Origin of the sequence: Enterococcus florum (assembly GCF_004309355.1) — a bacterium.
Classification (GTDB): Bacteria; Bacillota; Bacilli; order Lactobacillales; family Enterococcaceae; genus Enterococcus_A; species Enterococcus_A florum.
Genome location: NZ_BJCC01000006.1, coordinates 1 through 115,343 on the forward strand (window position 1 = coordinate 1; position 115,343 = coordinate 115,343).

96 protein-coding genes, 1 pseudogene and 1 riboswitch (1 of these 98 running past the window's edge) are annotated in these 115,343 nt (G+C 41.4%); of the genes and pseudogenes, 84 read left to right on the top strand and 13 right to left on the bottom strand.

Features of this window, described 5'->3' with window-relative positions; genetic code table 11:
- Nucleotides 1-363 precede the first annotated feature (363 nt).
- The 17 genes from NRIC_RS19445 (at nucleotide 364) to NRIC_RS03035 (ending at nucleotide 28,197) form a co-directional block, all read left to right on the top strand.
- Entirely contained in the window at nucleotides 364-513 is a 150-nt protein-coding gene (locus NRIC_RS19445; RefSeq protein WP_227873722.1) for a hypothetical protein, read from the top strand.
- 133 nt (nucleotides 514-646) lie between these two features.
- Nucleotides 647-886, top strand: a complete 240-nt coding sequence (locus NRIC_RS19450; protein WP_227873723.1) for a transposase — start codon at nucleotides 647-649, stop codon at nucleotides 884-886.
- Between the two features lie 741 nt (nucleotides 887-1,627).
- Nucleotides 1,628-3,376, top strand: coding sequence for an aryl-sulfate sulfotransferase (locus NRIC_RS02965; protein WP_146621217.1), 1,749 nt, complete (start codon nucleotides 1,628-1,630; stop codon nucleotides 3,374-3,376).
- A 33-nt stretch (nucleotides 3,377-3,409) separates the two neighbouring features.
- On the top strand, nucleotides 3,410-4,912 hold the full coding sequence (locus NRIC_RS02970; protein WP_227873724.1) for an SLC13 family permease: 1,503 nt from the start codon (nucleotides 3,410-3,412) through the stop codon (nucleotides 4,910-4,912).
- Nucleotides 4,913-5,254: 342 nt separating this feature from the next.
- Complete coding sequence (locus tag NRIC_RS02975) at nucleotides 5,255-6,169, top strand: sugar phosphate isomerase/epimerase family protein (protein WP_146621218.1); 915 nt, start codon at nucleotides 5,255-5,257, stop codon at nucleotides 6,167-6,169.
- Nucleotides 6,170-6,250: 81 nt separating this feature from the next.
- Complete coding sequence (locus tag NRIC_RS02980) at nucleotides 6,251-7,216, top strand: ROK family protein (RefSeq protein WP_146621219.1); 966 nt, start codon at nucleotides 6,251-6,253, stop codon at nucleotides 7,214-7,216.
- Nucleotides 7,217-7,435: 219 nt separating this feature from the next.
- Nucleotides 7,436-7,894 (top strand): C-glycoside deglycosidase beta subunit domain-containing protein, encoded by a 459-nt coding sequence (locus NRIC_RS02985; protein ID WP_146621220.1) that lies wholly within the window; start codon nucleotides 7,436-7,438, stop codon nucleotides 7,892-7,894.
- Between the two features lie 16 nt (nucleotides 7,895-7,910).
- Nucleotides 7,911-9,044 (top strand): IolE/MocC family protein, encoded by a 1,134-nt coding sequence (locus tag NRIC_RS02990; protein WP_146621221.1) that lies wholly within the window; start codon nucleotides 7,911-7,913, stop codon nucleotides 9,042-9,044.
- A 1-nt stretch (nucleotide 9,045) separates the two neighbouring features.
- Nucleotides 9,046-10,233 carry a lactonase family protein gene (locus tag NRIC_RS02995; protein ID WP_146621222.1) on the top strand — a complete coding sequence of 396 codons (1,188 nt, stop codon included), beginning with the start codon at nucleotides 9,046-9,048 and terminating at the stop codon, nucleotides 10,231-10,233.
- Nucleotides 10,234-10,250: 17 nt separating this feature from the next.
- Nucleotides 10,251-11,363 carry a Gfo/Idh/MocA family protein gene (locus tag NRIC_RS03000; RefSeq protein ID WP_146621223.1) on the top strand — a complete coding sequence of 371 codons (1,113 nt, stop codon included), beginning with the start codon at nucleotides 10,251-10,253 and terminating at the stop codon, nucleotides 11,361-11,363.
- Nucleotides 11,364-11,422: 59 nt separating this feature from the next.
- Nucleotides 11,423-12,517: a Gfo/Idh/MocA family oxidoreductase gene (locus NRIC_RS03005; RefSeq protein ID WP_146621224.1), complete on the top strand. Its 1,095-nt coding sequence runs from the start codon at nucleotides 11,423-11,425 to the stop codon at nucleotides 12,515-12,517.
- Nucleotides 12,518-12,536: 19 nt separating this feature from the next.
- Complete coding sequence (locus tag NRIC_RS03010; RefSeq protein ID WP_146621225.1) at nucleotides 12,537-13,892, top strand: MFS transporter; 1,356 nt, start codon at nucleotides 12,537-12,539, stop codon at nucleotides 13,890-13,892.
- A gap of 184 nt (nucleotides 13,893-14,076) precedes the next feature.
- Nucleotides 14,077-16,521, top strand: a complete 2,445-nt coding sequence (locus NRIC_RS03015) for a GH39 family glycosyl hydrolase (protein ID WP_146621226.1) — start codon at nucleotides 14,077-14,079, stop codon at nucleotides 16,519-16,521.
- 251 nt (nucleotides 16,522-16,772) lie between these two features.
- Nucleotides 16,773-18,647, top strand: coding sequence for a PTS sugar transporter subunit IIABC (locus NRIC_RS03020; protein WP_146621227.1), 1,875 nt, complete (start codon nucleotides 16,773-16,775; stop codon nucleotides 18,645-18,647).
- Nucleotides 18,647-19,432 carry an HAD family hydrolase gene (locus tag NRIC_RS03025; protein ID WP_146621228.1) on the top strand — a complete coding sequence of 262 codons (786 nt, stop codon included), beginning with the start codon at nucleotides 18,647-18,649 and terminating at the stop codon, nucleotides 19,430-19,432. Before NRIC_RS03020 ends, NRIC_RS03025 begins: the two co-directional genes overlap by 1 nt.
- Nucleotides 19,433-20,790: 1,358 nt before the next feature.
- Nucleotides 20,791-27,051, top strand: a complete 6,261-nt coding sequence (locus NRIC_RS03030; RefSeq protein ID WP_146621229.1) for an InlB B-repeat-containing protein — start codon at nucleotides 20,791-20,793, stop codon at nucleotides 27,049-27,051.
- Between the two features lie 372 nt (nucleotides 27,052-27,423).
- Nucleotides 27,424-28,197 (top strand): Cof-type HAD-IIB family hydrolase, encoded by a 774-nt coding sequence (locus tag NRIC_RS03035; RefSeq protein ID WP_146621230.1) that lies wholly within the window; start codon nucleotides 27,424-27,426, stop codon nucleotides 28,195-28,197.
- 76 nt (nucleotides 28,198-28,273) lie between these two features.
- Here the strand turns inward: NRIC_RS03035 and NRIC_RS03040 are convergent, their stop codons facing one another.
- Nucleotides 28,274-29,617 (bottom strand): MATE family efflux transporter, encoded by a 1,344-nt coding sequence (locus NRIC_RS03040; RefSeq protein WP_146621231.1) that lies wholly within the window; start codon nucleotides 29,615-29,617, stop codon nucleotides 28,274-28,276.
- 538 nt (nucleotides 29,618-30,155) lie between these two features.
- Here NRIC_RS03040 and deoC point away from each other — a divergent pair.
- Nucleotides 30,156-30,878 carry a deoxyribose-phosphate aldolase gene (gene deoC / locus NRIC_RS03045; protein WP_146621232.1) on the top strand — a complete coding sequence of 241 codons (723 nt, stop codon included), beginning with the start codon at nucleotides 30,156-30,158 and terminating at the stop codon, nucleotides 30,876-30,878.
- Between the two features lie 562 nt (nucleotides 30,879-31,440).
- Here the strand turns inward: deoC and NRIC_RS03050 are convergent.
- The gene (locus NRIC_RS03050; protein WP_146621233.1) at nucleotides 31,441-32,616 is read right to left on the bottom strand and encodes an alpha/beta fold hydrolase; all 1,176 of its coding nucleotides are present in this window, start codon (nucleotides 32,614-32,616) and stop codon (nucleotides 31,441-31,443) included.
- A gap of 111 nt (nucleotides 32,617-32,727) precedes the next feature.
- On the opposite strand from NRIC_RS03050, the gene NRIC_RS03055 reads away from it, so the two are divergent.
- On the top strand, nucleotides 32,728-33,324 hold the full coding sequence (locus NRIC_RS03055) for a TetR/AcrR family transcriptional regulator (RefSeq protein WP_146621234.1): 597 nt from the start codon (nucleotides 32,728-32,730) through the stop codon (nucleotides 33,322-33,324).
- Nucleotides 33,325-33,362: 38 nt separating this feature from the next.
- Here the strand turns inward: NRIC_RS03055 and phnX are convergent, their stop codons facing one another.
- Genes phnX through NRIC_RS03080 form a run of 5 tightly spaced genes read right to left on the bottom strand, consistent with a single transcriptional unit; the run spans nucleotide 33,363 to nucleotide 38,626 of the window.
- Nucleotides 33,363-34,181 carry a phosphonoacetaldehyde hydrolase gene (phnX, locus tag NRIC_RS03060; protein ID WP_146621235.1) on the bottom strand — a complete coding sequence of 273 codons (819 nt, stop codon included), beginning with the start codon at nucleotides 34,179-34,181 and terminating at the stop codon, nucleotides 33,363-33,365.
- Nucleotides 34,171-35,265, bottom strand: a complete 1,095-nt coding sequence (gene phnW / locus NRIC_RS03065; RefSeq protein ID WP_146621236.1) for a 2-aminoethylphosphonate--pyruvate transaminase — start codon at nucleotides 35,263-35,265, stop codon at nucleotides 34,171-34,173. The genes phnX and phnW overlap by 11 nt, the downstream gene beginning before the upstream one ends.
- A gap of 10 nt (nucleotides 35,266-35,275) precedes the next feature.
- Nucleotides 35,276-36,250 (bottom strand): extracellular solute-binding protein, encoded by a 975-nt coding sequence (locus NRIC_RS03070; RefSeq protein WP_146621237.1) that lies wholly within the window; start codon nucleotides 36,248-36,250, stop codon nucleotides 35,276-35,278.
- Nucleotides 36,174-37,865, bottom strand: a complete 1,692-nt coding sequence (locus tag NRIC_RS03075; RefSeq protein ID WP_146621238.1) for an ABC transporter permease subunit — start codon at nucleotides 37,863-37,865, stop codon at nucleotides 36,174-36,176. The genes NRIC_RS03070 and NRIC_RS03075 overlap by 77 nt, the downstream gene beginning before the upstream one ends.
- Entirely contained in the window at nucleotides 37,862-38,626 is a 765-nt protein-coding gene (locus NRIC_RS03080) for an ABC transporter ATP-binding protein (RefSeq protein WP_146621239.1), read from the bottom strand. The genes NRIC_RS03075 and NRIC_RS03080 overlap by 4 nt, the downstream gene beginning before the upstream one ends.
- A gap of 209 nt (nucleotides 38,627-38,835) precedes the next feature.
- Between NRIC_RS03080 and NRIC_RS19820 the strand changes: the two are divergent.
- Nucleotides 38,836-39,668: pseudogene (locus NRIC_RS19820) on the top strand (BMP family lipoprotein).
- 108 nt (nucleotides 39,669-39,776) lie between these two features.
- Here NRIC_RS19820 and NRIC_RS03090 read toward each other — a convergent pair.
- Complete coding sequence (locus NRIC_RS03090; protein WP_146621240.1) at nucleotides 39,777-40,253, bottom strand: arginine repressor; 477 nt, start codon at nucleotides 40,251-40,253, stop codon at nucleotides 39,777-39,779.
- Between the two features lie 363 nt (nucleotides 40,254-40,616).
- Here NRIC_RS03090 and rpsB point away from each other — a divergent pair, with 363 nt between their 5' ends.
- The 18 genes from rpsB (at nucleotide 40,617) to ribF (ending at nucleotide 62,046) form a co-directional block, all read left to right on the top strand.
- Complete coding sequence (rpsB, locus tag NRIC_RS03095) at nucleotides 40,617-41,414, top strand: 30S ribosomal protein S2 (protein WP_146621241.1); 798 nt, start codon at nucleotides 40,617-40,619, stop codon at nucleotides 41,412-41,414.
- A gap of 80 nt (nucleotides 41,415-41,494) precedes the next feature.
- Complete coding sequence (gene tsf, locus NRIC_RS03100; RefSeq protein ID WP_146621242.1) at nucleotides 41,495-42,376, top strand: translation elongation factor Ts; 882 nt, start codon at nucleotides 41,495-41,497, stop codon at nucleotides 42,374-42,376.
- Nucleotides 42,377-42,506: 130 nt separating this feature from the next.
- Entirely contained in the window at nucleotides 42,507-43,229 is a 723-nt protein-coding gene (pyrH, locus tag NRIC_RS03105; RefSeq protein ID WP_146621243.1) for a UMP kinase, read from the top strand.
- Between the two features lie 2 nt (nucleotides 43,230-43,231).
- On the top strand, nucleotides 43,232-43,789 hold the full coding sequence (frr, locus tag NRIC_RS03110; protein WP_146621244.1) for a ribosome recycling factor: 558 nt from the start codon (nucleotides 43,232-43,234) through the stop codon (nucleotides 43,787-43,789).
- 574 nt (nucleotides 43,790-44,363) lie between these two features.
- Nucleotides 44,364-45,164 carry an undecaprenyl pyrophosphate synthase gene (gene uppS / locus NRIC_RS03115; RefSeq protein ID WP_146621245.1) on the top strand — a complete coding sequence of 267 codons (801 nt, stop codon included), beginning with the start codon at nucleotides 44,364-44,366 and terminating at the stop codon, nucleotides 45,162-45,164.
- Nucleotides 45,161-45,952 carry a phosphatidate cytidylyltransferase gene (locus NRIC_RS03120; RefSeq protein ID WP_146621246.1) on the top strand — a complete coding sequence of 264 codons (792 nt, stop codon included), beginning with the start codon at nucleotides 45,161-45,163 and terminating at the stop codon, nucleotides 45,950-45,952. Before uppS ends, NRIC_RS03120 begins: the two co-directional genes overlap by 4 nt.
- A 157-nt stretch (nucleotides 45,953-46,109) precedes the next feature.
- Nucleotides 46,110-47,378 carry an RIP metalloprotease RseP gene (rseP, locus tag NRIC_RS03125; protein ID WP_146621247.1) on the top strand — a complete coding sequence of 423 codons (1,269 nt, stop codon included), beginning with the start codon at nucleotides 46,110-46,112 and terminating at the stop codon, nucleotides 47,376-47,378.
- 97 nt (nucleotides 47,379-47,475) lie between these two features.
- Nucleotides 47,476-51,813, top strand: a complete 4,338-nt coding sequence (locus tag NRIC_RS03130) for a PolC-type DNA polymerase III (RefSeq protein WP_146621248.1) — start codon at nucleotides 47,476-47,478, stop codon at nucleotides 51,811-51,813.
- Between the two features lie 173 nt (nucleotides 51,814-51,986).
- Nucleotides 51,987-52,460 carry a ribosome maturation factor RimP gene (gene rimP / locus NRIC_RS03135; protein WP_146621249.1) on the top strand — a complete coding sequence of 158 codons (474 nt, stop codon included), beginning with the start codon at nucleotides 51,987-51,989 and terminating at the stop codon, nucleotides 52,458-52,460.
- Between the two features lie 128 nt (nucleotides 52,461-52,588).
- Entirely contained in the window at nucleotides 52,589-53,764 is a 1,176-nt protein-coding gene (gene nusA, locus NRIC_RS03140) for a transcription termination factor NusA (protein ID WP_146621250.1), read from the top strand.
- 18 nt (nucleotides 53,765-53,782) lie between these two features.
- Nucleotides 53,783-54,079 (top strand): RNase P modulator RnpM, encoded by a 297-nt coding sequence (gene rnpM / locus NRIC_RS03145; protein ID WP_146621251.1) that lies wholly within the window; start codon nucleotides 53,783-53,785, stop codon nucleotides 54,077-54,079.
- Nucleotides 54,072-54,374 (top strand): YlxQ-related RNA-binding protein, encoded by a 303-nt coding sequence (locus tag NRIC_RS03150; RefSeq protein WP_146621252.1) that lies wholly within the window; start codon nucleotides 54,072-54,074, stop codon nucleotides 54,372-54,374. The genes rnpM and NRIC_RS03150 overlap by 8 nt, the downstream gene beginning before the upstream one ends.
- A gap of 12 nt (nucleotides 54,375-54,386) precedes the next feature.
- Nucleotides 54,387-57,188: a translation initiation factor IF-2 gene (gene infB / locus NRIC_RS03155; RefSeq protein ID WP_146621253.1), complete on the top strand. Its 2,802-nt coding sequence runs from the start codon at nucleotides 54,387-54,389 to the stop codon at nucleotides 57,186-57,188.
- Between the two features lie 17 nt (nucleotides 57,189-57,205).
- Nucleotides 57,206-57,553: a 30S ribosome-binding factor RbfA gene (gene rbfA / locus NRIC_RS03160; protein WP_146621254.1), complete on the top strand. Its 348-nt coding sequence runs from the start codon at nucleotides 57,206-57,208 to the stop codon at nucleotides 57,551-57,553.
- Between the two features lie 123 nt (nucleotides 57,554-57,676).
- Complete coding sequence (locus NRIC_RS03165; protein ID WP_146621255.1) at nucleotides 57,677-57,970, top strand: hypothetical protein; 294 nt, start codon at nucleotides 57,677-57,679, stop codon at nucleotides 57,968-57,970.
- Nucleotides 57,971-60,031, top strand: coding sequence for a cation:proton antiporter (locus tag NRIC_RS03170; protein ID WP_146621256.1), 2,061 nt, complete (start codon nucleotides 57,971-57,973; stop codon nucleotides 60,029-60,031).
- Between the two features lie 137 nt (nucleotides 60,032-60,168).
- The gene (gene truB, locus NRIC_RS03175; protein ID WP_146621257.1) at nucleotides 60,169-61,089 is read left to right on the top strand and encodes a tRNA pseudouridine(55) synthase TruB; all 921 of its coding nucleotides are present in this window, start codon (nucleotides 60,169-60,171) and stop codon (nucleotides 61,087-61,089) included.
- A gap of 15 nt (nucleotides 61,090-61,104) precedes the next feature.
- Nucleotides 61,105-62,046, top strand: coding sequence for a riboflavin biosynthesis protein RibF (ribF, locus tag NRIC_RS03180; protein ID WP_146621258.1), 942 nt, complete (start codon nucleotides 61,105-61,107; stop codon nucleotides 62,044-62,046).
- A 505-nt stretch (nucleotides 62,047-62,551) separates the two neighbouring features.
- Here ribF and NRIC_RS03185 read toward each other — a convergent pair.
- Complete coding sequence (locus tag NRIC_RS03185) at nucleotides 62,552-63,754, bottom strand: acyltransferase family protein (protein ID WP_146621259.1); 1,203 nt, start codon at nucleotides 63,752-63,754, stop codon at nucleotides 62,552-62,554.
- 152 nt (nucleotides 63,755-63,906) lie between these two features.
- Between NRIC_RS03185 and NRIC_RS03190 the strand changes: the two genes are divergently transcribed.
- The 7 genes from NRIC_RS03190 to NRIC_RS03220 all read left to right on the top strand — a co-directional run bounded on the left by NRIC_RS03190 (nucleotide 63,907) and on the right by NRIC_RS03220 (nucleotide 73,697).
- On the top strand, nucleotides 63,907-66,234 hold the full coding sequence (locus NRIC_RS03190) for an ATP-binding cassette domain-containing protein (RefSeq protein WP_146621260.1): 2,328 nt from the start codon (nucleotides 63,907-63,909) through the stop codon (nucleotides 66,232-66,234).
- Between the two features lie 309 nt (nucleotides 66,235-66,543).
- Nucleotides 66,544-67,713: a radical SAM family heme chaperone HemW gene (gene hemW, locus NRIC_RS03195; protein ID WP_146621261.1), complete on the top strand. Its 1,170-nt coding sequence runs from the start codon at nucleotides 66,544-66,546 to the stop codon at nucleotides 67,711-67,713.
- Between the two features lie 122 nt (nucleotides 67,714-67,835).
- Complete coding sequence (gene hrcA, locus NRIC_RS03200) at nucleotides 67,836-68,867, top strand: heat-inducible transcriptional repressor HrcA (RefSeq protein ID WP_146621262.1); 1,032 nt, start codon at nucleotides 67,836-67,838, stop codon at nucleotides 68,865-68,867.
- 54 nt (nucleotides 68,868-68,921) lie between these two features.
- Entirely contained in the window at nucleotides 68,922-69,494 is a 573-nt protein-coding gene (gene grpE, locus NRIC_RS03205) for a nucleotide exchange factor GrpE (RefSeq protein ID WP_146621263.1), read from the top strand.
- Nucleotides 69,495-69,530: 36 nt separating this feature from the next.
- Nucleotides 69,531-71,360: a molecular chaperone DnaK gene (dnaK, locus tag NRIC_RS03210; protein ID WP_146621264.1), complete on the top strand. Its 1,830-nt coding sequence runs from the start codon at nucleotides 69,531-69,533 to the stop codon at nucleotides 71,358-71,360.
- 150 nt (nucleotides 71,361-71,510) lie between these two features.
- Nucleotides 71,511-72,674, top strand: a complete 1,164-nt coding sequence (gene dnaJ, locus NRIC_RS03215) for a molecular chaperone DnaJ (RefSeq protein ID WP_146621265.1) — start codon at nucleotides 71,511-71,513, stop codon at nucleotides 72,672-72,674.
- 81 nt (nucleotides 72,675-72,755) lie between these two features.
- Entirely contained in the window at nucleotides 72,756-73,697 is a 942-nt protein-coding gene (locus NRIC_RS03220; protein ID WP_146621266.1) for an IS1096 element passenger TnpR family protein, read from the top strand.
- 329 nt (nucleotides 73,698-74,026) lie between these two features.
- Here the strand turns inward: NRIC_RS03220 and mprF are convergent, their stop codons facing one another.
- A complete protein-coding gene (mprF, locus tag NRIC_RS03225) occupies nucleotides 74,027-76,603 on the bottom strand; it encodes a bifunctional lysylphosphatidylglycerol flippase/synthetase MprF (RefSeq protein ID WP_146621267.1) in 2,577 nt (858 codons plus the stop codon).
- Nucleotides 76,604-76,613: 10 nt separating this feature from the next.
- A complete protein-coding gene (locus NRIC_RS03230) occupies nucleotides 76,614-77,333 on the bottom strand; it encodes an alpha/beta fold hydrolase (RefSeq protein WP_146621268.1) in 720 nt (239 codons plus the stop codon).
- Between the two features lie 184 nt (nucleotides 77,334-77,517).
- Here NRIC_RS03230 and NRIC_RS03235 point away from each other — a divergent pair, with 184 nt between their 5' ends.
- From NRIC_RS03235 to NRIC_RS03290, 12 genes are all read left to right on the top strand, one after another.
- The gene (locus tag NRIC_RS03235; protein ID WP_146621269.1) at nucleotides 77,518-78,138 is read left to right on the top strand and encodes a lysozyme family protein; all 621 of its coding nucleotides are present in this window, start codon (nucleotides 77,518-77,520) and stop codon (nucleotides 78,136-78,138) included.
- Between the two features lie 151 nt (nucleotides 78,139-78,289).
- Complete coding sequence (gene dnaG, locus NRIC_RS03240; RefSeq protein ID WP_146621270.1) at nucleotides 78,290-80,116, top strand: DNA primase; 1,827 nt, start codon at nucleotides 78,290-78,292, stop codon at nucleotides 80,114-80,116.
- A 17-nt stretch (nucleotides 80,117-80,133) separates the two neighbouring features.
- Nucleotides 80,134-81,243, top strand: a complete 1,110-nt coding sequence (gene rpoD / locus NRIC_RS03245) for an RNA polymerase sigma factor RpoD (protein ID WP_146621271.1) — start codon at nucleotides 80,134-80,136, stop codon at nucleotides 81,241-81,243.
- 319 nt (nucleotides 81,244-81,562) lie between these two features.
- Nucleotides 81,563-82,639 (top strand): cell division site-positioning protein MapZ family protein, encoded by a 1,077-nt coding sequence (locus tag NRIC_RS03250; protein ID WP_146621272.1) that lies wholly within the window; start codon nucleotides 81,563-81,565, stop codon nucleotides 82,637-82,639.
- A gap of 48 nt (nucleotides 82,640-82,687) precedes the next feature.
- On the top strand, nucleotides 82,688-83,542 hold the full coding sequence (locus NRIC_RS03255) for a CvfB family protein (protein ID WP_146621273.1): 855 nt from the start codon (nucleotides 82,688-82,690) through the stop codon (nucleotides 83,540-83,542).
- 106 nt (nucleotides 83,543-83,648) lie between these two features.
- The gene (fur, locus tag NRIC_RS03260) at nucleotides 83,649-84,101 is read left to right on the top strand and encodes a ferric iron uptake transcriptional regulator (protein WP_146621274.1); all 453 of its coding nucleotides are present in this window, start codon (nucleotides 83,649-83,651) and stop codon (nucleotides 84,099-84,101) included.
- 122 nt (nucleotides 84,102-84,223) lie between these two features.
- A complete protein-coding gene (gene xerD, locus NRIC_RS03265; protein WP_146621275.1) occupies nucleotides 84,224-85,114 on the top strand; it encodes a site-specific tyrosine recombinase XerD in 891 nt (296 codons plus the stop codon).
- A 15-nt stretch (nucleotides 85,115-85,129) separates the two neighbouring features.
- Nucleotides 85,130-85,501 carry a GNAT family N-acetyltransferase gene (locus tag NRIC_RS03270; protein WP_146621276.1) on the top strand — a complete coding sequence of 124 codons (372 nt, stop codon included), beginning with the start codon at nucleotides 85,130-85,132 and terminating at the stop codon, nucleotides 85,499-85,501.
- Nucleotides 85,502-86,248 (top strand): segregation/condensation protein A, encoded by a 747-nt coding sequence (locus NRIC_RS03275; RefSeq protein WP_146621277.1) that lies wholly within the window; start codon nucleotides 85,502-85,504, stop codon nucleotides 86,246-86,248.
- Nucleotides 86,245-86,826, top strand: a complete 582-nt coding sequence (gene scpB, locus NRIC_RS03280) for an SMC-Scp complex subunit ScpB (protein ID WP_146621278.1) — start codon at nucleotides 86,245-86,247, stop codon at nucleotides 86,824-86,826. Before NRIC_RS03275 ends, scpB begins: the two co-directional genes overlap by 4 nt.
- Nucleotides 86,826-87,542 carry a pseudouridine synthase gene (locus NRIC_RS03285; RefSeq protein ID WP_146621279.1) on the top strand — a complete coding sequence of 239 codons (717 nt, stop codon included), beginning with the start codon at nucleotides 86,826-86,828 and terminating at the stop codon, nucleotides 87,540-87,542. The genes scpB and NRIC_RS03285 overlap by 1 nt, the downstream gene beginning before the upstream one ends.
- A gap of 69 nt (nucleotides 87,543-87,611) precedes the next feature.
- A riboswitch (FMN riboswitch) is annotated at nucleotides 87,612-87,730 on the top strand.
- 200 nt (nucleotides 87,731-87,930) lie between these two features.
- Complete coding sequence (locus tag NRIC_RS03290) at nucleotides 87,931-88,527, top strand: ECF transporter S component (protein ID WP_146621280.1); 597 nt, start codon at nucleotides 87,931-87,933, stop codon at nucleotides 88,525-88,527.
- A gap of 76 nt (nucleotides 88,528-88,603) precedes the next feature.
- Here the strand turns inward: NRIC_RS03290 and NRIC_RS03295 are convergent, their stop codons facing one another.
- Nucleotides 88,604-88,819, bottom strand: coding sequence for a ferredoxin (locus NRIC_RS03295; protein ID WP_146621281.1), 216 nt, complete (start codon nucleotides 88,817-88,819; stop codon nucleotides 88,604-88,606).
- A gap of 27 nt (nucleotides 88,820-88,846) precedes the next feature.
- Between NRIC_RS03295 and NRIC_RS03300 the strand changes: the two genes are divergently transcribed.
- The 10 genes from NRIC_RS03300 to NRIC_RS03345 all read left to right on the top strand — a co-directional run bounded on the left by NRIC_RS03300 (nucleotide 88,847) and on the right by NRIC_RS03345 (nucleotide 98,999).
- Nucleotides 88,847-89,833, top strand: coding sequence for a helix-turn-helix domain-containing protein (locus tag NRIC_RS03300; RefSeq protein WP_146621282.1), 987 nt, complete (start codon nucleotides 88,847-88,849; stop codon nucleotides 89,831-89,833).
- A complete protein-coding gene (locus NRIC_RS03305) occupies nucleotides 89,830-91,203 on the top strand; it encodes a RecQ family ATP-dependent DNA helicase (RefSeq protein WP_146621283.1) in 1,374 nt (457 codons plus the stop codon). The genes NRIC_RS03300 and NRIC_RS03305 overlap by 4 nt, the downstream gene beginning before the upstream one ends.
- Nucleotides 91,204-91,279: 76 nt before the next feature.
- The gene (locus NRIC_RS03310) at nucleotides 91,280-91,858 is read left to right on the top strand and encodes an SAG1386/EF1546 family surface-associated protein (RefSeq protein WP_146621284.1); all 579 of its coding nucleotides are present in this window, start codon (nucleotides 91,280-91,282) and stop codon (nucleotides 91,856-91,858) included.
- 70 nt (nucleotides 91,859-91,928) lie between these two features.
- Nucleotides 91,929-92,600: a (d)CMP kinase gene (cmk, locus tag NRIC_RS03315; protein ID WP_146621285.1), complete on the top strand. Its 672-nt coding sequence runs from the start codon at nucleotides 91,929-91,931 to the stop codon at nucleotides 92,598-92,600.
- A gap of 145 nt (nucleotides 92,601-92,745) precedes the next feature.
- Complete coding sequence (gene rpsA / locus NRIC_RS03320; protein WP_146621286.1) at nucleotides 92,746-93,966, top strand: 30S ribosomal protein S1; 1,221 nt, start codon at nucleotides 92,746-92,748, stop codon at nucleotides 93,964-93,966.
- Nucleotides 93,967-94,154: 188 nt separating this feature from the next.
- Nucleotides 94,155-95,465, top strand: coding sequence for a ribosome biogenesis GTPase Der (der, locus tag NRIC_RS03325; RefSeq protein WP_146621287.1), 1,311 nt, complete (start codon nucleotides 94,155-94,157; stop codon nucleotides 95,463-95,465).
- A gap of 226 nt (nucleotides 95,466-95,691) precedes the next feature.
- Complete coding sequence (gene hbs / locus NRIC_RS03330) at nucleotides 95,692-95,967, top strand: non-specific DNA-binding protein Hbs (protein WP_010744623.1); 276 nt, start codon at nucleotides 95,692-95,694, stop codon at nucleotides 95,965-95,967.
- 157 nt (nucleotides 95,968-96,124) lie between these two features.
- Nucleotides 96,125-97,177, top strand: coding sequence for a hypothetical protein (locus NRIC_RS03335; RefSeq protein WP_146621288.1), 1,053 nt, complete (start codon nucleotides 96,125-96,127; stop codon nucleotides 97,175-97,177).
- Nucleotides 97,178-98,434: a tetratricopeptide repeat protein gene (locus NRIC_RS03340; protein ID WP_146621289.1), complete on the top strand. Its 1,257-nt coding sequence runs from the start codon at nucleotides 97,178-97,180 to the stop codon at nucleotides 98,432-98,434.
- A gap of 4 nt (nucleotides 98,435-98,438) precedes the next feature.
- Nucleotides 98,439-98,999: a YpiB family protein gene (locus NRIC_RS03345; protein ID WP_146621290.1), complete on the top strand. Its 561-nt coding sequence runs from the start codon at nucleotides 98,439-98,441 to the stop codon at nucleotides 98,997-98,999.
- 56 nt (nucleotides 99,000-99,055) lie between these two features.
- Here the strand turns inward: NRIC_RS03345 and NRIC_RS03350 are convergent, their stop codons facing one another.
- On the bottom strand, nucleotides 99,056-99,940 hold the full coding sequence (locus NRIC_RS03350; RefSeq protein ID WP_146621291.1) for a YitT family protein: 885 nt from the start codon (nucleotides 99,938-99,940) through the stop codon (nucleotides 99,056-99,058).
- A 117-nt stretch (nucleotides 99,941-100,057) separates the two neighbouring features.
- Here NRIC_RS03350 and NRIC_RS03355 point away from each other — a divergent pair, with 117 nt between their 5' ends.
- The 17 genes from NRIC_RS03355 to topA form a co-directional block, all read left to right on the top strand.
- Nucleotides 100,058-100,408, top strand: coding sequence for a nucleotide pyrophosphohydrolase (locus NRIC_RS03355; RefSeq protein ID WP_146621292.1), 351 nt, complete (start codon nucleotides 100,058-100,060; stop codon nucleotides 100,406-100,408).
- Nucleotides 100,405-101,622 (top strand): CCA tRNA nucleotidyltransferase, encoded by a 1,218-nt coding sequence (locus NRIC_RS03360; RefSeq protein ID WP_146621293.1) that lies wholly within the window; start codon nucleotides 100,405-100,407, stop codon nucleotides 101,620-101,622. The genes NRIC_RS03355 and NRIC_RS03360 overlap by 4 nt, the downstream gene beginning before the upstream one ends.
- Entirely contained in the window at nucleotides 101,619-101,996 is a 378-nt protein-coding gene (locus NRIC_RS03365) for a thioesterase family protein (protein WP_146621294.1), read from the top strand. Before NRIC_RS03360 ends, NRIC_RS03365 begins: the two co-directional genes overlap by 4 nt.
- Before the next feature lie 119 nt (nucleotides 101,997-102,115).
- On the top strand, nucleotides 102,116-102,568 hold the full coding sequence (locus NRIC_RS03370; protein WP_146621295.1) for a hypothetical protein: 453 nt from the start codon (nucleotides 102,116-102,118) through the stop codon (nucleotides 102,566-102,568).
- A 182-nt stretch (nucleotides 102,569-102,750) separates the two neighbouring features.
- Nucleotides 102,751-104,634, top strand: a complete 1,884-nt coding sequence (locus NRIC_RS03375; RefSeq protein ID WP_146621296.1) for an ABC-F family ATP-binding cassette domain-containing protein — start codon at nucleotides 102,751-102,753, stop codon at nucleotides 104,632-104,634.
- Between the two features lies 1 nt (nucleotide 104,635).
- Nucleotides 104,636-105,583, top strand: coding sequence for a thymidylate synthase (locus NRIC_RS03380; RefSeq protein WP_146621297.1), 948 nt, complete (start codon nucleotides 104,636-104,638; stop codon nucleotides 105,581-105,583).
- A 14-nt stretch (nucleotides 105,584-105,597) separates the two neighbouring features.
- Nucleotides 105,598-106,098, top strand: a complete 501-nt coding sequence (locus NRIC_RS03385) for a dihydrofolate reductase (RefSeq protein WP_146621298.1) — start codon at nucleotides 105,598-105,600, stop codon at nucleotides 106,096-106,098.
- Nucleotides 106,099-106,210: 112 nt separating this feature from the next.
- Nucleotides 106,211-107,053 (top strand): DegV family protein, encoded by an 843-nt coding sequence (gene fakB / locus NRIC_RS03390; protein ID WP_146621299.1) that lies wholly within the window; start codon nucleotides 106,211-106,213, stop codon nucleotides 107,051-107,053.
- A gap of 47 nt (nucleotides 107,054-107,100) precedes the next feature.
- Nucleotides 107,101-107,958, top strand: coding sequence for an SGNH/GDSL hydrolase family protein (locus tag NRIC_RS03395; RefSeq protein ID WP_146621300.1), 858 nt, complete (start codon nucleotides 107,101-107,103; stop codon nucleotides 107,956-107,958).
- Nucleotides 107,955-108,551 carry a YpmS family protein gene (locus tag NRIC_RS03400; RefSeq protein ID WP_146621301.1) on the top strand — a complete coding sequence of 199 codons (597 nt, stop codon included), beginning with the start codon at nucleotides 107,955-107,957 and terminating at the stop codon, nucleotides 108,549-108,551. Before NRIC_RS03395 ends, NRIC_RS03400 begins: the two co-directional genes overlap by 4 nt.
- Nucleotides 108,552-108,564: 13 nt before the next feature.
- Nucleotides 108,565-108,786 (top strand): YozE family protein, encoded by a 222-nt coding sequence (locus tag NRIC_RS03405; protein ID WP_146621302.1) that lies wholly within the window; start codon nucleotides 108,565-108,567, stop codon nucleotides 108,784-108,786.
- Nucleotides 108,787-108,868: 82 nt separating this feature from the next.
- Nucleotides 108,869-110,284: a S41 family peptidase gene (locus NRIC_RS03410; protein ID WP_146621303.1), complete on the top strand. Its 1,416-nt coding sequence runs from the start codon at nucleotides 108,869-108,871 to the stop codon at nucleotides 110,282-110,284.
- A gap of 47 nt (nucleotides 110,285-110,331) precedes the next feature.
- A complete protein-coding gene (gene lepB, locus NRIC_RS03415) occupies nucleotides 110,332-110,880 on the top strand; it encodes a signal peptidase I (protein ID WP_146621304.1) in 549 nt (182 codons plus the stop codon).
- 145 nt (nucleotides 110,881-111,025) lie between these two features.
- Complete coding sequence (gene ylqF / locus NRIC_RS03420) at nucleotides 111,026-111,874, top strand: ribosome biogenesis GTPase YlqF (protein ID WP_146621305.1); 849 nt, start codon at nucleotides 111,026-111,028, stop codon at nucleotides 111,872-111,874.
- The gene (gene rnhB, locus NRIC_RS03425) at nucleotides 111,874-112,647 is read left to right on the top strand and encodes a ribonuclease HII (protein WP_146621306.1); all 774 of its coding nucleotides are present in this window, start codon (nucleotides 111,874-111,876) and stop codon (nucleotides 112,645-112,647) included. Before ylqF ends, rnhB begins: the two co-directional genes overlap by 1 nt.
- Nucleotides 112,648-112,705: 58 nt before the next feature.
- Nucleotides 112,706-113,563, top strand: coding sequence for a DNA-processing protein DprA (gene dprA, locus NRIC_RS03430; RefSeq protein ID WP_146621307.1), 858 nt, complete (start codon nucleotides 112,706-112,708; stop codon nucleotides 113,561-113,563).
- Nucleotides 113,564-113,661: 98 nt separating this feature from the next.
- Nucleotides 113,662-115,343: the 5' portion of a type I DNA topoisomerase gene (gene topA, locus NRIC_RS03435; RefSeq protein ID WP_146621308.1), read on the top strand. Its footprint extends 397 nt past the window's final position; the window shows 1,682 of its 2,079 coding nt (coding positions 1-1,682); it begins with the start codon at nucleotides 113,662-113,664; its stop codon lies beyond the right edge, outside the window.

The window sequence follows — 115,343 nt, forward strand, 5'->3', positions numbered from 1 at the left end:
GAGAGGCTTCCAGCCGAAGAGCAAACCACCCGTTTTCACGGGTGGTTATGATTTGTATGTTTTGAAAAGAGGCTGACCTAAAAGCTTCTTTAAAGAAAAATTAGCAAAATTAAGCTGAACGAAAGAGATACTGAAAATGATTTTTTGCGATTTTTACGAGTTCATTGAAGAAGTCCCTACAATTTTCTAGAAGATATCCGTGAGGGGTATCCTTACACTTTCGCGAGAAAAATTACGCCACTTAGCCTGATGCTTCAAATGTTTTCGCAAAAGGGAACTACGCAATTTTCGGAACTGTTTAATTTCTACACAGCTTAAAATAAACCGTTTGATATTTCAACAGTTGCTTTTTGCAACCGACGAATGAAATTTAATCCTGAGGTACTTCATTTAATGATGGGTGATTATTTGTCAATGGTCTATGAAAACTACGACGATAATCTGGCGAAATTGAACGCTTATAGTGCCAAAGCGATTGATGGATCGGTTATTATTCTGTCTTCAACAGAATAAAATGATAAAGGTTATGGCAAAAATAAGCCTAATCAAAGCATTAGTCCAGTGATGGCAAAAATTCCATTTCTGTATGATTGTATCAATAAGATTGTGTTGGACACCTGTATTAAACCGTATAAATTTAGTGAGCATGAATGCGCTTCGCGCCAAACTGATGAATACTACCTATTCCCTGCGTTTTGTAAAAATCCCTTTAGTCAAGGGCAGTACTGGTGACACTTACGATGAGTTGCTTTTGATAAATTTAACGCCGGAAGAATTTTCATTGGATGGGTTAAAGGAAATCTATCGTTTGAGAAGGGAAATTGAAACGGCCTATAATATCTTGAAAAATCGCATGAAGTTTGGAAGAATTCAGTGGCATACGTGAGCGCTTGATTCGACAAGGTATTTACTGTTGTGTCTAGTTATACAATTTAATTATGCTCTACATCATCGAAATAAATGAAGCAGAGCAAATACTCTAAGAACAAAATAAATACGAAATGAGGTGAAACATCGGTCTCTCTATTGGCATTGTAAAAACGTATTTTATTCAATCGGTTATTCAAAAGATCCAGAAAAACGACAAGAATATGTGGCACAAATGGAAGATTTAATTAAACATCACCTTGTCCCTGTTCGTCCAAAACGAACTGCTAAAAGATAGCATAGCGTAAATAAATCAAGCCGATCGTACCGTTGTACCTATTAAAAATAGGTAGAATGAGATGGCTTATTTAGTCATGGCTTTTGCATGTAAAATACAAAGCAGTAGATCAGATTGAAGAAAAATTTCTTAATCCGATCTACTGCTTATTTGTCAATATACTTAAGTTAATGACATTGCGTTCACACGGGTGATTTTGATTGTCTTGGATACCGTAGTGATAAAAATTGATTTTACGATGATTTTTAACTATTCTCGAAATTTAACATAAAGTAGGACAAGATTTACGTTGAATTCCTATTCTTTCCTCACAGAGAGTATCGGAATGAAAAATGATAATAAAATTGATTGCAGAATTGGGCTCTTTTAGTAAAGATTTTTTTTAATTGTATAAGTAGAATTGGTTTTAGATAATGAACAGCTGGAATTGATGCGCTTACAAAAAATAGGAGGAGTGATAACATGGGACAACCGTCAGTTTTTCCAACAGGTACGACAATTTATAAACCCGAAGAATGTTGGAACGGATACACACTTTATAACGCACATAATTTAGGTGCAATGTTAGTTGATATGAATGGAAAGATTGTAAGACACTGGCAGAATTTTCAGGGGTTTCCGAACAAAATCTTACCAAATGGAGACATTATGGGACACTTTGGTAATCGTAGTGGAAAGTTCGGTTTTCAAGATGGACTTCAATTAGTTCAAGTAGATTGGGAAGGCAACGTAGTATGGAAATTTGATAAAGGAGAATATATTGAAGATCCAGGAGAAACCCCTCAATGGATGGCGAGGTGTCACCACGATTATCAAAGAGAAGGAAACCCAGTCGGCTACTACACGCCGGAGTTAAATGCTAAAACTGATTCAGGCAATACATTGATACTAAGTCACAAAAATGTAGTTAACTCTAAAATTAGTGAAAAAACATTACTTGATGATTGTATTTATGAAGTTGATTGGACGGGAAAAATTATTTGGGAATGGTATTGTCACGAGCATTTTGATGAGCTCGGTTTTACTGAGCAAATGAAAACCGTCTTATTCCGTGATCCTAATATGATGTCGATTGGTGAAGGTATGGGTGATTGGGTTCATATTAATTGTATGTCAATGTTAGGACCTAATAAATGGTATGAAGCTGGGGATAGCCGCTTTCATCCAGATAATATTATTTGTGACTGTCGAGAAGCTAATATATTATTTATCATTGACAAAAAAACAGGAGAATTATGTTGGAAACTTGGTCCGGATTATTCAGATCCTGAACTATCTCATATTGGTGCTATTATCGGCCAACATCACACCCATATGATTCCTAAAGGACTACCAGGAGAAGGGAATATATTAGTTTTCGATAATGGTGGATGGGCTGGTTATGGATTTCCAAACGAACAATCAACTTTTGGTGAAAAAAGTGCGCGCCGTGATTACTCTCGTGTTCTAGAAATTAATCCTATTACACTGGATTTAGAATGGCAATATACGAAATGTACTTTTGGGGTTCCATATCCTGTTGGAAGTCATCATTTTTATAGTGAATTAGTAAGCTCTGCTCAACGGTTGGAAAATGGAAATACATTGATATGCGAGGGAACGGAGGGTAGATTCTTAGAAGTAACAAAAAATCATGAGGTAGTTTGGGAGTTTGTTAATCCCTATATTGGTCCAGGGAATGTTTATCGAGCTTATAGGATTCCATACGAATGGATACCAACTGAAAAACCCGAAGAAGTACCCGTACTTCCTATCGACAATACAGAATTACGTTTAGATGGTGCAGCACCAAAAAAAATGGAAAATGTATTTATTATCAATGGAACCTTTGAGCAACCCACAGCTCCAAAAGCGACAAGTTTAATGGAAGCACAAAAAATAAATGCACTCAAATTACCCAAATTATTTGCTATTGATTCAAAAAGAATTAAAGAGATTACTTCAGATAAGGTTGACTTACTTAAGTTGAATGCGAGTAAAGCGGTTATCGTTTTTGGCGCATTAAGATGTGAAAACAGTAGGGTGTTTTACCAGAAAATTTCGGGTAGTAATAAAGTAAGAGAAGAAGAACCAGTATATTGGGTCGATGTTGATAAATATCCAAAGTTTGCTGATGAGTATGAAATATCAGTAACACCTACAACAAAAATTGTAGAAAAAAACGAGGTGGTAAAAACTTTTGTAGGCGTTTCCAGTGCAGATTTTCTTTAGTAAAAGGTAAGTGTCATTTAAGGAGGAATAAAAATGGAAACTGAGGAAAAAGAAGTCCTTTTGGTTAGATCTGAGAAAAAAAAGATTAGTATCTCAAGTATTATTGATATATTTGCGGTTTTTGTAATGTTCATATTTTGGATCCTTCCTCCGATAAGTACTATTACTCCAATAGGCATGCGTGTATTGGGTGCTTTTTTAGGGATGGTGATATTGTGGGCGAAAGGAAACATTTTATGGCCTAGTATCATGGGGCTAGTCATGATAGCTTTATCTGGTTATGCAGGAGAGGGTAGTGCGGGATTTGGTGCTGTTTTTAAAGATGCTTTTGGAAATGAAACGGTCATACTTGTTATTATGGCAACCATTCTATTTGGAGGCATGACAGAATCTGGTGTTACAAAGCATATCGCAAACTGGATTTTGACACGGAAAATGATAACAGGAAGACCTTATGTTTTCATTGCCTTTGTATTTTTAGCAGGATGGATACTATGTCTTTTAGTTGGGGGGGCAGTTCCAGCATTAATCATGATGTGGCCTATTGCCATTCGACTTATCGAATCTCTTAATATAAAAAAGGAAGATAGGATTTGGTCATTTTTCTTTATCGGAATGTTTGCTACAATTACTCTCGGAATGCCGTTATTACCCTTTAGAGGGGCGGTATTAGCTGTAGTGGGAGCTTATGAAGGCATGACTGGTTTATCCGTGGATTATTTGCCATTTATGCTTTTGAACTTTATTATTACATCACTATTCATTTTTCTATACATCATTGTTTTAAAATTTATTATTAAACCAGATGTTTCAAAAATGAAAGATGTAGATGCTGAAAAAATGAAAAAAGAAAATGAACTTGAGCCAATGAACATTGCACAGAAGATTTATCTGTTCATGGTCCCGACATATGTCATTATGTTGCTTCTCCCAAGTGTTCTACCCGAAACTATTCCAGGGGTCAAGTTACTTTCAACACTAGGTACTCTAGGAGTTACATCTCTATGGATCGTTGCCTTCTTGATTGTGAAATATCAGAGTAGAGAATTACTGAATTTTAAAGAAGCAGCCTATAAACATTTTGCGTGGGGGATCTATTTTATGATCGCCGCAGCTGTATATGCCGGTAACACACTCTCAAATGATGTAACTGGTATTAAAGGATTTTTAATTCAAATACTTGATCCTATTCTAGGTGGGCGATCGGAGTTTGTTTTCGTTGCCATACTATTTTTAGCTGCATTAATCCTAACATCTTTCGCGAACAATGCTGCGATGGGGATTGTACTTCTTCCTGTCGCAATCGCTTTTTGCGAACAAAAAGGAATTGCGCCAACGCCAGTTATCATGTGCTTGACGATGTTAGTATTTATGGCAATGTTAACACCAGCTGCCTCTCCTCATGCGAGTATGATGTTTGGACATAAGGATATCTATGATTCAAAAGATATCATGAAATTAGGTTTTCCGATTGTCTTTTCAGTTTGGTTGTTATATCTTTTTGTTGGCTATCCGTTAGCAAAAATTCTATTTTAAAAATGTAACTACAAGAATTACCACTAACCAATTTTTATTGAAATCTGGTTAGTGGTTTTTAGATGTGTTTCAAGAAAATACAGGAATGCATATTTAAAGGCATTATTACCCATTTATTTAAGTATTCCATACTCTTGATCTGAAAAGAAATGGTAGACATTTTAGAATTTACTCATGCTAATAACATAAATAGAATATTAAATTATGTTCTCAAAAAGAAAGAGGGGAAATCTTGAAGGAAAGATATAAATATTTCAATCAGTATTGAGCAAAACTTCCAATGATTCGCTGAAATAAAGTCTTTAAAATGAAAGTCAAATAGAACAGAAAGAAGGAATAATCATGAAACTAGGAATCGTTAGTGCTATTTTTGATCAAAGTAATTTCGAAGAGATGATTGATATCGTAGCAGAAAACGGTCTTGATTGTGTTGAAGTTGCTTGTTGGCCGGCAGGAAAAGCAGAAAGGCGATATGCGGGTGTATCCCATATTGATACTAAAAATTTGACCCAAGAAAAAGCGGAAGAAATCTTAACTTACTGTAAACAAAAAAATGTGGAGTTGTCGGCTTTGGCTTATTATCCTAATCCGTTGGATGAAAATTTAGCTAAGCGGCAAGAAGTGATTGATCATTTATACACTTTGATTGATGCAGCGAGCTTAATGAATATCAATTTAGTGACAACATTTGTCGGACGTATGCCAAGTAAATCAGTTTCTGAAAATATTCAGGAAGCGGCTAATGTTTGGAACCCAATTGTAAAATATGCTGAAGAGAAAGAAGTGAAAATCGCGATTGAAAATTGTCCGATGCTCTTCACTGAAGATGAATGGCCAGGTGGACAAAATATCATGACCTCGCCAAGTAATTGGCGCAAAGTCTTTGAAGTGATCGACAGCGACTATTTTGGGATCAATTATGATCCATCACACTTCATTTGGCAGCGGATTGATTATATAAGCCCATTGTACGAGTTCAAAGACAAGATTTTCCATGTTCATTACAAAGATATCAAGGTTTCTGCAGAAAAATTGGCTGATGTTGGTGTCATGGCAACCCCACTAGAATATATGAGTCCGAAGCTGCCTGGTTTAGGCGATGTTGATTGGGGAAAATACGTATCGGCATTAACTGATATTGGTTATGAAGGCTATACCTGTATTGAAGTGGAAGATAAGGCTTTTGAGAAAACTTATGAAGATGTGAAGAAATCTGTGGCATTAAGTACGAAATATTTAAGAAACTTCGTTATTTAGAAAATTTATATGAAGAGAACGAGGAGATTCGTTCTCTTCATTTTTAGGTGTTAGGTCTTTTTAATTTGAGGAGGAAAAATAATGATAAAACAAATGATCGGTATTGATATAGGTGGAACGGCGATCAAGTTAGCTCTGATTGATGTCTATGGAGAGATTCACAAGAAATGGCAGATCCCCACTAATATCTCGGATAATGGTAGAAAGATTCCAACCGACATCATCAGCAGTATTCAACATACAATCCTTGATCAAAAGCATCAGGAATCGGAGATCATCGGTGTTGGCATCGGTGTTCCGGGTCCTATTTCACCAGACGGACAGACCGTTGTTCGTGCGGTCAATTTAGGGTGGGAAGATATGCCACTAAAATCCGCTATTGAAAAAGAGTTGGATATTCCTGTCGTACTTTTGAACGATGCCAATGCGGCGGCCTTAGGAGAAATGTGGAAGGGGGCAGCTAGAGGAAAAGCCAGTCTAGTTTTTATCACTTTAGGAACTGGTGTGGGAGGCGGAATCATTATTGATGGGAAGGTCATCAACGGTGTCCATTCTTCTGGCGGTGAGATTGGACATATTCCGGTTTATTCGGAAGAAAAGCGCGTGTGCGGCTGCGGCAATATTAATTGCTTAGAAACATTTGCTTCAGCTAATGGGTTTGTTAAAACGATGAAAATGTTGTTGCCAGATAAGACGACCAAATTTACCGCAGTTGATATTTTTGATTGGGCTAAAGCTGATGATTCCAAAGCTAAAGAGGCTTTAGCAATAACGGTGACTTATTTAGGTAAGGCGATTGCAGGTATCATGAATACGGTCGATGCCGAAGAAGTAGTTATTGGAGGCGGCTTGTCTGGAGCGGGAACTGCGCTATTAAAGCCGTTAAAAGAACAAATTGATCGTTCTATTTTTCCGGCGATTCGCGGAAATTATAAATTAAGCAGGGCACAGTTGGGAAATGATGCTGGGATTTATGGTGCTGTTTATTCCTATTTATCAAGTGACGATAGTTTAACCTTCGAAGAGACGACCGGCATAAATGCCTGATTTTGTCCTAAACCAATTGTTGGTAAAGACAAATAAGGAGCTTCGATATTGTTAGGACAAAATTAATGGGTTAAATTTTGATCTGAAACTTCTAATTTCTGAAGATAAAAAAAAAGAAGTGAGATTTTGCTGTATTTTTGAGTAAAATTAAAATGGAGTGCGCTTCCAAAAAAGCTTAAATTATGAGTATAGCAAATAACAAAAAAGGAGGACATTCAAATGTTCGATAATTTTTTAATTCGAAAAGATAGTTTGAAAAACGATGTTGATAAAGAGGGCAATGTCGTAGGATTTCAATTTGCGGCAAGAAACGCTAACTACCGGGGAGTATTTTTATCCCTTCATAATGGCTACTATATCAAGATTGATGACACCGAATATCCGAAAGAATTACAAACCTTTGAAATCAATGGAAAAGAACCTCGTGATTTTGAAGAAATCAAAACAGCCGTATGGGAGCATTGGGATTATGACGATGAAGGAATCGTCCATGTGAAAAAGCCAGGGGGATTAGCCCCGGGGAAACATACTTTAGCCTTCCAACAATCGGTTCTGGCAGCATACGGATACATGCCAACAGATGAGGAGTGGGTAAAAAACCCTCCAGTTCCCGGTTCAGGTGCTGGATCAGATAAGACACGCAACATCGTAAAATACGATTTGGAATTGCAAGCATAGAAGGGAGCAATTAGTAATGGGAAAAATCAAACGCGGTGTTTCATTTTATAGTTACCAACAAACGCAGTTTTTTAAAGAATTAGATTTAGAAGGACAGGTTAAAGAAGTCGGTACAAATCTTTTCGGAGCGGATGGGATCGAGATTCTAGATGAGATGTCCCTTCGACAATATCCAAACCCGCCAGAGGAATTTTTCGATCAATGGTTTGAATGGATGGATAAATACAAAACGACTCCTGTAACAATGGATGTGTTCCATGATGTATTGCAATTTCGGGATCATGTGATGAGCTATTCAGAATCAGCGGAGCGCTTGAAAAATGATATTCGTTTAGCGAAACGCTTAGGCTTTAAAAATGTTCGTACACTAGCAACCACACCAGTGGAGATCATGATTGAAGCTTTACCAGTCGCGGAGGAATGCGATATCAAATTAGGCAAAGAAATCCACGCACCGATCCCGATCAATGGTCAATATGTCAATGAGATCGTGGATTATGCCAAGAAATCTGGCACTAAGCATTTAGGACTTGTTCCTGACTGGGGCATCTTCGCTTTTCGCCCTTCTGAAGCAGCGTTGGAATGGTACATGCGTCAAGGAGCGAAACAAGAAAGCTGTGATCTAGTCGTTCAATTATGTATGGACAATCATTTAGGTAAGAGCAATGAATTAAATGAAATTGATCTTTCCCTATATAGTGCCGGCAATGTCCAATCTTTGTTCCACCGTTATTTGAAGCATGATGAAGCACCAGCTGATTTATTGCCAGCCTTCAAAAAAATGCAGCAAATGATTCGTGACAATGTGCCAAATTATACCGATATCGATTTTGAAGTCATGTCACAAGCACTATTGCTTTCTAGAACGAAACCAGAGGACTTAGGAGCGATCATGCCATACATCGTGAGTATCCACGGCAAATTTTACAATATGTCTGAAATCCCTGGAAACCCTGGTCAATATCAAGATATCGCTATTGATTACGAAGGACCAATCAAATTCTTGAAGGAAAATGGCTATGAGGGTTATATCAATTCAGAATATGAAGGCCAACGCTACTATCAAGACCGCACGGAAAAAGAACTAAATAATGAAATCGAACAAGTGAGAAGACATCAAGAAATGCTAAAACGATTGATTGGTGAATAGGATGAATAAACAAGAGATCATTTATGTAGGCGCATGGGGCGCGGATATTCAAGGGGTAAATAATCCCGAAGCCGGCAATGGCGGGATCAAGGCCTATGATGCGGAAACGTTTGAGTTAGTCAGCAAAGTTACGCCAGATGTCAATGTCGGCAGTATGGCGGTTGCTAAAAATGGTCGCTATATCTATGCCACGGATGAGCGCAAAGATCTAGGTGGTGTACATGGAAATGGCGGGGGTATCGCTGCTTATGCAGTTGATGCAGCTGGAAAACTTTCTTTCTTAAATGAAGTTTCTTCAGCCGGAGCCTATCCTTGCTACATTACAGTAGATAGTCAAAATAGATACGCTTTTGCGGCGAATCATGGCAATCATGAAGAAGTCATTACCCGAAGTGTGCGAACAGAACAAGGAACATATGCAGCCAAACGCTTCTTCGATGAAGGCAGCATCGCGATGTTTCCGATCAAAACAGATGGGAGTTTAGGAGAATGCTGCGAACTTAAGGTTTTGGAAGGTTCTAGCGAATTGCCGCTATTCCAATGGACAAGTCATCCCCATAGTGTTTGTCTCGATCCAACCGAAAACTATCTCCTTTGTGCAGATAAGGGCTGCGATCTGATTCATGTCTATAAGATCGATTATGAAGTCGGAGCCTTGAAGGAAGTCTGGGCTCAAAAAACCGAAAAAGGATCAGGACCGCGACATATTGCGTTTCATCCAACCCAGCCGCTTCTTTATTGTAACAGTGAACAAAATCATACAGTCCATAGTTACTCTTTTGATCCTCAAACAGGTGAGATGAACCATTTAAATCGCGCAGTTACAGTATCAGACGACTATCAACCAAAGGACGATCCGACTGATATCTTCGCTCACAATCAAACCGCCGATCTGAAAGTCCATAAATCTGGCAACTTTTTATATGTCTCAAATCGCGGCGACGACAGCATCGCAAGCTATCGGCTGAATGGGGATGGAAAAATGCAATTGATCGAGATTATTTCTTCTGGCGGAGCGATACCTCGCAGTATCAATTTTGATTTAGCGGGTGAACAGTTATATGTCGTAAATCAACGTTCTGGTACGATCAATAAGTTTTCAGTCGATGATGATAGTGGAAAGTTAACAAATACAGACTCAGAAATTCAAGTCAATAATCCAGTGAATATTCAATTTAGTGAGAGATAGAAAGAAGGAAGAGACAAATGGAAAAACTAAAAATCGGTATTATCGGTACAGGAGGTATTTGCAACAACAAACACCTGCCGTCTTTAGAAAAAGTTGCAGATAAAGCGGAAGTCGTGGCGTTATGCGATATCGAAGAAGAAAAAGCGTTAGCAACGGCTGAACGTCACAATCTAACCGATGTCAAAATCTACACAGATTACCATGAATTGTTGAAGGACCCAAGTATTGATATTGTTCATGTGTGTACTCCAAACGTATCTCATTGTGAGATCACAGTCGCAGCGTTCGCGGCTGACAAGCATGTGTTATGTGAAAAACCAATGGCAGCGACCACAGAAGATGCCCGTAAAATGATGGAAGCTTGGAAAAAGAGCGACAAGAAATTTACTGTTGGCTATCAAAATCGCTTCCGGCATGATGTACAGGTATTGAAGAAATCATGTCAAGCTGGTGATTTAGGGGATATTTACTATGGTGAAGCCAATGCGATTCGTCGTAAAGCCGTACCAACTTGGGGTGTCTTTCCAGACAAATCGAAGCAAGGCGGCGGTCCATTGATCGATATTGGCACTCACGCATTAGATATTACGTTATGGTGCATGGACAACTATGAAGTGGATAGTGTGAGCGGTCAAGTCTTCTATAAATTGGGTAATTTGCCATCAGCAGCGGAAGGCAATACCTACGGTGCTTGGGATACTGAAACCTTTGAAGTAGAAGACTCAGCGATGGGCTTTATCAAATTCAAAAATGGTGCGTTGATCAACCTGCGAGCATCGTGGGCATTGAACTATATGGATGCCAGAGAAGCGGCAACGACGCTTTGCGGAACCTTAGAAGGTGCTGAAATCAAATACGGCGGCAGCTATGAAAATGCGGAACTGTGGTTTAACCATACGCGTCATGGAAAAATGAGTGAAGAAACCTTATCAGGCGAAGCGTTAGTGGATTATTTTGAAGGCGTCAATGAGCCGGCTGGAGTGGTTGAAGCAAAGCAATGGATCGATGCGATTTTGACAGATGGCGAGCCGTGTGTGAAGCCAAGTGAAGCCTTCAAAGTTACACAAATTTTAGATGCGATCTACCAAGCTTCTGATGGAAATCAAACAATCAAATTAGCGATGGAATAAGCTGAATAAGACGGTCAAGTATTGGCCGTCTTTTTTTAAAAAGAAAGGACGGAATTATCATGAAATACAGATATGCAGTAGTCGGATACGGCTTTATCGGTCGCCGTCATGTAGCGACGCTAAAAAGTATAGACAATGTAGATTGCGTAGCGGTTTGTGACACAAATCCGCAACGGTTAGAAGAAGTACGTGAGATTTATCCAGAAATTGAGATTTATAGAACAATTGACCAGCTTTTGGAAGAGTCAGATATTAACGGTGTGATCATCTCGGCAAACAATAACCAGCACAAAGAATTAGTCATAAAATCCGCACGGGCAGGAATGGATATTATTTGTGAGAAACCTGCTGCAATGAGTGTAGCGGAATTCGATGAGATGATGGAGGCCGTTGATCAAGCAGGCGTTACCTTAACGGTTCATCAGCAACGTCGCTTTGATAAGGATTTTCAAACCATCAAGAAATGCTACGAAGACAGGTCTTTAGGCGATGTTTATACGATCAAGAGCTCGTTATACGGCTACAACGGTAATATGCATGATTGGCATGTATATAAATCTGAGGGGGGCGGCATGCTTTATGATTGGGGTGTTCATCTGATCGATCAGATTTTGTATATGATGGATAGTCCATTGAAAGCAGTCTTTGCGGATATTCGCAATGTAATCAATAAAGAAGTCGATGATTATTTCAATATTCTGCTGCGTTTTGAAAATGGTGTGACGGCTGAGATAGAACTAGGAACCTATTACCTATCGGATCAAAAAGACTGGTTCGAACGTCACTGGTATATGGGCGGCAATACTGGAAGCATGTACGCTAATAAGTTCGATCCAGAGGGCAAGATCGTTCGTACAACGAAACTATTAGAAAACGTGAATGAAGATCAAGATAAATCAGCCAAGTCTTACGGGCCAACTCGTTCATTCGGTGTGCCGGAACCAGGTTTGATCGTGACTGAAGACATTCCAAAAGTCGAGACAGAACATATTGAATTCTTCGAAAATTACTTTGCCACCTTGGCCGGAAAGGCTGAACTTTTAGTTAAACCGCAAGAAGTTCGTAAAGTATTGGAAGTTATGGAAGCCTGTTGGAAGTCTGCCGAAACGTTCTCAAGTGTGGCATTTGAGCCATCTATGGAAGTAAAAGTCTAGTTTTTAAGGGGAAATAAACATGCAAGAAAATGTAGTAAGTAACTTTATTGATAATAGTAAACTCGGAAAATTTCATGTTACATTGGTCGCTTTGGGGGTCTTTCTGATTGCCTTTACCGGGTATGGTGCGACAGCTTATGGATCAATTATCACTTCAATTACGTCTGAATGGAACTTGAATGCGACAGTGTTGGGATATATGGGTAGTTTATCCGAATTTGGTTCGATGTTTGGTGCAGTAATCTTAAGTATCATCAGCAATCGTTTAGGTGTGAAAAAGGTCTTGATCGGTTCGGTCTTGATGTTCTGTGTCTTTACCTTTGGACAATCCGTAGTGAATACTCCAGTTTTATTCGCAATTTTCCGATTTTTTGCAGGGGTTGGTTTTGGTGGGGTAATTCCGTTGGTCATTTCATTGTTGTCGGAATATGCGCCAAAGAGCAGCAAAAGTAAATCCGTGGCAATCGCTTTGTGCGGGAATCAAATCGGCTCGATCATTGCTTCTTTGTTAGCAATCGTGATTCTGCCACGTTTGGGATGGCGTCCGGTGCTGTGGATGGCCTTCGTTCCTGTTTTGTTTTTGTTTTTCATTATTAAACTCGTGCCAGAGTCAGCCCAGTATTTAGTGAAGCACAAGGAAACTGAAAAGCTGAAAAAAGTTCTGGGGAGAATTGATCAGGATTACACTAAAAAGATCAATCTTGAGCAGTTGGAGACTATGAACAATGAAAGTATGCATTCAGAAAATAAAGTATCATACTTTGCTCTATTTAATAGTCGTTTCATTCTCGTGACGTTATTGGCTTGTATCATTTATATTATGGGGCTGCTTTTCATCAACGGAGTCATTGTTTGGCTGCCGGGGGTAATGATACAAAATGGGTTCTCTTTAGGCTCCAGCTTAGCTTTCTCGATTTTCTTAAATGTGGGAACGATTGCGGGGACGGTAGTTTGGGGAGCTGTGGCTGATCGCAAAGGTTTTAAGATACTCTTGCCAGCTGTTTATGGCATCGGAGCAGTTGTATTGATGCTGATGGGTGTAAAAACCAATATCATCATTTTGTATCTTTTTGTATTCTTAATTGGTTTCTTCTTGTTCTCAGCTCATAGTTTAGTGAATGCATTTGTTTCACAACACTATCCAGAAGAATTACGGACTTCAGCAGTTGGTTTGGTGAACAGTGTCGGTCGGCTAGGCGGAATCTTTGGTCCAACATTAGGTGGTCTGCTATTATCCGCCAATGCTTCAATCAGTACCTGGTTCGTTACCTTTGGTGCTACCGGCTTGATTGCTGCAATATCATTCGTAGCAATCAATCTGATTACCAAGGTAAAGGATGCTGAAATAGATAAAGCGGATGCTGTTGAAGGGTAATCGAAATGAATAGTAGCAAAAGCAGTTGGTAAAGAATTATCAGCTGCTTCTTTTGCTAAGTGATGCTCAGGAAGGCTAGTTACTTACTGAAACTGTTTTGCTATAATTGGTCAATAAGCTAAATTACTTGGCTGCTATACAGCTTGATAAAGGAACTGAGATTTAGCTGATAAGGAGGATAAAAATGGAAAAGGATTATCTCTCTTCGGATTTATTAATGGATGTTGAATTTACGACTCAAGGTGAAACAAAGACCCATTACCACGAAAATTTTGAGCTCTTATATGTATTGAATGGTGAATTATCGATCATTGTCGAAGGCGAAGAGTATCAGCTGAAGCAAAAAGACTTGATCATTATTAATTACAATCGTAAGCATCGCTACATAGGTTCAGATGATCTTTTTCTTGCCCGCTTCGTTATTTCATACAGCAAGGTAAAAGAGTTATTATCCAATGATATGATTTTATTTTGGTGCAATTCGACTTTGGAAAAAAATGAATCTTATGACGAAATGAGAAAAATCATCGATCAGATTCTCAATCAGCAGATCATGACCAATCATAAAAATCAAATCTATAAAATGAGTTTGTATTATCAATTGCTTCATGTGATTTCCAAGAATTTTCTTTTAACTTCAGAGAATGTACGCTATCAATCGGAGAAGAAGAGCGACAGTCGGATGGAAGAAATTTTTCAATTCATTCGCGCAAATTATCAGAAGAGCATCACTTTGCAGGAATTAGCTGATCATTTCTTTCTTTCGACGGCGTACTTGTCAAAATATATCAAAAAGAAATGCAATGTCAGTTTTACGGATTTGGTCAATTCTGTGCGACTGACACACTCTATGACCGATTTGCTGTATACGGATGCTTCCATCATGAAGATCGCGATGGACAACGGCTTTGCCAGTGTGGCGGCTTACAATAAAGTTTTTAAAGAAGCCTACGACATGACGCCATCTCTATTTCGAAAAAATTCAGTGACTGCTGAGAAGAAGGAACGCGATACGCAAGATAGTGATCAGTTACGTGAACGATTAAATAGCTATCTGAATGAGAACAAGATCACGGATGATCAAGATGAGGAAAGTCATGATCGCAATATTTCTTTCATGCTGGATAAGCAGAATATTTATAAGCAAACGAGCTATTATAGCAAGCTGATCAATGCCGGAACAGCAATTGATTTGACCAAGTCAGATTTTCAGGAGCAGATCATCTATTTGAAGAATAAGCTTGGTGCAGAATATATTCGCTTCTGGGATATTTATGACCCTAATCTATACTTAGACATCCATGCTCCGAAAGAGGCTTTAAACTTCAGCAAACTGGATACAGTGATTGATTTCCTAGTCAAGAATCAATTGAAGCCTTATATTGAACTTGGTTCTAAACCCATTCGCTTATTAAAAAATACTCAAGATGCTTTGGTGGAGATCCCGAGAAATGAAAACTTCGATTCGGCGGAAGAGATGCAGCGCTTTTTTAGAGAATTGATCCGGCATTTTATTAAGCGTTATGGATCAGAAGAAGTTCAACAGTGGTATTTTGAATATTGGAAAAAAGAAGACATCGCCTTTCTCGATTTACGCTATAATTATTCGCCGCAGACCGAAGACGTGCATCGTAAATACTTTGCAACTTTTGATAAAATTGCCGGAACGCTTAGAAAAATATTACCAGACATCAAAATCGGCGGCGGTGGTTTTCCGGTGCAGCACTATGGAAATAAAGGCTTTAGCGATCTGTTATCTTTATGGCAAGAGTACGATGAAAAACCGAATTTTTTGACGATTACTTGCTATCCTTATCAGTTGGAAAAGGAATCAGATAACTATTATGAAAAGAAATCAACGGATGTTTTCTTTATCAAACATAATTTGGAAGTCGTTAAGGAATCAATGGAGCATAGTGATTTTCCGGACACTCCGATTCATGTTTCTGAATACAGCTTGACACTTTCCAATCGTAATCCAGTCAACGATCATTGTTCGAAGGGAAGCTATCTGATCCAAAATATGATCTCGACCATCGGAGGCGCTGAGCTGTTTGGTCATTGGTTGGGAACGGATATCTATGCCGATCTGCAAGATTCTCAAGGTTTTCTTTTTGGGGGATGCGGGTTACTTACGAAGACGGGTGTGGCGAAACCAGCGTTCTATGCACTTGAATTTCTAAACTCACTTTATGAAGATGTCTATTATAAAGAGAAACACTGCATCATCACAGGGAACACAAGAGGATCATTTCGTATCGCATGTCATAATTACCGTAAGTTGAATTTCAATTACTATTTGATGGATGAGAGCAAAATCCAATTAGATAACTTACAAAATCTGTTTGAAGATAATGAGTCTTTGACCTTGAATATCGATATCAATGGTGTCGAAAATGGCAGTTATGTCATCAAATCGCGCGTGGTGAATCGATCGCATGGCAGTGTACAAGATGAATGGAGCCGCTTTGACTTAAAAGAATTGAGTATGAACGAACAAGATTATCTGCATCGGATCAGCACGCCAAGACTCTTGAACACAAAAGTCAAAGTTGAAAACAGTCGACTGCAATTTTCGATTCATCTAAAGCCTCATGAAATACGTTATTTACACGTGACAGCTGAATAAGTAAAGACCTGAAATGCCTCTAACTCAGCAGAGGCAACTCAGGTCTTTTTTTGGACAAAATTTGACTGTCATATTATTGCTTTTCTAAAATCGCCTTTATTTTTTTGGAGAAAAACAGCCAAATATGCTCACCATATTGCGTATAACTTCGGATGAGTTCATGCTGGAAAGCTTCTATTATTAGCAGTAAGAAAGAGTTATCTTTGCAGGATCAAAACGCATTACAAAAAGGAGAAAGGACTTAAATTGAGATGAGTGAAAAAGAACAAATTCATGGTATTACTCAAGGAGAGATTGTTCCATTAAGAAAGGTAAAAGATCCAATTTTTTCTGAGGGGATGATGGGAAAAGGGGTGGCGATGAGACCGTCCTTAGGAGAGGTGTATGCTCCGTTTGATGGTGTCGTAGTTAGCGTATTCCCAACAAAACATGCGATTACTTTGAAAAGTGATCAGGGCTGTGAAGTGCTAATCCATGTAGGCATTGACACAGTCAACTTGAATGGTGAGCTTTTAGAGCCGCTCGTTTCTGAAACTGATCGAGTAAAAACCGGTGAGCTTATTATGCGCTTCAATTTATCACAGATCCGTGAAAGAGGGTATGATACCATCATTCCATTAGTGATCCTCAATACGCCTGATTATGAAACGTTTGACACTACTAATGAGACGAATGGCAATCAAGAGACTCTCTTAATGGCAATCAAGAAAGCAGCAACTTCAATAGAAGTAAAAGAAACAAATCAAAAGGAAATTGCCTTAGAACACGCTATTATTCGTACATTAGGCGGCAAAGACAATATTACTTCGATCGGCCATTGCGCCACCCGGTTAAGAATCAATTTGAAGGATGAAAAAGTGGTGGATGAAGAGAAGCTTGAAAAGATACCGGGAGTTCTAGGTGTCGTCAAATCAATGGGCGGACTGCAAGTCGTAATCGGGAATACGGTCAATCAAGTTTACGCCAACATTCAAAAACTCTATCATATCGAAAATTCGACAGAAGAGAACAAAGAAAAGGGATCAATTCCTAATCGGATCTTGAATGTTCTGTCAGATATTTTAAGTCCGGCTGTTCCCTTGATTATGGCTAGTGGATTCATCTCGGCCATTTTGGTGATTATGACCAGATTAGGAATGGATCAGGAAAGCTCGAGCTATGTGATCTTGAATGGTGCGGCCAATGTTGTTTTCTATTTTTTACCAGTCATGCTGGCCTATACTGCATCAAAACGCTTTAAGTGTAATACGATTTATGCGCTATTTTTAGGCGGCTTGTTCCTGCATCCAGATATTATGGGGTTCGCTTCAAAAGGCGGGAGCGTTGATCTATTTCATTTGCCGGTAACGGCTGTCGATTATTCTTCTAGTTTGCTGCCGATCGTTTTAAGCGTTTGGGTGCTGTCATATGTGGAAAAACTAGCGGATAAATATGTTCCAGATGCGGCCAAATATGTTTTCAATCCATTTGCGATTGTTGTAGTCATGTTACCGATTGCTTTATGTATCACTGGCCCAGCAGGGTATTTACTAGGTGAAGGCATTGGCAGTATTTTGACTTTGATCTATAGTCACGCTAGCTGGTTAGCGATCTTGCTAATTGCTTCTTTTGCGCCGCTTTTAGTAATGACGGGGATGCACATCGCTTTAACACCAATCATTATATTAGCGAACTTTGAACATTTAGGGTATGACAACATGTTACTGATCGCCTTTATCGGAATGAACTTTTCGCAATTTGCCGTAGCGTTAGCCGTGATGCTCAAGACAAAAAAACGCAATTTGAAACAGCTTGCAGCTAGCTGTGCCATCACCGCATTTTTAAGTGGAATCACTGAACCGACACTCTATGGAATCAGTGTGAAACTGAAAAAACCATTTTATGCGACATTCATTGGTTGTATTGCGAATGGAATATTTTGTGCAATCGCTAATGTTAAAGTCTTCTCTTTTGCTCCACCATCCTTCTTTACGTTGCCGATTTTCATGAATCCAGATGGGTCTAATACAAATTTTATACTAGCTCTATGTACGGTTGGTCTTACGATCGTCGTCACTTTTGTCGCTACGTGGATACTTGGTTTTGATGATTCTGTTTTTGATACTGAGAGTTTAGAGGAAGCATGATGGAGAAAAAGTTATTTGTCTTTGATCTTGATGGTACTTTGCTGACGAGTAACAATCAAATTTTACCAAGTACGATTGTTGCTTTAGATTATTTAAAAAGAGATCATACAATCATGTTGGCTACAGGTAGAAGCCGTTTCTTGATTCAAGATTATTTGGATCAACTATCGATCAAGGATTATATCGTTTGTAACGGTTCGGCTGCTTTTCTAAATGATCAACAAGTTTATAAAAATACTTTGGACAAGGACAAATTAGCCAGTTTGTTAGAGTATTTCCATGATCAAAAAATTGATATCGCTTTAACTGGTTTAGATAATTTCTGTCGGATTTCTTCTTTTCGTGTCGAAAAAATGGAACAGGCGATGCGTTCGATTGGCGGACTAATCCCAGAGTATCAGCCGCAATTTTATCAAGAAAATGACATTTATCAAGGTTTGGCTTTTTACGATGCGACGAATGATCAACTATTTGAAAAAGAGTATCCAGAATTTCGTTTTGTCCGGTGGCATCAATTATTTGTAGACATTGTGCCGAACCAAGGATCAAAAGCTGTGACTCTGCATGAAGTTGCTGCTGAGTTAGGAATATCAAAGAAGAACATCATTGCTTTTGGCGATGAGAACAATGATATCGAGATGTTACAGGAAGCTGGGATTGGCATAGCTATGGGAAACGCGAACAATTCTGTAAAAGCTGTCGCTGATTTTATTACTAGAACTAATGATGATGATGGAATAGTTTATGCAATGGAAAAGTTGAATTTATTACAACAAAAAAATTGAGAACATTTGACAATTTATATCTCGCTATCCGAAATTAAATGTACATTGCAGGCTCATATATGCAAGAGTATTTTAAAAATGGAGGTAAGAAAAGTGAAGTACTTAGTAGTATGTGTAAATAGAGATAAAACAAGAGAAGAAAAAAAGTTTACCACCTGTCGAGAGGCGCTCTGCTTTGCTACTAATTACAGTAAAATCAAATCGAGTAAGGTCTATAAAGAGAATAAAATAGTTCAGAGTTTCAAATATTAATTTCTTGTTAAATACCGTACATTAGTTGTATAGAATCCCATACAACTTCAAAGATAAATTTACTTTTTTCTAAATAGATGAGATAGTTTTCTCTTATTCATAGTAAATAATGACTCGAACCCAAATGTCTAAATTGATTTTTGGGTTTTTTTATTTTTTCAAAGAAATATCGAAATATGCAGAGAATCAAAAAAATTAGAGAATTCAACTAACCAAGTTTCATTTCTAAACATTCGAATTTTATGTAGTTGATGAAAAGTATTTTTGATCTTTGAAAAGTGAATAGAAAATTTCCAGGTACAAGAACCTTCAGAAAGAGCCATAACACTTCTAGCGCTTAATCTAATTAGATTAAGCGAGTACTTAGATGGGGTTAATCATGAGCTAACATGATGCGATGAAATCTGGAGATATAATGATACTTCTTTAAAGATCGGCGTAAATAGCGGAGAGGTGAAATTCCTATGCTCTCAATATTAGTAAATGCGGATTCACGGGAGTTGCTACTATGTGCATCGTACAAGTAGGGACTATTACTGAAAAGGATCGCATATCATTAATTTCCTATTATGGCTATCAACTTAAACCAACTGTCTTAAATTATGTGGTTACCCAAAATATTATTTGGGAAGAGTTAGGAGATACATTACTCTCCACAACACTGCCGAATTATGCTGTGCATAAAAGCAGATTATGGAAAAGGTTATGAAACATCATGCAAAATCATCCTTCAATGGTCAAACAGTTGAAATAAATATGGAAGTTTTTGGTACTAAGATATATTTGAAAAGACAGGATCAGCTGACTATTTTGAATAAGAATGTCAATTTATCATAGCTTCTCTTGAAAAACCATTTCGAAAATGCATTTATTTTTAGAGAGAAGAGAAAAAGCAAGAAGTTTTCTCTTTTTAAAAAAACAGATTTCTACATTTTTGCTGTTTGTTCTAACACAACCTCCACAAACTGAAATAGATGTGTTTTAATTAAATTGAGTCCTATTTTATAAGAGGGAAATAACGATAGCTGCTACAGTCGAAGAGGTTAACTGGTTGAAAATATCCACTAGAAAAAAGAAGTGATGCAAAATAAAGGAGGGTCAAAAAAATGAAGAAGCGGGGTAAAAATGAAGAGATTAAAAAAGGTCATCTGCAGCAGCGTTTTGTCTTCAAGAAATTCAATAGGCAGCTGATTAGTATTGTTGGATCAACCATGTTGCTATTAGGAAATTACGCTTTTGTTCCGATCCAAGTCTTGGCTAATGAAACAACTGAAATAAAGGGTGAAGAAACGCTTTCCACAGAATCCGAATTACCTATTCTTTCTACCAATGAATCGCTGCCCACAGCCGATCCAGTCGAACAGCCACAAGAAGATATTACACCATCTAGTGAAACTACTGAGACAGCAGAACAAATACTACAATCAGAGAAAACGGAAGTTACAGAGGAAGAAACACTAGAGTCAACAGAGGAATCAGATAAATTATCTGTGCGAGGACGAGGATTGCCGCAAAGTCCCACTGCAAATGCAGGAGACTGGTACGCCGAAGAAGAAAACGGTTATATGGTTATAAAGGGTTACAGCGGTGACGGTGTAAGCATCACGATCCCTTCAGAAATTGAGAACAAACCAGTAGCGATTGATCTCAAAACGGTACTAGGCTCACACCTTGAAGGATATGACGTAATGACTCAAACCTTTGCAATTGAAGCATCAGGCACTAGTGGACCAGTAAAGTTGACGGGATCATTCGCAGGGTTGTTTGCGAATAATTCTGCTTTAGCATCTGCTGCATTTGCAGATGCAGATACTTCAGCAATTACTAACATGGCTCATATGTTCCGAGGTTGTAGCAACCTCATCAGTTTGGATGTGTCAAACTGGAATACAGAAAACGTAACAAACATGGGTAGTATGTTTACTGGCTGTAGCAATCTTAGTAGTTTGAATGTGTCAAGCTGGAATACAGAAAAAGTAACAAGGATGGACTATATGTTTGCTGAATGTAGTAATCTCAGCAGCTTAGATCTGTCAAATTGGAATACAGAAAACGTAATAGAGATGTACTGGATGTTTGCTAACTGTGGCAATCTCACTAGTTTAGAGGTCTCAAACTGGAAAACGGAAAACGCAACAGATATGAACTATATGTTCTATAACTGTAGCAACCTCATCAGTTTGGACGTGTCAAACTGGAATACAGAAAACGCAACAATAAATAGAATGTTTGAAAACTGCAACAACCTCTCCGAGCTAACCTGTTCCAAATCGTTCAAAATGGACTCTCAGCAACAATTACGCAGTCTACCCACTCCAGAAAATGATGGGAAAACGACCTATCATTGGGTGAGGGATAATCGCGAAGAAGTGTACCCTTCGACGGCTGATCTAATCAGTGGGCACAATAGTTTATCAGATGCGAATGTTCATACCTACACGATTCAAAAGAAACACGCAGTTTCTTTTGATGCAGATGGTGGAAGCGATCAACCTGCAGCAACCACTGTCTGGGATCAGGAAGTACTTGCTGTTCCTGACTATAAGGGAACCAAAAGAGACCACAACTTTATCGGATGGAACTTGAACGGTCAGCCTTATGATTTTACCCAGCAAGTGACTGAACCACTAGAACTAAAGGCAAATTGGGAGCAATCTGAGTGGATAACTGAGGATGCAGGTACTTACACTAGGATTATTGGTTATACCGGAACAGGAGAGAACATCAAGGTTCCGTCAACACTTTATGATAAGCCTGTAGAGATTGATCTAGGGGCGGTTCTAGGTTCAAAATTGAGTAAAACAAAAACCTTTGCAATTGAAGCATCAGGCACTAGTGGACCAGTGAAGTTGACGGGATCATTCGAAAGGTTGTTTATGATTAATTATGGGCTAACGTCTGCTACATTTGCAGATGCAGATACTTCAGCAATTACTAACATGGCTTATATGTTCCAAGACTGTAGGAATCTCATAAGTTTGGATGTGTCAAACTGGAATACAGAAAACGTAACAAACATGAGTGATATGTTCTATGACTGTAGGAATCTCAACAGTTTGGATGTGTCAAACTGGAATACAGAAAACGTAACAAGCATGAGTAGTATGTTTTGTGGTTGTGAGAAGCTCATTAGTCTAGATATCTCAAACTGGAATACAGAAAACGTAACAAGAATGAATGCTATGTTCTATAACTGTAGCAACCTCAACAGTTTGGATATCTCAAACTGGAATACAGAAAACGTAACAAGCATGAGTAGTATGTTTGCTGGCTGTAGCAACCTCAACAGTTTGGATATCTCAAACTGGGATACAGAAAAAGTAGATCACATGTATAATATGTTTGATGGTTGTGGGAAGCTCATTAGTTTAGATATCTCAAACTGGAATACAGAAAATGTAAAGAATATGGAATTTATGTTTGATGGCTGTAGTAACCTCATCAGTTTGGACTTGTCAAGCTGGAATACAGAAAACGTAATATGGATGAACTGGATGTTTGCTAACTGTGGCAATCTCACCAGTTTAGATATCTCAAGCTGGAAAACCGAAAACGCAGCAATAAATAAAATGTTTGAAAACTGCAACAACCTCTCCGAGCTAACCTGTTCCAAATCGTTCAAAATGGACTCTCAGCAAGATTTACGCAGTCTGCCCACTTCAGAAAATGATGGAAAAACGACCTACCATTGGGTGATGGATGACGAAGAGAATGTGTTTGATTCAACAACTGATTTAATTAGTGGACATAATGGATTATCGGATACGAAGGCACATACTTACACGATTCAAAAGAAACATAAAGTAGCCTTTGATGTCACCGGTGGCAGTACGGAGTTGACTGCTCAACGAATTTTCGAAAATAGAAAAGTGGCTGATCCGAACTATAATGGAACGAAAGCCAACCATCAATTTACCGGCTGGACGCTTGAGGGGGAAGCATTTGACTTTGATCAGACGAAAATTACTGCGCCTATTCAATTGGTCGCAACTTGGCGGCTGAATCAATATTCGATTGGTTTCAATAAAAATGGCGGGACAGGAACGATGCAGGATCAAGAGCTGAAGTATGACGAAGAAAAACCATTGTCTGCGAACGCTTTTAGCAAAACAGGTTACACCTTCACTGGCTGGAACTCCCAAGCCGATGGACATGGAGAGAAATCGTATACAGATCAGCAGACGGTAAAGAATCTTTCTGCCACAGATGGTGAGACAATTACTCTTTACGCGCAATGGCAAGCCAATTCCTATCAGATTCACTTTGATTCGAATGGTGGCGAGGGAACTCAAGCACCCCAAGGGATGACCTATGATCAGGATGCGAAGCTGACAGAGCATATTTTTACCAAAAAAGGCTATAAATTTAGTGGCTGGAATACTCAAAAGGATGGTAAAGGGCAAGCCTATGCAGACAAAGAAACTGTAAAAAATCTTACAGATGAGAACAATGGTCAGGTTACGCTGTTTGCTCAATGGACCGCTGAAACCTACACCATCACTTTCGATAGCAAAGGCGGTGAAGCTGTTCCGAATAAAGAATACACCGTCGAAACTGAAACATTCTTATTGCCTGAAGCTAATCGTAAAGGCTATACCTTCTTAGGCTGGTACGATGATGAAACCAAAGTCGAATCAATCGAAAAAGGAACGACCGGCAATAAACAGCTGGTAGCCAAATGGGAAGCCATCGAATATAAAGTCACCTTCGACAGCGCAGGTGGTTCAGAAGTTCCAGCCCAAAGCTACACAGTGGAAAAAGGGATCGATGCTTTCACCACACCAACCAGAACGGGCTACGCGTTCCAAGGCTGGTATGACGGCGAAACCAAAGTTGAATCAATCAAAAAAGGCTCCATCGGAAATAAAAATCTGATAGCCAAATGGAAAACGATTGCCTACGAGGTAACTTTTGATAGTGCGGGTGGCAGCACCATCCTAGCCCAAAGCTATACGATCGAAAAAGGCATTGACAGTTTCGATACACCAACCAGAAAAGGGTATACGTTCCAAGGCTGGTACGACGGCGAAACGAAAGTCGAATCAATCGAAAAAGGAACAACTGGCAATAAACAGCTGTTAGCCAAATGGGAAGTCATCGAATACCAAGTCAGCTTTGACAGCGCAGGTGGTTCAGAAGTTCCAGTCCAAAACTATACAGTGGAAAAAGGGATTGATACGTTCACCACACCAACTAGGACTGGCTACACCTTCTTAGGCTGGTATGACGGCGAAACCAAAGTAGAAAGCATCAAAGCAGGAGAAACGGGCAACCGTGCATTGACTGCCAAATGGACAATGGACACTTATACCATCACCTTTGACAGTAATGGTGGCGAAGCAGTTGAGGATAAGAAGTATACAGTTGAAACGGACACTTTCTCATTACCAGAGCTAACTCGTGAAGGCTACACATTCCAAGGCTGGTACGACGGCGAAACGAAAGTCGAATCAATCGAAAAAGGAACAACTGGCAATAAACAGCTGTTAGCCAAATGGGAAGTCATCGAATACCAAGTCAGCTTTGACAGCGCAGGTGGTTCAGAAGTTCCAGCCCAAAACTATACGATCGAAAAAGGCATTGACAGTTTCGATACACCAACCAGAACCGGATACACGTTCCAAGGCTGGTACGATGGCGAAACGAAAGTCGAATCAATCGAAAAAGGAACGACTGGCAATAAACAGCTGGCAGCCAAATGGGAAGTCATCGAATACCAAGTCAACTTTGACAGCGCAGGCGGTTCAGAAGTTCCAGCCCAAAGTTACACGGTGGAACAAGGCATTGATACTTTCACGACACCGAGCAGAACCGGATACACGTTCCAAGGCTGGTATGATGGTGAGACCAAAGTAGAAAGCATTCAAGCAGGAGAAACCGGTAACCGTACATTGACTGCCAAATGGACAATGGACACTTATACCATTACCTTTGACAGTAATGGTGGCGAAGCGGTTCCAAATAAAGAATACACCGTCGAAACTGCAACCTTTAAACTACCAGAGCTAACGCGTGAAGGCTACATCTTCCAAGGCTGGTACGATGGCGAGACGAAAATCAAATCCATCGAAAAAGGAACGACTGGCAATAAACAGCTGTTAGCCAAATGGGAAGTCATCGAATACCAAGTCACCTTCGACAGCGCAGGTGGTTCAGCAATTCCAGTCCAAAGTTACACGGTGGAACAAGGCATAGATACGTTCACGACACCGAGCAGAACAGGCTACACATTCCAAGGCTGGTATGACGGCGAAACCAAAGTAGAAAGCATCCAAGCAGGAGAAACGGGCAACCGTACATTGACTGCTAAATGGACAATGGACACTTATACCATTACCTTTGACAGTAATGGTGGCGAAGCAGTTTCACCAATCGAGTATAACGTTGAAACGAAGACCTTCTCCTTGCCTAACCTAGAACGAGAGAGCTACATCTTCTTGGGCTGGTACGATGGGGAAACCAAAGTCGAAACGATTGAAAAAGGAATGACGGGGAATAGAGCATTGATTGCTAAATGGACAGCCGTTGAGTATACAGTCACCTTCGATAGTGCTGGCGGTTCAGCACTTCCAGCCGAAACTTATACAATCGAAAAAGGGATCGATGAGTTCACCACACCAACCAAGACTGGCTACACCTTCTTGGGCTGGTTCAATGAAGACAAAGAAAAGATCACAAGTATTAAAGCTGGCGCAACCGGCAATTGTACGCTGACTGCTCAATGGCAAGCCAATCAATATACCGTAACCTTTGATTCAAATGGCGGAGCAGGGGAGCTTCCACCGCAGCAATTGATCTATGACGAAGCAGCCAAACTATCTGAAAATACCTTTACCCGTGATGGTTATACCTTCGTCGGCTGGAACACCCAAGCAGACGGAAAAGGTACCACCTACACAGATAGCCAAGAGGTCAAAAATTTGATTGCAGAACCAAACGGCGCAATCACACTATTTGCCCAATGGAAAACCAAGAAGACTGCATTGGAGGACCTGGTCAACAAAGAACAAGAAACCCAACGCGACAAAAACAAGTACACAGAAGACAGCTGGAAGAACTACGAAGCGGCACTGGAAAAAGCGAAAAAAGTGCTGGCGGACGAAAAAGCCACCCCTCAACAAATCGACACAGCTTTCACAGAACTAAAAACAGCTATCGCCAACTTAAAGCCAATCGAGAAGCCTAGCGGAACAACAACCGGAACGTCAAGCAAGCCAACCAGTACGCATAAGACCTACCCGACAACCTATACCGCAGCAAAGAATTATCCTCGAACAGGAATGATCGCAGATCCCGGTCTAGTGATCGTTGGATTAGCCACAGTAGGTGTTGCTTTGGCAGGTTGGTGGAAGCGAAAAGAGAAATAAGTAAAGCATAAAGGATCAAAAACAAATGAAACGTTTGTTTTTGATCCTTTTGTATGACCTATAGAGTAAAGCCGAATCGTATCCGATAATAATTAATCCTTGGAATGCTCTTATCAATTTTCGAAAAGCTTGCGAACCTATAAAATCAATTCATTACAATTCCTTATCCTCTTCTTGTTAGCTTCTAATAAGCTCGAACTCGGTCTACCTGTACTTTTCGTAGGTTGACGGGATCCCTTCATCTTGACGTTAAGCCAAGCGGATTTTTTCAATTTTTTGGCAATTGTATGGAGTATCGATCAGATAGATTTGATTTCATGCTATAATACCCAAATAATACAAGATTCGATTCAGAAAAATGGGGGGTTACTTTTGGAGAAGAAGTATATTTTTTTCGACATTGATGGGACACTGACTGACCGAAAAACCGATCAGATCGTTCCTAGTGCGCAAAGGGCTTTGGAGCAGCTGCAGGCCAATGGTCATTTTGTGGCGATCGCCACAGGTCGTGCGCACTACAAAGCAGCGCCTTTTATGGAAGAGATTGGTTTGGAAAATATGGTGTGCTGTGGTGGTGGTGGGCTGGTGCGAGAACACAAACTTTTGCGAAACAAGCCTTTAGAGATCGAGAAGGCGCGAGCACTGATTCATCAAGCCGAAGAATTGGGTTATGGCATGTTGATCATGTTGGAGGATTCAATCAAAGTCTGGGCCAAAGATGACAAATTTCGTGAGCAGGTAGGGGAACGTCAAGAGGTGACAGAATATGTCTTTGATCCTGACTTGGATGTTGACAGTCTTGAGGAAATCTACAAAATCTATATTTCTATTTCAAAAGAAGAAGAGCACAGACTCACGCTGAAAGACACGATAGGTTATCTGCGTTTCGTGCCTGAATATTTGATTTTCCAGTATGATGATAAATACAGCGGCATCGTGGAGATGATGCAGCTTGTGGGTGGTGAGCTTTCGGATGTAGTCGTGTTTGGCGACGACACCAATGATTTAGTGATGTTCCATCCGCAATGGACCAATATCGCTATGGGCAATGCTCCACAAGAATTGAAAGACAAAGCCGACTATGTGACACAGCCGAATGTCAACGATGGCATTTTTAAAGCCTGCCGCAAGTTCGGCTGGATCTAAGTTCTAACAAGTAGAAAACCCAAGGCCTCGTCTTCAGTAGAATTCCACTGAAGCAGGAGGTCTTGGGTTTATTTTTTTAAACGCCTTTATATATCTTAAGTGGCCGCTCGCGTTTGCTGAATTTTAGAAACAGCTCCGACAAGAGATAGTGGCATAATTCGCCGCAGAAGAAGGCGAGATAAATTCCAACGACCCCTAAAAAAGGCGGCAGAAGCAACAGAGCCAGCTGAATAAAACCAACACATCTCAAGAAGGAAAGCAAAATCGCCATGATACTTTGCTCTGTTACTTGGAAATACAAGATGTTCATTAGAGTGACCCCAATCGGAAAAAAAGCCAGAAAGTAGACCTTCATCATAGCCGCCGCCATCTCCGTCAATTCTGGACTCCTAGTGACGAAAATCGCAGAAAGTGAATCTCCGAAAAAGAATACGGCAGCGTAGATAAGGATCGTAGCAGTCAAAGCTGCTTTGATGGCCATTTTTCGAACAGCTCTGACAGAATCCAATTCGGCCTGGCCATAGCGGAAACTCATGATCGGCTGTGTCCCTTGTGTCAACCCAATCAAAACCATATTGAACATTGAACAAATGTACATCACGATACTGTAATAAGAAACGCCGATTGCTCCGACGACCGACATTAGAACTAAATTGAAGCTAAACGCTACGACAGATTGACTGAATTCCATTAAAAAGGTAGGTAATCCGTTGAAGAGTATTTTTTGGATATCTTGTTTGTTCCAATAAACTTTTGTAAAACGCAGGACTCGCTTTTCCTGCAAGAAATGGGTCGCAAAGATCAAAACCGAGATCGTTTGGCCAATCCCAGTCGCAATGGCGGCACCAGCCAGGCCCATGTCGAAAACCATGATAAATAAGTAATCCAATACAATATTTACAACAGTCCCCGTCAATGTCCCCGCTAATTCTCTTCGTGGGGCATTGTCATTTCGCACAAAAATGCTGAGACCTAATCCAGGAATATAAATGGTGCCAAATAGAGCGATCCACCAGAGGTACTCTCGTACATAGGGCAGCAACGTGTCATTGGCCCCTAGTAGTCGTCCAACCGTTGGCGTAAAGATTAGAACAAAAACATTAAGCAAAATACCGATTGCGACCAATAAATACAGGCTTTGCAAAAAGATATTGTTGGCAACCTGTTCCTTTTGACGTCCTCGGTTGATCGAAAATTGATTGGCACCACCGATCCCGATCAGCATCGTCAACGCAATTTCCAGCATAATAAATGGATAGACAATGTTGATTGCGCCCAATCCAAGCTCGCCAACCCCGCGTCCAACGAAAATTCCATCAATGATATTGTAAAGAGAAGAGACCACCATACCGATCACCGCGGGAATCGCGTATCGGGAAAGCTCTTTGCCAAGACCGCGTGTTTTTTGTGTTTGAGACATTTACATGTACCTCCTGGATACGATGTTTTGCCTGCAAAAAAGGATAAGCGAATCCTTCGATGCGATGCCTAGCCATCGTAAAGAAATTTTCGCTTATCCGGTATAAATACGTTTGTTACCTCCGCGTCACTAGGTAGTCTAGCAAAGTTAAAATTTAATGTCAATCTCGCAAAAAACTGCTTGCTCCAAACTCCATAATGAAACAACCCAACCAGCACTATGCTGTTTAAGAACAGAAGGGCATCATCGTAAAGAGCTTCTTTAATATTCGTTATGAGATCTCCTTGGAATAGTTGCTTTTTTAAACTCGTTGTTCGTGGATTGCCATCGATAATTTATGTTTATCAAGATCGCTGAATGAGGCTATCGACGAAATGAAAGCGGTTAATGAAGAGTAGTGACTTTTTGTGCAAGGCATTCTATACTTACTATATAGTGTGATACAGAATGAGGCTGTAGGAAAGGGTGTCGATCCATTTTTAAAAGAAATTTTTACATGGTTTGGCAAAGAGAAAATCAATATAAAGGAGTGTTTATCTTGAAACCGACAAAAAAGGCAAGTGAAATGACTGTAGAGGAATTGGGCAGCTACATCGATCAGTCTGTATTAAAACCAGAATTTACAGAAGCAGAAATTCGCCAGTACATTCAAGAAGGTATCGACTATCACTGTAAAACAGTGTGTATCAATCCAACGGCATTGGATATTGCAGCTGAATTAGTAAAAGGGACAAAGACGGAAATCTGTGTGGTTTGTGATTTCCCATTCGGTGCCAGCACAACAGAATCAAAAGCTGTTCAAGCGGAATTGTATTGCAAACGCGGTGATGTAGCAGAATTGGATATCGTAGCAAATTATGGGTGGATCCGCAGCGGAAAATGGGCAGACGTAACAGCCGACATCAAAGCAGTGGTGGATGTTTGTCATAAATATGGTACGATCGTCAAAGTCATTTTCGAGACAGACGCATTGACAGTGGAGGAAGTGAAAAAAGCAGCAGAATGTGCGATTGAATCAGGTGCCGATTTCTTGAAGACCAGCACCGGATTCCTGACTGGTTTCGAGGCGCATGGCGCAACACCGGAAATTATTCAAGTGATAATGGACGTTGCTAAGGGCCGAGCAAAGATCAAGGGTAGCGGTTGCATCCGTGATCAAAAGCACTTCTTCCAATTGATCGATATGGGGATTGATCGGATGGGAATCGGCTATAAATCAACACCTGTTGTATTAGGAGTAGACAAACCAGAAAAAAGCTAGAAAACTTTTTAATTAGAATCGGCTTGATACATGAGGGAACAAAGCGCTTTTTGCTATTGTTCCCTTTTTTGACTGAAGTGTGGAAGAAGCGCTAGATAAAAAGTGAAACCAACACTTGCATTGTTGATTTCACTTTTAATCTAATTCAATAGAAAACTATTAACACCAACGATCAATCAATGTATCTCTTGTTTCTTCAAATCCTCTCTCGGAAACCTCGATCTATTCGTCCATAGTGTAGTGGTATGGGGAAAATTCTTTCAGATTTATAGTTGTATAAGTAATTCTTCATTCGATTTTTTTATGCGTGGAAAAAAATCGGATGAAGGCGTAGCGAGGAACAGTAACCGAGGCGGCTGTTATTGTCTGCTGGCTAAAAGAGGCCGTTATATTTTTGCAGCGGCCAATATTTCAGACAGCAATTTTGAGAAAAGATGAGCAGGGTAACACCCTCCCGATTGCCGCCGTTTGTCTACTCTCTTGTTGTTTCGGACACGCCTATCCAGCCGCTGCTACAATTTTTTTATTTCCGTTGGGTGTTCGTTTAGCACAAATCATGTTCTCATTGTATCCTTGTTACCCGTAAAACTTCTTCAACAAAGCGTTCACTTTCATTTATCCACGGACTATGCCCGGAATGTTCAAACCATATAATTTCTTTTTCAGGTGCAGATAATATAGAGAAGTAATCTTCAACTAAAGAAGTAGGTGCGTTCACATCATGCCGCCCCAAAAAGAAGTAGACTGGGACTTCAAGCGTCGGATAATCTATTCTCAAATCAACATCATAAAGCTGTGGATAAACACCGTTGAACGTGTTGACAATGCCTCGCAGATAGTTACTCTTGTCAAGTAAGCCATACTCGTTGGAAAACAGGTCGCGGAATGTATTATAGCCGCCATTTTGGATTGCCGGATTTTGTGCCATATGCGAGCTTAAGTAATTTAGATATGCTGCGCTTTTCCATGTGACATCTTTCCCGTAATAAGGGGGCATTCCATTGGCTTCAAGAGTCTTTATTATTTTACCATCACCTTTATCACGGGCAATTTCCATAGCCAGTTCATAATCCGTAACCTCGGTTTCAAGGAAGGACACCATCTGGCCTGTGCCAATAAAGGAATGATACAATTCGGGGGCTTTATCAATAAGAAAAATCCCTAACGCGCTGCCCCACGACTCCCCAACAAGATATATTTTTTTCTGTCTAAAAGTTTCACACAAGTATTTTGTCAGCTCGTAACCATCTTCTATATAGGTGTCAACTGTAATATTTCCAATCCTCATTGCCCCGTAGGATTTGCCCGATCCGGCTTGATCCCAATTCACCACAACAAAATATTGCTCAAGTTCAGCTAGGTCATGCCTTACCGCCGCCATTTGTGAGCCGCCTGGACCACCGGCCAGAAACAGCAAAACCGGTTTGTTTTTATCGTTTCCGCGAATGCTAATCCATTCCTCGCGCCCGTTCAATGACACCTTGCGAAGTTCCGCTATACTATTCTCACCACTTATTGCGGGCGTTGATGCTGTAAATTGTGAGATACTTACTAATCCAGCACACAAGCCTATTGCTACTACTAAAACTATCATGTTCTTTTTTGTCCGGCGATTTGCCGAGCCTTTTTCCATCTTTCGTATGTGCTTCACCAACAAGGCAATTCCGTTAATAAGGAAAGCAATTAGAGCAACTACGACAATAATTAGCAATATCGCAAAGACAATCGTAACAATCATAAGCCCCCACCTTGAATTTTTTTGACCAATGGTCAACTTTAATATAGCAGATATTTGAACGGTGGTCAACTTAGGTTTTATGATATACTGCATTTAAAGGTGGTGATGAACGTGGATAAGAAAGAAATCATTTTAGATGCTTTGCGGGAGTTATTCAAAGAAGGCAAGGCGGGTACGGCTTCAGTAAGCGATATTGCAAAGAAAGCCGGGATTGCCAAAGGTGGACTATATTATTACTTTCGTTCAAAGGAAGAAGTATTGGATGCTCTAGTGATGCGTGAATATGAAGACATTATTCAGGCTTGCAAAGAGCTTGTGGAGCAGAGCAATGGAAATGCCCTCCAAAAGCTGGCACTTTTACTCAAAACGTATCGCAATTCCTATGTTGACACCTCTTTGGACGAATATTTGCACATGCCGCAGAACGCCGCCATACATCAAAAATCTTTGGCACAGATATTGTCCTCACTGTCGCAAATTATATCGCGTATCATTGAGCAAGGTATTGAAGAAAATACCTTTATTTGCGAATATCCACAAGAATACGCTGAAATCCTCATGTCGGTGTTTACATTCCTGCTTGACCCAGGCATTTTCCCGTGGACAGCTGAGCAATATGTTATGAAACTAAAGGCTTTAGCTGATATGTTGGAAAAAGGGCTTCGTGCGCCGAAAGACAGTTTCGCATTTCTTTATTCAAATAATTAATCGCCTTTGGCTTTCTCTACAAACTCAAAAACTTCGAGTCAACTTGACCCGAAGTTTTTTCTATTCGCTAACTCATAGATAGAAGCTTTCTCTTGCAATAGCTCGGCTAATTCAAGCAGGTTGTGTACGCAAAGATCGGCTCCTTCTTGGTAGAATGTATTCGCTGCTTGCTGATTGAGTTCCTGTTTTTCCTCTGGGAGCAGCGCTTGGTATTCCTCCATCGACAATCCCATGACTGAGCTGCCTTCTGTTACAGCAATACTAAAAACACCAGCATTTTTTCCTTCTCGAATGTCTGAAATGGTATCGCCAACTTTAATGACCTCACTCATTTCACGATTTTTAAAAAAGCGCATGTTTTCAAAAATCATGAACGGATAGGGTCTGCCTAAAGAGTTTACGTCATCAGGTGTTACCAGGTGATCGGGTGCATAGCCCTCAATTTTTGCGGTTTCGGCTACTACCTTCATCATTTCGTTAGTGTAGCCGGTCGTAGAGCCGATCTTAAACCCAGCTGCCTGCAGCTGATCGACGGCTTTTTTTGTATCCGGCTTTAGATGACTATTTTCAGCTAAATCGGCAAATAAGTAATGTTCAAAATCTTGGTAGATACTGTCTACGTCATTTTCGTCAGAAGGGCTGCCGTACTGCTCCAACCATTCTTGTTTAACGCGATCTAGTGCCAATAACTGCCGAATGTGTTCGACCTTCAACAGGCCCATCGGTTTTCTAATTTCTTGGTTGTTCAGTTGAATGCCTTTATTAGCAAAAGCTTTTTGAAAGGCCAAGACCGGAGCCATACAGCCAAAGTCCACAGTCGTCCCGGCCCAATCTAAAATAATAGTTTTAACTGACATGTGCGACCTCCCCATATTTTCCAATGACTTCTGATAAACGATGGATATCCTCTGGATACACTTCCCCAATGTTTCCGATTCTGAAACAGTCGACATCACTGATTTTTCCTGGATAGATGACGAATCCGTTGATTTTCAAATGGTTGTAAAAGCTCTTGAAATCAAAATCTTGATTTTTCGGATACAAAAAGGAACTGATAAACGGTCCTTGATGCTTATCCAGCAAGGGTTCATACCCAAGCTCGCTCATTTTACGACGCAAAAGACAATTGTTCGTACTGTAGCGTAAAAAGCGCTGTGTGATGCCTCCTTCCAAACGCAATTCTTCTAACGCTTGGCGAAAAGCCAGGACAGTATGCGTAGGGGAGGTGAAGCGCCATTTCCCATCTTTTTCCATCGTGACATATTGGTCGTATAAATCTAAGGAAATGGTCTTTGCTAAATGTTTCCGTTTCAACAGCTCATGCCGTTTGGCAAGAACAAAGGAAAATCCTGGAACGCCTTGAATGCATTTGTTGGCACTGGAGACTAGGAAATCGATTTTTAATTCTCCAACATTGATTGGGATGCCTCCAAAGCTGGACATGGCGTCTACGATAAAGAGCACTCCCTGTTGAGCAGCCACTGCAGAAATAGCCTCTAAATCGTTCAAGATTCCTGAGGTAGTCTCGCTGTGGACCATCGCTAGAGCGGTAATAGATGTATCGGATTCAAGGATCCTCTGGATGTCTTTGGCTTTTAAAGCTTTTGTTTCTGGTACCTCATAAACAGTATGGGTTACTTGGTGTCGTTCGCACATATCGACCATTCGATGCCCATAGGCACCATTGACGCAGACCAAGATGTGATCGTTCGGCCGCAGCATGGAACTTAAGACAGATTCAACTCCGAATGAGCCGCTGCCTTGCATAAGGATCGTCGTATAATCAATCGCTGAAACTTCAGCCAAATCTAGCAGCTCTTGACGAATTTCTTGCGTAATGGTTTTGTATTCATCATCCCAAGTGCAATGATCTTGCATCATAACCTTTTTAACAGTGCTGGTCGTAGTGAGCGGACCTGGGGTCAATAATTTGTAGTTCATTTTCCACCTCTTAGTCGATTAATTTCTGATGTTCTGTTAACAATTCAGCGGTCAATTCTTCTGGAAAGACTTTCTGCTGTTGGGCAACTTGCAGGCTGCTGACATCTTCCTTCTCATATAGAGCACTTGGGTAGATCGTCAATAACTCTTTTCTCCCATGCTCTAAAATTGTATTGACCATTTTCATTGCTTCAGGTTTAGTGTTATCGCCTTTGTTTACAACAGCTAAGGATTCTGTCAAGGTGTAGGTCCCTTCTTCAGGTTCAACATAATTGATCGGCAGGCCTTCATTTTTATCTTTGACTGCTTGATGGCGTAGACCGAAGCCGACTGCAACTTCACCTAACCGGACTTTTTTGATCGGGCCAGAGCCAGAGCTTTCCAAATGATCGCCAGCATTTTGATAGATCTCCTTTAAGATCGTCTTCGCATCGTCTTTTCCATAGCTGTCGATCAGGGCTTGGAATAAAAGCCATGCTGTAGAGGATTGTTTGATATCAGAGATTGACAACACGCCTTTGTATTTTGGATCAGCAAGATCCTTTAAGCTGGTAGGCACAGGTAAATTCAGTTCTTTCATCCGTTCCGTATTGTAGAAGATCGCTCCTTCTTGTACGGTAAAAGGAGCAGCATACTCTGGAATCTTTGCGATGGGATCAAGAGCGAGGTCTAGTTTTTCAAACATGTCCTTTTTATTTTGAGCACTGGTGAGATAGAAGGTGCTCATCGTGACCAGATCGGCTTCGATCTTTTCTCCTTCTGCTAACAGCTTGCTGCCAAGCTCAGACGTACCGTAAGTTTGCAGGATATAGTTGTCTTCGTAGCCATTATCGTCTAATACCTTTTTGATGACTTCAACAGGTTCTTCGTCTGCGTTGGTGTAAATCACCACTTTCTTATTTTCTGCACTACCGTTGCTGCAGGCGCCGAAGAAGAGGACGCACAAGATGCAAGAGAGACAAGCGAAAAGATGTTTTTTGTTCATGATTGGTTAAACTCCTTTTTAATAGTTGGATGATGCCTTGCATGATCAGATTGATCATTAACAAGAAAAGTGAAAGCATAAATATATCGTTAAACCGACCAAAATGCTGCAATTCTTTCAATTTGGCCGTAATAACCATCGTGTTGGCACTAGTCAGGAAGATGACTGCGCTGATAGTGATCATTGCGTTGAAAAAGTAATAGCCGAACATTTCTAAGATCGTCAGCTTTGAATTTGGAATCAAAATCCGGCGGATCGTATCGATCCAACGGTCTCCCATCAATTTGGCTGTGTTTTCCCAGTTCAGATTCATTTTTTGCAGGGCCTCTTTTGCCAGTTGGTAAGGTGTTGCAAAGTAATGAACCACAGTAGAAATAATCAGAATAGCCAACGTGTTGTGTAAAATACTGCCGCCAAACAGCAGCAAGAAAGCAACTCCGAGAACCATACCAGGAATCGAATTGGTGACCGTGGAGATGCTGTCAATTATGTTGTGCAGTCTGCCGGTTTTCCGCTCTCTGGAGGTAAGGATCGCTGCAAAATAGGCCAAAACCGTTCCGATCACTGCTGTTGATACGGCCATTGTCAAAGAATTTCTCAAGGTCAATCGCAGGCTGTCGTCTTCTAAAAAACGAGTTAAATGGACCAAAGTCGGTTGGATGCGATAGGGCCATTCCGTTGTAAATGGAATCACTACTAGAATCAAAAAGATACATAGGAGAAAGCCTGAGGTCGTCAAAAAGAGCAGGCGGAATCCCCAATCGCGGAGTTTGTTGGTTTTTAGAACAACTCTTTGCGGTTTCTCATAGCGTACGATTTTTTTCTGTAAATGGTTCAGCACGATGATACTGATGATCGAAGGCAAAAGCATGGTTATCGCGATCATTGCCCCATATTGAAAATCTGGAATCGTTCCCATGAACCCTTCATAAAGTAAAGTAGTAATGAATGGCGTTTGACCGCCGACTGCACTAGGTACCCCAAAATCTGTGAATGCCATAAAAAAGCCCTGCAGAAATGCAACTGCCAACACACGATACAACGGTTCAAAAATAGTTTTTTTCAGCGTTCGAGCAGGTGAATCCCCCATTAATCGTGAGACCAAAAAGAGGCGTGCATCTAAATATTTCATGGCATTGTTGATCAAGATAAAGATCGGCGGCAGAGTATAGATAATAAAGCCCATCAAAATACCGATACTTCCATAAATATTAAATAATTGATGCTGGAACAGCTTGCTCCAAAGCCCTTGCTTGCCAAAAGCATAAATCAAGACGAAGCCATAAGTGATCGTCGGTAGAAGCATCGGAAACTGCAAGATGCTGGAATTGATCATCAAAAACGGCTGTCCGATTTTTGTGAAATTATTACCGTAAGCCAATAAAAAGGCCAAGATAGTAGAGATACTTGCTGCAAGGACTGCATACCATAAACTGTTCGAGAAAGCAGTCTGCCATTTTTGATTAAAGATTTGCGAAAATTGAGCGAAATCTCCGCCTTGAGCAAAAGGAAAAGCAGTCAAACCGATCTTTATCAAGGGGATGGCTAGAAAAAGCAGAAAGAAGAATAGAACAACCCAATTTGTCAGCTGCTTTAATGAGAGTTTGTTTTTCATGATTCTTTCCTTTGCAATGATTGTTGGAATATTTCTTGAATGTTTCGCTGTTTGATCATTAATTGATTAATGATGAATTCCTGAACGAAATGACAAGACGCACGATTCATGATTTCGATCGGCGTGCTGTATTGAGCGATTTTTCCGTTGTCTAACACGACGATTTTATCTGACATAGTCAACGCCTCTTCGGGATCGTGAGTCACGATGATGATCGTCAAATGAAGCTTTTTTGCGATCTCCTGAATTCGAGCTTTGATCGACTCCTTGATAACGCCGTCCAAAGCGCTCAACGGTTCGTCTAAAAGTAGAATCTGCGGTTTCATCACCAAAGTCCTTCCTAAAGCCACGCGTTGCTTTTGCCCGCCAGACAGCTGGTGAATCAGTTTGTCCAAATGTTTTGTCAAGTCCAGCAGCTGAATCAATTCATTGATCTCTTCCTCTGAGGAGTGCTCTTTGCGATTTTTTAACCCATAAGTCAGGTTTTGATAAGCTGTCAAATTGGGGAAAAGGGCATAGTCTTGAAAGACTATGTTGAAGGGACGTTTTTCCATTGGGACATTCGTGATGTCTACGCCTTTAAAAAAAAGATTCCCTTCTGAAGGCTCTTCAAGACCAAGGATGATATTCAACAGTGTTGTTTTCCCTGATCCAGATTGACCTAAGATCGACACGATCTCTCCCTGATGGATTTCTAAGTTGATGTTGTCCAACACCGTTTGCTTATGAAACTGCTTAGAAATATGTTTGATTGTTAACATGGTCTCAACTCCTTTAACGCGAGTATAGCGAAGTAGTGTAAAGGCAAGATCAAGTTTGTGAAAAAATAGAATAAAGTTTGTTATGTTTGTGTAAAGAATGTAAAGGCAAAAAAACAAAACAACTATCAAGATCCAAATCATCTATAGTGCACTAATTTTTCCGTTCAATGTGTCAAGACACTTAATGGAGTTAGAAGATGAAGAGAACAATGAAATGGACCTGCTTAGCAGTTGTTTTTTTGTTGACGGGTTGCGGGAGAGAATCAGAAGAATCTGTGGAAGAAAAAGAATTAGCACCAAAAACATCATTGATTTCAGGAGTTGACGGTGTGGATGATCGGTCATTTAATCAAGCTGGCTGGGAGGGTTTGGATAAGTGGGGAAAAGAACACGGATTAAAAGCAAGGAAGACTACACCTATGTCGAAACAAATCAGCCGCAAGACAACAGTACAAACATCAGTCAGGCAGTTGAGAATGACTACGACCTGATCATTAGTCTGAGCTACCTGCAGGCAGATGCATTAAAAGAAGCAGCTGAATTGAATCCTGAGAAAAAATTTGCGTTGATTGATGATACAATCGAAGGTGTAGATAATAGTACCTCCGCAACCTTTAGAGACAACGAAAGTGCCTATTTAGCAGGGATCGCTGCGGCATACACCACCAGAACAAATAAGGCTGGGTTTATCGGTGATCCAACGTTTTGACACGGGGGTCGCCGCAGGTGTAAAAGCGGGTGCTGAAGAACTGGGAAAGGAAATTGACGTGATCAAGAAGATGAAGGAGAATATACGGATGTAAATGGCTGTGCCGACAATTTCACCTTGACTTCTACCAAGAAAAATGTAGGAACAGCCGTTACTACCATTGCACAATCTGCTTATGATGATACCTTTTCCGGCGGCAAACACTTGGTTTTGGGGATGGAGGAAGTCGGCGTTGATTTAACAGATGGAGAACTGACGGAAGAAGTGAAGCAGGTAGTTAAAACAGCTAGAGAAAAAATCATTTCTGGGAAAATCGTTGTTCCTGAGAGCTAAACGCAAATGTCCGGCCCCTAGTCATTCAGAGGACGGACATTTATTTGAGTTTGCTTTCACCAATTCGATTTGCCGAAAAGACTTTCTTCTATTATAAATGAGGAAAACTCAACTAAGAGAATGAGTAGTGGGGTTTTTCAAGAAATTCTCAACCACTTGCGCATCCTCTTCGGTGCGTGAAATCACTAATAAGGTATCAAAGCTGGCCATCGTAGCAACGATATACGGAGTGGAGAAATCGTCCAGTACAGCTGCAAACAGATTGGCATTGTCAGGAATCGTATGGACCACGGTCATGAATTGCACACGATCGACTTTGACGACCACATCTTCGATCATGCGCTCCAATCGCTCGATATCTTCATCTTCGGTATTTTGCTTTGGCTCCTCGAACAACTCAAATCGCGGCAGACCGTTCTCATCAATGGTTTTGACGATTTGAAGATCGCGAATGTCTCTTGAAATAGTTGCCTGAGTTGGGGTAACTCCTTCCTTTTGCAGGTAGTCCATCAGTTCATTTTGATTACGGATGGCGTGTATGGCAACCAGCTGTTTGATCAGTTCATGACGTTCTTTTTTACGCATAGTTTTCTCCTTGGAATTTTATCTTTTGAATAGGTATCTAGAAAGGTCAAGCTTAAGAATGACCGATAGCAGAATGAAAAAATCCATTGCTGGATTGATTTTTATGCATTAAGTATAGCAGAAAAGAATATTTTTAAAAGGTTTATTCATAAAAAGGTTTTTAGACCGATTTTCGCTAAATAGAAAAGAATAATCGTTGCTTTCTTGAAGTGTCTCCTGTATAATATCTAATTGTGTGTGGGCGACCACAGACAAAATCCACATCTTGATTTGATTAGCGAGAGGGTGCTTCATACATGAAGTCTGTTGCTGAGTTGACGGTCAGGAGAGGGAACAAAAAAACCAAATTGGAGGAAACAAAACATGTCAGTATTGTCTATGAAACAATTACTTGAAGCCGGCGTACATTTTGGACACCAAACACGTCGCTGGAACCCAAAAATGAAGAAGTACATCTTCACAGAAAGAAACGGAATCTACATCATTGACTTGCAAAAAACAGTTAAATTGGTAGATTCAGCTTACAACTACATGAAGGATGTTGCTGAAGACGGCGGCGTTGCTTTATTTGTAGGTACTAAAAAACAAGCACAAGAAGCCATTAAAGAAGAAGCGACTCGTGCAGGCCAATACTATGTAAACCATCGTTGGTTAGGCGGAACATTGACGAACTGGGATACGATCCAAAAACGTATCGCTCGTTTGAAAAACATCAATGCGATGGAAGCAGACGGAACATTTGATGTATTGCCTAAAAAAGAAGTTGTTGGCTTGAATAAAGAACGTGAACGTCTTGAAAAATTCTTGGGCGGTATCGCTGATATGCCAAGAATTCCAGATGTAATGTATATCGTTGACCCTCGTAAAGAACGTATCGCGGTTCAAGAAGCACATAAATTGAACATTCCGATCGTTGCAATGGTTGATACAAACTGTGATCCAGATGAGATCGATGTAGTGATCCCTTCAAATGACGATGCGATCCGTGCTGTGAAATTGATCACTGCTAAAATGGCGGATGCATTTATCGAAGGCAACCAAGGGGAAGACCAAGTAGCTGAAGCAGACTTCGTAGCAGAAGATGGCGGACAAGCAACTTCAATCGAAGAAATCGTTGATGTTGTAGAAGGCGGCAACGCTTCTACAGAATCAGCTGAATAATTTCGTAGCTTAAGCTGCTTCAAAGATAAAACCAACCTTTGAAGCAGCTTTTTTAGAAAAATTAGAGGAGGCCCATGAAAATGGCACAAGTAACAGCTAAACTAGTTAAAGAATTACGCGACATGACTGGCGTAGGTATGATGGATGCGAAAAAAGCATTAGTAGAAGTAGAAGGCGACATCGACAAAGCTGTAGACTTCTTACGTGAAAAAGGCATGGCGAAAGCGGCTAAGAAAAATGACCGTATCGCTGCTGAAGGATTGGCTTCTGTTGCTGTAAACGGCAATACTGCAGCAATCGTTGAAGTGAACTCTGAAACTGACTTCGTTTCTAAAAACGAAAAATTCCAAAACCTAGTAAAAGAAATCGCTGAATTAGTAGCTGCAAATAAACCTGCTAACTTAGAAGAAGCGATGGAATTGAAAGCTTCAAAAGGCACAATCGCTGAAGAATTGATCGAAGCAACCCAAGTTATTGGAGAAAAAATCAGCTTCCGTCGCTTCAACGTACTAGAAAAAGCAGATAATGCTGCATTTGGCGGATACTTGCATATGGGCGGCCGTATTGCGGTATTGACAGTTTTAAGTGGGACAACTGACGAAGAAGTTGCAAAAGATGTGGCTATGCACGTAGCAGCGATCAACCCTCGTTATGTGAATGAATCTCAAATTCCTCAAGAAGAATTAGAACACGAAAAAGCTGTTTTAACAGAACAAGCTTTAAATGAAGGCAAACCTGAAAAAATCGTTGAAAAAATGGTTGAAGGTCGTCTGCAAAAATTCAAAGCAGAAATCGCTTTGGTTGACCAGCCATTCGTAAAAGATCCTGATATGACTGTTGAAAAATACGTAGCTTCAAAAGGCGCAACTGTTGAAGGCTTCGTACGTTTTGAAGTTGGCGAAGGTATCGAAAAACGCGAAGACAACTTTGTAGAAGAAGTAATGAACCAAGTCAAAAAATAAGTCTGTTTTTTAACAGTTGGGGACGCATGATTGATTGATGCGCTCCCTTTTTTTAAGCAAAACCAATAAAAACTGGCTTCAAAAGCAGAGTATGCTAAAATGGCTATAGAGTGACTGTGGAGGAATCGAAATGAAAGAACCAAGATACAAACGTGTCGTATTGAAATTAAGTGGTGAAGCATTAGCAGGTGAAGAAAAATTCGGCATCAACCCACCAATCATTTCAGAAATCGTGGAAGAAATCAAAGAGGTTCACGAATTGGGCATTGAGATGGCGATCATCGTAGGCGGCGGAAATATCTGGCGCGGACAAATCGGCGCTCAAATGGGCATGGAACGTGCACAGGCTGACTACATGGGGATGCTGGCAACGGTGATGAATGCTTTGGCTTTGCAGGATGCATTGGAAAATATCAATGTACCAACGCGAGTTCAAACGTCCATCGAGATGCGCCAAATAGCAGAACCTTATATTCGTCGGAAGGCAGAACGTCATCTTGAAAAAGGACGAATCGTTATTTTTGCCGGCGGAACTGGAAATCCCTATTTCTCAACAGATACCACTGCTGCTTTACGCGCTGCTGAAATCAATGCAGACGTGATCCTAATGGCGAAAAATAATGTCGATGGTGTTTACTCGGCAGATCCAAAAATTGATCAAAATGCGATCAAATTTGATGAGTTGACACATTTAGATGTGATTGCCAAAGGACTACAGGTAATGGATTCTACTGCAAGCTCTCTAAGTATGGACAACGACATTCCATTGGTTGTCTTTAATTTGAACGAAGCTGGCAATATCAAACGTGTCGTTTTAGGTGAAAATATCGGAACGACAGTAAGGGGGAAATAAACATGGCAGATGCAATAATGAACGAAACAAAAGACAAGATGAAAAAGGCTGAGGAGTCATTACAGCGTCAACTTGGCCAAATTCGTGCGGGGCGTGCGAATGCAAGTCTGCTAGACCGCATTACCGTCAACTATTATGGTGCGCCAACGCCGGTCAACCAGTTGGCTTCGATCTCAATTCCTGAAGCACGTGTCTTGATGATCACACCATTTGATAAAAGCACGATCGGAGATGTCGAAAAAGCGATCTTGGCAAGTGACATCGGGTTGAATCCTGCAAACGACGGCAATGTGATTCGTCTTGTGATTCCTCAACTAACAGAAGACCGTCGGAAGGAATTGGCTAAAGAAGTAAAGAAAGAAGCAGAAAATGCGAAAATCGCTGTCCGCAACATCCGACGCGATGCAATGGATGACTACAAAAAACAACAAAAAAATGGCGACATCACTGAGGATGACTTACGCAACATGGAAAAAGACATCCAAAAACTAACCGATGACAGTGTAAAAAGAATTGATACGATCGTTGCTGAAAAAGAAAAAGAATTATTGGATGTTTAATACTTAAACTGATACATGTAAACGTGTATCAGTTTTTTGTTTTTTTACCATTAGTAACTTGTGATTTAAAGCGCAATTGTGCGACTACTCACTTTTTTGAATCAGGAAGATAAATTAGAAAACCAACAGCGAGATTCAATGACTTCTGAGTCTCTTGATGTTTGTTAAAATAAAGGAATTAATCTAACAGGTCTTGAAGTGACACATTATCGGATTGAAAATCAAAAATTGCCGCATTGCTGTTTATGAAAAATAATAATTGAATAAGGACGTTTGAAAAATACTTCTGTCTAGTTCTTCTATTTATTCAATTTGTTATGTATTCAAAAAGACAGTACGATAAATGAATCATAGGTCTTCACTTTCTCTTAGCTTATTCCCTGATAAGATACTTTTTTCATTGCCACATTGAAGAAAGTTTGAAAATCTCTAAATACCTTTGGATTTGCATAGGCAAGCTTTTAGATTATTGCTATAATGGCTGATGAATCTAAAAGCTTGCTTCTTTTATTTGATGAAAGAAACGACCTTTTTAAGAAAAGCATCGCTGTTTAACGAAAGTAGGAGGGAAAACATGGTTTTACGTTTTTTTCCACAAAAAGAAAAATACACACCTGAAAAAAGTGATCTGACGTTTGATCCAGAAGGGGCGATTCCGCAACACGTCGCCATCATCATGGATGGCAATGGCCGTTGGGCTCAGAATCGTCGTTTGCCGAGAGTAGCTGGGCATAAAGAGGGCATGGAGACGGTCAAAAAAATCACGAAATATGCCAATAAGCTAGGAATCAAGGTTCTAACCCTTTATGCGTTTTCGACAGAAAATTGGAAGCGTCCGGAAGAAGAGGTCAACTTTTTGATGCAGCTGCCGGTGGATTTTTTTGATACCTTCGTTCCAGAGTTGATCGAAGAAAACGTGCAGGTACGAGTGATGGGGTATGAAGAGTTTTTACCCGAACATACACAGGATGCAGTGAAAAGGGCGATTGAACAAACCGCGCAAAATGATGGCTTGGTTCTGAATTTTGCGCTGAACTATGGCAGTCGAGCAGAAATGGTCACGGCAATTCAAGAAATCGCTTCTGAAGTAAAAGCTGGGGGACTAGAAACGAAAAACATCACAGAAGAAACAGTATCTGATCATTTGATGACAGGATTTTTACCTAAGGAATTACGGGACCCTGAACTGGTGATCCGTACAAGTGGAGAAGAGCGGATCAGCAACTTTTTATTGTGGCAGCTGGCGTATAGTGAACTTTTCTTTACAAAAGCGTTATGGCCGGACTTCGACGGGAATCATTTGGAAACGGCGATCGCTTCTTTCCAAAAGCGGAATCGACGTTTCGGAGGATTGAACAAGGAGGATAAAAAATGAGACAACGTGTCATCACGGCTGTAGTTGCGTTAGCAATTTTTTTGCCAATTTTATATGTAGGAGGCATCGCTATTGAACTGACGGCGGCTGCTTTAGCAGGAGTCGGAGTTTATGAGCTGTTTCGTATGAAAGGGCTGGCTGTATTAAGCTTTGAAGGGGTTTTAGCGATTTTGGGTGCAGTCTTTTTGGTGCTCCCGGCAGAACGGTGGTTTCCATTTTTGGATGCATCTAGCAATTTTTTACTGTTTTATCTAGTTGTTATGATTTTATTAGGGATCTCAGTCATTTCGAAAAATGTTTATACGATCGATGAAGCGAGTTTTCCGATCGTGGCTAGTCTCTATGCGGGAGTCGGATTTCAAAATTTAGTAGTGGCTCGTTCGGAAGGGATCGCCATGGTGATTTTTGCCTTCTTTATTGTTTGGGCAACCGATATCGGGGCTTATATGGTGGGGCGGAAAGTTGGCAAGCATAAGCTATGGCCAGACATTTCACCTAATAAAACAGTCGAAGGCGCATTAGGAGGGATCGCCAGTGCAGTGATAGTGGCAGTGCTCTTTGTTCTAGTGCAGTCGAATCTGTTTCAGCAAAATCTGCTGACGATGATAGTCTTTACGATTGTCTTTTCAATCGTCGGCCAGTTCGGTGACTTGGTCGAATCGGCGATCAAGCGCCATTATGATGTAAAAGATTCTGGGAATATTCTGCCGGGACATGGCGGGATCCTTGATCGATTTGACAGTATGCTGTTTGTGTTTCCGATTATGCACTTATTTGGTATCTTTTAAAAAAGCTCTGTTGCAGAGCTTTTTTACTATTGCAAACGGCTTTGTCTATAAAGTGTGTGTTTTCTTGTAAAAATGATCGAATAATGATAGAACTACATATTAATTAAAAGGATTGTGATACACTTATCCTAAGAAAAAAATCGAAGGCGGTTTTACCATGCGTACAGTAATAACATTTTTAATTGTTTTTGGCGTATTAGTGATCGTGCATGAGTTTGGGCACTTTTTCTTTGCCAAACGTGCAGGGATTTTAGTCAGAGAATTTGCGATCGGAATGGGTCCAAAAATCTATGCTCATATGGGAAAGGACGGAACAACTTACACGCTGCGGTTGTTGCCAATCGGCGGGTATGTTCGAATGGCCGGTTTGGAGGACGAAGAGACCGATCTGAGTCCCGGTATGCCGTTATCTTTAGAATTAGATAAGCAAGGCAATGTTCAACGAATCAATGTAAGTAAAAAGGTGCAGCTGCCAAACAGTATACCTTTAGAATTGATCCGGGCTGATTTGTTGGATGAATTAACGATCAGCGGCTATGTTTATGGCGATGAAAGCCAGGAGACGACATACAAAGTCAACCATGAGGCAACCGTGATTGAAGAGAACGGTACAGAAGTGCGAATCGCACCGCGCGATGTCCAATTCCAATCTGCCAAGATCGGTTCGAGAATCTTGACCAATTTTGCTGGTCCAATGAACAATTTTATATTGACGGTTCTTTTATTCATTGCCCTAGCCTTCGTCCAAGGCGGCGTACCTGACTACGATACGAACCAGATCGGGACTGTCGAGCCCGATAGTCCTGCCATGAAAGCCGGACTAACAGACAACGCTGAGATTCTCAGTATCGATGATCAGCAGATCTCGAAATGGGAAGATCTTACAAAAGTTGTATCTAAAAATCCCGGTAAAGAATTGTCTGTTACAGCCGTACAAAATGGAAAACAAGAAACACTGATGCTTGTTCCGGAAGAACGAGAATCAAACGGAGAGAAAATCGGCATGATTGGTGTCGGCCTGCATATGAATACCAGTTTGGGAGCGAAATTGTTGAGCGGCTTTACTCAAACCTGGGATTTGATGGGCCGAATCTTTGAAGCACTCGGGTCCTTGTTTACCGGCTTCAGCCTAGACAAGCTTGGCGGTCCTGTCATGATGTACAAGCTCTCCTCAGAAGCAGCTCAACAAGGCGTTCGAACAGTTATCTATTTAATGGCTTTCTTGTCGGTGAATCTGGGAATCGTCAATCTTCTGCCTATTCCGGCTTTTGATGGAGGGAAAATTCTCTTGAACATCATTGAGGCCTTTCGAGGCAAGCCTTTGGATCCTGAAAAGGAAGGTATGATCACGATGGTCGGATTTGTTTTCATTATGGTCTTAATGATTTTAGTCACATGGAACGATATTTCTCGTTTCTTCTTTTAAGCAAAAGGTCGAAGCTGCTTCGACCTTTTTTCTAATGCAAAAATGCCTAAAAAAAGTTATACTGAATAGTACGTGAAAAAGTGAAGGAGATGTCATTTTGTCTGCAAATCGTGAGTTATTTGAGAATTTGCTTCGTCAAATCGAACTAGCAGAAGAGGACCAGCACCATCCGTCGATCCAACAAGCAGAGATCCGACAAGTGGTGGTCCATGAGAAGTCTCGTGTTTGGGAATTCTTTATTCAAACACCGGAGATTTTACCGGCGGAGCTGTACTATACCTTCCACCAAAAATTACGTTTGGCCTTTCAAGCGATTGCAAGTGTCAAATTACATATTGAGGCGCAGAATGCGGCTTTCAATGAGTCCCTGCTGCAGCAGTATTGGCGAATTGCGTTAAAAGATCAAGATTGCGATACTCCTTTGGTCAAGCAAGTCTTGGATAAGCCGCTTCCTCTATTGCAAGGAAAACGGATCGTGCTGTTGATCGACAATCAAACAGTGATCCCCTTTCTGAAGCAACAATACCTGCCATTAATTGAGGAACATCTTGTTTCATTCGGGTTTCCGAAGCTGCGGATCGATCCAGAGGTTGATGAAAAACAACAAGAACGTGTCCTGCAATTGTTCGAGGAAAGAAAACAAGAACAGGATGCCGTTTTCCAGGAACGTGCGGCAGAAAGTATTGCACAGTATGAATCAAAGAAAAAAGAAAAAGACAAAGCAACAATCGATGGACCGATCCAAATGGGTAGAAACATCCCGGCAGACGAAGCTATCACACCGATGAATACGATTATCGAGGAAGAGCGTCGGGTAACGATCGAAGGATTCATTTTTGACAAGGAAGTCCGAGAACTGCGCTCAAAACGTAAGATCCTAATCCTAAAAATGACCGATTACACCTCGTCCTTTGTGGTGAAAAAATTCTCCAATGGAGAGAAGGATGAACAGATTTTTGACGCAATCGCCAAAAACAGCTGGATTCGTGTTCGCGGAAGTGTACAAGAGGATACGTTCATGCGTGATCTGGTAATGAACGCGCAGGACATTCAAGAGGTCAAACATCCTGATCGTAAAGATTATGGTGAAGAAAAACGGGTCGAGCTGCATCTGCATAGCAATATGAGTACAATGGATGCGACAGCGAGCGTCAGCGATCTTGTTGCTCAAGCTGGGAAGTGGGGCCACAAAGCGATCGCTATCACTGATCACGGTGGTGCACAAGCTTTCCCTGATGCCCATGCAGCCGGCAAAAAGGCCGGCGTTAAAATTTTGTACGGGGTCGAAGCAAATGTGGTGGATGATGGTGTGCCGATTGCCTATAATGACAAGCATGAATCACTGACAGATGCAACCTATGTCGTGTTCGATGTGGAAACCACAGGACTTTCAGCTGTATACGATACGATCATCGAGCTGGCGGCTGTGAAAATGCATAAGGGAAATGTCATCGAGACCTTTGAAGAGTTCATTGATCCGGGCCATCGATTGTCAGAGACGACAGTCAATTTGACTGGGATCACGGATGAGATGGTTCGCGGCTCTAAATCGGAAAAAGAAGTGTTGTCCCTGTTTGAAAAATTTAGTGAAGACACTATTTTGGTTGCCCATAATGCAGCTTTTGATATCGGCTTTTTAAACACCAGCTATGTTCGTCATGGCATGGATGAGACGCCAAATCCAGTGATCGATACATTGGAATTAGCACGGTATTTGTATCCAGAATTCAAGCGTTTTGGATTGGGTGTTCTGACGAAAAAATTTGGTGTCAGTTTGGAGCAGCATCACCGAGCAGTTTATGATGCGGAAGCAACTGGACACCTGGCATGGATTTTTGTCAAGGAGGCTATGGAAAAACACCAGATGATGTATCATGACCAACTGAACGATCATGTTGGGGAGGGGGACTCTTATAAACGTGCACGGCCGTTTCATGTCACCCTGCTTGCGAAAAATCAAGCAGGATTAAAAGATCTATTTAAATTGATCTCGATGTCCAACGTGGAGTATTTTGAGCGTGTTCCACGGATCCCACGCTCGCAGCTGAAAAAACTGCGGGAAAACTTGTTGGTTGGTTCAGCCTGCGCACAAGGCGAGATTTTCGAAGCTATGATGCAAAAAGGCGTGGAAGAGGCGAAAAATCGTGCAGCTTTTTACGATTACATCGAGGTCATGCCCAAAGCGGTTTATGCGCCGCTGATTGAACAAGAACTGGTCAAAAATGAGGAAGATCTAGAGGATATTATTCGAAATTTGGTGAAGATCGGTGAAGAATTGGAGAAGCCAGTGGTTGCGACTGGTGATGTTCACTATTTAAATAAAGAGGACGCTATTTACCGTAAAATTTTGGTGGGTTCGATGGGTGGAGCTAATCCGTTGAATCGCCATAGCCTGCCGGAGGTCCATTTTAGAACGACGGATGAAATGCTGCAGGCGTTCCATTTCTTAGGCGAGGATCTGGCGAAGAAGCTGGTGATCGATAATACTAATCTGATTGCCGATACCTGCGAGGAAGTCATTCCTGTTAAGGATGAATTATATACTCCTAAGATTCCTGGTTCAGAAGATGAAATTCGGGCGTTGAGTTATGGACGAGCAAAAGAACTCTACGGTGATCCTTTGCCAGAAATCATTGAAAAACGCTTGAAAAAAGAATTGGATTCCATCATCGGAAACGGATTTTCAGTGATCTATCTGATTTCACAAAAGTTAGTGCATAAAAGTAATGAAGATGGATACTTAGTCGGTTCTCGAGGATCGGTCGGATCAAGTTTTGTGGCAACTATGACTGGGATTACAGAGGTCAACCCATTGCCGCCGCATTATTATTGTCCTGATTGTCAATACTCAGAATTCTTTGAGGATGGTTCTTACGGCTCTGGGTTTGATATGCCAGAAAAAGCTTGTCCTAAATGCGGTACGCGCTTAAACAAAGACGGCCATGACATTCCGTTTGAGACCTTCTTAGGCTTTCACGGCGACAAAGTGCCCGATATCGATTTGAACTTCTCTGGAGACTATCAAGCGGAAGCACACAACTATACTAAGGTGCTATTTGGTGAAGAGTACGTTTATCGTGCTGGAACGATTGGTACGGTGGCTGATAAAACAGCGTTCGGCTTTGTAAAGGGGTATGAAAGAGATCACAACCTGCAGTTACGCTCCGCAGAGATCGATCGTCTGGCAAAAGGTGCGACCGGAGTCAAACGAACCACCGGCCAGCACCCGGGAGGGATCATCGTTATTCCAGATTACATGGATGTTTATGATTTTACTCCGATTCAGTATCCAGCGGATGATCGGAATTCGGAATGGAAAACTACACACTTTGATTTCCACTCAATCCACGATAATGTTTTAAAACTGGATATCCTAGGACATGATGATCCGACGGTAATCCGGATGCTGCAGGATTTATCGGGAGTGGACCCAAAAACGATCCCAACTGATGACCCAGAGGTGATGAGGATTTTTGATGGTCCGCAGGTATTAGGAGTCGAACCAGAGCAGATCTATTCCAAAACCGGAACCTTAGGAATTCCTGAATTTGGGACGCGTTTTGTAAGGGGGATGCTGGAAGAAACGCACCCGTCCACCTTCGCGGAATTGCTGCAGATTTCTGGACTGTCTCACGGCACGGATGTTTGGTTGGGCAATGCAGAAGAGCTGATTCGTCGGGGAGAAGCTACCTTAGCAGATGTGATCGGTTGTCGGGATGATATCATGGTGTATTTAATGCACGCCGGACTGGAAAGTGGAATGGCCTTCAAAATCATGGAGACAGTGCGGAAAGGGCAATGGAACAAGATTCCAGACGAGCTGCGCGAGACTTACTTGACTGCTATGCGTGAAAATAATGTACCAGACTGGTACATCGATTCTTGTTCGAAAATCAAATACATGTTTCCTAAGGCCCATGCGGCAGCTTATGTGCTGATGGCGCTGCGGGTTGCTTATTTTAAAGTGTACTACCCAATCCTTTATTACTGTGCCTATTTCTCTGTTCGTGCCGATGACTTCGATCTGACTTCAATGGCTAAAGGAAAAGAGGCGGTCAAGGCCGCTATGAAGGCGATCACGGATAAAGGCATGGATGCGACAACAAAGGAGAAGAATCAGCTGACTGTTCTGGAGCTGTGCAACGAAATGCTGGAGCGCGATTATCATTTTGGCATGATCGATCTGTATAAATCAGATGCAGTAAATTTTGTGATTGATGGGGATACCTTGATTGCGCCATTCCGGGCAGTACCAGGCTTGGGTGCCAACGTGGCCAAACAAATCGTAGAGGCGCGAAAAGACGGGATCTTCCTTTCAAAGGAAGATTTAGCGAGCCGCGGCAAGGTTTCAAAAACACTGATCGAGTACATGGATACCCATGGTGTTTTAAAAGATTTACCGGATGAAAACCAGCTTTCATTGTTTGATATGTAAGAAGCAGAGGAACACAAGCAATAAATGAAAGAACTATTTCAAAATGAAAATGGTTCGGTTGAATTTTCATTCTATTTATGGTACTATAACAATGTAATCAGACACTGAGGTGAGTGAGCGGAATTTTCGCTCACTCTTTTTAATGGATTGAAAGCAAGAAGGAGGCCGACAGATTGAGCAGTGTAGTTGAAACAATTACCGACTTGGTGACGCCGATTTTGGATGAACAGCAGTTTGAATTGGTAGAAGTCGAATTTGTCAAAGAAGGAAAAAATTGGTTTTTAAGAGTGTTCATCGATAAAGAGGGCGGCATCGATATCGAGGAATGTGCATTTGTCAGCGAAAAATTAAGTGAAAAAATCGATCAGCTTGATCCTGATCCAATCCCACAGGCATACTTCCTGGAAGTATCATCTCCTGGCGCTGAACGTCCATTGAAAAAGGAAAAAGATTATCAGAATGCCATTGGAGAATATATTCACCTTTCACTGTATCAAAATGTTGATGGAGAGAAACAATATGACGGCTTTTTGAAGGAATTGACTACGGACCAGTTGACATTGACGGTCAAAATCAAAACACGTCAAAAGGACATCACTTTCGAACGCAGCAATATTGCGAAAGCTCGTTTGGCAATTGAGTTTTAAACAAAAAATAAGCGATACGACGATTCACGTATCAGCATTCATTGAAAAGTCGGTTTAATCGACAGGATGGATGTACTTCATACTTATGATAAAAATGAATCCTGCAATATGAACGAGGAGGAAAAACAATGAGTAAAGAAATGCTGAATGCATTAGACACTTTAGAAGCAGAAAAAGGAATTTCTAAAGAAATCGTCATTGAAGCATTGGAAGCAGCATTGGTATCTGCGTACAAACGTCATTATGGCCAATCGCAAAATGTTGAAGTCGAATTCAATGAAAAGAAAGGCGATATCCATGTTTACGCAGTAAAAGAAGTAACAGAAGAAGTAATGGATTCACAATTAGAGGTCTCGCTGAAAGATGCAATGGCAATCAATCCGGCCTATGAGATCGGTGATAAAATTCGTTTTGAAGTAACGCCGCGTGATTTTGGACGGATCGCTGCTCAGACGGCTAAACAGGTGATTTTGCAGCGAGTGCGCGAAGCCGAACGCAGTATTATCTACAATGAATACAGTGCCTATGAGAAAGATATCATGCAAGGAGTCGTCGAGCGTCAAGACAACCGTTATATTTATGTTAACCTCGGTAAGATCGAAGCGGTTCTTTCTAAGCAAGATCAAATGCCGAATGAACATTACCAGCCGCATGACCGAATCAAGGTGTATGTGTCTCGTGTAGAGAATACATCTAAAGGTCCACAAGTCTTTGTTAGCCGAAGCCATCCTGATTTGCTGCGCCGCTTATTTGAACAAGAGGTTCCAGAGGTATATGATGGTATCGTAGAGATCGTCAGCATTGCCCGTGAAGCCGGAGACCGTGCGAAAGTCGCTGTTCGTTCGAATGATCCGAACATTGATCCTGTGGGAACGTGTGTCGGGCCCAAAGGCCAACGGGTTCAGGCGATCGTCAATGAATTAAAAGGCGAAAACATGGATATCGTCGAGTGGGATGAAGATCCAGCGGTGTTTATCGCAAACTCCTTGAATCCAGCGCAAGTTGAGGATGTTATCTTCGATACAGAGAATCCGAAAGTATGTACAGTAGTCGTGCCTGATTACCAACTGTCCTTAGCGATCGGAAAACGTGGTCAAAATGCACGTCTTGCAGCGAAATTGACAGCCCACAAAATCGACATTAAAGCAGAGTCGGACATGGAAGAATTCTATGCGAATTATGTAGAAGACGATTATGAGGAACTGCCTGAAGAGTTTGCGGCAGATGAAGAGCTGTTGGAGAGCACACCTGATTTGACGGATGATGATAGTGAAAATGCAGTATTTGAGGAAGGCGAAGAATAACCAAGGGGGCCAGCTAAGATGAAAAAAAGAAAAGTTCCTTTGCGAAAATCGGTCGTTTCTGGTGAAATGAAACCAAAAAAAGAATTGATCCGTATCGCTAAGTCGAAGGAAGGCGAAGTGTCGATCGATCCGACTGGAAAGAAACCAGGAAGAGGGGCGTATGTCGCTCTAGAGCCTGAAGAAGTAAAAGAAGCTTGGAAGAAAAAAATCTTAGATCGAGTCTTGGATATCGAATTGACAGAGGATTTTTATCAAGAACTTTTAGACTATGTGACTCATCAAAAAGCCAGAAAAGAGCTTTTTGGTAATGAATAGAGACAAGGCGCTAAACATGTTAGGTTTAGCCATGCGTGCAGGCAAACTGATCACTGGTGAAGAAATGACGATCAATGAGATTCGAAAAAACAAGGTCAAGTTGGTCATAGTCGCTTCAGACGCCAGTGAAAATACGAAAAAAAAGGTGACAGACAAAAGCAAGTTTTATCAAACGGCATATCTGATGGACTTTTCGGAAAGTGAGCTGACCAATGCGATCGGCAGGCCGCGAAAGGTCATCGGTGTAATGGATACAGGATTTGCCGAAAGGATCGTGTCGTTAATAAAAGGTTAGGAAGGTGATTGCATGGGAAAAAAACGAGTATACGAATTTGCCAAGGAAATTAATCAATCAAGTAAGGAAGTTGTGGAGCGAGCGAACAAGCTAGGGATCGATGTCTCAAACCACATGGGTGCATTGTCGAGTGATGATGAGTCCAAATTGAAGCAAGCTTTTTCAAGCAAATCGTCGCAACAAGCAAATACTCAAGCAAAACCATCAGCTAACCAGCACGAAAAACCGAAGTTTAGAAGTTCAAGAAACAATCCGAAATTTCAAAATAGAAAAGCAAACCAAGAAGCCGCTAGACAGACGGGTGGTTATTCACAACAGCGATCAACCAGTAATCAACACGGCCAAGGACAACAATCCAGCAATCAAGGTAGACAGGGGCAAAGACCAATAAATAATCAAAATCAAAGACCAACTAACCAAGGTGGACAAAACCAACGTCCAGCAAATAATCAAGGTCAACGACCAACTAATCAAGGCGGACAGAATCAACGTCCAGCAAATAATCAAGGCCAACGACCAACTAACCAAGGCGGACAAAACCAACGTCCAGCAAACAATCAAGGCCAACGACCAAACAACCAAGGCGGACAGAATCAACGTCCAGCAAATAATCAAGGCCAACGACCAGCTAATCAAGGTGGACAAAATCAACGTCCAGCAAATAATCAAGGTCAACGACCAGCTAATCAAGGTGGACAAAATCAACGTCCAACGAATAATCAAGGTCAGCGACCAAACAACCAAAGTGGACAGAACCAACGTCCAGCGAACAATCAAGGTCAACGACCAAACAACCAAGGCGGACAAAACCAACGTCCAGCGAATAACCAAAGTCAACGACCAAGTACTCAAGGCGCACAAGGCCAACGTTCGAACAGCCAGGGCGGCGGGCAAGCAAACCGGAATAAAAACAACAATTACGGAAACCAAAACCGTAACAGTTATGGCGGCAACAATAATTTCCGCAATAAGAACAAATTTAATAAAAAAGGCAAGAAAGGCAAACAGCAGCAAAGTCAGAAACCTGCTGTACCGCCACGTAAATTCCGTGAGCTGCCTGAAATCCTTGAATATACAGAAGGAATGAACGTAGCAGACATCGCGAAGAAAATCTATCGCGAACCAGCAGAGATTATCAAAAAGCTATTCATGTTAGGTGTGATGGTCAACCAAAACCAACCATTAGACAAGGATACGATCGAGCTGTTAGCAACGGATTACGGCATTGAGCCGCAAGAGAAAGTCCAAGTGGATATTGCCGACATCGACCGCTTCTTTGAAGTAGAAGAAGTGAACGAGGAAAATCTGGTTCCGCGTCCGCCCGTTGTAACGATCATGGGACACGTTGACCACGGGAAAACAACTTTGCTTGATACCTTGCGTCATTCACGAGTAACCAGTGGAGAAGCAGGCGGAATCACACAGCATATTGGTGCCTATCAAATTGACATCAACGGCAAGCCAATCACGTTCTTGGATACACCAGGACACGCGGCATTTACCAGCATGCGTGCGCGTGGAGCAAGTATCACGGATATTACCATCCTAGTGGTGGCAGCTGATGATGGTGTTATGCCGCAGACTATTGAGGCGATCAACCATGCGAAGGCTGCAAAAGTTCCGATTATCGTTGCAGTCAATAAAATCGATAAACCAGGTGCGAATCCAGAGCGGGTCATGCAAGAATTGAGTGAACGTGAGTTAGTGCCAGAAGCGTGGAGCGGCGATACGATCTTTGTTGAAATTTCAGCGAAATTCAATCAAAACATTGAAGAATTACTAGAGATGATTTTATTGGTAGCTGAAGTAGAAGATCTGAAGGCTGACCCAACTCAAAATGCGATCGGCACAGTGATCGAAGCACGTTTGGATAAAGGAAAAGGCCCAGTAGCGACCTTACTTGTTCAACAGGGGACGTTAAAAGTCGGTGATCCAATTGTTGTGGGAGACACCTATGGACGCGTTCGGGTAATGACCAATGACATTGGCCGCAGAGACAAAACTGCTGGTCCGGCAACCCCAGTTGAGATTACTGGTCTGAATGATGTGCCACAAGCCGGCGATCGTTTCGCCGTATTCGCAGATGAAAAAACAGCGCGTGCAGCTGGGGAAGAGCGTGCAAAACGTGCATTGCTCGAACACCGCAGTGCCAATGCTCGTGTGACGCTTGATACCTTGTTTGAATCACTCAAAGAAGGCGAATTGAAAGCTGTAAATGTCATCATCAAGGCAGACGTACAAGGATCTGCAGAAGCACTGGCGGCGTCTCTGCAAAAGATCGATGTTGAAGGTGTTCGTGTCAATATCGTCCATTCTGCGGTCGGCGCAATCAATGAAAGTGATGTAACCCTTGCAGCAGCAAGTAACGCAATCATCATTGGGTTCAATGTGCGTCCTACACCACAGGCCAAACAACAGGCGGATGGGGAAGAAGTGGATATTCGTTTGCATCGAATCATTTATCAAGCGATCGAAGAAATCGAAACAGCGATGAGAGGGATGCTTGATCCTGAATACGAAGAAAAAATCACTGGTCAAATGACGGTTCGTGAAACATATAAGGTATCGAAAGTCGGCATCATTGCAGGTTGTTATGTCAACGAAGGCAGCATTTCTCGTGACAGCGGTGTTCGTGTCATCCGTGACGGTATCGTAATTTTTGAAGGCAAACTTGCTAGCTTGAAACGTTTCAAAGATGACGTGAAGGAAGTCAAAATGGGCTACGAGTGTGGTGCCATGGTTGAAAACTTTAACGATCTAAAAATTGATGATGTGATCGAAGCCTTTGTGATGCAAGAAATCAAAAAAGCGTAGAGAAGGAGGCATTTCTTATGCCAAACTATCGTGATCGTCGCGTAGCGCAAGAAATTTTAAAAGAAGTCAATGACATTTTGCGCAAACGGGTTCGTGACCCGCGCGTCCAAAATGTCAATATCACCGATGTCCATGTAACCGGAGATCTGCAGCAAGCTACGATCTATTACAGCTTGTTGTCAGATAAGGCATCAGAAAAACAAAAAGCGCAGGAAGGGTTAGATAAAGCGAAAGGATTAGTTCGCCGTGAATTAGGTAAAGCCTTATCGATTTACAAGACCCCTGAATTATTATTTGAGTTAGATGAATCAGTAGAATATGGTTCAAAAATCGACCAAATGATTCGCGATCTGCATAAAGAGTAACGATCATGAAACCTAGGCCGTGTGGTCTAGGTTTCTTTTTACTTTTTGATTATTTTCACAGCAGTATTCTTGAATATCTGTTAAAGTTGCTCTAAAATGGTCGAGCAGAGAGGATAGAGAAACATGACGACTGAATTTGAGGAACGCATGCAACAACTGCATGCGGCGTATAAAGAATTTTCACCAGAAGAACGGAAATACTTGCTCCAACAAATCAAAAGAAACAACTTTTTGCTGTTTCGTAAAACAGAGCGGATCAAACATGATCTCTTGCGAATGGAAGCCAGGAGAGCACAACTGTCATTGGATGAGAACTCAGAGGAATTGAGCCAGCTGGAAGATAAAATCATCGCGAAAAAAACAGTTTTTCTGAAATGCTTAGCTGAAGCGAGAACCAAATGTCAGGGGCGTCAATAAGTGCTGCTGATTGAAATAATTATTTTTCTGGCGATCACCATCACCTTATCCAATGTTTTAGCGAAAGTGCTTCCGACAGTACCTATGTTTATGATCCAAATCGTTCTAGGCATTTTGCTGGGATTAACTGAAATTGGGCGATCGATCAATTTCCAACCAGAAGTTTTTTTGGTCATGATCATCGCTCCGTTGTTGTTTCACGAAGGTGAGACTGCAGATATTCCGGCGATTTTAGAGCATTATGGTGCAATCATCTTTCTGGCGTTTGGCGGAGTGATCCTGACGCTCTTTAGCATCGGGTTGGTTACTCATCAACTGCTGCCGACATTGCCTTTAGCTGCATGTCTGGCTTTTGGTGCGGCTTTAGGACCTACCGACGCAGTTGCAGTGAAATCTTTAGCGCAACGTTTGAGAATGCCAGGAGCAGTGATGCATATTTTAGAAGGAGAAGGCTTGCTGAATGATGCTTCCGGGGTTACTGCTTTTCAATTTGCTGTCGCAGCATTGGTTACGGGCCAGTTTTCCGCTGCAGACGCTTCATTTTCGCTTCTAACCTCGACACTAGGAGGCGTTTTAGCAGGGGTCATCGTTGTGTACGTCAAAAGACAATTGGTCCAACTGATTGAACGAATCTCCGCAAAGGATATCACGGGCTACTTACTAATCGAATTGACCCTGCCTTTTTTGGCATATTTAGCAGCGGAGCTTCTTCATTCTTCTGGGATCATTGCAGCAGTAGTCTGCGGAGTATTGGAGTCTCGCGGATTCAGAAAAATCACGTTGTTTGATGCAGAACTCTCCAATGTTAAGGAGACAACCTGGCAGACGATTAGTTTCACCTTAAATGCATTGGTCTTTTTATTCTTAGGGATCGAATTGTCTCAGGTTTTTTCACCTATTTGGAACAGTCGTACGTACTCAAATGTACATCTGTTTTTGATTATCGGCGTACTCACAGCCCTTCTATTTATCATCCGGTATTTATTCATTACTCTGTTTTATTTGATCACCAAAGGCTTTAAATTAACAAGACAGTATTTCCGAGAGCGACTGATTTTAACAGTTGGCGGTGTCAAAGGGACAGTCAGTATTGCGACTATTTTTATTCTGCCGACTACAATCAATGGGATGGACTTCCCTGAACGTTCATTGTTGCTGTTCATGACAGCCTGTGTCACCTTCTTAAGTTTGATCGTCGGCATGATCTTGCTGCCATTACTTGCAGATGGTGAAAAAGAGGTGGCACCAAACTTTCGCCAAGCCCAAATCTATCAACAAGTAATCGAGACATTGAGAAATGGAATCGAGACAGAGCAGTTGTCGGAGAAAGAAATCTTCGCAACACAGGCAGTGATTACTAACTATCAGGAACGTATTCAAGAGCTGTACACGGAGACGATGTCGAAAAGTGTGCAGCAAGAATTTCAGGAGATCCAAGCTTTGATTATTTCAGTAGAGCGGGATGGATTAGACGAAAGCTATCGACGACAATTGATCGATCAAGAAGGCTATCGAATGTATTACCGCTTTGTTGCCCGTTTTCAACAGACAGTTTCCCGTCAAATCTTGTCTTTTATTGGGTTTTGGCTGATTTTCGTTCGACGCTTTCTTAGAGTCGTTTTTCATCCGCTGCTGTTTTGGAAACGGCGCCGATTTAATCAAAGGACCGGATTATTTGATCGACAAGACCTCTCTATGGTAAAGAAAGTCTTTTTGCGCAACAGCCAGACAGTTTTGTCTAGTTTGGATAATTTGCGGGATGTGTACGACGAAGAACTGATCGATTTCTTTATTGCTGAGCGAGAAAATCTAATGGATCAAGTAAAAAAAAGGGGGCTTATTGGCACACTTTTCATTCAACAGGATCCCATGTATACAAAGGAATTGTTGAGGGGATATTATTTGGAAAGAAAAGTGATCGATGAGTATGAAAGCACAGAAGAAATTTCGACCTTTGAAGCCAACAATTATCGGCACAGGGTTAATCTGCTGGAATCTTATACGATGCGCCAGCCTTCGGATCCGCCGCTTCGATTTATTGCGAAAAAAAATAAAAAATAAGACACCCCTCATTCTTGAGAACGAACTTTGCGAACGAAAGCAAAGAAGACTTCCTGATTGAGGGTTTTTCTTTGTTTTTTCTACTTTTCGATATGGTATAATGGCAACGTTGAAATTTCTTGAAACGGAGTAGATCAATGGACGGAATTTTACCTTTATGGAAAGAGCGCGGTATGACCAGCCACGACTGTGTCTTTAAACTACGCAAAATCCTGAAAATGAAAAAAATCGGTCACGGAGGCACCTTGGACCCCGATGTCGACGGAGTATTGCCGATTTGTATTGGCAAGGGAACCAAAGTAATCGAATACTTGCAGGAAAACGGCAAAATTTACGAGGGAGAGATTACATTAGGTTTTTCGACAACGACTGAAGACAGCAGTGGTGATCTCGTCGAAAAACAACCGGTCACCGAGGCTGTTTCGATCGAAGAGATCGATCAAGCGATGCGGCATTTTATTGGAGAAATCACTCAAGTGCCTCCTATGTATTCTGCAGTTAAGGTCAACGGGAAACGGCTATATGAGTATGCCAGGGCCGGGGAAAGTGTGGAGCGTCCGATACGAACAACAAAGATCGAAGTCTTCGATCGTATCAGTGCTCCTGTTTATGACCATGAACGACAAATCCAATCCTGGCGTTTTCGAGTGACTTGCGGCAAGGGAACGTATGTCAGAACATTGGCTGTTGATTTGGGTAAAGCGTTGGGCTTTCCAGCGCATATGTCTGATTTGACCCGTCTAGCCAGCGGTGGTTTTTCTGTTGGGCAGGCGGTAACGTTAGAACAAGTCAAAAAACACATGGAGCAAAATACCTTAAATGAGATCTTGCAACCAATCGAACAAGCGGTGGTAGAATTTCCTCGCGTCGATCTGACAGAAGAATTATGGGAGATGGTGAAAAACGGCCGTCCCATGACAGCTAAAATGCTCGGTGCAGCAAATACAGCAGCAGATTTAACGGCTGTTTTTTACCAAGACCGTTTAGTGAGTCTGTATGGAAAACTTCCAGATAAAGCAGGGCTATTAAAACCTGTGAAAGTGATACGAAATGAATAGGAGAATCGGTTAGTTATGGAAATCATCAAATTGCATCATCCTTATCATCCCTCTGAGATTCCAGCTGAAGAGGTCGTCATGGTTTTAGGCTTTTTTGACGGCGTCCATAAAGGCCATCAAGAGGTTATTCAAACAGGAAAAAGAATTGCACAAAAAAGAGAACTAAAATTGGCTGTAATGACCTTCAATCAGCATCCTGCAGTTGTTTTTCAGAAAGTCGACCAGCATCCGATCCATTATTTATCAAACTTGAACCAAAAGGAACGCTTGATGGAACAATTAGGCGTCGATTATTTGTACGAAGTAGCCTTTACTTCTGCTTTTGCTGCGCAATCACCGCAGGAGTTTGTGGATCGATACATTGTTGATTTGCACGGAAAGGTTGCTGTTTCTGGTTTTGATTATACCTATGGCAAGGGAGCCGAAGCAGACGTAGCCCATCTGCCGATTTATGCCAAGGAACGTTTCGATGTAGTGACGGTTCCTAAACAAATCGATCATGACGAGAAAATCAGTTCATCTAGGATCCGACGCCTGTTGAATGAAGGAAACATGGAGGAAGCGAATCATCTGCTGGGCTATATCTATGAAACCAACGGAATCGTGATCCACGGAGATGCCCGAGGAAGAGAATTAGGCTATCCGACCGCCAATATCCAGATCGAGAATGACATGACTCTGCCAAAAATGGGTGTTTATGCCAACAAGGTATTGGTCAATGGAGAATGGTATATCGGAATGGGCTCGATCGGACGCAACGATACCTTTGAACCAAATCGAAAAATCACCGTGGAGATCAATCTTTTAGACTTCGATCAAAATATCTATGGGGAAGAAGTGAATGTCCGCTGGTATTCTCTTTTAAGAGACCAAGTCAAATTTGAATCCGCTGAAAAGCTAATTGAACAATTGAAGATAGATGAAAACAATACTAGAGATTATTTTTTGCAGCATTGATCTATCTTGTCTGATTAGACCTGAATTCTTTGGCCAAAAGAGTTCAGGTTTTTTCTATACCATTAAAAAATGAATAGAAGTGATCTTTATTCTCAATGTTATTGAATAGCAAAAGCGAAAATCATAACCGAAGATTCGAAAAGCTATTCCATTCTTTTGAATGATGATTGCGGAAGAGAGCAAAAATGCCACCGATTTACGAAAGCGTATCTCTCAGGTTAGAAACAGAAGACGACTGCATAAGGTGACGTTGTCTTCTGTTTTTGCACGGTAGTGAGGAGAAGAACTGTATTTGCGAAAAAAATCTAATTGATGACGTCATGATGAGGACTGTTACCAATAATCTATTAGTTTTGGGGAACTGCAAGACGATTATCAACTGTATGTTGTTTTAAGCAGGAAAGCAGCATACGGAGACCATGAACCAGCGAGGCGGCGGAAATTTTGCCAAGTCCATCGCTGCATTTTGCGGATGTTTACACGTCACGGGCAGTAATATCCGCTTTTAGAACATAGATACCGATCGCTTTCTTTTGCTGAGAAGAGAAACAAAGAAAACGAGTGAAGCCATTAAAATGCAAGGAATGATCTCAAACTGTACAGGAGTGATCGCATGTCCTTTGAGATAAATAAACGCCCCCAGTATTTCGGTCCACAAAAAGGCAAAGAAGAAGGAACCTATCCAAACGCGTTTACGAATAGGCGTTCTCTTGATTTGAATCAGGCAGCAGCTTAAAAAATGAGTAAACAGCCAAGCAAGCAGAAAACTGAAAGGGCCTGATCGTAAAACCGGCAGATGGAAGCCATTGCCAATTTCATATAGAATAATGATCACTATTGGATGAATGAAATAGTAATATTGAGAACATCGTCGAAGCTTGTCAGTAGGAAAAGAAAAGTGATACCGGCTTGTTGCACCTGTTAAAAATAGAAGAAAGCTAAATGGCACTAATATAATTAAAAAATTGCAATCTAAACGGTTCAATTGAAAAGCAAACAGACCTTCTAAAATGAGAAACAAGCCAACAGGGAACAGCCAGCGCTTAAACAACTCTCTTTTCAGAAACAATTCATGTTGGTGATCAAAGATATAAAATCCAACAGTCGTGAAGATCAGTCCATAAAATAGACCGTTTCGCGTTGTAAAAAAGAGTTGAATAAACTGATCGAAGAATTGCCTAAATGCAGAGACAGTAATCAACTCATAATACGTTTCAAAACTGCCGAAGAGATAGAACAATCCTGCTATTAAGAACACTGCTTTATAGGATAGTCGTTTTAAGAGGTGGTCAACGAGTACCAGCGAAAGCATCAATGCTGGGATATACCAAAGATGATAATAGGTGCCAATGTAGCCAAGACCAAAAAGCAAGGCAAAGGGATACATCGCCTGGCTGATTTGCAAATTTTGATGAAGCCAATCTAAGCCGATCGGTATGAATAAGAAGCTCCACAGCAGATAATTTTTCCCCATAGAAAAGAGCTTCTGTTTGAAATAATTTGGCTGGTCGATGGTTTTCTTACGGATAAAATAGGCACCGCTGATAAAGAAAAATGGGACAGCTAGTCGACAAAGAATGTTTTGAATGAAGAAATTTGCAAGAGGATGCCCCAGCATCGTCCCACAATGGACACAAATCACGAGTAGTGCTGCAGCAAATTTCATCACGTTTAACATTGAATAATTGATCGAATACTGCTTTTCCATGATCAATCCCTCCTTCTTCTTTCCTGACAAGCTAAGTGTATAAAGAAAACCTCCGGAGAACATCCAACCAGAGACTGAATATTCTCTAAGACAAACTCACCGTTGACTCTCCAGTTACGGTAGACTTTATACTACAGGAAAGGGGGAGTGACATGAATTCGTTGAAATTAACAGAAGTGTCCCAAAACAATTTAAAAAAGATCTCTTTGGAGCTGCAGAAGAATCAACTGATCGTTTTTACAGGAGTATCTGGATCGGGAAAATCTAGTTTAGTCTTTGATACAATCGCAGCCGAAGCACAAAGGCAAATGAACGCGAACTATCCAGCGTTCGTCCGAAATCGAATGCCGAAATACCGGAAGCCGAAAGTGATGAGAATTGAAAATCTTAACCCAGCTGTCGTAGTGGACCAATCACCTTTAGGAGGAAATCAGCGTTCGACGGTAGGGACGATCACGGAAATCTCCAGCTTGCTGCGTCTGCTGTATTCTCGAATCGGAGAACCTGCTGGACGATCCGCAAGCCAATTCTCTTTTAACCATCCTCAAGGAATGTGCCAGGAATGTTCAGGATTAGGTCAAGTCAACGTCATCAACATAGATCGTCTGATTGATCACGAAAAAACATGGAACGAAGGCCCTGTTCGTGATGGCAAGTTCGCTGTAGGGACTTGGTACTGGAAGCAATATGCGGCAGCAGAATACTTCGAGAATGATGTTGCGTTGAAGGATTTAACTCAAAACCAATGGAATCAGTTGATGTACGGACACCCTGAGAAACTGGCGCCAATCAATCCGAAATTAGAGGGTATCTACCGAAATTATGAGCGCATTTTATTAAAGCGCGATCTCTCCGCATATGGAAAACACTACGAAGAAAAACAAAAGGAATTGGTCGTTCAAACAGTTTGTCCTCAATGTCGCGGTCAGAGATTATGTGAAGAGTCCTTATCAGTAAAAATCAAAGGGAGATCTATTGCTGATTGTGTTCAGATGGACATGAATGAGTTTCTGGACTTTTTGAAAAGCTTAGACCAGCGTACAGTTTCAGAGGTGATTGAAGAATTGATCCAGCAAGTCCAACGGTTGATTGATATCGGACTGGATTATCTGCATTTGGATCGTCAAACTCCTACACTCTCTGGTGGCGAAGCGCAACGTGTAAAGCTGGTCAAACACATGGGCAGCTCTCTAAATGGCATGATTTATATTTTTGATGAACCTAGTACAGGGATGCACGCAAGAGACGTTTCTAGAATCAACCAACTCATGCAAAGTCTTAGGGATAAAGGAAATACAGTTCTAGTGGTTGAGCATGATCCTGATGTGATCGCGGTAGCGGATGAAGTAATTGATATTGGTCCTCTTGCAGGCAAAGACGGAGGTGAGGTCGTCTTTCAAGGAAGCTACATGGAACTTTTGACATCAGATTGCCTGACTGGCAAAGAAATTCGGCAGTCTCGTCCAGTAAATCGTTCTACTAGAAAATGGCAGGAGAGTATCAAAATCAAGAACGCCACATTACACAACTTGAAAAATGTGACGGTAGAGATTCCAAAACATATTTTGACCGTTATCACAGGAGTTGCTGGCTCAGGAAAATCTAGCTTGATCACAAAGGTCTTGCCAGAACAAGCCGCAGAAACCATCAAGATCATCGATCAATCACCCATTAAAGCAACTAATCGAGCGACACCTGTCACTTATTTAGGGATCTATGATGAGATTCGCCGTTCCTTCTCAAAAGCGAACAATACAGATATCGGGATGTTCAGCTTTAACTCTAAGGGAGCCTGTCCTATTTGCAAAGGCAAAGGTGAAACGACTGTAGAATTGGTTTTTATGGATCCCGTAATTAATGAATGTGAGAGCTGCCAAGGAAAGCGATTTTCGAATAAAGCACTGAGTTATACCTATCAAGGGAAATCGATTATCGATGTGTTGGCCATGACGCCTAAAGAGGTCCAAAAGCTTTATTATCAAACAGGCAGTAAACGGTTGTTAGAGAAGCTGCAGGCGATGATCGATACTGGTCTGACTTATCTGCCAATCGGACGCTCACTGTCTTCACTTTCTGGAGGCGAACGCCAACGGTTAAAACTAGCGAAAGCCATCGATCAGAAAGAGACATTGTTTGTGCTAGACGAGCCCACGACTGGATTGCACTTATCCGATATAAAGAAATTAAACGAGTTATTCCAAAGAATTGTAAACAAAGGAAATACGCTGATTATTATCGAACACCACAGCGAGGTCATCAAATCTGCTGATTGGGTTATCGATGTGGGACCAGAAGGGGGGATTAACGGAGGTGAAATTGTTTTTAGCGGTACACCAGAAGAACTGCTTCTCAGTGGTACGATCACAGGAAACTATTTAGCTCAAAGTATGGTCAAAGCAGTTAAAGAAGAAGTTGATCAATTAAAAGCAACCAAACACCTAACAAATGAAGTTTCAATGGTGAGTAGTAAAAAGGTCTAAGAAATTGAGACGAGCGACTGAGCGACGTGCTTGCAAAATCGAGAACTGACATGAGAACAGATTTGAAGTAGACGATAGCAGGATGACTATCGTCTACTTTTATGTCGAATGGGCAAGTTTAATCAGAAATATGTTAGCACACGAACGAATACTCACTTATTTGCTTTCAAGTAGACCTATAAGAAAAAGAAATGTTTTTGCATGATTTGATTTGAACCGTTATACTGTAAAGCTGAACCACGATTCAATGCTGTTTAGGATTTAGCGACAAAATACGCAAGATTACCTTGCTTTGCGAGAGGATATAAAATGGAAACGATACATACAGCTAATCAAGACAATCTCTCTGCCTATATTCATATTCCTTTTTGTGAACACATCTGTTACTACTGCGACTTTAATAAGGTATTCATTGAAGGCCAGCCTGTTGATGAATACATCGAGGCTCTTTTATTGGAGGCGCAATTGATGGTCGAGTCCTATCCGGTGAAAAAGAGCGAAACACTATATATTGGTGGAGGAACACCGACATCATTAAATACGCAACAGCTAGAGCGACTGGTCAGCGGTATCCGTGAGATTCTTCCCTTTAGCGACGGGGAGTTCACAGTTGAAGCCAATCCGGGAGACCTTACCGCAGAAAAACTAGACGTTCTAAAAGCATACGGTGTGAATCGCTTGTCAATGGGGGTCCAAACCTTTGAAAATCGATTGCTGAAAAAAATAGGTCGCAAGCACTCAGCTGAGGATGTGTATCAAACAATTGATCTCTTAGAAAAGAATCAATTTGACAATATTTCTATCGACTTAATCTATGCTCTTCCTGGTCAAACGCTAGAAAGCTTTCGTGACACCATCAAACGAGCCATTGAACTGGATCTGCCTCATTACTCGCTGTACTCGCTGATTTTGGAGAATAAGACCATGTTTATGAATTGGGTTCGAAAAGGACGATTGGAATTACCGGATCAGGAAGTCGAAGCACAAATGTTTTTAGAGACAATCGAGGCGATGGAAAAAGCGGGAAGACACCAGTATGAAATCAGCAATTTTGCTAAAAAAGGGTATGAGAGTCGGCATAATCTCGTTTATTGGAACAATCAACACTATTTTGGGATTGGTGCTGGCGCCAGCGGCTATATCAATAACACGAGATATAAAAATCATGGTCCGATCCAGCATTATCTTCATCCATTAAAAGAAAAACAGCTTCCAGTTATTGAAAAAGAGATCTTGACTGAAAAAGAACAGATCGAAGAAGAAATGTTTTTAGGACTTCGAAAACTTTCAGGGGTTAAAAAAGCTGCATTTAAAGAGAAATTTAAGCTTTCTCTCGAAGATGTCTACTCCCAACCGATCAATAGCCTGGTTTCAGAAGGTCTATTAGAAAACACGGATACAGCAGTCTTTTTAACTCAGAAAGGTGTGTTTCGAGGGAATGAAGTTTTCGAACACTTTTTGCTGGATAAAGAGAATTAGCACTCTATGTTTCAGAGTGCTAATATTGATGTATTTTTTCTTGACTTCTTTTTTCAATGTGATATATTAGTAATCGAGTTAGCACTTAAATAGATGGAGTGCTAACCAGAGGGTGAAGAAAAATGTTAACAGATCGTCAAAAAATAATTCTTAGTTTGATCATTCAAAATTACACAAGCAATGGTCAACCTGTAGGATCAAAAAAGTTGATGGACGAAGGTGTAAACGCCAGCTCTGCCACGATTCGCAATGATATGAAGGTCTTGGAGGAGTACGGACTGTTAGAGAAGACTCATTCTTCTTCTGGAAGAATTCCATCGATGAAAGGCTACCGCTACTATGTCGATCATCTGCTGAAACCGGATAAGGTGGCACGTCAGGAGATCGATCAAATTCGATTGTCGCTAAAAAAGGATATTCATGAAATTGATGATATCATTCGTCATTCGGCGGAGATGCTGTCTCAGGTGACCAGTTACACCGCCTTTTCATTAGGCCCAGAAATGAAGGATCGAAAACTGACTGGGTTTCGTATCGTACCGTTAAATGACAAGCAAATTTTAGCGATTATTGTGACCGATCGTGGCAATGTAGAAAGTCAGGTCTTTCGAATTCCTGAAAATGTCGCCAGCAGCGATCTTGAAAAAATGGTGAAGATCATTAATGACCGTTTAGTGGGAGAACCATTAGCGACAGTCTACCAAAAGCTGCGCACGGAGATCCCAATGATTTTGCATCGTTATTTTCAAACCACAGAAGGTGTTTCTCGGCTCTTCGATGTGATTTTAAACGAGGCCTTTGAAGAAAAGGTGTATGTCAGCGGCGGCATGAACATTCTGAATTTCAATCAAGGCCCTGACATCCATCAAATCAAATCTATGTATACACTCGTACAGGATCCAAACGAATTAGTGCGTTTGCTGATTCCTTTCACAGATCCAGTGCACATACGCATTGGCAACGAGTTGGAGAACGAGCTGCTGCAGAACATGAGCTTGATTCAAGCCAATTACGATATCGAAGGACACGGAACTGGTGTCATCGGATTGTTGGGACCTGCAAACATGCCGTATTCTCGTATGTTTGGATTAGTCGAGGTTTTTCGTAGGGAATTAGCCAATAAGTTGGCAGACTACTATCGTTCTCTTGATTAGAAAATAAATAAAAAAAGCAGTAAGATGAATAAGTGAAGTAAAAATCTTTTTCATATCGATGAAGAGGAGAAAGGATGGCAAGCGGTGAGCGAAAAAGAAAAAAATGAAGCAACCAATGAAGAAGTAGAACCTACTGAAACTACCGAGGATATAGCAGAAGAGACGGTGGAGGAACTGACACCAGAAGAGCTGTTGCAGGCTAAAGTTGAGGAACTAGAAGATCAGTTTTTACGGGCACGAGCTGAAATCGCAAATATTACGAATCGCAATCGCAATGAACGTGAACAACTGCAAAAATATCGTTCACAGGATCTGGCAAAGAAATTGTTTCCAGCGATGGATAATTTGGAGCGGGCGATGGCAACGGAAGTCTCCAATGAACAAGGCGCCAGCTTGAAAAAAGGCGTAGAAATGGTTTTGGAAAGCTTGCGTCATGCATTGAAGGAAGAAGGCATTGAAGAAATCAAAGCTTCAGGCGAAGCCTTTGACCCGAATCTTCATCAGGCAGTTCAAACGATCCCAGCCGGTGACGATGTCGCGGCAGATACAATTGTCGAGGTCCTGCAAAAGGGCTACAAACTACACGACCGTGTGTTGCGACCAGCAATGGTTATCGTAGCACAATAATAATATAGATAAAATTAAAAAGGAGCGCATTCAATTATGAGTAAAATTATCGGTATTGACTTAGGTACGACCAACTCTGCAGTCGCAGTTTTAGAAGGCGGCGAAGCAAAAATTATCGCCAACCCAGAAGGAAATCGTACAACACCCTCTGTTGTTTCTTTCAAAAATGGAGAGATCCAAGTAGGGGAAGTTGCGAAGCGTCAAGCAGTAACCAATCCAAACACCATTTCTTCAATTAAACGTCATATTGGAGAAGCAGGCTACAAAACGGAGGTCGAAGGAAAATCGTATACACCTCAAGAAGTTTCAGCAATGATCCTGCAATACATCAAAGGATTCGCAGAAGATTACTTAGGTGAAAAAGTTGAAAAGGCCGTTATCACAGTTCCTGCTTACTTTAACGACTCACAACGTCAAGCAACCAAAGACGCTGGTAAAATCGCTGGTTTGGAAGTTGAACGGATCGTCAACGAACCAACTGCGGCAGCTTTAGCTTACGGCTTAGACAAAACAGACAAAGATCAAAAAATCTTAGTCTTTGACCTTGGTGGCGGTACTTTTGACGTATCAATCCTTGAATTAGGGGATGGCGTATTTGACGTATTGTCAACTGCTGGGGACAACAAACTAGGTGGGGATGACTTTGATAACAAGATCATCGATCATTTGGTTGCTGAATTCAAAAAAGAAAATGGTGTAGACCTTTCATTAGATAAAATGGCTATGCAACGTCTGAAAGACGCTGCTGAAAAAGCGAAAAAAGATTTGTCAGGCGTAAGCTCAACACAAATCAGCTTACCATTTATCACTGCTGGTGATGCGGGTCCATTGCACTTGGAAACAACATTATCTCGTGCAAAATTTGACGAAATTACAGCTGACTTAGTAGAACGTACTAAAATTCCAGTACGTCAAGCGTTGAAAGATGCTGGCTTGTCACAATCTGAAGTGGACGAAGTAATCCTAGTAGGTGGTTCAACACGTATTCCTGCAGTCGTTGAAGCAGTCCGCAAAGAAACTGGTAAAGAACCAAACAAATCTGTAAACCCAGACGAAGTAGTAGCGATGGGTGCTGCTATCCAAGGCGGCGTAATCACTGGTGATGTGAAGGACGTTGTTTTACTGGATGTGACGCCTCTGTCATTAGGTATCGAAACAATGGGTAGCGTATTTACTAAATTGATCGACCGCAACACAACGATCCCTACAAGTAAATCACAAGTCTTTTCAACAGCAGCAGACAATCAACCAGCCGTTGATATCCATGTTCTTCAAGGGGAACGTCCAATGGCTGCGGACAACAAAACATTAGGTCGTTTCCAATTAACGGATATTCCACCAGCACCACGTGGGATTCCTCAAATTGAAGTTACTTTTGATATCGACAAAAACGGTATTGTAAATGTTTCTGCCAAAGACTTAGGCACACAAAAAGAACAAAAAATTACAATTAAATCTTCTTCAGGTTTGTCTGATGACGAAATCGAACGCATGGTGAAAGACGCAGAAGCGAATGCTGAAGCCGATAAAGCTCGTAAAGAAGAAGTTGACTTACGTAATGACATCGACGCTTTACTATTCTCTGTTGACAAAACATTGAAGGAATTAGAAGGCAAAGTGGATGCTGACGAAGTGAAGAAAGCTGAAGACGCTCGTGAAGAGTTGAAGGCGGCAGTTGAAGCCAACGACTTAGAACAAATGAAAGAAAAACGCGATGCATTGAATGAAATCGTTCAAAACTTAACAGTAAAACTTTACGAACAAGCAGCACAGCAACAAGCTCAAGAAAATCCAGAAGCAGCGCAAGGCGGCGCGGATGATGTCGTAGATGCTGATTTCGAAGAAGTAGACGACGATGATAAGTAATTAGCCTGTCGATAAAAAGCCAAAGTCATCGCTTTGGCTTTTTATTTTTAAGAAATAGTCTCAACCTCAAAAAAAGTGCAAGAAAAGATTCGTATCACTTTTGAATTATGATACAATACATAAGATGTTAATATATATGGAGGGAAGCCAATGGCTACAAAACGAGATTACTACGAGGTCCTGGGACTGCAAAAAGGGGCTTCGGATGATGAAATCAAAAAAGCATATCGCAAGCTTTCCAAGCAGTATCACCCAGATATTAATAAAGAAGCGGATGCCGAAGATAAATTCAAGGAGATTTCTGAAGCTTACGAAATCTTAAGCGACCCTCAGAAGCGGGCAGCCTATGATCAATATGGACACGCGGGAACCGATCCTAACTTTGGTGGAGGTGCAGGCGGATTTGGTGGTTTTGGCGGCGGAGGCGGCTTCGGCGGCAATGCTGGATTTGGTTTTGAAGATATTTTCGAATCATTCTTTGGTGGAGGCGGTCGACAAGCCGATCCAAATGCACCACGTCAAGGCGCTGATTTGCAATATTCAATCAACTTGGAATTTGAAGAAGCAATCTTTGGTGTGGAAAAAGAAATCAAATACAATCGTGAAGAGGTTTGTCATACCTGTCAAGGGAATGGTGCAAAACCAGGGACTGAACCTGTTGTTTGTCATAAATGCCATGGTTCAGGATCAATCAATGTCGAACGTCAAACACCACTTGGTCGTGTGATGAGTCGACAAACCTGTGATGTTTGTCATGGAACAGGGAAAGAGATTAAAGATCCTTGTCCAACTTGTCATGGGTCTGGACACGAAAAACGCCCGCATACTGTCAAGGTCAATGTGCCTGCCGGGGTCGAGGATGGCCAGCAAATGCGTCTTGCTGATCAAGGAGAAGCAGGTGTGAATGGCGGACCTTACGGTGATCTGTATGTAGTATTCAAGGTTTCTCAAAGCGATATCTTTGATCGAGATGGGTCAGAAATCTATTACACCTTACCGTTAAGCTTTGTACAGGCAGCGTTAGGAGATGAGGTGGCAGTTCCTACCGTACATGGCGATGTGAAGCTGAAAATTCCTGCCGGGACACAGACAGGAACCAAATTCCGTCTTCGTGGAAAGGGCGCACCAAGATTGCGCGGGAATGCAACTGGAGATCAACAAGTTACTGTTAAGATTATCACTCCGAAAAATCTGAATGATCAGCAAAGAGAAGCCTTGCGAGCATTTGCAAAAGCAGGCGGTCAAACAGTCAGTGAACAAAAGGACGAGGGGTTCTTCGGGAAAGTCAAAGACGCCTTTGGTGGAAAAAAATAGAATCAATTTAACCAGACAATCCTGTCTGGTTTTTTTTATAGTATAATTTCTGTATTAGAGGGAATTTCGGGAGGCGAATGTATGAAAAAAATCGAACGGGTCATCGAACGCATGATGAATGATTTGCTCTATTATTTTGTGGCAACGGACATCGATGATCTAGATCCACTGTTGCGCACGCTGCATTTCTTTGTTCAATCTGTCGATCAAAGTCGGCTGTCCAAACGAATTGTTGATAAACGGGTGGTACGCCGGGTCTTTACAGAGCAAATGCCGCTGCATCTGCCGCTTTTTACCGATGAAAGTTTCGTTGCTTATCAAATCATCAATGACTTTTACTATGCCTGCTTATTGGAAAAAATCATCACACGTCAGGAATATACGATGATCATCTTATTATTAAGAGAAAACCGCGAAATTTTTTTCCAACGTATGACCAATCCTGATTACTGGTCCGAACGAAAGATTCGGACATTGGACGAGTGGATGTTGGACGATAAGGAATATGATACTAAAATAGATACTATGGCTTTTGAGACCTCGAAAATCATTGAGTTTCCCCAAAAAAAGGGGACAGCTCCGCCTCGGGCAAGAGAGTGCTCTTATCAACTTCGCATTGATATTCAAGGCTGCAAGCCGCCTGTTTGGCGACGATTGGTTTTACCTGAAGGTTCAACTTTCGAACAACTGCATCATTTGATTCAGATCATGTTTTCGCTTGAAAACAATCCGCACTATTTTTTCGAGATTAGAAATGAAATCATCAAGAACCCAGAACTTTCATTTCGGTTCGACGCTGCGAAAAAGGTGCAGATCGATGCTTATCTTCAAAGAGGTAGTCAATTTAAATATGTAAATTCATCAACTGGAAACCAGTTTTTCAAGATCGTTGTCGAGAAAGTATTGGATCAGGTGTTTGCCATTCCTTGCTGTGCCAAAGCAAAAGGGTTGACTGCTGATGCTTCAGATCTTGATTTGAAACGAATCGATCGTGAAATGCATGAATACTGGAAGAGCGACTGATCGGTCGCTCTTTTTTGCTGGACAATAAATTCGGTTCAAAAAGAAAATTGAAAGAAGTAAAGTAAGACCTTTTGTAATAGGCAAAATCATCCAAACCGTTGTTCATTCCAAAATTTTACTAATGAAATCCCCTTTAAACATCGCTAAGGCAACTGTTTGCTTAGGATTTCCGAACGATGAAAAGAAAATGCTGAAAACGGAGCATCCGCTTGCTGAAGCGATGGTTAGTTTAAGAGTGCGAGACTGAGCAAAGAAAGAGCGATATTCAGCGAAGCCAATCCTAAAACACCGAAAAAAAGACCTGAGAAGCAAGTTCTCAGGTCGATTGGTTAGTTTCTCAGCAGAAATCGTTTTATTCCACTAGGTCTTTTTTCGCCTTTGATCGGAGCATTATCGACAATCAGCAGTGCAATCATAACAAAGCCGATCCAACTATCTCGAGAATACAGTACATATTCAGGTATCCATTCAGAGGCGTACTTGTCCTTGTATTCTTTTAGGCCGCCAAAGGAGTAAAAACGGGAGCCGAAATGATAAACCAAATAGGCGATTCTTTCTTGCGTAAAACTTTTCCTAGAAGTACCCACGTTGGCTAATGGAGCCATTCCTAAATCAAAGTAAGCAACCCCTTGTTCTCTCATATACTGAAAAAGGTTGATAAACAAAAAGTCCATCGTACCGCTTGGCGCTTTTTTGGGGCTGTGCCGCATCAAGTCGATCGTACCGATCTCCTTAGAATAGGTTGGCATGAAGTTTGCGAAGGCGACAAGTTCTTCCTCTTTATTTTTTACGACAGCGATTGGGGCACGCTGCAGATAATCCTCAGAGAAAAAGCCTAGGGAAAATCCCTTTTCCTTGCGGCCAGCAAGCCACTCATCAGAGATTCCTTTTAATTGCTGCATGGTTTCGGCAGAAAAGGGCGGTTGTAAAACATCAAATTGGAAACCTTCTTTAATGTTTTTGTTGAAACTCGACCGTTGCCCCTTCCTCTTTTTACCGCTTAGAGTAAAATCAGGCAAAAAGACATGAGCCTTCTCGCCAAACTTGATAAAGTCATATCCAAACTCATGCAGAATCATGACCATCTCTTCACCGTTTTCATAAAACACCGGCTGATAATTGTATTTATCTGCTTCAGTGATCAGTGCTTCTGTAGCAGCTGGAAAGTCCTCCTTTTTGCCAGAGGGATCTCCCATAATCAATAACTTGTTGTTAAAGGTAGCCAGTTGAAAAAAAACAGTATCAATCTCTCCGGATTGATAATAAAACACCTGTTTGTCCTTTAAAAATACTAATTGGCTGTCCGGATTGCCTCCATAAGTCTCAAGAATAGATTGTACTCGAGTGTCCTCTACGGCTTCACCGATTCTGATTCGCGGGCCTTTTAAAAAACGAATCAATAATAAGACGATTAGTGAGACCAGTAAAATGGCTGCGAAACCAACGATCCAAATCTGTTCGCTGGGAAATAAAAAGAATTCCGGCAAGTGGTGGCGATGGTGAATTGTTGGACTATTGTAGACCCCGATCACGATGTAGAGAAGTGCCAATCCACCTATGATGAAGCCGTCAATGGTAAGCCATTCCGCGGAATAAACCAGCTGTTCTCGATACAATTCTCCCTTTGAAAAAATGACAAAAAGCAGCAGTAAGGTTAAATAAATCCCTGTAAATACCGTAAATCCTGCGGCCAAAGTGTAGACAAAGCTAAGTAAAATCAAGATGATCGTCGGCCAAAATCCTCTTTTTACCCGAGCAGCAATGCCTCTTCCAGCAATAATCAATAAGTAACCTAACAAGATAGCCGGGAAAACAACGATTGCTCGGGAGTGTATTGGATTCAGCCTGCGTAAAAAGCGAAAATGCTCAAACGCCTCTGGGATCGTGGCAGATAACACGAGCATAGTCCCCGTAAAATACAGCAAGATGACCTCCAGCTTGTGTGCCAGTTCTTTTAGCAGGTCGACTGGAATCCCATGATAGTGCTGGTTCAATGTGGTTCCAATATTTCTAAAGAATAAGACGATACCTATCAAAAAAGGAATAATGTAATAAAAAAGCCGGAATAGTAAAATCCAAGCGACCACAGTCTCTCTTGAAATACCTAAAGCAGACAATCCGATGATCATCATCAAATCAAAGCTGCCCAGCTCTCCGGGGATCATTGAGACAATACCGATGACTGTTGCTGCAATAAACAATGGAACAACTTGTCTAATCTCAAATGAGATTCCCATCAAAAAGCCTGTTGAGATAAAACTAACGAGTACACCCGTCCATTCAAGAAAAGAGGTGCCGATCAATTGGAATCGTTCGCGGTTTTTTAGGTCCCCTAAATATTCTCCTTTTCCAAAGACACTTAAAAGAAACACGATTGGGAAATAAAGCCCGCCGCCAATCAACCAAAGCCAATATTGCTGCAGATAAGATCCAGTTTGTCCGGTCAAGGTCAGAAAAAAAGAAAGCAATGCGTAGATCGACAGGCCAGACATCGTAAAAACCAGCACTTTTGACAAAGCCTTCACAACTGCTTTACCTGAAGTCTTTTTTCCGTATAATTCAGAGCGCAGCCCTGCACTGATAAAACCGCCAAAACCCGCTATATTATTCAATGTATTAACAAGCCAACTTGTTTCTAATAAATATACCTTATTCGGTTTTTGCCCTAACAATCGGTTCAAAACCCAATCGTACCCGACCATCGGCAGAATCGCGAGTAAACCAATAAGCGCCATTAAGACAATTCGTCCCTTGCTGATTTGATCGAAAATCGTTCCCAACTGATCGAACGAAATGGTTTTTCCAATATTCATCAATTCTGATACGACGATTACCACCACGGAAAGTAGAAAAATAACTTTTATTTTTCCTAAGCGGTTTTTGAACCATTCTACTATGTTCTTCAATCTATTCACCTCAGTTTTCCAATAAAAATTGCAATACTTCCTGATTAAAACGTTTCGGGTTTCTTCTGGCAAACATATGTCCCTGACCGGAAACTAACGCGAAGCTGGCATTAGGAATCGAACGGGCGATATACATGCTGTGCTCAGTCTTTATCACATCATGCTTGCCTACAATAACCAGAGTTGGTGCAGCAATCCGTTCAAGATCTTCTTTCTTGACTCCGATATCTCGAAACAGCAATCTTAAAATCGGTAAAAAATTACGCATCCCTGTATCAAAAAAGGCTCCTAGCCAGACGATCGCATATTGAATGTAACTCCCGAAATGAGGAAGTGATCGAACACCGCTAGGGTCGGTATTGCCTGCATTCAAAATCAAATGATCCACCATAGCGGGATAGCGGCAGGCAAACACCATCGCTAAGTTTGCACCATCACTAAAACCAAGAAAATCTGCTTTTTCCAGTTGCTCTTTCATCATCAGTGTTCGCAAGTCTTCTGCCATCAATTGAAAGCTGATTTTCTTTTGAGTATTGGTTGAACGACCATGGCCGCGACTATCTATGACAAAAACAGTGAAATGCTTGCTGAAGCTGTTGAGCTGTCTTGAAAAGTATTTTCCGCTGCCGCCGTTTCCGTGAAGTAGAAATAGGGCAGGTCCAGCACCATATTTTTCATAATAGATTTCTGAACCGTCTTGCATGACGGCTGTTCGTTTCTCGTTTTTCAAATCATCACCTACTAATGTATAGTATACCGATTTTCTTGGAGGTTTCACAACTAAATGGGTAAATAAACTGAATACTTTCTTATGATTCATTAAAGAAGTATAAAACCGTCAGAAATTGCTTTTAAAATTAATAAGCCTTCTTGTACTATAAGAGAAAATATTGAATGTTTGGACGAATTTACGAATGATGAGCAAATTTTTAAAACGACTGCTACTCTTTGTATTGCTGCTAAGTCTGATGGCAGCGGGAGTGATGTTTTATCGAACCAATCAATCGACTAAAAATGTAAATCACTACCGGTCTGAAGTAGCAGAAATCGCTGCTGAGAACGGCATGGAAAAATACACAGATGTGATATTGGCTATTATGTATACTGAGTCAAAGGGCAAAGGGACTGACTTAATGCAAAGCTCCGAAAGTGTTTATGGTGTCAGAGGACAGATTTCTTCTCAGAAAGAGAGCATTGAGCAAGGAATCTCGCACTTCGCAGAAAGCCTTCGATTGAGTAGAGAAGCCGGGTGTGATCTTTCTACCGCGATTCAAGCGTATAATTATGGGTTTCAATACATCGATTTTGTGAAAGCGCATGGCGGAACCAATTCTGTAGAGTTGGCGGAACAGTATTCTAGAGATGTTTTGTCCCCTCAAATGGGGAACAACGAACAAAACCAATACCGCTATGTCAAATGGCAGGCTGTTTTGTACAATGGGGGTTATTTATACCAAGACGGCGGCAACATGTTTTATGCGGATGTCGTGTCCATGAATCAGCACCTGCTTGACTGGTTTCAAAGGATTCAGTAAGTCTTAAAACAGACGGCACAAAACTTGCAAAAAGTAAGAGAAATGTTATAATGATAGATGTATAATTTTGCCTAAAAGTCGCGCTGATCGAACATTGTATTGGGGCGATTTTTGTAGCTGTTATCATAATTTTGGAATTGGGGTGATGTTTGTGGCACAAAGGATTCCCCAAGAGGTGATCGATGAGGTCCGCAGCAAAACCAATATCGTGGAAGTTGTCGGGCAATATGTTCAATTAAAAAAGGCCGGAAAGAACTATTCAGGGCTATGCCCATTTCATGAGGAGAAGACTCCTTCGTTCAGTGTTGCGGAAGACAAGCAGATGTTTTATTGCTTTGGTTGCGGCAAAGGTGGGAATGTTTTTACTTTTTTACAGGAATTGGAAGGGCTGAATTTTCCCGAGGCAGTCAAACGTGTGGCCGATCTTGAACAAATCCCATTGGCTTTTGAGATTCGTTCCGAACCAGTTTCTGAAGTTTCCTCACAACAGCGGCAATTGCTTGCACTGCACGAGCGCGTCAGAGATTTGTATCATCACATATTGATGAATACGAAGGTCGGAGAAGAGGCGTTGAACTATCTTCATGAACGTGGATTGAACGATGAACTGATTGAAGAGTTTAACATCGGATTCGCACCAAACGAGCGTGGTTTTTTAGTTCAGGTATGTCAGCAAGACAAGATTGAAACAGCTGTGATGGAAAACAGCGGATTGTTCGTTCAACGTGAAGATGGAAGCTTCAATGACCGCTTTTATCAACGAGTGATGTTTCCTTTGAATGATCCTCGTGGTCGAACGGTTGGGTTTTCCGGACGTTTGTTGGTCTCAAAAGATTTTTCTGGAGAAAATCAGCCGAAGTATTTGAATTCACCTGAGACAGAATTGTTTAACAAACGGCAAGTATTATTTAATTTTGACAAAGCGCGTAATGAGATCCGCAAACAAGGAGAAGCGATCCTGTTTGAAGGATTCATGGATGTGCTAGCCGCGTGGCAGGCCGGAATCAAGATCGGCTTGGCTTCGATGGGAACCAGCTTGACAGAACAGCAGATCCGTGCGATCGAACGGCTCACCAGTCATGTCATATTGGCTTATGATGGTGATAGTGCTGGACTCACAGCTACGGAACGGGCGTTGAGGTTGTTGACAGACCATAGTCGGTTGCAATTATCCGCTGTAACAATCCCTGAGAAGCTGGACCCGGATGAATATTTAAGGAAATATGGTGCAGAGGAATTACGAAACCTGCTGCAGCATGGAAGACAGACTCCTTTTGTTTTCAAGATGAATTACCTTGAAAAAGGATTGAATCTCGAAAACGAAAATGATCGATTGATTTATTTGAATGAGTTAGTCGATGAGCTGGTAAAGGTTCAATCTCCGATGGAGCAAGATCTTTACCTAGGGCAATTGTCTGAGCGTTTTGATATCACTCGAGAAGGACTTAAGCAGCAGTTGAAACAGGCAAGACGATCTCAGCGCTCTGAGCGCAGAGAACAACGCCAAGTGATAGATACTACTGCACCAGTACCACAAAAAAGCAGTCTCTCTATCGTTGAAAAGGCTGAAAGAATGTTGTTGTATCGAGGAATGAATGAACGTAGTGTTCGCGAACGATTGGTGCAAGATGAGGTTCAATTCGTGCACGATCAATACCAGGAATTGCTGCTTCACTTAGATAGTTATATGATGGTTCATGATCAATTTGTTTTAGCAGATTTTCTGAACTATTTACAGGAAGACTCAATGAAACGTTTAATCATTGAGATTTCCGTTTTACAAATGTCAGAGGATAGTACGGAAGAGGAAATCTATGACTTAATGCAGGTGATCTCGCAGGCTGGCATCGCTGATGAAATCAAAAAACGACAAAAAGAGCAGCTGGAAGCCAGAAAAGCTGGAAATCAGCAAAGAGAATTAGAATTAACAATCCAAATTATCGAACTGACGAAGCGCTTGAAACAAGCCGAAATGTGAAAGGGGCATTTTTATTTATGGCAGATGTAAAAACCAACAAAGAATACCAAACCGCTCTAGCAGCCTTTATCAAGGAGAAAAAACCATTAGGTCAAGTTGTTTATGATGAGTTGACCAATCGGATGGCGACACCTTACTCTTTGAATGCCGAAGCGATGGATCAATTGATCCAAAAAGTCGAAGATGCTGGAATCAGCGTTGTTGACGAGAACGGCGAGCCTTCAAAAGCAAGCCTAAAACAAAATGAGAAAGCTGCAAAGGCTGCAGCTGTCGAAGATTTGTCTGCCCCTACTGGAGTAAAAATCAATGATCCCGTTCGTATGTATTTAAAAGAAATCGGACGTGTTCCTTTATTAACAGCTGAAGAAGAAGTCGAATTAGCTTTATTGATCGAACAAGGAGATCAAGAAGCAAAACAACGTTTGGCTGAAGCCAACTTACGTTTGGTCGTAAGTATTGCAAAACGCTATGTCGGACGCGGTATGCAGTTTCTTGATCTGATTCAAGAAGGCAATATGGGATTGATGAAGGCTGTTGAAAAATTTGATTACCGTAAAGGTTTTAAGTTTTCTACCTACGCAACCTGGTGGATTCGCCAAGCCATTACGCGAGCAATCGCTGACCAAGCTCGAACGATCCGTATCCCTGTGCATATGGTCGAAACGATCAATAAACTCATTCGAGTGCAGCGTCAATTATTGCAAGATCTTGGAAGAGAACCTACACCAGAAGAGATCGGAGCTGAAATGGATCTCCCGACTGAAAAGGTACGTGAGATTTTAAAAATTGCTCAGGAACCTGTTTCTCTGGAAACACCAATTGGTGAAGAGGATGATTCTCATCTAGGTGATTTCATCGAAGATCAAGAAGCAACCAGTCCAGCTGAACACGCAGCGTCTGAGATGCTGAAGGAACAATTAGAGGATGTACTGGATACATTGACGGACCGCGAGGAGAATGTATTGCGCTTGCGTTTTGGATTAGACGATGGCAGAACACGCACCTTAGAAGAGGTTGGTAAAGTCTTTGGCGTCACTCGTGAACGGATTCGTCAGATCGAGGCGAAGGCATTACGTAAATTGCGTCATCCCTCTCGTTCGAAACAATTAAAAGATTTCTTAGAATAAGCATTCACGGCAGATCAAGAGAAAGTCGTCAGACTTTCTCTTGATCTTTTTTCTAGCTATTTTTTCACAAAGAAAATAGGCAGTACACAAATGATACATTTCAAATATATTGAAAAAAATTATTAATGCATAAGCAGTTATTAATTATTGAGTAATAATCAAATTATATTTTTAACAACCCGACAAAATCACTTATTTCCCTTTAGAAAGTAATTTTCCGCTTTTCCTTGTTTTCATGAAAAAGCGTAGAATACATATTGGAAGTGTTTTAATAATATGTTAAATTAAGGACTGAGAAAAGGGAAAGGAGTCGATTAAATTGCATAGATGTCCAAATTGTGGTTTTGAGTTGGAAGATAAGATTTTTGCAGCTTCCAATGAACATCCTGTCTCATTTAAAAAAAGAGAGACAGATGTATTGACTTACTTAGAACAGACAGCGAGCGAAAGCGAATGGCTCGAATTGAGTCGGATGCCGGCAGGTTTTGTTGAAGATCCCTCCCATTCTAAAGACTCTCCGATAAAGATAGACACTGACAGATTTGCCGATGAGTTTGAGATCAACCCTGTATTAGCCAGATACATTCAGGAACATAAAGAAGCTGAGAAAGTTGCACAAAAACTGGCGCATGAAGATACAAAGAATGACTTGTTTTCAAGAAAGGCTCCGGAAATACAAAATCAACCTGTCAAACAGACGACGAAAAAAAGGCGCCGAAAGAAATCTTTGATTGTATTATGTATGGCTGTGTTATTACTTGGCGGATCAGGGTATTACGTCTACCAAGCGAAAGAGGCTGAGGCCCAACGGATCGCTGCTTTAGAAAAGGACAATAAAGCTTGTGATCAGGTTGAGAAGAAGATCAAGCAATTCTATTTGGATCAAGATCAGACGTACGTCGATCCAGAAATGGTTTGGCAAGATCGAGAAGCATTAGAAAAAGAGTTAAAACAAGTAAAGGACACGAAGCGTTATGATCAGTTAAAAGCTTCCTATGACCGATTAGTTGAAAAGACTGAGCAATTGAAGGAAGTCAACTTCCTATTTACTCATCGAGCAATTCAGGGAGACGAGCTTTCATCTGAAATGACACTAAAAAGAGACATGCCTGTTAATCTGACGGTTGATACAGGAGATGAAGCGTTTGATCAACTTTTAAACGAGGCTGTTCGTCAAGCCAAAGAACAATATCGTCAGTTGGACGAGGCAAAACAAAAAACAGCATTGCTTTATCAAGGGGAAAAAGTCAACGCAAGAGTGACACGTGAACAATATGATCAAGCAGCAGCAGCAGTCAAGGAAGTCAAAAATCAGCAGCTTGTGAAGGTACAAAAACAACAGCTGGCTGCTGTCGATCAGTTTTTAACCGAGACGGAAGAATACACGATAGAGTGATCGATAGCCAGGGCGGTCGACCCTGGCTTTTTTAAAGGAGAGAAGAAAATGGACGAATTATTAGGACAAGTTTTTACAGCACTTGTCATGGATGAAAATGAGACACATTACTTTGTGCAGAAAAATGGGGTGACCTTTCGTCTATCCAAAGAAAAAGAGTTGGCGATTGGAGAGATGGTCGAAGGATTCGGCTATGTTAACCAAAAAAAAGAAGCGGTGTTTACTTTAGAAATTCCTCAAGTTCGCGTAGGCCATTTTGCCTTTGGTGAGGTAACTGACGTTCGACGAGATTTAGGTGCATTTGTCGATATCGGTCTTCCTGACAAGGATATGGTGGTTTCTCTCGATGAAATGCCGACGATGAAAGAGCTTTGGCCCAAAAAGGGTGATCGATTGATGATCAGCATTCGTGTGGATGAAAAGGATCGCATGTGGGGAACTTTAGCAGACGAGACATTGTTTCATTCGTTAAGCCGCAAAGGCAGTGCTGAAATGCAGAATGAAAACAAAAAAGGAACGATTTACCGTTTGAAGGTAGCTGGCAGTTTCTTGATCACGGAAGACTTGTATCTCGGATTTGTCCATCCTTCTGAACGGTATGTAGAACCTCGATTGGGTGAGGTAGTCGAGGCTAGAGTGATCGGAGTGAGACCAGATGGTGTGTTGAACATGTCTCTCAAACCACGATCCCATGAAATGATCAATGATGATGCTGCTATGATTTTAACGATGCTTGAACGAAACAGTGAACACAAACTACCTTATTGGGACAAGTCCTCTCCCGAAGAGATCAAACAATTCTTTGGCATCAGTAAAGGACAGTTTAAACGAGCAATCGGTCATTTATTGAAGGAAAAACGGATTGTCCAAGAGAATGGATCGATACGATTGAAAACTAATTGAGAATGACTTGCGAAAACTTCTTGAATAAATTATAATTATTCTCATGAAATAAGTTCGTTTTTGATTCTTACATTATAATTATTCTAAACAGCGGGAGGATTTTTTGATGAATGCAGCACTAGCGTTACAAAAAACCAAGAAACAATTACATGACTCAGGATTCAAGCTGACACCGCAACGTGAGGCGACTTTATTGGTGCTGCTGGAAAACGAAAAAGATCATCTTTCTGCTGAAGAAATCTATTTTTTAGTCAAAAAGAAAAGTCCTGAGATTGGATTAGCGACTGTTTACCGTACGCTGGAGATTCTTACTGATCTGCACATCGTAGATAAAGTCAGTTTTGATGATGGCTTGGCTCGATACGATTTGCGTAAAGAAGGAGCAGAACATTTTCACCATCACCTGTTGTGTTTAGAGTGCGGCAATATTGAAGAGATCGAAGAGGACCTGCTAGGCGGTGTGGAAGAGATCGTCGAATCACGGTATCACTTTCAAGTAAAGGATCATCGTTTGACCTTCCATGGTATTTGTTTGGCTTGCCAGCAAAAGGCCGAATAAATAGTTTTTTAAAAACGATCAGGATAGCTTGTGATCGATTGGTGAAGTCCCTTGAAAAGATAGTGAGATTGACTATCCAATCAAGGGACTTTTTGGTATGATAAGGCGAAAGTGGTGAAGAGATGGAGGAACAAATCAGCGAATACCTGCATTATTTAACGATTGAGCGCGGGTTATCCGTGAACACACGAATCAGTTATGAACGCGATTTGAATCAATACCTTTCTTTTTTGAAAGAAAATAATTTGAAAAACTGGCAGGAAGTTGATCGGTATTTGGTTATCGCCTTTTTGACTAAGTTAACTGAAGACGGCAAGGCTGCAACGACGATTACTCGAATGATCTCCAGTTTGCGCCGTTTCCACCAATTTTTAAGACAAGAGCGATTTACGGATCACGACCCCATGCAGCACATCGATAGTCCAAAAAAGGCCCAGAAATTACCGCAGACGCTTTCGTTGACAGAAGTTGAAGCATTGATTGCCACACCGGATACTAGTACAACACTAGGAATCAGGGACCGAGCGATTTTAGAGGTGATGTATGCGACTGGTCTTCGAGTCAGTGAATTGATTGGTTTAAAATTAGGAGACATCCATTTAGAGATGGGACTTTTGCAAACACTTGGCAAAGGAGAGAAAGAACGAATCGTTCCATTAGGCGATTATGCGATTCACTGGCTGCAGCGTTATCTTTCCGAAGCACGGCCTTTGTTGACTGCAAAAACTCCTCGCGAAACACATCTCTTTGTCAACAATCATGGTCGGGGCCTTTCGAGGCAAGGAATTTGGAAAAATCTAAAACAAATCGTGTTGAAGGCCGGCATCAAAAAGGATGTTACCCCCCATACCTTGCGACACAGTTTTGCGACGCATTTACTTGAAAACGGGGCTGATTTGCGGACGGTTCAAGAACTTCTGGGGCATGCTGATATATCAACGACACAGATCTACACTCATATTACAAAACGACGAATGACCGACGTGTACAAAGAATTTTTCCCGAGAGCTTGATTGGAGGAGTTAGCGATGATTACTCTTTATAGAAAAAACCAACGGAAAATTGCCATGGGACTTTTAAGTTTTCATAAAAACCTTCACGAACACCGCCATCTTTTGAAAGAGATCGACACCTATGAAGAAGATGAAAAGTATCAGTTGTATTGTTTTTACTGTGACGGATCTTCTAAAAATGTACAGGGCTTGATTGGAATCAGTCTCGATGATGCACAAGAACTAGTGCTGCACGATATTTGTTTAAACCCTTCCTATCGAGGCGAAAGATTAGGCTATGAGATGATGGATCAATTGCAGCAGGCACATCCAGATCATCGAATCATTGGAACCAGAGCAACAGCTGCATTTTTGGATAAGTGGAAAAGGAGCAGGGGAATAGAATAAATGGAAGCAATCAATTTGAAATTAGATGTCTTTGAAGGTCCGCTGGATCTTCTTTTACATTTGATCCAGCAATTAGAGATCGATATTTACGATATCCCGATTGCGAAAGTAACTGAGCAGTACATGGACTTTATCCACGCAATGAAAACTTTGGAACTCGAGGTAGCTGGAGAGTATTTAGTCATGGCCGCAACACTGATGTCGATCAAGAGCCAGATGCTTCTGCCGAAACCCGAACTGGTATATGATTATGAGGAGGAAGAAGGCGAAGACCCACGAGATGCCTTAGTCCAACAGTTATTGGAGTATCGCAAATACAAATATGCCGCTTCTCTTTTGTCTGAGAAAGAAGCAGAGCGTAGTTTGTACTTTACAAAAGAACCGATGAATTTAGCTGAATATGAAGAAAAGCTGCCTCCACTGCCAGCTAATCAGGTTAACACGATCGATTTATTTTTAGCTTTACATGATGTGCTGCAACGGCAGAAAAAGAGTCAGCCGATTGAAACGACCGTCGCAGGTGAAACAGTATCGATCGAAGACAAGGTCGCCGAATTAAATTTACAATTGGATCGATTATCTGCTGGAGAAGGCATTTCTTTGGATAGTCTGTTTACGCAGTACACGAAAGAGGAATTGATAACTACATTTATGGCCCTGCTGGAGTTGATGAAAAAAGGGGCGGCAGTGGTCCAACAAGAAGAAACATATGCCCCTATTGTTATATTTAAGGGAGCACTGATATGAGTTTAATGAGTCAAATCGAAGCATTGCTTTTCGTGGTAGGAGAAGAAGGGATCGAGCTGGAGGAACTGTCCTTTGCGATCCAGCGATCAACTGCAGAGATCTATCATGAAATGGCGAATCTAAAAGAAAAATATACCGTGGATGAGGCTTCAGCGCTGACGATCTTAGAGGTTGGCAATCATTTTGTGCTGACGACCAAAAAAAAATATGCACCTTTACTAAAAGAATTCGCTCGTTCCCCTTTGGCCAATCGGCTGAGCCAGGCGGCACTTGAAACGTTGTCGATCATTGCTTATAAACAACCAATCACGCGCGGAGAAGTCGATGAATTAAGAGGTGTCCAGTCTAGCGGAGCAGTTCAAACCCTGGTCTCTAGACAGCTGATTGAAGAAAAAGGACGCGTGGAAGGTCCGGGACGAGCTATTTTGTATGGCACGACAACGTATTTTATGGATTATTTTGGATTAAGGGATTTAAACGAATTACCAGATGTTCAACAGATGGAAGAAGATTTGGCCGAAGACGAGGAACAACTGGATCTTTTTTACGACCGATTCAAGGAAGAGGATGACATTTAATGGAAAGACTGCAAAAGGTGATTGCCCACGCTGGAATTGCTTCAAGAAGAAAAGCTGAAACACTGATTACGGAAGGCCGTGTAAAAGTCAATGGTGAGGCAATACGAGAGTTAGGGACAAAGGTCAGCAAAAAGGATGTTGTCGAAGTAGACGGTCTGCCAATTTTTCAAGAGGAGCCTGTCTATTACTTGTTTTATAAACCGCGCGGCGTCATTTCTGCCGTTACCGATGATAAAAATCGAAAAGTAGTCACTGATTACTTTCCAGGAGTTTCAGAAAGAATCTATCCTGTAGGTCGTCTTGACTATGATACTTCAGGCATTTTACTGCTGACGAATGATGGAGATTTTTCTCAGCGTTTGGCTCATCCTAAGCATCAGGTGGACAAAGTATATGTAGCAAAGGTAAAAGGCTTAGCGGACAAAAAGAATTTGTATCCATTAACAAAGGGAATCATGCTCGACGGCAAAAAAACCGCTCCAGCTCGTTATGATATCTTATCAACGGACAAGAAAACAGAGACGAGTATCGTACAGTTGACTATTCATGAAGGAAGAAATCATCAGGTCAAGAATATGTTGAAAGCAGTCGGACTGCCTGTTCAGAAATTGAAAAGAGAGACTTATGGTGATTTGACGCTTCAAGGCCTGCGCCCAGGAGAGTATCGCAGTTTAAATTCCCGTGAAATCAACAGTTTGTTGCATCAAGCAAAATAAGTAGGTGCAGTTACTTGTTTTTTGATAGTAAACTTGTTATAGTTTTTATAGATAAAAAAATAATTTAAGGTTCGTCTTCAGGGGCAGGGTGAAAATCCCGACCGGTGGTGATAGTCCACGAACTGCGCAAGCAGCTGACTCGGTGTGATTCCGAGACCGACAGTACAGTCTGGATAAAGAAGATAGGCTTATTTGAGTACGCATGTATTTAAGTAACTCTATGCTCTTTATGAAGCATAGAGTTTTTTTGCGATTTTGAGTGCAGATGGAAGATTTTTAAATCAATGATCGGTCAAAGCCGAACGAATAGAAAATCCAGCATTTCGCAACACATCATAGCCGCTTGAATAATCCTGTGAAGATGATTCCGAATAGGAGGATTTTCTTAATGAAGAACTTGAAATTACAAAAAATGACAGCTGTGGCTGTCGCAGCAGCTATGGGCTTGATCTTGCAGTTTATTGCGTTTCCGATCTTGCCGATGTTTCCTTTTTTGACCTTAGACTTTAGTGATATCCCTGTATTGATCAACATGTTCGTTTTTGGTCCATTTGTCGGGTTGGCAACGGCGTTTATGCGTTCACTGCTTCACTTGACGATGACGGGATTTTCATTGGATCACCTCATTGGAGATGCAGCCAGCTTTTTAGCTACTAGCATGTTCACTTTACCAATGTTTTACTTGTTTAGAAAAGACAATATGAAGAAAAAAGTAGTTGGCAGTGCATTGGGAATCCTAGCGATGACACTCTTTATGAGTGTTGCGAATTATTTCGTAATCACCCCGTTGTACTTAAAGGCATTTGGACTGTCCGCAGGGCAAATGCTGGGAATGGGGTTAGGAAGGTATGTCTTAATCGGTATCGTTCCTTTTAACATCCTTAAAGGAGTAACAGTAAGTGCCGTTTTCCTTGTACTGCATGCCAAATTGCTCCCTTGGCTGAGCAAGAAGAGTTTGGTGAAACATAGCCATTCCTCGATTTAACTCAAAAAAGGTGGATTATTTTTCCTGATCGAAAAACTTCAGGAAAAACAGTCCGCCTTTTTTTCTTTTGCATATGTTATAGTGAATCGTGTAAAAGAATTGCACGAGTGGGGCATCGACGTGTAGCCGCAAGAACGTGCTCTTCTTCAGAGACTGGAACAAACTCCTGCATGGCTTTTGCTTCTCCAACGAATACAACAATCCCCTCATCGGTATAGTCAAAAAAACTGGGAGCGATTGTTTGGCACAACCCACATGCAATACATTGTTCTGGTAGAATTTCACATTTCACAAAATCACCTTCTAGGAGAATTTTAGCATGACATTATTTATTCTATCGTTATTTCATACAGGACACAAGTTGAGAATCTCTACACTATATCATCTACTTGTCGGAAAAAGAACCAGCTCGGTGCAGCTGCATGGTTTCTTTTTCCAGAATCTTGGGTATTTTGGAGCCCTTCCAGAACTTACTGAGACTCAGTTTTATTCAGTCATCCAAAGATTGAACAAAGCTGGATTGATTCTTGAGACAGACGGATTTGGACAACTTACGACTAAAGGAAAGAATTATCTCGAGGAAGGAGAACGGCCTTCATTAGAGTGGATCAACGGGTTGCGTTTCGGGCGTGGGCGAGCGGCTTGCTGGCAAATGACATTATTGGCACTCCAGGTGGTCAGTCATCTTTCTTATCACGAAAAAAACTATTTGCCGATTGAATCTCGTCCGTTTTATTTAAACCATGTAAAAAACTGGCTGGCGAACTCTTCCTCCGCTCTTTTTCGTGAGTTGATCGAGGAGTTGGAGCATCTTTTAGCCAAATTGCCTCAGGAACAGTCTGATTTTTTAGCAAATCAATTTAGTGGAAAGGATTTAGATGGGCGTGTGCCTTTTCAAATAATTCCTGAGAAGTGGCAGGATTCCCCTTGGCGAGAATTATATAGTAAAAATGCAGTTGATCGATTTTTGAGTGAGATACCGCACCAACCGAACTTATTTCGGTTGCTAAAGCCTTTAGATCAAGTGAATTATAATCAAAGCATGTTGAGAACCCAAGATTTATTTTTAGCGGGCAACACCTTTGAACAAATCATGGAAAAAAGAAAGCTGAAAGAGGGGACGATCAATGATCATTTGATTGAATGGGCCTTATTAGACGAGAAGTTCCCTTTCGATCGATTTGAACTGATCTTTTTTTCGGGTGAAACACAGGTAGTTCAACTGTCGCATAAAGCGCATGCTGAACTACCCTACGTTGTATTTCGTCTTTCTCAAATCCATTCGTTGAAGGAGCTGCGCAAATGAATCTAGAAAAAGCATTGCATCACTATTTTGGGTATACGAGTTTTCGTCCGGGACAAAAAGAAATCATTGCACCAATCCTTGAAGGGGAATCGGTTTTTGGGATGCTGCCGACTGGAACGGGGAAGACGCTATGTTATCAACTCGCTGGCTATTTAATGGAAGGAACCGTCCTCATTATTTCTCCTTTGATCTCATTAATGGAGGATCAGGTGACCCAGCTTTCTCTGAATGGGGAAAAGCGCGGCATTGCCTTAAATAGTTTATTGTCTAAGGGTGAAAAACAGTTTGTACTGCGACATTTAGCATCCTATAAATTTGTGTTCATGAGTCCAGAAATGTTTTTGGCGGAGCCGGTACAAACGGCACTAAAACAACTAAAGGTCGCATTTTTGGTTGTTGATGAGGCCCATTGTATTTCTCAATGGGGGGTAGATTTTCGTCCAGAATATTTGAAACTGGCTGAAGGTATCCAGCAGCTGAACATCTCACCTGTTTTAGCCTTAACTGCCACAGCTACTCAAGCGGTCCGTGGAGATATTCAGCATCTTTTGTTTCAGCGATCCGTCAAAGAAGTAATTCACCCTGTGGATCGTCCGAACATTCGCTTATTTGTCCGTCAAGGTGAAAAAATGCAGCAATTAAACGCTCTTGTCAGCTCTTTGTCTGGTGCCGGAATCATCTACTGTGCTACTCGCAAACAAGTAGAGAGAATTTACCATGCAATTAAACAGTCGGAATCTGTCGCTTACTATCATGGTGGTTTGACAGGACAGGAACGGCGCATGCTTCAGCAACAATTTTTAACAGGGAAGCTGCGGCTGCTGATTGCCACCAATGCCTTTGGGATGGGCATCAATAAAGAAGACATTCGATTTGTAATTCATTACGATTTGCCTGCCTCTCCTGAAGATTATCTCCAAGAAATCGGCCGAGCTGGAAGAGATGGCAAAACCAGTCAGGCGATCCTTTTATATAACGAGGGAGACGAAAAGATCCATTATTTTCTTCAAAATCAAACTGCAGAAGCTAAACGACTTTTTCAAACAAAGCAGAAGGAAGCAATTCAAGAACCTTTAGTCCAAAAATGGCAGCATTTTTTTGCGGATCGTTCAGATGAATTACTGCAGTTACTGGAACGAAAAGAAAAAACGAAGCACAATCAGCTTAAAAGCATGCTGGCTTATATCCAGACTGAAAATTGCCGCAGAGAATTCCTAATTCATTATTTTGATCAACAGTTGATCCGCAAGCCGCAGGTCTGTTGTGATTTAGACCATGCTGAATTGATTGAAGATTATACTCAAATTCAAAAAGAGCAGGAAGTTGCTTCCTGGCAAAGTATTTTAAAAAAATTGGTTAAAATCAAGTGAAAGATTTGAAAATTAAGCCACTTTTTTTTGACCTATGGTATAATATTTTGCGATAGCAATTAGGAGGTAGAGTAAATTGAGTAGAAGAGATCGTAATCAAGAAGAGAACAATGAACCTTGGGATCAACATATTTATGAGAATGAGACCGAAGACTCTAGCTCTCGTCAATCTCGGCAACAACAAAATAAAGGTGGGAATACACGCTTTTTAACGATTTTAGTTATCTTGCTTTTATTATTGATATCGATCCCGACCGGTGCCTACTTCTTGGTCACAAGAGATACTGGTCAACCAGCGGCAACACCGGCGAGTACGACGCAAGTGACGTCTGAATCTTCTAGTGTCGAGTCATCTGAGTCCAGCACTGAAGAATCAAGTACAGTTGAATCAAGCGAGAGCAGCGAGGCTCCAGTAGAGTCGGCTCCCTCACAAGCACAGCCAGAGCAAACAACACCTTCTGAACCTGAGTCTTCTGCTGATGAAGCAACCGGCAATGAACAATTTGCCACCGTACAAGCAGGTGATGGACTTCAACAAATCTCGCAACGTACCGGAGTTCCAGTTGAGGAGATAGCTCGATTGAACGGGATAACGATTCAAGGTGGAACTTTTTCACCAGCAATTAATCCTGGACAACAGTTAAGAATTAAGTAAAGAATCTATTGTGAGATTCAAGCCGTAATCTTTCCAAAGATTACGGCTTATTGTTTGAAAGGAAGATTTCATGAATAAGTTTTCAATTGCCATCGATGGTCCAGCCTCATCAGGCAAAAGCACCGTCGCAAAAATATTAGCGAACGCGTTCAATTTTGTTTATGTCGATACAGGTGCAATGTACCGCACTGTCACTTATCTAGCAATTCAGCATAAAATCGAGTTTTCTGATGAAGACCAACTGACTGAATTGATTAGACGTTACCCGATCTCTTTTAAGCAGACCAAGGAAGGTCAGCTGGTTTTTGTCGAAGGAGAGGATATCACTCAAGCAATAAGACAGGCGGATGTAACGGCTGCTGTGTCAGAAGTTTCCGCCCACAGGAAGGTTCGTGAAGAGCTGGTTGAAGCGCAAAGACGGATCGCAAGCTCTGGAGGGGTGGTAATGGATGGCAGAGATATTGGTACTGTCGTGCTGCCTAAAGCCGAAGTTAAAATCTTTCTAGTGGCAAGTGTTCAAGAGCGTGCAGAACGCAGGCACAAGGAGAACCTTGAAAGAGGCATCGAAAGTGATCTTGAAAGCATTCAAACGGCAATTGCTCAGCGGGATTATCTGGATTCTCATCGGGAGGTGTCTCCATTACTTCAAGCTGACGATGCGATCCGAATCGATACGACTGGAATGACGATCGAGGCAGTCGTATCGGAAATCAAGGACATTATCCACCAAAAAGGGTGTTGATTTACGGGTTTTAAAAAAAATAAGGCGAATTTCTCGTTCTTTTTGATAAAAAGCGGAGAAATCGCTTTATTTTTTTTAAGGAATATTCTAAAATAGGGGATGTAGTGTATTTACGTATGAATTGTTGGTTAGGAGGACAAACGTCATGACAGAGTTAGAGCAAAACCAAATGGATAACGAAAATGTTTCCATGGAAGCAGCAATGGAAAGCGTACAAGAGGTTCAAGTCGGCGATATCGTCAAAGGCGAGGTGCTTGCTTTAGAAGATAAACAAGTCATCGTTGGTATTGAAGGTGCGGGAGTTGAGGGGGTTGTTCCTGCAAAAGAGCTTTCTACGTTACCCGTCGAGGATATTAGTGAAGAAGTGAAGGTTGGCGATGTCCTTGATTTAGTTGTCATTTCATCGATCGGGAAAGACAAAGAAAATGGAAGTTATTTACTTTCCAAACGTCGCCTGGATGCGAAGAAGGTTTGGGAAGATATCGAGAAGGATTATGAAGCGAACAAGATTATTGAAGCCCCTGTTACCAGCAGTGTGAAGGGTGGTTTAGTAGTTGATGTAGGCGTACGTGGTTTCGTACCTGCTTCAATGATCGATGACCATTTTGTAGATGATTTTTCGACATATGTTGGAAAAACATTGGCTTTTAAGATTATTGAGATCGAACCTTCTGAAAATCGCCTGATTCTTTCTCACAAAGCTGTTGTAGAGGCAGAAAAGGCAGAAAAGAAACAAGAAATCTTAGGAGAACTTCATGAAGGCGACGTGATCAAAGGTCAGGTAGCGCGTCTAACTGATTTTGGAGCATTTATTGATCTTGGCGGTATTGATGGCCTCGTTCACGTGTCCGAAATTTCTCACAGTCATGTTGGCAAGCCGGCAGATGTATTGTCTGTTGGGGATGAGGTAGAAGTTGTCGTACTATCCGTTGATCCTGGAAAAGAACGCATTTCGTTGTCTATCAAAGCCAACCTGCCTGGACCATGGTCTGATATTGAAGACAAAGCAGCACCTGGTACTGTTTTAGAAGGTACTGTGAAACGCTTGACCAGTTTTGGTGCGTTCGTTGAGATTTTCCCAGGGGTAGAAGGACTTGTGCACATTTCTCAAATCTCACACAAGCATATTGCTACGCCGCATGAAGTATTGCATGAAGGCGATGTGATTCAGGTTAAAGTTCTTGAGGTACACCCAGACGATCATCGTGTGGCTCTTTCGATCAAAGCGTTGGAAGAAAAACCTGAGGAAGAAAAAGAAGAACCGGTTGAAGAATCTTACGAAATGCCAGAGGAAAGTACTGGATTTACGATGGGAGATATTCTAGGGGACGCTTTGAATGATAACTCTGACGAGGAATCTGAATAAAGAAAGTACAAAGACGTGCTGCGGCGCGTCTTTTTCTTTAGAAAGTCAAAATATTTTACTCCCTTCTTGCAAGAAGGGAGTTCTTTCGTTAAACTAAGGAGAATTGTCCGTTCGATAAGGAGAACTGTTCGAGCGTTGATCCAACGCTTGCTAAGAACGAATATATGAATTCAACAAGGAGCAAACAAATGTCAAATCCAACAATAGCCATCGTAGGGCGTCCGAATGTCGGAAAATCAACGATCTTTAACCGGATCGCTGGCGAACGCATTTCGATCGTCGAGGATACCCCCGGCGTAACAAGAGATCGCATCTATGCCAAAGGGGAATGGTTGACTCATGAGTTTTCCATCATTGACACTGGTGGAATCGATATTGGGGATGAACCCTTTATGGAACAAATCAAGCAGCAAGCGCAAATTGCAATCGATGAAGCCGATGTGATTTTATTTATTACTAGTGGGCGTGAAGGAGTAACAGACGCTGATGAGGCGGTAGCGAAAATTTTATACCGCAGCAAAAAGCCAGTCATCTTAATGGTCAACAAAGTAGACAATCCAGAAATGCGCAGTGAGGTCTATGAGTTTTATTCATTAGGACTAGGCGATCCTTACCCGGTTTCGGGAAGTCATGGTCTGGGTCTCGGCGATGTATTAGATGAAGCCGTGAAGCATTTTCCAGATGAAGAAGAAAATGAAGAGGATGAAACGATTAAATTTAGTTTGATCGGTCGTCCAAACGTCGGAAAATCTTCATTGATCAATGCGATTTTAGGGGAAGACCGAGTGATCGTTTCTGACATTGAAGGAACGACGCGTGATGCCATTGACACGCACTTTACAAGTGAAAACGGCCAAGAATTTACCATGATTGATACCGCGGGTATGCGAAAACGCGGCAAAGTTTACGAAAACACCGAAAAATACAGTGTGATGCGAGCGATGCGAGCCATTGATCGTTCTGATGTTGTACTGGTCATCTTGAACGGTGAAGAAGGCATTCGTGAACAAGACAAACGCATCGCTGGTTACGCGCATGAAGCAGGCAGAGGGATCATTATCGTCGTCAACAAGTGGGATCTTGTCAAAAAGGATACCAACACGATGAAAAAATTCGAAGAAGAAATCCGTGAAGAGTTTGCTTATCTTGATTATGCACCGATCATTTTCGTATCTGCATTGACGAAACAACGATTGAATAAGCTACCGGAATTAATTGAGGGTGTCAGCATGAATCAAAATATGCGTATTCCATCCTCTGTGTTGAATGAAATTATTATGGATGCTGTGGCGATCAATCCGACACCTACGGATAAGGGAAAACGATTAAAGATTTTTTACGCGACGCAAGTTGCAGTTAAGCCCCCGACCTTCGTAGTATTTGTCAATGAAGAAGAATTGATGCATTTCTCCTATTCTCGGTTTTTAGAGAACCAAATACGCAAAGCCTTCGAGTTTGAGGGAACGCCGATCAAAATCATTCCTCGTCGAAGAAAATAGGCATTTTATCATATTATGCGGCTTGTGACAAATGTTTTTTTTCAACCAGTGAAAATGCATGAATTTTGTGTCATAAAATGGTAAAAACCTTGCTATCACAAGGTTCTTATGCTATCGTTATATCAGAATATTGACCAAATCAATATTTTTTTCTAGAAGCTGGACCACTCAGCGACTAGAATGATGTATTTACATCAGACTCATTTCTTGGGAGGTGAATTCATTCATGGCAAACAAAGCGGAATTGATCGAAAAAGTTGCAGCAGCTACCGATTTAACTAAGAAAGATGCAACAGCAGCTGTTGATGCTGTTTTTTCAACAATCCAAGATGCTTTAGCTGAAGGTGAAAAAGTTCAGTTGATCGGTTTTGGTAACTTTGAAGTTCGTGAACGTGCGGCTCGTAAAGGACGCAACCCACAAACTGGAGAAGAAATCGAAATCCCTGCAAGCAAAGTACCTGCGTTCAAACCAGGTAAAGCATTAAAAGATGCTGTCAAATAAGACCAGCATAGGAGCCCTTGTCTAGCAAGGGTTCTTTTTTTTTAAAAAAAAGAATATCGAGCGCGTCTTTTTAGGCTTATTGCGATCCTAAATTTCTAGTATGTTTCAACTAAATGAAATATAATAATACTAGAGAGTAAAAAAGGGTGGTGAGAGAATGGAAGTCAGTTATCAAAAGGATCAGCAGAGAACCTCTGTAATTTACGGGGAGACCGTGGCAACCATGATGCGTCAAGAAGACCTTTCAAATCGTCAGATTTTAATTTGCGGCAATCAGCGTTATTATGACTTATATGCCGATAAATTGGCTCAATACATACCCGATTCCAGTAGACAGGATTGGTTTATCACGACCAATCATCGTTATTGCAATGACATGGGAAATTTTAAAGAGTTCGTTCATTTTATTAAACGATTTCCTAAGCAGGAAGAGATTCTTTTTATCGGGATCGGCAATGAGGGTGTGATCGAGCTGACCTCTTTTTTACACCATGTCTCTAATTTGAATAGTCGATTATGGCTGATTCCTGTTTCTATTCGCTCTTTTGCCCAGAGTTTGTCCTTTGATAATCAGATTTTTTTGCTGGAATCAATGGACCCTGTGCTGCGAGTCAAAGAAAATGCAGAATACATCTTATTTGACCACACCTTGGCTGACCAGCAAACGACTGGGAAAATGGTTGATTTGTTAAGCTTCATTCGTTGCGGAATCGTTTGCGAGCATGCGTTCCTACAAACCTTGTATACGAGTTTTCCTAATCGTCAACTGTTGATGCAGCGCTCGTTTTCTGCGTTTATTGAATCACTAATCCATTATTACCAGACAGAGGCTGGGACGATATCACGTTTTGGAAAAAGCTTTGAGCGAGCCTTTTTTCAAACGGAGAATGGGCATTTGCTTTCCAATAGTATGAAGAACATGTTCGGTTTGCTGCTGGAGCTGTGTTGGAATATCAAGGCGAGTGATCTAGATTTCAATTTTAAAAACTTTATGATATGGTTGATGAGTTTAGGGTATCCTTTGGTTTTGCCGGAACAGATCTCTTTAGGGGAATATGGGCAGCAAGTAATTTCTTTAGCGAAGGAAATTCCTATGGATCAGCTAAACGAGATTGGTGTAACGGGTGGACAACGCGTTCCAACAGAAACAGAGCTAATTGAGACGTTTAAGTATTATCAACAATTATTAGATGAGATTAGAGGAAATTAAATGACATATAGTGAAAGAATGTTAGCTGCACTTCAAAATGAAGAATTGACGGAAGCCAACCTAATGCTGGAGCAAGCATTGCAAAAGGACGCTCCAGAGATGTTGGCAAGTCTCGCTCAAGAATTGCAAGTGATTGGTTTTTTAGAGGAGGCAAAGCGAGTTTACCTGCACTTGTTAACGATCTTTCCAGAAGAGGATTCCTTCTATCTATTTTTAGCCGAGATTGCGATCGAGGATGATGAGATCGACCAAGCATTTGAGTATCTAGAAAAAATCACTCCGGCAAGTGAAAATTATCTGGAGAGCTTGTTGATCATTGCCGACTTATACCAGGTATTAGGTATTCCGGAGGTCAGCGAAGCCAAGTTGATCCAAGCCAAATCCTTGGCACCGGATGAACCATTGATTCTGTTTGCTTTAGCAGAGCTTCATTTTTCAAACAATCAACTTGGTGAAGCTATCAATGAATATGGTCAGTTGAAAAAACAAGGGCTGGAGGAAGTTGCAGGCGTGTTGCTGGATGAGCGAATCGGCAGTGCTTACAGCATGATGGGGGGCTTTGAAGAGGCCCTGCCGTTTTTAGAAAGTGCCTTAGAAGAAGACCATACTTCTGATCGACTCTTTCAAGTCGGCTTCACTTATTATCAATTGCATGATTATCAACGAGCGATTATGTATTTGCAGGAATTGATCGCTCTTGAGCCAAATTATCAAAGTGCCTACTTTATTTTGGCAGAATCCCTGAAGGAGGAAGAACAATTAGAGGAGGCTTTTGAGACAGCAGAACAAGGAATCAAAGAGAATCCTTTTCAGGTCGAATTGCTTCATCTTGCTTCTGAAATTGCTTATCGCCTGCATGACCGTAAGAAGGCAGAGGAATTATTGGAACAAGCGTTAGAAACGGGAGAAAAAACCGATGAGACACTGTTAACCTTAAGTAATCTTTATCTGAACGAGGATGAACCTGAAAAAGCGATCGAAATGATCGGGAAAATGGAAGAGGATGACAATCCTTATGCCGCTTGGAATTTGGCACAGGCTTATAATGCAATGGAAGAATTCGAGCTTGCTGGAACCTATTACCAAGAGGCATATGAGGCCTTGAATCATGAACCCGATTTTTTGAAAGAATATGGAATCTTCTTAAGAGAGGATGGCAAAATTCCTCTGTCAAAACAAGTCTTGACTCAATACTTAGAACTGGAACCCGGAGATTTAGAGGTGTTGTCACTTTTGGACGATTCAACAGAGAGGTGATCGTATGATTGATGTAGCTGAAAAAAGAAGTTTTCTCGTTTGGTTGATCAACCATGTTTCTTTTCGTCGTCGTGAAGTTATTTGGATTTTGAATTATTTGATTAATCATGAAACGATCTTAAACAATGTGCATATCGTTGAAAATGCTGATCTAACAAAACGAGGGTTAGTAATTCATGACATTACTCATGAAACAGAACCCATGGTCCTTCATATTCAAAATCAAGCATTTACGAATAGTGATCAAATTTTCCATGAAATTCGCTTACATTGGCAACAGCCGCTGTATTTAGAATGTATTTTTCCAAATTCTTGGCACAATGAACAATATTTGTCTGTACTAGAAGACAATCCGGAGATTTCATGGAACGATTCTGTCAGTGAAGAAATTATTCAAGAAGTAGAGAATTATATGGAACGAGAAGAAAAGGAAGCCAAAATGAGGTTGCTGAACCATCAAATCGACCGAGCGCTTGAAGAAGGCGATCGCGAAGCCTTTTTACAGCTTTCTGATGAGATCAATCGGTTAAAAATGTCAATTTGTGAAGACGAATTAATGAAATAAAAGAGGAAAGCAGCTGACTTCGAACTGAATGAAGTCTCTGCTCTCCTCTTTTTTTTCTAACTTCGCTTAAGAAAATATCTTTTTCGCTGTGGTTTAAGGTAGGTGAAGCCTTCACCCATAACATCGTGAACATTAGTGATGGAAATGAAGGCTTTCTCGTCCATATGATGGACAATTTTTTTAACTTCATTTAATTCCTGGGGTGCAACGATGATATAGACGATTTTTTTAAGTTCTGAAGAAAAACCGCCTTCTCCGTGCATATACGTTACTCCGCGTTCTAAGTGTTCCATCAGCAGCTGAGCAATTGCTTCGTTTTGATTTGAAATGATCATGACTCCTTTGGCTGTGTATCCCCCTGAAGACAAGACATCTACAACCTTGCTGAAAACAAAGGAAACGATCAGGGTGTACATCATCCGTTTCAAATCTAAATACGTTAGGGAACAAAGCAATACGATCGCATCAAAAACCAGCAGCGATTTTCCCATCGTTAATCCCTTTTTTTGCTCCAAAATACGCGCGATCACATCTGCACCGCCCGTCGTACCGCCATAACGGTAGACAACCCCACTCCCAAAACCGGCAAACAATCCTGCTAGGATCGACACAATAAATAAGTCATGGTCCAAATTGATCTCAAGGGGAACACGCTGCCAAATCCAGAGAAAGACAGACAAACTGACTGTTCCTAAAATGGTGTAATAAAATGAACGCTTCCCCAGGACTCTGCCTCCGATCAAAATCAATGGTATGTTGATGATCAGTGTAGAATAAGCAGGATCGATGCCAAACAAGGCACGAAAAATCAACGTAATCCCTGTCACTCCGCCCTCAGCTAAATGATTGGCGATATTTAAATACACGAGGCCAAATGCGTAGATCGCCGTTCCCAAGACAATAAAAAAAACCTCTTTTATTCGTGTTGTTGTCGTTTCCATAAGCCCCTCCTTCAATAATCTTTCCCACACTCAACATAGCATGAAATCTCAAGACTTACAACAACTTGATAGGAATGATGGTCTTTTTTTGATAAGATAAGTTTGAGGTGGTAATGAATGGAAGAAAAAACATTGGCAAAGATGCAGCAAGAAGTTGACGACTATATTCAACAATTCAAAGCAGGTTATTTTTCTCCTTTGGCTCAGATGGCCCGCTTAACAGAAGAGGTTGGAGAATTAGCTAGAGAGGTCAATCATTACTATGGTGAAAAGCCAAAAAAGGCAACAGAAAAAGCCAATACCGTTGCTGAAGAATTAGGGGATGTCCTGTTCGTCACGATGATCATGGCAAATTCGATGGATATTGACTTAACAGAAGTGTTCATTAAAAATATGGATAAATTCAATCAGCGAGATCAGTTTCGTTTCGAGCGAAAAGATGGCCGGAAAAAAGGGGAAAACGCATGAGATTAACTAGTCTGCCTCTCGAGTTTCAAGGCGCAATGCCAATTTTACGCTCTTTGCATAACGCCGGCTATGAAGCTTATTATGTTGGCGGGAGCGTCAGGGATATTTTACTGAACAAACCGATTCATGATGTGGATATCGCAACCAGTGCGTTTCCGGCAGAGGTAAAGGAACTTTTTCGTCGAACGATCGATGTAGGCATTCAGCACGGCACGGTAATGGTCATAACCAAAGAAGCCACCTATGAAGTCACTACCTTTCGTACGGAATCAACCTACCAAGATTACCGCAGGCCAGACCATGTGGAATTTGTTCGTTCATTGAAAGAGGATCTGAAGCGCAGAGATTTTACAATCAATGCCTTGGCTGTAGGAATCGATGGAGAAGTGATTGATCTTTTCGATGGCTTAAGTGATTTGAGAAATAAGATTTTGCGTGCCGTTGGCAACCCGTATGAACGATTCCATGAGGATGCTTTGCGGATGATGCGTGCCTTGCGTTTTGTCAGCCAACTAGGTTTCAATCTAGAGCCTCAGACGTTTGAGGCGATTTATGAGTACCATTCGCTGCTGGCAAAAATCTCTGTCGAGCGAATCAACGTAGAGTTTGTAAAGTTATTGATGGGGTCCTTTCGACAGGCGGGCCTTCGCTCTTTTGTTGAATCCGAGTGCTACATCTACTGTCCAGGACTAAGAAACCAAGGAGAAGGCCTGCTGCGATTTGCCGAGCTGGGTGGTCCAGCAATTCCGACCGAAAGACAAGCCTGGACTGTACTGATAGATTGCTTGGGATTGGCTGAACAAGAGATCCAACCATTTATGAAGGAATGGAAATGCTCCAACCAGCTAATCAAGGAAGTACGCCAAATGGTACCCGCTCTTGCGTACCGAAAGCAGCATGAATGGAACGACTGGCAGCTATACCAGTTAGGCAGGGAATTGGCATTGTCTGTTGACTATTTATTGTATTATTTCCATCAGGAGCCCAATCTAGCGAAAATTCGATTGATGTATCAAAACTTGAAGATCCACTCAATGAAGGATTTAGCGATCAAGGGCAATCAATTGATGGAGTCTTTTGATTATCCGCGAGGGCCGTGGATCAATCAAGTGTTAAGAGCGATCGAAAAGGCCGTCGTGGATCGACGATTAGAAAATCATTCGGAAGAATTAATGAACTTCGCAAAGGACTATTTACGAAAGGAGCAGCCATGACTAAGTATACAATGACGTTTTCTGTGACCAGTAACGACACTGCAAAAAAGCTGGGTTCAGGTGATCTCGACGTGTTAGGAACACCGCGTTTAGTTGCCATGATGGAGCATTGTGCCAAAGATTTGCTTAGAAAGCAGTTGAAGGAGGAGGAGACAAGTGTAGGGTATAAGCTTGATTTGAAACACTTAGCCCCTACTACTGTAGGCAGCGAGCTTACCATCAATGCAGAGTTGGTAGAGCAATCCGGGAATCGCGCGTTTTTTGTGCTGGAGGCCTATGAGCAGGACGTGCTGGTAGGCAAAGCGAAACATGAGCGGGTTGTTGTGGATTCAGCGAAATTCTTGGCGAAATTGAACCAAAATCACAATATGTGACCGTTTGCTGGATTGTATGATACTATTTATTTATATCAAGTAATGATCGATGGACATTTCAACTGGAGATGTCGCAGGACTTGAGAACCAGTCTATTAATAGGCAAAAGGAGAATGATCATGGAAAAAGGAATGACAGCTTTAAAATTTTATTTCCGCAATGGAGAGACTTGGACGATCGAACGTCGGTATATCGGTGACTTGTGGATCAAACAAATTACAACGAGCTTTGGCCGGATCAATGGCAGTGAATTTGTTGAGATCCATCCTTGTGCGGGATTCAAGATCGAAATTTATCAAGAAGGCGACTATGTTCAAACTGCTGATATTAATTTAGGCGGCTTAGAAATGGGTATGTTCGATCGTGCAAAAAAATTCGAAGATATTGAACGGATGGAAATCATCTATCGCAGCGGCAAACCGGATATCGTTTATTTTCCTTATAAAGACAAAGACAATGAAGGATTGGATAACGTTTATCAATCCACAAAGGTCTCTGAAAAAACTAAAAGTCTGTACATCGTGATCGACCCAGATAAAAATGTGGATGACGTGTACAAAGATCAATTCTAATTAATCAATAAAGTCCTAAGAATCTGGCATTCTTAGGCTTTTTTTATGTGGAAAAAGGGTCTTTTTGGACTCTTACACGATCGATTTGGTACATGAAGAAGGGATGACAAACAAGATTCAAGCATTTCTTTGTGCCTCTTTTTTTGTTACAATAGCGGAAGAAAATATGAGGGACGACGTATATGAAAGAATTAAAGGTAACAAATCTAATAAAAACATTTGGGGATAAAACGTTGTTCGATTCGATCTCATTTTTGGTCCACGAGAGGGATCGAATTGGATTGATCGGTGTAAACGGCACCGGAAAATCAAGTTTATTAACTATTTTGGCAGGACTTGATAGTGGTGATGGCGATATTTCTGCTATTGAAAAGAGCAGTGACTATCGCATAGGTTATTTGTCTCAAGAACAGCAGTTTGATCCTGAGATGACAGTCTTGGATGTGGTCTTTCAGGGCGACAATGCGTTGATGCAAACGGTTCGTGATTACGAGCGGGCGTTGCTTTCGTTGAATGCCGCTGCAGAAGACCCTGCATTGCAAGCTCGTTTTGCGAAGGCAGAAGAAGCCATGAATAAACAATCCGCGTGGAGTGCGGACAGTGAAGCGAAGGCCATTTTGAATAAGCTTGGGATCGATACCCTCGAAAAACGGATTAGGGATCTTTCGGGTGGTCAAGTAAAGCGAGTAGGATTGGCACAGGTATTAATTGATGCACCGGACTTGCTTTTGTTGGATGAACCGACGAACCATTTGGACTATGATGCGATCGAATGGCTGGAAAACTATTTGAAGCATTACCAAGGAGCTCTCTTGATGGTGACCCACGATCGGTACTTTCTTGATCGGGTAACCACTCGTATTTTTGAATTGTCATATGGTACATTATATGAATACCAGGGGAATTACGAAGCCTATGTTGCAGAGAAAGCGGAACGTGATCGTGTGGCTGCTGAACAAGAAGGGAAACGAGTTCAGCTTTATAAACAAGAACTAGCCTGGATGCGAGCGGGCGCCAAGGCACGAACGACGAAACAACAGGCGCGAATCCATCGGTTTGAAGATTTAAAAGAAAATCTCCATCAGGTTCACTTAGAGGATTCGCTTGAAATCACTTTGGCGACCACTCGCTTAGGGAAAAAAGTCTTGGAACTGAAGGATGCCTCTTATCAAATTGAGGGCAAGCAGATTTTACAGCACTTTGATCTTTTGATACAGGCTGGAGAACGTCTCGGCATCACCGGAAAAAATGGTGCTGGGAAATCAACATTGCTAAACATTCTGGCTGAGCGTATTCCACTGGATAGCGGGGTGTTGGAGGTTGGTGAGACCGTTCGATTGGCTTATTATACGCAGCGCAATGAAGCTATGAATCCTGAAAAACGAATGATTGCCTACCTGCAGGAAACAGCAGAAGAAGTCAAACAAAAGGACGGTACACATATTGGTGTAGCCGAACTACTGGAACGATTCCTATTTCCTCGATTTATGCATGGAACATTGATCGGCAAGCTTTCGGGGGGTGAGAAGCGCCGGCTGTATTTACTAAAACTGTTGATTCAGCAACCCAACGTATTATTACTGGATGAACCCACAAATGATTTGGACATTGCAACATTGACGGTACTCGAGGATTATTTACAAAGTTTTGCGGGTTCAGTCATTACAGTTTCACACGACCGATATTTTTTGGACAAGGTAACACAAAAGCTCCTAGTATTTAAGGGAGATGGACTGATCGACGTTCATTTTGGATCAATCATGGATTATCTATCTCACCAGAAGAAAGAATCTAAATCATCAAAACCAGAAAAAACAACAGTCTCTACCAAACCTAAGAAGAAAAAAATGTCGTATATGGAACAAAAGGAATGGGAGACGATCGAAGAAGAGATTGCTGAGCTTGAAACAAAAAACGAGCAGTTAACAGAAGAAATGACGACTTATCAAGGTGATGACTTTACCAAACTTCAACGTCTGCAGCAGGAGATTACAGAAACGGAGACACTGCTGGAGGAAAAAATGATGCGTTGGGAATATCTAAGCGAGATCGTGGAGGGACATTAACATGGAACAAGTATACCTAGAATTAGGGAGAAAATTGTTGGAAGACGGACATCAAAAGGGAGACCGTACCGGGACAGGAACCAAGAGCTTATTCGGTTATCAAATGCGCTTTGATCTGAACGAAGGATTTCCTCTGTTGACGACTAAACGGGTTCCCTTTGGTCTAATCAAAAGTGAACTGTTGTGGTTTATTCACGGAGATACCAACATTCGCTATTTATTGCAGCACAACAATCACATCTGGGATGAATGGGCTTTTGAACGGTACATTCAATCTGACGAGTACACAGGTCCTGATATGACTGATTTTGGCCGTCGCTCTTTGGTTGACGAAGACTTCAACAAAGCATATCAAAGAGAATTAAAAGTGTTTTGTGAAAAAATCGTCGAAGATGAAGCCTTTGCTGAGAAATTCGGCGACCTCGGTAATATTTACGGCTCCCAGTGGCGTCATTGGGAAACAAAAAATGGTGGATTCATCGATCAATTGGGGGATGTGATCGAAATGATCAAAACCAATCCGAATTCACGCCGGTTACTAGTCTCTGCTTGGAATCCAGAGGATGTGCCATCGATGGCTTTGCCGCCATGTCATACGATGTTTCAGTTTTACGTAAATGATGGAAAATTAAGCTGTCAACTTTACCAGCGCAGTGCGGATGTCTTTTTAGGTGTACCATTTAATATCGCCAGCTATGCACTGCTGACCCATTTGATCGCACATGAAACTGGGTTAGAGGTGGGTGATTTTGTCCATACCTTGGGAGATGCCCATTTATACTCAAACCATGAGGAGCAAATGAAAGAACAGCTTTCACGAGAACCCAAAGCGTTTCCTAAGTTGAAGTTGAATCAAGAAAAGTCTTCTGTTTTCGATTTTGAAATGACAGATATTCAGATTGAGGGCTATGATCCTGCGCCGGCTATCAAAGCGCCAGTGGCCGTTTAGAAGGAGGTATGTGGATGCTAAAAGCAATTTGGGCACAAGACAAAAATGGGTTGATTGGAAAAAACGATGTTTTACCCTGGCATCTGCCAAATGACTTGCGCTTTTTTAAGGAAACTACCTTAGGGCATACCTTGGTGATGGGTCGGAAAACTTTCGAAGGGATGGGCGGTCGTCCATTACCTAAACGACAAACGATCGTTTTGACCCGCAATCGCGACTACCACAATGAAGGTGTTCTAGTGATGCATTCACTGCAAGAGATAATCGCTTATTCCCAAACTGTACAAGAAACAACCTATATTGCTGGAGGTGCCTCGATCTATCGGGAATTACTGCCGTATTGTGATCAGCTGTATCGGACAGTAATTGATCATGCGTTTGAAGGAGATGCTTATTTTCCGGAGATAGATTGGTCTGTTTGGAGACTATGCGAACAAACCGAGGGAAGAGTAGATGAAAAAAATCACTATCCTCATCGTTTTGAGCGGTATGAACGAATCAACCGAGCGAAGTAAACGCTCGGTTTTTTTCAAGTTTCTTTAAATTGACGCGATAACAATGAAAATTTTCAAGGTCTCTGCTATACTGAGATTAATTTGAAATCAGGATTTGGAAAGAAGGATAAAGATGCCAAATGTAAAGATCGTTACCGACTCTTCTTGCACCTTTGAAAAAAAGTATCGAGAAGATTTAAATATCACTGTGATTCCCCTATCCGTTATGATCGACGATGTTCTCTATCCAGATGATGACGCGTTGACCGGGGAACGGTTTATGGAGATGATGGGAGCAGCCAAGGCTCTGCCGAAAACTAGTCAGCCGCCGATCGGATATTTCGCGGAATTGTATGATGAACTTGGAAAAGACGGCAGTCCGATTATTTCGATTCACATGACCCAAAGTTTAAGCGGAACAGTAGAATCTGCTCGTCAAGCTACTTTTTTAACCAATAGCGAGGTCACTGTGTTTGATAGCGGATTTATTGATCAATCCTTGGCTTTCATTGTAATCAGAGCTGCTGAGATGGCACAGGCTGGGGCAAGTGTTGAAGAAATCATGGCTGAAGTCAAAAAAATCAAAGAAAACAGCCGATTGTTCATTGGGATTTCCTCTTTAGATAATTTAGTAAAAGGCGGACGTGTCAGTCGGGCAAAAGGTGTGTTATCGAATGTGCTGAATATGCGAATCGTAATGGAGCTTGAAGACGGCTCGCTGCTTCCGATCATGAAAGGGAGAGGAAAAAAAACATTCAGTAAATGGTTTGAAAACTTCAAGGATGAGCTGAGTAAATTTGCTCACGTCAAGCGTATCGGCATTTCCCATACGGGACGAACAGAATTTATCGAGGAAGCAAAAGCTGCTTTGCAAGAGATGTTCCCAGATATGGAGATTCCTGTGTTGCATACGAATCCTATCGTAGCGACACACACAGGAGAAGACGCATTTGCGATTATGTATTATACTGACTAACACTGTCTCTTTTGATAGAGGCAGTTTTTTTCCAAGGAGGGAAAGGATTGAAAAAAATTTATGTTTGGCTGATACCGCTTGTAGCGGCTGTGATATCGTTTGCGGGTTTAGCCTTTTTTATTCCGAAGGCACAGCCTCGGCTAAAAGCCGATCCTCAAACTCAAAATCAGCATTATAAACAAACTGTCCACTTTGTAGCGGTTGGCGATTCACTGACTCAAGGAGTGGGAGATGAAACAGATCGTGGCGGGTTCGTTCCCTTAGTAGCGGATAGTTTAAGAGATGAATACAGTCTTTCCACTGTTCAGACCGAGAACTATGGAGTCTCTGGCGAACGCAGCGATCAGATTTTAAAACGGCTTAAAAAGGATACTGATCTGCAGCGCAGTCTGGAAAGCTCAGATATGATCACGTTGACTGTGGGCGGAAATGATTTGTTACAGGCTTTTCAAAAAAACATAACGGCAACTTCAGCGAAGAAATTTGATGGTTCTATCAAAAAATATCAAAAGAATGTCGAAAAAATAATTGAGAAAATCAGAGAATTAAACACGCAAGCACCAATTTATCTAGTTGGGATCTATAATCCTTATTATTTGAATTTCTCTGATATCAAAGAAATGCAAGAGGTTGTAGACAATTGGAATGACGCATCTGAAGAGTTGGCAAAAGACTCTACGAATGTTTTCTTCGTTCCCGTGAATGACTTGCTGTATAAGGGGTTGCCTACAAGTGATTCCACAGACGAATCGTCAGGCGACCAGCCAACAGTAAAGAATAATGTATTATACGATGAAGACAATTTTCATCCCAATAACCTTGGGTATCAATTAATGGCTAATGCCGTTCGAGATGAAATGATTGATACGAATGAACTTTGGCTTTTAAAGGAGGAGAACAAGTGAAAAAAAAGGTGAACGGCTGGAAGATTGCGTTCTTAATTTTGATCGGGCTACTGCTCGGAAGCACGATTTTTCTTGCTACACGTGTCTTCTCTCAAAGAGAAACGGGTTTGCCTTCCAGCGGTGAAACAAAGGTAGCTGAAGGCTCTCCTGTACTGACTATGAATACAAACAAGAAGAAATTAAACGATGTTATGGACTATTTTTTGGATGAATTCCAAGAGGATTCATCGATCAAATACGATTTTTATTTAGAGAATCAAGCGATGCTGGCCGGAAAATTTAAATTTTTAGGAGCCAAGGTCGATTTTAATCTTTATTTTGATCCCTTCGTGATGGACAATGGAAATGTTCAATTAAAGGCAAGAGATCTTTCGATCGGGACTTTGAATCTTCCAGTGCGTGAGGTCCTGTCAATCCTCAAACGCAGTTACAAATTTCCAGATTGGGTTGAAGTGACGCCTAAAAATCAAACGATCGAGTTGAAGCTGAACGAGTTCTCTTTAGAAAATGGAATGTTTATCCGAGCGAATCATATCGATTTAGTGAATGATGATATCCAATTCAGCTTGTATTTGCCGAAAGATAAAAACTAGACAGGAGAAGTCAATGAGAAGAAGCTTTTACCATTATATTCTGACTCAGCGCGGATCGAACCAAAAAGACCCTGTCGAGGCCTTTGCCGATCATGTCAGCCAGGATATCATGTTTCCAAAGCAGTCAGAAAACTATCATGAGGTAGCCGATTATTTGGAAATGAACACGAACTATATAAAGTCGATGGATCTATTTGATCGACTTTGGGAAAAATACACCGAAAATAATCAATAAAATTATTGGAAAAGCCTAAGAGTGCTTTTCCTTTTTTTTTACTCGTGCTATCATGAAAAAAAGGGTGAAAGGATGGTGCTTCTTGCAGAAAAAAACAGTATCAATACCAGTTTTGCTGATTGTCGTTGTTTGTACGATTATCGTGACTGCAACGATCGTACATTTTGTTGAAGAAAATCAAATTCTTCATACCGATTCTGTAGTGAAAGTAACCAGATCTGACCTTGACGATGTGCAGGATCTTTATGATTTGATCACCACCAATTATGTAGAAAAGGTGGATAAAAAGGCCCTGATTAGAGGCGCATTGACTGGAATGACCGAGGCGTTAGGAGATCGACGCTCAAAATTTCTTTCCAAAGAGGAAATGGAAAAATTGAGGGAGGACGTTTCCAGCAGCTTTGAAGGCATTGGTGCCAACCTTCAGTTAAGGAATCGCTTGCCGTATGTTGAAAAAGAACCTATTAAGAATTCACCTGCGGATAAGGCAGGATTGAAAATGGGCGATGTGCTGCGAGAGGTGAATGATACATCTACTGCTCAGAGATCTTTGGACGAGATCGCCCAGATGATTCGAGGGAAAAAGGGAACCGAAGTGAAATTGCTTATTGATCGAGAAGACGAACAATTCACAGTGACGATTCAGCGAGATGTGATTGCAAACGATACCGTCACTGGTACTATCGATCCCAGTCAGCCCAACGTGGGTTCGATTCAAGTGAGTCACTTCCGGGAGACCACTGGATTAGAATTTCGAAACATCATCGAGAAGCTGAGAGAACAAGGTGCTATCTCCTTTATCGTAGATCTTCGTCAAAACTCAGGGGGCCTTTTTTCGGAAGCAGAACGAGTAGCCAGTTATTTTTTAAAAGATGGCGATACCATCGTTCAATTTGAAAATGATAAGAAAACGATTGAAAAGCATGTGTCAGCGAAAAAGGTTGACGAAGGCTTTAAAATAAAGGAACCGAGCGTTTTTTTAGTCGATCCTGAAACAGCTTCATCCGCTGAATTAGTCGCGGCTGCCGTGAAAAGCAAGGATATTCCGGTTGTGGGCATCACTACCTTTGGGAAGGCTTCCGTTCAAAACGTAAAAAAAATCGGTAAAAGCGGATATATTCAATTGACTGTTTTGCGTTGGTTGACGCCAGAGGGAGAGTCGATCAGCCGCAAAGGAGTGTCTCCGACGATTGAAGCCAATGTCCCTGAATATGCCAAATTACCACCGATTCCTGCCAATGCAGATTGGCGCATTGGTGACAGCAATGAAGAAATAAGCAATTTGAATCGCATGCTGCAGGCCTTAGGACATCAAACAGAAGGTGAAACGTATAGTCAGCAAACCAGCAATGCACTAAAAGTGATCCAAACTGAAAATAACTTAGAGCCGACAGGATTAGTTGATGCAACCACAGTGCAAAGGATTCAAGAAGAATTATTCAAACTCGTAAAAGCTGATGATACAGCTTATAAACAAGCGCTTGAAGCATTGAAGTAGTCAAAGAGGAAGGCTTTCTTTTATAATGAACGTGAGGGGGCGCTTGAATGAAGGTTCACTTAACAACTGATCACTTGTGGCTTGGGTTAAAGTATTTTTTGATTGCGCTCTTTTTCGGTGTGTTGATTCGCGGGTTCATTTTGATTCCGGTTCCTGTCACCGGCGATTCGATGGCTCAGAATTTGAATCAAGGAGACATGATCGTCATGGAGAAATACAGTCGGATCAAGCGCTTTGATGTGATTGTTTTTCGTAAAGATGACGGTACTACCTATATCAAACGCGTGATTGGATTGCCAGGAGATACAATCGTATACGAACAAGATCAATTATTCATTAATGATGAAAAAGTTCCTGAGGGGTTTCTGACTAACAATCGAGATCATGACCACGAAGTCACACCTTACACGACCAATTTTCATTTAGCCGATCTGATCGGTACACCAGAGCTTCCAGAAAATGAGTATTTTGTCATGGGCGACAATCGCCGTATCTCAAAAGACAGCCGTTCATTTGGTACCGTAGATAGTGATGAGGTGTTAGGCAAAGCTCGTTTGGTTTATTATCCGTTGCGTCATCTCAAATTTATTCATTAGATCCGCTTTTCTCAAAACGAGAGGGCGGTTTTTCATTTTGCAGAAACTTATTTTCTGGTTTTTGTTTTCGATAAATCACTGCTGTGGTATGATGAGTAACGGACCTTACAAGAAAAGAATCGATTGTTGAGGAGGAATTACATATATGACGATTCAATGGTTTCCAGGACACATGGCCAAAGCCAAGCGAGAGGTCTCGGAAAAATTAAAATTTGTCGATATCGTTTTTGAGTTGGTGGATGCACGATTGCCGTTTTCTTCTCGCAATCCGATGCTTGATCAAATCATTCAACAAAAACCGCGACTGATCCTGCTGAACAAGGCTGATTTGGCTGACCCAGCTCAAACGACAAAATGGATAGATTACTTTACATCACAGGACAATCAAGTGCTGGCTTTAACAGCTAAAAATGATAAAAGTGTAAAACAGATCGTACCTGCCGCAAAGAAGGTTTTGTCTGACAAACTAGACCGTGAAAAGGCCCGTGGAATCAAACCAAGAGCCATTCGGGCGATGGTACTTGGCATCCCAAATGTAGGGAAATCGACTTTGCTTAATCATTTAGCGGGAAAAAAAATCGCAACGACCGGCAACAAACCGGGAGTTACCAAAGGCCAGCAATGGATTCGCTTTGGTAATCAGCTGGAGCTGTTGGATACACCAGGCATTTTATGGCCTAAATTTGAAGATCCTGACATTGGCCAAAAACTGGCACTGAGTGGCGCTATCAAAGATGATTTGCTGCACTTAGATGATTTGGCATTGGCGGAATTAGAATTTTTGCGTCGTTTTTATCCTGATCAGCTGAAGGAACGCTATGGACTATCAGAAGACGATCTGTTTCAAGAATTACCTGACTTGTTAATCGAAATCGCTCGAAAGCGCGGGTTTAAGGATGATTACGATCGCGCCAGTGAAATGCTGATCAATGAACTACGTTCTGGAAAGCTGGGACGTTATACATTGGATCGTTTTGAGGAGTTGGCAAAATAGTGGAAAAGGTTCCAATCACACAAATAAAAGCGTTGTTGAAGAAGATAGATCAAACTGACGATTCCCGTTTAACAGCGTTGAGAGCTGACACACGAAAAGGCGTTCAACAGGCCATTTTACAATGGGAAAGACAGCAGAAAAAGCAATTAGAATTAGTTGAAAAATATCAGGAGATGTCTTTATTCGAACAAGAAAAGTCTGCCTTGGGCTTTCAAATGATCGCTGGTATCGATGAAGTAGGAAGAGGGCCTTTGGCTGGCCCTGTTGTCGCTGCATCTGTTATTTTAAAACCGGGTCATCAGATTCTTGGATTGAATGATTCAAAACAGCTTTCGGCTCACACTCGAGAGGATTTGGTAAAGCAGATACAAAAGAATGCTTTAGCGATCGGGATTGGGGAAGCAAGCGCAGTAGAAATCGATCAGTTGAACATCTATCAAGCTACTAAAGTTGCGATGCAGCGGGCAATCGATCAGATGTCGATTCAACCAGACTGCCTGTTGATCGACGCCATGGAATTGCCGAATGGTCTTCCACAAGAAAAAATCATCAAAGGGGATGCCCGCTCGGTTTCTATTGCCGCTGCTAGTATCATTGCCAAAGTTCACCGCGACAAATGGATGGCTGAATATGGGCAGCAATATCCTGAATATGGCTTTGAAAAAAATGCGGGATATGGCACGCAGCAGCATTTAGCTGCGATCGAACAGCAAGGAATCTTGCCTATTCATCGAAAAACGTTCGCACCAATCAAAGAAAAAATAAAGAATTAAAATTAAATCTGTCTATTTCGACTATGTTTAAGTAAAGAGCCGGAATGGAGAGATTTTTTTGGATAAGACAAATTTTATTTTAAGACTAAGTTTAGTAAAGGGAATTGGTATTGCAACCAAAGTCAAAATTTATCGCTTTGTAAAAAAGCACGATTATTGGGACCTTACATTGACCGAAGCAAAAAATTTCGCAAAGGGAAAACAAATTTATGACTGGGAATTCTGGAATGAGGAAAATCTAGAGAGAATCAAACAACAGCATCACTACCTGACGATCGAAAGTGATCGTTACCCGGAGGAGTTGAAACAATTACCTGTTCCGCCGTTGGTATTGTATTACAAAGGCAATTTGTCTTTGCTTGAAGAAAAAAGTTTAGCGATCGTAGGTGCTCGTGCAGCCAGTGATTACGGATTTCAGCTGATCAAACAGTTTATGCCTAGCCTGATCAAGCACCGATTTGTGATTGTTAGTGGCTTAGCAAAAGGAATTGACAGTTATGCTCATCAGTTTGCCATTTCCAGTAGCGGGAAGACCATTGGAGTGATTGGTACAGGCTTGGATATATGTTATCCACGGGAAAGCGCCAACCTTCAAATCGAGATGGCAAAAAATCATTTGTTGCTAAGCGAATACATCAATGGAACACCGCCGTCAAGATTTCATTTCCCGATGCGCAATCGTATCATCGCTGGGTTGGGACAAGGAGTATTGGTGATCGAGGCCAAGCAAAAAAGCGGATCGCTGATCACGGCGCAACAGGCGCTTGATTATGGCAAAGAAGTTTTTGCGGTGCCAGGGGATGTCTTAAATGGCCGTTCGAGCGGCTGCCATCAGCTGATCCAAGATGGTGCGTTATGCGTAGAAAAAGTCCAAGATATCTTTGATTCTTTCCATTTATTAAAAAAAATTCGCTAGCGATGACTTGACAAACGAAATGTGAATCGCTATGATAGGCTACGATTTGTCAGTAAATTTGAGTATATAATAGAAGAAAAAATGAGGGGGCAAAACGCTTGGCCTATAAAAATCTAGTTATTGTGGAATCGCCAGCAAAAGCAAAAACAATTGAAAAATATCTTGGTAGAAATTACAAGGTCGTTGCGAGTGTTGGTCATGTTCGGGACTTGCCGAAAAGCAAGATGGGAATCGATGTTGAAAATAATTATGAACCACATTATATTTCCATTCGCGGCAAAGGCGATGTGATCAAAGGATTAAAACAAGCGGCAAAAAAAGCACAAAAAGTTTATCTAGCAAGTGACCCGGATAGAGAAGGGGAAGCAATTGCTTGGCACTTAGCTTTTCTCTTAGGCTTGAATCTTGAGGATAAAAATCGCGTTGTTTTCAACGAAATCACAAAAGATGCTGTTAAAGCTGCCTTTAAAGAACCTCGAAGTATCGATCTTTCTTTGGTCGATGCGCAACAAGCACGAAGAGCGTTGGATCGGTTAGTCGGGTATTCAATCTCTCCGATTCTTTGGCGCAAAGTCAAAAAAGGCCTAAGTGCTGGTCGTGTTCAATCGATCGCATTGAAGCTGATTATCGATCGTGAACAAGAAATTCGCGGGTTTGTTCCGGAAGAGTATTGGAGTATCGACGGCAATTTCAAAAAAGAGAAGAAAAAGTTCAAAGCCAACTTTTGGGGGATTGACGGAAAGAAGAAAAAGCTGGGAAATGCTGAAGCCGTCAAGGAAGTGACCCAACGAATAGATGGTAAAGATTACGAAGTCAAGAAGGTGGAAAAGAAGGAACGCAAACGGAATCCTGCTCAACCCTTCACGACAAGCAATATGCAGCAGGAAGCAGCTCGTAAATTGAATTTCCGAACTCGAAAGACGATGATGGTCGCACAGCAGCTTTATGAAGGAATCGCTTTAGGAAAACAGGGAACAGTCGGTTTGATCACGTATATGCGTACGGACTCCACTCGAATTTCTGATACTGCAAAAGGCGAAGCGGCAGAATATATCGAAAACACTTACGGCAAAGAATACTCGCAACATCATACACGAAAAGCTAAAAATTCTAAAGGGGCGCAAGACGCCCACGAAGCGATTCGTCCAACGAGTGTGCACCGTACACCGGATGAGATGAAAAAATATTTAGACAAAGACCAATTGAAATTATATACTTTGATCTGGTCTCGATTTGTAGCAAGTCAAATGACGCCAGCGATCCTGGACACAATGAAAGTAACCTTGAACCAAAATGGTGTGATCTTTATCGCCAACGGGTCTAAAGTGAAGTTTAAAGGGTTTATGCAGGTTTATGTCGAGGGTCGTGATGATGGCAAGGAAGATAAAGAAAATATTTTGCCCGAATTGGTCGAAGGCGATGTCGTTCAATCGATCAGCATCGAACCAAAACAGCACTTTACGCAGCCTCCTGCACGTTTCAGTGAAGCCACACTGATCAAGACGTTAGAAGAAAACGGTGTGGGTCGTCCATCCACGTATGCACCAACATTGGATACGATTCAACGACGCTACTATGTTAAACTAACACAACGCCGTTTTGAGCCGACTGAATTAGGCGAAATCGTTAATTCCCTTATCGTAGAGTTTTTCCCGCAAATCGTGGACGTCAACTTTACAGCAGAGATGGAAAATGATTTGGATAAAGTCGAGGAGGGCAAGGAAGAATGGATCAAGGTTGTCGACCGTTTTTATCGACCTTTTGAAAAAGAGCTGGAAAA

Bases quoted from the DNA above. Each gene is read 5' to 3' on its own strand.
- NRIC_RS03000 (WP_146621223.1), top strand. From the start codon at position 10,251: ATGGAAAAACTAAAAATCGGTATTATCGGTACAGGAGGTATTTGCAAC.
- cmk (WP_146621285.1), top strand. From the start codon at position 91,929: ATGAATAAGTTTTCAATTGCCATCGATGGTCCAGCCTCATCAGGCAAA.
- NRIC_RS03270 (WP_146621276.1), top strand. From the start codon at position 85,130: ATGATTACTCTTTATAGAAAAAACCAACGGAAAATTGCCATGGGACTT.
- NRIC_RS03150 (WP_146621252.1), top strand. From the start codon at position 54,072: ATGAATAGAGACAAGGCGCTAAACATGTTAGGTTTAGCCATGCGTGCA.
- scpB (WP_146621278.1), top strand. From the start codon at position 86,245: ATGAGTTTAATGAGTCAAATCGAAGCATTGCTTTTCGTGGTAGGAGAA.
- NRIC_RS03025 (WP_146621228.1), top strand. From the start codon at position 18,647: ATGGAGAAAAAGTTATTTGTCTTTGATCTTGATGGTACTTTGCTGACG.
- NRIC_RS03030 (WP_146621229.1), top strand. From the start codon at position 20,791: ATGAAGAAGCGGGGTAAAAATGAAGAGATTAAAAAAGGTCATCTGCAG.
- NRIC_RS03350 (WP_146621291.1), bottom strand. From the start codon at position 99,940: ATGGAAACGACAACAACACGAATAAAAGAGGTTTTTTTTATTGTCTTG.
- NRIC_RS03185 (WP_146621259.1), bottom strand. From the start codon at position 63,754: ATGGAAAAGCAGTATTCGATCAATTATTCAATGTTAAACGTGATGAAA.
- dnaK (WP_146621264.1), top strand. From the start codon at position 69,531: ATGAGTAAAATTATCGGTATTGACTTAGGTACGACCAACTCTGCAGTC.
- phnW (WP_146621236.1), bottom strand. From the start codon at position 35,265: ATGAACTACAAATTATTGACCCCAGGTCCGCTCACTACGACCAGCACT.
- NRIC_RS02965 (WP_146621217.1), top strand. From the start codon at position 1,628: ATGGGACAACCGTCAGTTTTTCCAACAGGTACGACAATTTATAAACCC.
- NRIC_RS03345 (WP_146621290.1), top strand. From the start codon at position 98,439: ATGATTGATGTAGCTGAAAAAAGAAGTTTTCTCGTTTGGTTGATCAAC.
- NRIC_RS03305 (WP_146621283.1), top strand. From the start codon at position 89,830: ATGAATCTAGAAAAAGCATTGCATCACTATTTTGGGTATACGAGTTTT.
- NRIC_RS19450 (WP_227873723.1), top strand. From the start codon at position 647: ATGAATGCGCTTCGCGCCAAACTGATGAATACTACCTATTCCCTGCGT.
- hbs (WP_010744623.1), top strand. From the start codon at position 95,692: ATGGCAAACAAAGCGGAATTGATCGAAAAAGTTGCAGCAGCTACCGAT.
- NRIC_RS03365 (WP_146621294.1), top strand. From the start codon at position 101,619: ATGACTAAGTATACAATGACGTTTTCTGTGACCAGTAACGACACTGCA.
- pyrH (WP_146621243.1), top strand. From the start codon at position 42,507: ATGAAAGAACCAAGATACAAACGTGTCGTATTGAAATTAAGTGGTGAA.
- NRIC_RS03380 (WP_146621297.1), top strand. From the start codon at position 104,636: ATGGAACAAGTATACCTAGAATTAGGGAGAAAATTGTTGGAAGACGGA.
- NRIC_RS03235 (WP_146621269.1), top strand. From the start codon at position 77,518: ATGATGAGCAAATTTTTAAAACGACTGCTACTCTTTGTATTGCTGCTA.
- fur (WP_146621274.1), top strand. From the start codon at position 83,649: ATGAATGCAGCACTAGCGTTACAAAAAACCAAGAAACAATTACATGAC.
- NRIC_RS02985 (WP_146621220.1), top strand. From the start codon at position 7,436: ATGTTCGATAATTTTTTAATTCGAAAAGATAGTTTGAAAAACGATGTT.
- NRIC_RS02975 (WP_146621218.1), top strand. From the start codon at position 5,255: ATGAAACTAGGAATCGTTAGTGCTATTTTTGATCAAAGTAATTTCGAA.
- NRIC_RS03010 (WP_146621225.1), top strand. From the start codon at position 12,537: ATGCAAGAAAATGTAGTAAGTAACTTTATTGATAATAGTAAACTCGGA.
- rpsA (WP_146621286.1), top strand. From the start codon at position 92,746: ATGACAGAGTTAGAGCAAAACCAAATGGATAACGAAAATGTTTCCATG.
- NRIC_RS03340 (WP_146621289.1), top strand. From the start codon at position 97,178: ATGACATATAGTGAAAGAATGTTAGCTGCACTTCAAAATGAAGAATTG.
- NRIC_RS03120 (WP_146621246.1), top strand. From the start codon at position 45,161: ATGAGACAACGTGTCATCACGGCTGTAGTTGCGTTAGCAATTTTTTTG.
- fakB (WP_146621299.1), top strand. From the start codon at position 106,211: ATGCCAAATGTAAAGATCGTTACCGACTCTTCTTGCACCTTTGAAAAA.
- hrcA (WP_146621262.1), top strand. From the start codon at position 67,836: ATGTTAACAGATCGTCAAAAAATAATTCTTAGTTTGATCATTCAAAAT.
- NRIC_RS03090 (WP_146621240.1), bottom strand. From the start codon at position 40,253: ATGCGTAAAAAAGAACGTCATGAACTGATCAAACAGCTGGTTGCCATA.
- NRIC_RS03190 (WP_146621260.1), top strand. From the start codon at position 63,907: ATGAATTCGTTGAAATTAACAGAAGTGTCCCAAAACAATTTAAAAAAG.
- dnaJ (WP_146621265.1), top strand. From the start codon at position 71,511: ATGGCTACAAAACGAGATTACTACGAGGTCCTGGGACTGCAAAAAGGG.
- NRIC_RS03070 (WP_146621237.1), bottom strand. From the start codon at position 36,250: ATGAACAAAAAACATCTTTTCGCTTGTCTCTCTTGCATCTTGTGCGTC.
- NRIC_RS02990 (WP_146621221.1), top strand. From the start codon at position 7,911: ATGGGAAAAATCAAACGCGGTGTTTCATTTTATAGTTACCAACAAACG.
- NRIC_RS19445 (WP_227873722.1), top strand. From the start codon at position 364: ATGAAATTTAATCCTGAGGTACTTCATTTAATGATGGGTGATTATTTG.
- NRIC_RS03370 (WP_146621295.1), top strand. From the start codon at position 102,116: ATGGAAAAAGGAATGACAGCTTTAAAATTTTATTTCCGCAATGGAGAG.
- lepB (WP_146621304.1), top strand. From the start codon at position 110,332: ATGAAGGTTCACTTAACAACTGATCACTTGTGGCTTGGGTTAAAGTAT.
- der (WP_146621287.1), top strand. From the start codon at position 94,155: ATGTCAAATCCAACAATAGCCATCGTAGGGCGTCCGAATGTCGGAAAA.
- rpoD (WP_146621271.1), top strand. From the start codon at position 80,134: ATGGCAGATGTAAAAACCAACAAAGAATACCAAACCGCTCTAGCAGCC.
- NRIC_RS03165 (WP_146621255.1), top strand. From the start codon at position 57,677: ATGACGACTGAATTTGAGGAACGCATGCAACAACTGCATGCGGCGTAT.
- NRIC_RS03275 (WP_146621277.1), top strand. From the start codon at position 85,502: ATGGAAGCAATCAATTTGAAATTAGATGTCTTTGAAGGTCCGCTGGAT.
- ribF (WP_146621258.1), top strand. From the start codon at position 61,105: ATGGAAATCATCAAATTGCATCATCCTTATCATCCCTCTGAGATTCCA.
- NRIC_RS03040 (WP_146621231.1), bottom strand. From the start codon at position 29,617: ATGTCTCAAACACAAAAAACACGCGGTCTTGGCAAAGAGCTTTCCCGA.
- NRIC_RS03290 (WP_146621280.1), top strand. From the start codon at position 87,931: ATGAAGAACTTGAAATTACAAAAAATGACAGCTGTGGCTGTCGCAGCA.
- NRIC_RS03385 (WP_146621298.1), top strand. From the start codon at position 105,598: ATGCTAAAAGCAATTTGGGCACAAGACAAAAATGGGTTGATTGGAAAA.
- NRIC_RS02980 (WP_146621219.1), top strand. From the start codon at position 6,251: ATGATAAAACAAATGATCGGTATTGATATAGGTGGAACGGCGATCAAG.
- NRIC_RS03005 (WP_146621224.1), top strand. From the start codon at position 11,423: ATGAAATACAGATATGCAGTAGTCGGATACGGCTTTATCGGTCGCCGT.
- phnX (WP_146621235.1), bottom strand. From the start codon at position 34,181: ATGTCAGTTAAAACTATTATTTTAGATTGGGCCGGGACGACTGTGGAC.
- rpsB (WP_146621241.1), top strand. From the start codon at position 40,617: ATGTCAGTATTGTCTATGAAACAATTACTTGAAGCCGGCGTACATTTT.
- NRIC_RS03255 (WP_146621273.1), top strand. From the start codon at position 82,688: ATGGACGAATTATTAGGACAAGTTTTTACAGCACTTGTCATGGATGAA.
- NRIC_RS03300 (WP_146621282.1), top strand. From the start codon at position 88,847: ATGACATTATTTATTCTATCGTTATTTCATACAGGACACAAGTTGAGA.
- NRIC_RS03015 (WP_146621226.1), top strand. From the start codon at position 14,077: ATGGAAAAGGATTATCTCTCTTCGGATTTATTAATGGATGTTGAATTT.
- NRIC_RS03355 (WP_146621292.1), top strand. From the start codon at position 100,058: ATGGAAGAAAAAACATTGGCAAAGATGCAGCAAGAAGTTGACGACTAT.
- NRIC_RS03360 (WP_146621293.1), top strand. From the start codon at position 100,405: ATGAGATTAACTAGTCTGCCTCTCGAGTTTCAAGGCGCAATGCCAATT.
- NRIC_RS03335 (WP_146621288.1), top strand. From the start codon at position 96,125: ATGGAAGTCAGTTATCAAAAGGATCAGCAGAGAACCTCTGTAATTTAC.
- hemW (WP_146621261.1), top strand. From the start codon at position 66,544: ATGGAAACGATACATACAGCTAATCAAGACAATCTCTCTGCCTATATT.
- NRIC_RS02970 (WP_227873724.1), top strand. From the start codon at position 3,410: ATGGAAACTGAGGAAAAAGAAGTCCTTTTGGTTAGATCTGAGAAAAAA.
- NRIC_RS03285 (WP_146621279.1), top strand. From the start codon at position 86,826: ATGGAAAGACTGCAAAAGGTGATTGCCCACGCTGGAATTGCTTCAAGA.
- NRIC_RS02995 (WP_146621222.1), top strand. From the start codon at position 9,046: ATGAATAAACAAGAGATCATTTATGTAGGCGCATGGGGCGCGGATATT.
- NRIC_RS03405 (WP_146621302.1), top strand. From the start codon at position 108,565: ATGAGAAGAAGCTTTTACCATTATATTCTGACTCAGCGCGGATCGAAC.
- NRIC_RS03050 (WP_146621233.1), bottom strand. From the start codon at position 32,616: ATGATTGTTACGATTGTCTTTGCGATATTGCTAATTATTGTCGTAGTT.
- xerD (WP_146621275.1), top strand. From the start codon at position 84,224: ATGGAGGAACAAATCAGCGAATACCTGCATTATTTAACGATTGAGCGC.
- NRIC_RS03375 (WP_146621296.1), top strand. From the start codon at position 102,751: ATGAAAGAATTAAAGGTAACAAATCTAATAAAAACATTTGGGGATAAA.
- ylqF (WP_146621305.1), top strand. From the start codon at position 111,026: ATGACGATTCAATGGTTTCCAGGACACATGGCCAAAGCCAAGCGAGAG.
- truB (WP_146621257.1), top strand. From the start codon at position 60,169: ATGGACGGAATTTTACCTTTATGGAAAGAGCGCGGTATGACCAGCCAC.
- nusA (WP_146621250.1), top strand. From the start codon at position 52,589: ATGAGTAAAGAAATGCTGAATGCATTAGACACTTTAGAAGCAGAAAAA.
- uppS (WP_146621245.1), top strand. From the start codon at position 44,364: ATGGTTTTACGTTTTTTTCCACAAAAAGAAAAATACACACCTGAAAAA.
- rbfA (WP_146621254.1), top strand. From the start codon at position 57,206: ATGCCAAACTATCGTGATCGTCGCGTAGCGCAAGAAATTTTAAAAGAA.
- NRIC_RS03080 (WP_146621239.1), bottom strand. From the start codon at position 38,626: ATGTTAACAATCAAACATATTTCTAAGCAGTTTCATAAGCAAACGGTG.
- infB (WP_146621253.1), top strand. From the start codon at position 54,387: ATGGGAAAAAAACGAGTATACGAATTTGCCAAGGAAATTAATCAATCA.
- NRIC_RS03020 (WP_146621227.1), top strand. From the start codon at position 16,773: ATGAGTGAAAAAGAACAAATTCATGGTATTACTCAAGGAGAGATTGTT.
- NRIC_RS03075 (WP_146621238.1), bottom strand. From the start codon at position 37,865: ATGAAAAACAAACTCTCATTAAAGCAGCTGACAAATTGGGTTGTTCTA.
- rseP (WP_146621247.1), top strand. From the start codon at position 46,110: ATGCGTACAGTAATAACATTTTTAATTGTTTTTGGCGTATTAGTGATC.
- tsf (WP_146621242.1), top strand. From the start codon at position 41,495: ATGGCACAAGTAACAGCTAAACTAGTTAAAGAATTACGCGACATGACT.
- frr (WP_146621244.1), top strand. From the start codon at position 43,232: ATGGCAGATGCAATAATGAACGAAACAAAAGACAAGATGAAAAAGGCT.
- rnpM (WP_146621251.1), top strand. From the start codon at position 53,783: ATGAAAAAAAGAAAAGTTCCTTTGCGAAAATCGGTCGTTTCTGGTGAA.
- NRIC_RS03220 (WP_146621266.1), top strand. From the start codon at position 72,756: ATGAAAAAAATCGAACGGGTCATCGAACGCATGATGAATGATTTGCTC.